This window comes from Pseudomonas sp. LTGT-11-2Z (assembly GCF_003691445.1).
Taxonomy (GTDB): domain Bacteria; phylum Pseudomonadota; class Gammaproteobacteria; order Pseudomonadales; family Pseudomonadaceae; genus Aquipseudomonas; species Aquipseudomonas monteilii.
Genome location: NZ_CP033104.1, coordinates 5,573,121 through 5,660,000, shown reverse-complemented (window position 1 = coordinate 5,660,000; position 86,880 = coordinate 5,573,121). Strand labels below are relative to the sequence as shown.

General features: G+C 59.3%; 93 protein-coding genes, 5 tRNA genes, 2 rRNA genes and 1 pseudogene (2 of these 101 running past the window's edge). 87 read left to right on the top strand and 14 right to left on the bottom strand.

Going from position 1 to position 86,880, the window contains the following annotated elements; all coding sequences use genetic code 11:
- The 52 genes from D8767_RS26800 to bfr form a co-directional block, all read left to right on the top strand.
- A 23S ribosomal RNA gene (locus D8767_RS26800) occupies positions 1-341 on the top strand (it extends 2,552 nt beyond the left edge of the window).
- Positions 342-474: 133 nt separating this feature from the next.
- Positions 475-590: ribosomal RNA gene (gene rrf / locus D8767_RS26795) — 5S ribosomal RNA — on the top strand.
- Between the two features lie 284 nt (positions 591-874).
- On the top strand, positions 875-1,834 hold the full coding sequence (gene birA / locus D8767_RS26790) for a bifunctional biotin--[acetyl-CoA-carboxylase] ligase/biotin operon repressor BirA (RefSeq protein WP_016715908.1): 960 nt from the start codon (positions 875-877) through the stop codon (positions 1,832-1,834).
- Positions 1,824-2,573, top strand: coding sequence for a pantothenate kinase (locus tag D8767_RS26785; protein ID WP_016715909.1), 750 nt, complete (start codon positions 1,824-1,826; stop codon positions 2,571-2,573). The genes birA and D8767_RS26785 overlap by 11 nt, the downstream gene beginning before the upstream one ends.
- Before the next feature lie 7 nt (positions 2,574-2,580).
- Complete coding sequence (locus tag D8767_RS26780; protein WP_016715910.1) at positions 2,581-3,006, top strand: hypothetical protein; 426 nt, start codon at positions 2,581-2,583, stop codon at positions 3,004-3,006.
- A gap of 152 nt (positions 3,007-3,158) precedes the next feature.
- Positions 3,159-3,242: transfer RNA gene (locus D8767_RS26775), tRNA-Tyr, on the top strand.
- 24 nt (positions 3,243-3,266) lie between these two features.
- Positions 3,267-3,340: transfer RNA gene (locus tag D8767_RS26770), tRNA-Gly, on the top strand.
- A gap of 29 nt (positions 3,341-3,369) precedes the next feature.
- Positions 3,370-3,445: transfer RNA gene (locus D8767_RS26765), tRNA-Thr, on the top strand.
- A 78-nt stretch (positions 3,446-3,523) separates the two neighbouring features.
- On the top strand, positions 3,524-4,717 hold the full coding sequence (gene tuf, locus D8767_RS26760; RefSeq protein ID WP_013970626.1) for an elongation factor Tu: 1,194 nt from the start codon (positions 3,524-3,526) through the stop codon (positions 4,715-4,717).
- A gap of 54 nt (positions 4,718-4,771) precedes the next feature.
- Positions 4,772-4,847 (top strand) — tRNA-Trp (locus D8767_RS26755).
- Between the two features lie 44 nt (positions 4,848-4,891).
- On the top strand, positions 4,892-5,260 hold the full coding sequence (secE, locus tag D8767_RS26750; RefSeq protein ID WP_003255502.1) for a preprotein translocase subunit SecE: 369 nt from the start codon (positions 4,892-4,894) through the stop codon (positions 5,258-5,260).
- Positions 5,261-5,269: 9 nt separating this feature from the next.
- The gene (gene nusG / locus D8767_RS26745; RefSeq protein ID WP_003255501.1) at positions 5,270-5,803 is read left to right on the top strand and encodes a transcription termination/antitermination protein NusG; all 534 of its coding nucleotides are present in this window, start codon (positions 5,270-5,272) and stop codon (positions 5,801-5,803) included.
- A 119-nt stretch (positions 5,804-5,922) separates the two neighbouring features.
- Positions 5,923-6,354, top strand: coding sequence for a 50S ribosomal protein L11 (gene rplK, locus D8767_RS26740; protein WP_003255500.1), 432 nt, complete (start codon positions 5,923-5,925; stop codon positions 6,352-6,354).
- Positions 6,354-7,049, top strand: coding sequence for a 50S ribosomal protein L1 (rplA, locus tag D8767_RS26735; protein WP_009681244.1), 696 nt, complete (start codon positions 6,354-6,356; stop codon positions 7,047-7,049). Before rplK ends, rplA begins: the two co-directional genes overlap by 1 nt.
- Positions 7,050-7,246: 197 nt before the next feature.
- Positions 7,247-7,747, top strand: a complete 501-nt coding sequence (rplJ, locus tag D8767_RS26730) for a 50S ribosomal protein L10 (RefSeq protein ID WP_016715872.1) — start codon at positions 7,247-7,249, stop codon at positions 7,745-7,747.
- 77 nt (positions 7,748-7,824) lie between these two features.
- Positions 7,825-8,190: a 50S ribosomal protein L7/L12 gene (gene rplL / locus D8767_RS26725; protein WP_003255496.1), complete on the top strand. Its 366-nt coding sequence runs from the start codon at positions 7,825-7,827 to the stop codon at positions 8,188-8,190.
- A gap of 220 nt (positions 8,191-8,410) precedes the next feature.
- On the top strand, positions 8,411-12,484 hold the full coding sequence (gene rpoB, locus D8767_RS26720) for a DNA-directed RNA polymerase subunit beta (protein WP_016715871.1): 4,074 nt from the start codon (positions 8,411-8,413) through the stop codon (positions 12,482-12,484).
- Positions 12,485-12,548: 64 nt separating this feature from the next.
- Positions 12,549-16,748 carry a DNA-directed RNA polymerase subunit beta' gene (gene rpoC, locus D8767_RS26715; RefSeq protein WP_016715870.1) on the top strand — a complete coding sequence of 1,400 codons (4,200 nt, stop codon included), beginning with the start codon at positions 12,549-12,551 and terminating at the stop codon, positions 16,746-16,748.
- A 211-nt stretch (positions 16,749-16,959) separates the two neighbouring features.
- Positions 16,960-17,331: a 30S ribosomal protein S12 gene (gene rpsL / locus D8767_RS26710; protein ID WP_003255492.1), complete on the top strand. Its 372-nt coding sequence runs from the start codon at positions 16,960-16,962 to the stop codon at positions 17,329-17,331.
- A gap of 106 nt (positions 17,332-17,437) precedes the next feature.
- The gene (gene rpsG, locus D8767_RS26705) at positions 17,438-17,908 is read left to right on the top strand and encodes a 30S ribosomal protein S7 (protein ID WP_003246741.1); all 471 of its coding nucleotides are present in this window, start codon (positions 17,438-17,440) and stop codon (positions 17,906-17,908) included.
- Between the two features lie 30 nt (positions 17,909-17,938).
- Positions 17,939-20,086, top strand: coding sequence for an elongation factor G (gene fusA, locus D8767_RS26700; protein WP_016715869.1), 2,148 nt, complete (start codon positions 17,939-17,941; stop codon positions 20,084-20,086).
- Between the two features lie 27 nt (positions 20,087-20,113).
- Positions 20,114-21,307: an elongation factor Tu gene (gene tuf, locus D8767_RS26695; RefSeq protein WP_013970626.1), complete on the top strand. Its 1,194-nt coding sequence runs from the start codon at positions 20,114-20,116 to the stop codon at positions 21,305-21,307.
- A 141-nt stretch (positions 21,308-21,448) separates the two neighbouring features.
- Positions 21,449-21,760 (top strand): 30S ribosomal protein S10, encoded by a 312-nt coding sequence (gene rpsJ / locus D8767_RS26690; protein WP_003186070.1) that lies wholly within the window; start codon positions 21,449-21,451, stop codon positions 21,758-21,760.
- An 80-nt stretch (positions 21,761-21,840) separates the two neighbouring features.
- The gene (rplC, locus tag D8767_RS26685) at positions 21,841-22,476 is read left to right on the top strand and encodes a 50S ribosomal protein L3 (RefSeq protein ID WP_003257089.1); all 636 of its coding nucleotides are present in this window, start codon (positions 21,841-21,843) and stop codon (positions 22,474-22,476) included.
- Between the two features lie 12 nt (positions 22,477-22,488).
- Positions 22,489-23,091 carry a 50S ribosomal protein L4 gene (gene rplD / locus D8767_RS26680; protein WP_003255485.1) on the top strand — a complete coding sequence of 201 codons (603 nt, stop codon included), beginning with the start codon at positions 22,489-22,491 and terminating at the stop codon, positions 23,089-23,091.
- The gene (gene rplW, locus D8767_RS26675) at positions 23,088-23,387 is read left to right on the top strand and encodes a 50S ribosomal protein L23 (protein ID WP_003255484.1); all 300 of its coding nucleotides are present in this window, start codon (positions 23,088-23,090) and stop codon (positions 23,385-23,387) included. Before rplD ends, rplW begins: the two co-directional genes overlap by 4 nt.
- 14 nt (positions 23,388-23,401) lie before the next feature.
- On the top strand, positions 23,402-24,226 hold the full coding sequence (gene rplB, locus D8767_RS26670) for a 50S ribosomal protein L2 (protein ID WP_003255483.1): 825 nt from the start codon (positions 23,402-23,404) through the stop codon (positions 24,224-24,226).
- Between the two features lie 16 nt (positions 24,227-24,242).
- On the top strand, positions 24,243-24,518 hold the full coding sequence (gene rpsS, locus D8767_RS26665; RefSeq protein ID WP_003255482.1) for a 30S ribosomal protein S19: 276 nt from the start codon (positions 24,243-24,245) through the stop codon (positions 24,516-24,518).
- A gap of 11 nt (positions 24,519-24,529) precedes the next feature.
- On the top strand, positions 24,530-24,862 hold the full coding sequence (gene rplV, locus D8767_RS26660; protein ID WP_003103908.1) for a 50S ribosomal protein L22: 333 nt from the start codon (positions 24,530-24,532) through the stop codon (positions 24,860-24,862).
- A gap of 13 nt (positions 24,863-24,875) precedes the next feature.
- Positions 24,876-25,562, top strand: a complete 687-nt coding sequence (gene rpsC, locus D8767_RS26655) for a 30S ribosomal protein S3 (protein WP_003255481.1) — start codon at positions 24,876-24,878, stop codon at positions 25,560-25,562.
- Positions 25,563-25,574: 12 nt separating this feature from the next.
- Positions 25,575-25,988: a 50S ribosomal protein L16 gene (rplP, locus tag D8767_RS26650; protein ID WP_003255479.1), complete on the top strand. Its 414-nt coding sequence runs from the start codon at positions 25,575-25,577 to the stop codon at positions 25,986-25,988.
- A complete protein-coding gene (gene rpmC, locus D8767_RS26645) occupies positions 25,988-26,179 on the top strand; it encodes a 50S ribosomal protein L29 (protein WP_002555481.1) in 192 nt (63 codons plus the stop codon). The genes rplP and rpmC overlap by 1 nt, the downstream gene beginning before the upstream one ends.
- Positions 26,180-26,181: 2 nt before the next feature.
- Complete coding sequence (rpsQ, locus tag D8767_RS26640) at positions 26,182-26,448, top strand: 30S ribosomal protein S17 (protein ID WP_003255478.1); 267 nt, start codon at positions 26,182-26,184, stop codon at positions 26,446-26,448.
- 23 nt (positions 26,449-26,471) lie between these two features.
- Positions 26,472-26,840, top strand: coding sequence for a 50S ribosomal protein L14 (rplN, locus tag D8767_RS26635; RefSeq protein WP_002555479.1), 369 nt, complete (start codon positions 26,472-26,474; stop codon positions 26,838-26,840).
- A gap of 11 nt (positions 26,841-26,851) precedes the next feature.
- A complete protein-coding gene (gene rplX, locus D8767_RS26630; protein ID WP_016715319.1) occupies positions 26,852-27,166 on the top strand; it encodes a 50S ribosomal protein L24 in 315 nt (104 codons plus the stop codon).
- 20 nt (positions 27,167-27,186) lie between these two features.
- Entirely contained in the window at positions 27,187-27,726 is a 540-nt protein-coding gene (gene rplE, locus D8767_RS26625) for a 50S ribosomal protein L5 (protein ID WP_003255474.1), read from the top strand.
- 13 nt (positions 27,727-27,739) lie between these two features.
- Positions 27,740-28,045 carry a 30S ribosomal protein S14 gene (gene rpsN / locus D8767_RS26620; RefSeq protein ID WP_009681970.1) on the top strand — a complete coding sequence of 102 codons (306 nt, stop codon included), beginning with the start codon at positions 27,740-27,742 and terminating at the stop codon, positions 28,043-28,045.
- A gap of 209 nt (positions 28,046-28,254) precedes the next feature.
- Positions 28,255-28,647 carry a 30S ribosomal protein S8 gene (gene rpsH, locus D8767_RS26615; RefSeq protein WP_009681971.1) on the top strand — a complete coding sequence of 131 codons (393 nt, stop codon included), beginning with the start codon at positions 28,255-28,257 and terminating at the stop codon, positions 28,645-28,647.
- 12 nt (positions 28,648-28,659) lie between these two features.
- Complete coding sequence (rplF, locus tag D8767_RS26610; protein WP_009681972.1) at positions 28,660-29,193, top strand: 50S ribosomal protein L6; 534 nt, start codon at positions 28,660-28,662, stop codon at positions 29,191-29,193.
- Positions 29,194-29,203: 10 nt separating this feature from the next.
- Complete coding sequence (gene rplR, locus D8767_RS26605) at positions 29,204-29,554, top strand: 50S ribosomal protein L18 (protein ID WP_009681973.1); 351 nt, start codon at positions 29,204-29,206, stop codon at positions 29,552-29,554.
- Positions 29,555-29,557: 3 nt separating this feature from the next.
- Positions 29,558-30,058, top strand: coding sequence for a 30S ribosomal protein S5 (gene rpsE, locus D8767_RS26600; protein ID WP_003255465.1), 501 nt, complete (start codon positions 29,558-29,560; stop codon positions 30,056-30,058).
- Between the two features lie 2 nt (positions 30,059-30,060).
- The gene (rpmD, locus tag D8767_RS26595; protein WP_003255463.1) at positions 30,061-30,237 is read left to right on the top strand and encodes a 50S ribosomal protein L30; all 177 of its coding nucleotides are present in this window, start codon (positions 30,061-30,063) and stop codon (positions 30,235-30,237) included.
- 3 nt (positions 30,238-30,240) lie between these two features.
- Positions 30,241-30,675, top strand: coding sequence for a 50S ribosomal protein L15 (gene rplO, locus D8767_RS26590; protein ID WP_016715320.1), 435 nt, complete (start codon positions 30,241-30,243; stop codon positions 30,673-30,675).
- Entirely contained in the window at positions 30,676-32,007 is a 1,332-nt protein-coding gene (secY, locus tag D8767_RS26585; protein WP_003257108.1) for a preprotein translocase subunit SecY, read from the top strand.
- A 28-nt stretch (positions 32,008-32,035) separates the two neighbouring features.
- Positions 32,036-32,152, top strand: a complete 117-nt coding sequence (rpmJ, locus tag D8767_RS26580; protein ID WP_002555468.1) for a 50S ribosomal protein L36 — start codon at positions 32,036-32,038, stop codon at positions 32,150-32,152.
- 131 nt (positions 32,153-32,283) lie between these two features.
- A complete protein-coding gene (gene rpsM / locus D8767_RS26575) occupies positions 32,284-32,640 on the top strand; it encodes a 30S ribosomal protein S13 (RefSeq protein WP_003255457.1) in 357 nt (118 codons plus the stop codon).
- Between the two features lie 18 nt (positions 32,641-32,658).
- Positions 32,659-33,048 carry a 30S ribosomal protein S11 gene (rpsK, locus tag D8767_RS26570; protein WP_003255454.1) on the top strand — a complete coding sequence of 130 codons (390 nt, stop codon included), beginning with the start codon at positions 32,659-32,661 and terminating at the stop codon, positions 33,046-33,048.
- A 15-nt stretch (positions 33,049-33,063) separates the two neighbouring features.
- Positions 33,064-33,684 (top strand): 30S ribosomal protein S4, encoded by a 621-nt coding sequence (gene rpsD / locus D8767_RS26565; RefSeq protein ID WP_009681977.1) that lies wholly within the window; start codon positions 33,064-33,066, stop codon positions 33,682-33,684.
- A gap of 22 nt (positions 33,685-33,706) precedes the next feature.
- Entirely contained in the window at positions 33,707-34,708 is a 1,002-nt protein-coding gene (rpoA, locus tag D8767_RS26560; RefSeq protein WP_003255452.1) for a DNA-directed RNA polymerase subunit alpha, read from the top strand.
- A gap of 42 nt (positions 34,709-34,750) precedes the next feature.
- Positions 34,751-35,137 carry a 50S ribosomal protein L17 gene (gene rplQ / locus D8767_RS26555; protein WP_003255451.1) on the top strand — a complete coding sequence of 129 codons (387 nt, stop codon included), beginning with the start codon at positions 34,751-34,753 and terminating at the stop codon, positions 35,135-35,137.
- A gap of 172 nt (positions 35,138-35,309) precedes the next feature.
- Positions 35,310-36,749, top strand: a complete 1,440-nt coding sequence (locus D8767_RS26550) for a catalase (protein WP_016715321.1) — start codon at positions 35,310-35,312, stop codon at positions 36,747-36,749.
- A gap of 163 nt (positions 36,750-36,912) precedes the next feature.
- Entirely contained in the window at positions 36,913-37,377 is a 465-nt protein-coding gene (bfr, locus tag D8767_RS26545; RefSeq protein WP_016715322.1) for a bacterioferritin, read from the top strand.
- Between the two features lie 69 nt (positions 37,378-37,446).
- On the opposite strand, the gene uvrA is transcribed toward bfr, so the two are convergent.
- Complete coding sequence (gene uvrA, locus D8767_RS26540) at positions 37,447-40,281, bottom strand: excinuclease ABC subunit UvrA (RefSeq protein ID WP_016715323.1); 2,835 nt, start codon at positions 40,279-40,281, stop codon at positions 37,447-37,449.
- Between the two features lie 129 nt (positions 40,282-40,410).
- Between uvrA and D8767_RS26535 the strand changes: the two genes are divergently transcribed.
- The 10 genes from D8767_RS26535 (at position 40,411) to D8767_RS26490 (ending at position 52,853) form a co-directional block, all read left to right on the top strand.
- Positions 40,411-41,805, top strand: a complete 1,395-nt coding sequence (locus D8767_RS26535; protein WP_016715324.1) for an MFS transporter — start codon at positions 40,411-40,413, stop codon at positions 41,803-41,805.
- A 9-nt stretch (positions 41,806-41,814) separates the two neighbouring features.
- Positions 41,815-42,360, top strand: coding sequence for a single-stranded DNA-binding protein (locus tag D8767_RS26530; RefSeq protein WP_016715325.1), 546 nt, complete (start codon positions 41,815-41,817; stop codon positions 42,358-42,360).
- Between the two features lie 211 nt (positions 42,361-42,571).
- Positions 42,572-43,702, top strand: a complete 1,131-nt coding sequence (locus D8767_RS26525) for a site-specific integrase (protein WP_232860014.1) — start codon at positions 42,572-42,574, stop codon at positions 43,700-43,702.
- 2 nt (positions 43,703-43,704) lie between these two features.
- Positions 43,705-45,249 (top strand): site-specific integrase, encoded by a 1,545-nt coding sequence (locus D8767_RS26520; RefSeq protein WP_232860015.1) that lies wholly within the window; start codon positions 43,705-43,707, stop codon positions 45,247-45,249.
- The gene (locus tag D8767_RS26515; RefSeq protein WP_122048462.1) at positions 45,242-47,239 is read left to right on the top strand and encodes an integrase; all 1,998 of its coding nucleotides are present in this window, start codon (positions 45,242-45,244) and stop codon (positions 47,237-47,239) included. Before D8767_RS26520 ends, D8767_RS26515 begins: the two co-directional genes overlap by 8 nt.
- On the top strand, positions 47,239-47,655 hold the full coding sequence (locus D8767_RS26510; RefSeq protein ID WP_121757518.1) for a hypothetical protein: 417 nt from the start codon (positions 47,239-47,241) through the stop codon (positions 47,653-47,655). Before D8767_RS26515 ends, D8767_RS26510 begins: the two co-directional genes overlap by 1 nt.
- Positions 47,655-48,092, top strand: coding sequence for a VPA1267 family protein (locus tag D8767_RS26505; protein WP_121757519.1), 438 nt, complete (start codon positions 47,655-47,657; stop codon positions 48,090-48,092). The genes D8767_RS26510 and D8767_RS26505 overlap by 1 nt, the downstream gene beginning before the upstream one ends.
- Positions 48,089-50,266, top strand: coding sequence for an ATP-dependent RecD-like DNA helicase (locus D8767_RS26500; RefSeq protein ID WP_121757520.1), 2,178 nt, complete (start codon positions 48,089-48,091; stop codon positions 50,264-50,266). Before D8767_RS26505 ends, D8767_RS26500 begins: the two co-directional genes overlap by 4 nt.
- 48 nt (positions 50,267-50,314) lie before the next feature.
- Positions 50,315-51,477, top strand: a protein-coding gene (locus D8767_RS26495; RefSeq protein WP_085982910.1) for an IS3 family transposase whose coding sequence is annotated in 2 segments (ribosomal slippage) — positions 50,315-50,570 and positions 50,570-51,477 — 1,164 coding nt in all. Because the reading frame shifts where the segments join, the coding sequence is not laid out codon by codon here.
- A 500-nt stretch (positions 51,478-51,977) separates the two neighbouring features.
- Positions 51,978-52,853 carry a DMT family transporter gene (locus D8767_RS26490; protein ID WP_016715326.1) on the top strand — a complete coding sequence of 292 codons (876 nt, stop codon included), beginning with the start codon at positions 51,978-51,980 and terminating at the stop codon, positions 52,851-52,853.
- A gap of 94 nt (positions 52,854-52,947) precedes the next feature.
- Here the strand turns inward: D8767_RS26490 and D8767_RS26485 are convergent, their stop codons facing one another.
- Positions 52,948-54,330 carry a PLP-dependent aminotransferase family protein gene (locus D8767_RS26485; RefSeq protein ID WP_016715327.1) on the bottom strand — a complete coding sequence of 461 codons (1,383 nt, stop codon included), beginning with the start codon at positions 54,328-54,330 and terminating at the stop codon, positions 52,948-52,950.
- A gap of 199 nt (positions 54,331-54,529) precedes the next feature.
- On the opposite strand from D8767_RS26485, the gene D8767_RS26480 reads away from it, so the two are divergent.
- The 9 genes from D8767_RS26480 to D8767_RS26435 all read left to right on the top strand — a co-directional run bounded on the left by D8767_RS26480 (position 54,530) and on the right by D8767_RS26435 (position 65,450).
- A complete protein-coding gene (locus D8767_RS26480; protein ID WP_016715328.1) occupies positions 54,530-55,315 on the top strand; it encodes a TSUP family transporter in 786 nt (261 codons plus the stop codon).
- Positions 55,316-55,336: 21 nt separating this feature from the next.
- Positions 55,337-56,110, top strand: a complete 774-nt coding sequence (locus tag D8767_RS26475; protein WP_016715329.1) for an SDR family NAD(P)-dependent oxidoreductase — start codon at positions 55,337-55,339, stop codon at positions 56,108-56,110.
- A 135-nt stretch (positions 56,111-56,245) separates the two neighbouring features.
- Positions 56,246-59,314 carry a formate dehydrogenase-N subunit alpha gene (gene fdnG, locus D8767_RS26465; protein ID WP_141745097.1) on the top strand — a complete coding sequence of 1,023 codons (3,069 nt, stop codon included), beginning with the start codon at positions 56,246-56,248 and terminating at the stop codon, positions 59,312-59,314.
- Complete coding sequence (gene fdxH, locus D8767_RS26460) at positions 59,314-60,264, top strand: formate dehydrogenase subunit beta (RefSeq protein ID WP_016715332.1); 951 nt, start codon at positions 59,314-59,316, stop codon at positions 60,262-60,264. Before fdnG ends, fdxH begins: the two co-directional genes overlap by 1 nt.
- The gene (locus D8767_RS26455; protein ID WP_016715333.1) at positions 60,261-60,917 is read left to right on the top strand and encodes a formate dehydrogenase subunit gamma; all 657 of its coding nucleotides are present in this window, start codon (positions 60,261-60,263) and stop codon (positions 60,915-60,917) included. Before fdxH ends, D8767_RS26455 begins: the two co-directional genes overlap by 4 nt.
- A gap of 4 nt (positions 60,918-60,921) precedes the next feature.
- Positions 60,922-61,842, top strand: coding sequence for a formate dehydrogenase accessory protein FdhE (gene fdhE / locus D8767_RS26450; RefSeq protein WP_016715334.1), 921 nt, complete (start codon positions 60,922-60,924; stop codon positions 61,840-61,842).
- Positions 61,843-62,001: 159 nt separating this feature from the next.
- A complete protein-coding gene (gene selA, locus D8767_RS26445; RefSeq protein ID WP_016715335.1) occupies positions 62,002-63,429 on the top strand; it encodes an L-seryl-tRNA(Sec) selenium transferase in 1,428 nt (475 codons plus the stop codon).
- A complete protein-coding gene (selB, locus tag D8767_RS26440) occupies positions 63,426-65,348 on the top strand; it encodes a selenocysteine-specific translation elongation factor (RefSeq protein ID WP_016715336.1) in 1,923 nt (640 codons plus the stop codon). The genes selA and selB overlap by 4 nt, the downstream gene beginning before the upstream one ends.
- Positions 65,349-65,354: 6 nt before the next feature.
- A tRNA-Sec gene (locus D8767_RS26435) sits at positions 65,355-65,450 on the top strand.
- A 15-nt stretch (positions 65,451-65,465) separates the two neighbouring features.
- On the opposite strand, the gene D8767_RS26430 is transcribed toward D8767_RS26435, so the two are convergent.
- Complete coding sequence (locus D8767_RS26430) at positions 65,466-66,464, bottom strand: asparaginase (protein WP_016715337.1); 999 nt, start codon at positions 66,462-66,464, stop codon at positions 65,466-65,468.
- 63 nt (positions 66,465-66,527) lie between these two features.
- Positions 66,528-67,970, bottom strand: a complete 1,443-nt coding sequence (locus D8767_RS26425; protein WP_016715338.1) for a sodium:alanine symporter family protein — start codon at positions 67,968-67,970, stop codon at positions 66,528-66,530.
- A 178-nt stretch (positions 67,971-68,148) separates the two neighbouring features.
- On the opposite strand from D8767_RS26425, the gene D8767_RS26420 reads away from it, so the two are divergent.
- The gene (locus tag D8767_RS26420) at positions 68,149-68,958 is read left to right on the top strand and encodes a helix-turn-helix transcriptional regulator (protein ID WP_016715339.1); all 810 of its coding nucleotides are present in this window, start codon (positions 68,149-68,151) and stop codon (positions 68,956-68,958) included.
- A gap of 97 nt (positions 68,959-69,055) precedes the next feature.
- Here the strand turns inward: D8767_RS26420 and D8767_RS26415 are convergent, their stop codons facing one another.
- Together D8767_RS26415 and D8767_RS28880 are read right to left on the bottom strand one after the other, a co-directional pair.
- Positions 69,056-69,841: a TSUP family transporter gene (locus tag D8767_RS26415; RefSeq protein ID WP_016715340.1), complete on the bottom strand. Its 786-nt coding sequence runs from the start codon at positions 69,839-69,841 to the stop codon at positions 69,056-69,058.
- 61 nt (positions 69,842-69,902) lie between these two features.
- The gene (locus D8767_RS28880; RefSeq protein ID WP_141745098.1) at positions 69,903-70,304 is read right to left on the bottom strand and encodes a hypothetical protein; all 402 of its coding nucleotides are present in this window, start codon (positions 70,302-70,304) and stop codon (positions 69,903-69,905) included.
- A 333-nt stretch (positions 70,305-70,637) separates the two neighbouring features.
- Between D8767_RS28880 and D8767_RS26410 the strand changes: the two genes are divergently transcribed.
- The 3 genes and pseudogenes from D8767_RS26410 to D8767_RS29410 all read left to right on the top strand — a co-directional run.
- Positions 70,638-71,522: a sugar nucleotide-binding protein gene (locus D8767_RS26410; RefSeq protein WP_016715343.1), complete on the top strand. Its 885-nt coding sequence runs from the start codon at positions 70,638-70,640 to the stop codon at positions 71,520-71,522.
- Positions 71,515-72,447, top strand: coding sequence for an NAD-dependent epimerase/dehydratase family protein (locus tag D8767_RS26405; RefSeq protein WP_016715344.1), 933 nt, complete (start codon positions 71,515-71,517; stop codon positions 72,445-72,447). The genes D8767_RS26410 and D8767_RS26405 overlap by 8 nt, the downstream gene beginning before the upstream one ends.
- Positions 72,448-72,478: 31 nt before the next feature.
- Positions 72,479-72,745: pseudogene (locus D8767_RS29410) on the top strand (MFS transporter); the annotation flags it as partial.
- On the opposite strand, the gene D8767_RS26395 reads toward D8767_RS29410, so the two are convergent.
- The 5 genes from D8767_RS26395 to D8767_RS26375 all read right to left on the bottom strand — a co-directional run bounded on the left by D8767_RS26395 (position 72,733) and on the right by D8767_RS26375 (position 76,653).
- The gene (locus tag D8767_RS26395; RefSeq protein ID WP_014589498.1) at positions 72,733-73,416 is read right to left on the bottom strand and encodes an OmpW family protein; all 684 of its coding nucleotides are present in this window, start codon (positions 73,414-73,416) and stop codon (positions 72,733-72,735) included. The pseudogene D8767_RS29410 and the gene D8767_RS26395 sit on opposite strands and share 13 nt — an antisense overlap.
- A gap of 109 nt (positions 73,417-73,525) precedes the next feature.
- Entirely contained in the window at positions 73,526-74,038 is a 513-nt protein-coding gene (locus D8767_RS26390; RefSeq protein ID WP_028699117.1) for a DUF3299 domain-containing protein, read from the bottom strand.
- A gap of 63 nt (positions 74,039-74,101) precedes the next feature.
- Positions 74,102-75,367, bottom strand: coding sequence for an ABC transporter permease (locus D8767_RS26385; RefSeq protein ID WP_016715347.1), 1,266 nt, complete (start codon positions 75,365-75,367; stop codon positions 74,102-74,104).
- Positions 75,367-76,077, bottom strand: coding sequence for an ABC transporter ATP-binding protein (locus D8767_RS26380; protein WP_016715348.1), 711 nt, complete (start codon positions 76,075-76,077; stop codon positions 75,367-75,369). The genes D8767_RS26385 and D8767_RS26380 overlap by 1 nt, the downstream gene beginning before the upstream one ends.
- Positions 76,078-76,653, bottom strand: a complete 576-nt coding sequence (locus D8767_RS26375) for a DUF2796 domain-containing protein (RefSeq protein ID WP_016715349.1) — start codon at positions 76,651-76,653, stop codon at positions 76,078-76,080.
- A gap of 130 nt (positions 76,654-76,783) precedes the next feature.
- Between D8767_RS26375 and D8767_RS26370 the strand changes: the two genes are divergently transcribed.
- Entirely contained in the window at positions 76,784-77,128 is a 345-nt protein-coding gene (locus D8767_RS26370; protein ID WP_016715350.1) for a hypothetical protein, read from the top strand.
- A gap of 42 nt (positions 77,129-77,170) precedes the next feature.
- On the opposite strand, the gene trxA is transcribed toward D8767_RS26370, so the two are convergent.
- The 3 genes from trxA to D8767_RS26355 are packed head-to-tail and all read right to left on the bottom strand — an operon-like array spanning position 77,171 to position 79,187.
- Entirely contained in the window at positions 77,171-78,043 is an 873-nt protein-coding gene (gene trxA, locus D8767_RS26365; protein WP_016715351.1) for a thioredoxin, read from the bottom strand.
- Between the two features lie 31 nt (positions 78,044-78,074).
- Positions 78,075-78,734, bottom strand: a complete 660-nt coding sequence (locus tag D8767_RS26360; RefSeq protein WP_016715352.1) for a methyltransferase — start codon at positions 78,732-78,734, stop codon at positions 78,075-78,077.
- Positions 78,735-79,187 carry a YbaY family lipoprotein gene (locus D8767_RS26355; RefSeq protein ID WP_016715353.1) on the bottom strand — a complete coding sequence of 151 codons (453 nt, stop codon included), beginning with the start codon at positions 79,185-79,187 and terminating at the stop codon, positions 78,735-78,737. It abuts the gene before it with no gap.
- Positions 79,188-79,293: 106 nt separating this feature from the next.
- Between D8767_RS26355 and nrdR the strand changes: the two genes are divergently transcribed.
- The 11 genes from nrdR to D8767_RS26300 form a co-directional block, all read left to right on the top strand.
- The gene (nrdR, locus tag D8767_RS26350) at positions 79,294-79,758 is read left to right on the top strand and encodes a transcriptional regulator NrdR (RefSeq protein WP_009685710.1); all 465 of its coding nucleotides are present in this window, start codon (positions 79,294-79,296) and stop codon (positions 79,756-79,758) included.
- Between the two features lie 2 nt (positions 79,759-79,760).
- A complete protein-coding gene (gene ribD / locus D8767_RS26345; protein WP_016715355.1) occupies positions 79,761-80,891 on the top strand; it encodes a bifunctional diaminohydroxyphosphoribosylaminopyrimidine deaminase/5-amino-6-(5-phosphoribosylamino)uracil reductase RibD in 1,131 nt (376 codons plus the stop codon).
- Positions 80,892-80,933: 42 nt separating this feature from the next.
- On the top strand, positions 80,934-81,599 hold the full coding sequence (locus D8767_RS26340; RefSeq protein ID WP_003255399.1) for a riboflavin synthase: 666 nt from the start codon (positions 80,934-80,936) through the stop codon (positions 81,597-81,599).
- Positions 81,600-81,617: 18 nt separating this feature from the next.
- The gene (gene ribBA / locus D8767_RS26335; RefSeq protein ID WP_016484697.1) at positions 81,618-82,709 is read left to right on the top strand and encodes a bifunctional 3,4-dihydroxy-2-butanone-4-phosphate synthase/GTP cyclohydrolase II; all 1,092 of its coding nucleotides are present in this window, start codon (positions 81,618-81,620) and stop codon (positions 82,707-82,709) included.
- Positions 82,710-82,801: 92 nt separating this feature from the next.
- Positions 82,802-83,278 carry a 6,7-dimethyl-8-ribityllumazine synthase gene (ribE, locus tag D8767_RS26330; protein WP_003255395.1) on the top strand — a complete coding sequence of 159 codons (477 nt, stop codon included), beginning with the start codon at positions 82,802-82,804 and terminating at the stop codon, positions 83,276-83,278.
- Positions 83,275-83,775 carry a transcription antitermination factor NusB gene (gene nusB / locus D8767_RS26325; RefSeq protein WP_003255393.1) on the top strand — a complete coding sequence of 167 codons (501 nt, stop codon included), beginning with the start codon at positions 83,275-83,277 and terminating at the stop codon, positions 83,773-83,775. The genes ribE and nusB overlap by 4 nt, the downstream gene beginning before the upstream one ends.
- An 18-nt stretch (positions 83,776-83,793) precedes the next feature.
- Positions 83,794-84,762, top strand: coding sequence for a thiamine-phosphate kinase (gene thiL, locus D8767_RS26320; protein WP_016715356.1), 969 nt, complete (start codon positions 83,794-83,796; stop codon positions 84,760-84,762).
- Positions 84,759-85,262, top strand: a complete 504-nt coding sequence (locus D8767_RS26315; RefSeq protein WP_003255391.1) for a phosphatidylglycerophosphatase A — start codon at positions 84,759-84,761, stop codon at positions 85,260-85,262. Before thiL ends, D8767_RS26315 begins: the two co-directional genes overlap by 4 nt.
- A gap of 16 nt (positions 85,263-85,278) precedes the next feature.
- Positions 85,279-86,022 carry an ABC transporter substrate-binding protein gene (locus tag D8767_RS26310; RefSeq protein ID WP_016715357.1) on the top strand — a complete coding sequence of 248 codons (744 nt, stop codon included), beginning with the start codon at positions 85,279-85,281 and terminating at the stop codon, positions 86,020-86,022.
- A 143-nt stretch (positions 86,023-86,165) separates the two neighbouring features.
- On the top strand, positions 86,166-86,783 hold the full coding sequence (ribA, locus tag D8767_RS26305) for a GTP cyclohydrolase II (RefSeq protein ID WP_012270291.1): 618 nt from the start codon (positions 86,166-86,168) through the stop codon (positions 86,781-86,783).
- On the top strand, positions 86,780-86,880 hold the start of the coding sequence (locus tag D8767_RS26300; RefSeq protein ID WP_016715358.1) for a hypothetical protein. It continues 319 nt past the right edge of the window; 101 of the gene's 420 nt are visible here — the first part of the coding sequence; its start codon is at positions 86,780-86,782; its stop codon lies off the right edge, out of view. The genes ribA and D8767_RS26300 overlap by 4 nt, the downstream gene beginning before the upstream one ends.

Below are 86,880 nucleotides of genomic sequence, written 5' to 3'. Positions count from 1 at the left end.
AAAGTGGTACGCGAGCTGGGTTTAGAACGTCGTGAGACAGTTCGGTCCCTATCTGCCGTGGACGTTTGAGATTTGAGAGGGGCTGCTCCTAGTACGAGAGGACCGGAGTGGACGAACCTCTGGTGTTCCGGTTGTCACGCCAGTGGCATTGCCGGGTAGCTATGTTCGGAAGAGATAACCGCTGAAAGCATCTAAGCGGGAAACTTGCCTCAAGATGAGATCTCACTGGGATCTTGAATCCCCTAAAGGGCCGTCGAAGACTACGACGTTGATAGGTTGGGTGTGTAAGCGCTGTGAGGCGTTGAGCTAACCAATACTAATTGCCCGTGAGGCTTGACCATATAACACCCAAGCAATTTGCGCGTAAGCCGAATTGTGGTGGTGAAGACGAAAGACCCGAAAGTTCGCAACATCACAAATATCGCATATCCGAATTGGCCAAGAGTGTTCACGAACATTCTGGCAACAGAATTTCTTGACGACCATAGAGCATTGGAACCACCTGATCCCATCCCGAACTCAGTAGTGAAACGATGCATCGCCGATGGTAGTGTGGGGTTTCCCCATGTGAGAGTAGGTCATCGTCAAGATTCATTTCGCAAAACCCCTATCTGCGCATGCAGGTAGGGGTTTTGTCTTTGTGGCCCGAAAAAGCCAAGCTCTCACGCAAGTCTCGGCCTTGACCAGATCCCTGTAGGAGCGGCTTTAGCCGCGAACACCGGCAACGCCGGTGCCATCCGCCGGGTCGCCTGCTTCGCGGCAAAAGCCGAATCCCACAGGGATCGCTACACAAGGCCGCGCTTACAGGCCCTTTTCCTATGCAAGCCAACAGCCCATGGCTATCATGCCTGCCTTATTCCAAGTCGAGACTGGCATGCTGAAGTTGTTGAATCTCCTCAAGGATGGCCGGTTCCATTCCGGTGAAGCCCTGGGGGCAGCCCTCGGGGTGAGTCGCAGTGCCGTTTGGAAGCAACTGCAGCACCTGGAGAGTGAACTGAACCTCACCATTCATAAGGTTCGTGGGCGCGGCTATCAGCTGGCGGCACCGCTCGCCTTGCTCGAAGCACAGGCAATCGCTGGTTATGCCGAAGGCGAGCAGTGGCCAGTGTTCATCCACGAATCGATAGATTCGACCAATGCGGAAGGTTTGCGGCTTGCCGGCCAAGGGCAGGTAGCTCCGTTTATCGTGCTGGCCGAGCGGCAGAGCGCCGGCCGGGGCCGGCGTGGCCGTCAATGGATCAGCCCATTCGCTGAAAACCTCTATTACAGCCTTGTATTGCGAGTGGATGGCGGCATGCGTCAGCTCGAAGGTTTGAGCCTGGTGGTGGGATTGGCCGTAATGCGCACCCTGCAGGCGTTCGGCGTAAAAGAGGTAGGGCTCAAATGGCCCAACGATGTGCTGGTTCGCGGGCAGAAGATTACCGGCATTCTCCTGGAGCTGGTGGGCGACCCTGCTGATGTCTGCCATGTGGTGCTGGGTATCGGTATCAATGTGAACATGCAGGTGAACGATCATGTCGACCAACAGTGGACCTCGATGCGACGTGAGGTGGGTGCGACAATTGATCGCAATCACTTGGTGGCATCGCTCAGCCAGCAGCTGCAGCATGAATTGGCACGGCATCGTCGTTACGGATTTGCAGCATTCCTGGAGGAATGGGAGCAGGCGCACCTTTGGCAGGGGCGCAATGTTTCGCTGGTTGCTGGCAGCACGCATATTGATGGTGTGGTTCTCGGCGTCGACGGGCAGGGTGGCTTGCGCCTTGAGGTGGACGGAGTGGAAAAGAGCTTCAGTGGTGGTGAGCTCAGTTTGAGGTTGCGTGATGATTCTTGAGCTCGATTGCGGTAACAGCTTCATCAAGTGGCGGGTAATCCATGCTGCTGATGCAGTCATTGAAGGTGGCGGGATCGTCGATTCCGATCAGGCGTTGCTCGCTGAAGTGGCTGCGTTGGCTTCGGTGCGTCTTACGGGCTGTCGCATTGTCAGTGTGCGCAGCGAGGAAGAAACCGATGCGCTGTGTTCATTGATTGCCCAGGCGTTTACCGTTCAGGCGCGTGTTGCGCATCCGGCGCGGGAAATGGCCGGCGTGCGCAATGGCTATGACGATTATCAGCGTCTGGGTATGGATCGTTGGCTGGCTGCGCTGGGTGCATTTCACTTGGCAAAGGGCGCGTGCCTGGTCATTGACTTGGGCACTGCTGCAAAAGCGGACTTCGTTGCAGCGGATGGTGAGCATCTGGGTGGTTACATTTGCCCGGGCATGCCTTTGATGCGTAGCCAACTGCGCACCCATACCCGGCGTATCCGCTACGACGATGCCTCCGCCGAGCGCGCATTGACCAGTCTGTCTCCCGGGCGCTCAACCGTCGAAGCGGTCGAGCGCGGTTGTGTGTTGATGCTCCAGGGTTTTGCGCGCACCCAGCTTGATCAGGCGCGTGCGCTGTGGGGGGACACGTTCACGGTATTTCTCACTGGGGGTGATGCGCCACTGGTAAGGGAGGCTGTGCCCCAGGCGCGTGTTGTGCCAGACCTGGTTTTCGTTGGCCTGGCCATGGCCTGCCCATTGGATTGAGGTGCCTATGCGTTGGTTGTTTCTGCTGTTACTGGTGCTCAACGTCTTCTATTACGTGTGGCATCAGCAGGAAGCCCCGCTGAAGATTAAGGAAGTCGCCCCGCTGTCTCTGTACAAGGGGAATCAGCAAGAGATCCGTCTGCTGCGTGAAACAGGCGTGTCGGCGCCGCCCAAGCGTCGTGATGAATGCCTGGTAGTGGGTGGGGTAATGGGGCAGGGGCAGCTGGATGCGCTGCGTCAGCGCCTCTTGAGCCTAGATATTGCGACCTTGCCAGTGGTGGGGCAGCTGCCGGGGGCAGATGGGCGCTGGCTCAAGGTTGCACCGGAAAGCGAGCGTTTGCTGGACCAAACGGTACTCTCAGCTCTTTCCAATGATTTCAAAGACTTAAAACATAAAATTATTTTCTGCCAGGGTATTGCAACTGGCGAATAGCTTGATAGAATGGCGCCCGCTTCACAGGGAACACCACTCAGGTGGTAGAACTGAAAGCGGTGTCAAAGCAGCTAAGTTTCAGATTTGATTGAAAAAATTTGAAAAAACGCTTGACACTAGGGCGGCAGACAAATAGAATGCCGGCCACATCTGGAGGGATTCCCGAGCGGTCAAAGGGGACGGACTGTAAATCCGTTGCGAGAGCTTCGAAGGTTCGAATCCTTCTCCCTCCACCAGTTTTAGCGAGAGCCGCAAGCTCCGCGGGTATAGTTTAGTGGTAGAACCTCAGCCTTCCAAGCTGATGATGCGGGTTCGATTCCCGCTACCCGCTCCAAGTTTGCCGGATTTTGCGCAAAGTGTTTCGCTCTTGTAGCTCAGTTGGTAGAGCACACCCTTGGTAAGGGTGAGGTCAGCGGTTCAAATCCGCTCAAGAGCTCCATATAAACAAGGCAGATATGAAAATATCTGCCTTTGTTTTATCAGCGCAAGACTATTTCTTCTGCGGAGGATTGTATCGATGGCTAAGGAAAAGTTTGATCGTTCCCTTCCCCACGTTAACGTCGGCACTATCGGCCACGTTGACCACGGTAAGACCACTCTGACCGCAGCTCTGACTCGCGTCTGCTCCGAAGTTTTCGGTTCGGCAGTCGTTGAGTTCGACAAGATCGACTCGGCTCCGGAAGAAAAAGCGCGCGGTATCACCATCAACACCGCTCACGTCGAGTACAACTCGAACATTCGTCACTACGCTCACGTTGACTGCCCAGGTCACGCTGACTACGTGAAGAACATGATCACCGGTGCTGCCCAGATGGACGGCGCGATCCTGGTTTGCTCGGCCGCCGATGGTCCGATGCCACAAACCCGTGAGCACATCCTGCTGTCCCGCCAGGTAGGCGTTCCGTACATCGTGGTCTTCCTGAACAAGGCTGACCTGGTAGACGACGCTGAGCTGCTGGAACTGGTCGAGATGGAAGTTCGCGACCTGCTGTCCACCTACGACTTCCCAGGCGACGACACTCCGATCATCATCGGTTCCGCTCGTATGGCCCTGGAAGGCAAAGACGACAACGAAATGGGTACTACCGCTGTCAAGAAGCTGGTAGAAACTCTGGATGCCTACATCCCTGAGCCAGTTCGTGCCGTTGATCAGCCGTTCCTGATGCCGATCGAAGACGTATTCTCGATCTCGGGTCGTGGTACCGTTGTTACCGGTCGTATCGAGCGTGGTATCGTTCGCGTTCAAGACCCACTGGAAATCGTTGGTCTGCGTGACACCACCACCACCACCTGCACCGGTGTTGAGATGTTCCGCAAGCTGCTGGACGAAGGCCGTGCTGGCGAGAACTGCGGCGTTCTGCTGCGTGGCACCAAGCGTGACGACGTTGAGCGTGGTCAGGTTCTGGTCAAGCCAGGTTCGGTCAAGCCGCACACCAAGTTCACCGCAGAAGTTTACGTTCTGTCGAAGGAAGAAGGCGGTCGTCACACTCCGTTCTTCAAAGGCTACCGTCCTCAGTTCTACTTCCGTACCACTGACGTGACCGGTAACTGCGAACTGCCGGAAGGCGTTGAAATGGTAATGCCAGGTGACAACATTCAGATGACTGTTACCCTGATCAAGACCATCGCAATGGAAGACGGTCTGCGCTTCGCTATCCGTGAAGGCGGTCGTACCGTCGGCGCCGGCGTCGTAGCAAAAATTATTGAATAAGTAGTTGATTTACTTGATCAGGCCGGTATAATGGCCGGCCTGATACAGCGTTACAGGTCAGTAGCTCAATTGGCAGAGCGACGGTCTCCAAAACCGTAGGTTGGGGGTTCGATTCCCTCCTGACCTGCCATTTCACTTCGGTGTGATGGCTTTCTTCTCACAGGATCCTCCTCGATGACTCCCAAAACTGAAGCCCAAGAATCGCGTTTTGATCTGTTCAAGTGGCTGGCTGTAGTGGCTTTGGTGGTTGTTGGTGTTGTGGGTAATCAATATTACTCCGCCTCTCCAATCCTGTATCGCGTCCTCGTACTTCTCGTCCTGGCTGCTGTCGCGGGCTTTGTAGCTCTGCAGACTGCGAAGGGCAAGTCGTTCTTTGCGCTGGCGAAGGAAGCTCGTACCGAGATTCGTAAAGTCGTGTGGCCGACCCGCCAGGAAACCACCCAGACCACGCTGATTGTCGTGGCTGTCGTGCTGGTTATGGCACTGCTGTTGTGGGGGCTCGATTCCCTGCTCGGCTGGGCGGTCTCCTTGATCGTTGGCTAAAGGTGTCCCGTGGCTAAGCGTTGGTATGTTGTGCATGCTTACTCGGGTTACGAGAAGCATGTAATGCGCTCTCTGATCGAGCGCGTCAAGCTGGCTGGCATGGAAGACGGTTTCGGCGAGATCTTGGTCCCGACCGAAGAAGTCGTCGAAATGCGCAACGGCCAGAAGCGCAAGAGTGAGCGTAAATTCTTCCCTGGCTATGTATTGGTCCAGATGGAGATGAACGAAGGGACTTGGCACTTGGTCAAGGACACCCCTCGTGTGATGGGCTTTATTGGTGGCACTGCAGACAAGCCTGCGCCGATAACCGATAAAGAAGCTGAGGCTATCCTGCGTCGCGTTGCCGACGGTAGCGACAAGCCGAAGCCGAAGACGCTGTTCGAGCCGGGTGAAGTGGTTCGAGTCATTGACGGTCCGTTCGCTGACTTCAATGGTAGTGTCGAAGAGGTTAACTACGAGAAGAGCCGTCTGCAGGTCGCAGTGCTCATCTTCGGTCGCTCTACTCCGGTAGAGCTCGAGTTCAGCCAGGTCGAAAAGGTCTAGGCGGACGAAGCATCCCATACCCCGCAGCCCTGTGTGCTGCGGGGTTTTGTCGTCACTGGGATAAAACGCAAGTCATCCGGGGAGCCAGCAGGCGTTCGTACCCGATTTTGGAGTAGCTCATGGCTAAGAAGATTCAGGCTTACATCAAGCTGCAAGTTAAGGCCGGCCAGGCCAACCCAAGCCCACCCGTTGGTCCAGCACTGGGTCAACACGGTGTGAACATCATGGAATTCTGCAAGGCCTTCAACGCCCGTACCCAGGGTCAAGAAGCCGGCCTGCCGACTCCCGTGATCATCACTGTTTACAGCGACCGTAGCTTCACTTTCGAGACCAAGAGCACCCCTGCCTCGGTTCTGCTGAAGAAAGCTGCTGGCCTGACCAGTGGTTCGGCTCGCCCGAACACCGTTAAAGTCGGTACCGTTACCCGTGCTCAGCTGGAAGACATCGCGAAAGCCAAACAGGCTGACCTGACTGCCGCTGACCTGGACGCTGCTGTACGCACCATCGCTGGCTCTGCCCGCAGCATGGGCCTGAACGTGGAGGGTGTGTAATGGCTAAGCTGACCAAACGCCAAAAGGCAATCGCCGAGAAAATCGAAGCAGGCAAGGCCTACAACTTCGAAGAAGCGGCAACTCTGCTGGCCTCGCTGCCTGCTGCCAAGTTCGTAGAGTCCTACGACATCGCCGTTAACCTCGGTGTTGACCCGCGTAAATCCGACCAGGTCGTACGTAGCGCTACTGTGCTGCCACACGGCACTGGCAAGACCGTTCGCGTTGCTGTCTTCACCCAGGGTCCAGCTGCTGAAGCCGCTCTGGCTGCCGGCGCTGACCGCGTAGGCATGGACGACCTGGCTGCCGAAATGAAAGGCGGCGACCTGAACTATGACGTCGTCATCGCATCGCCTGATGCCATGCGTGTTGTAGGTCAGCTGGGTCAGGTTCTGGGTCCTCGCGGCCTGATGCCTAACCCGAAAGTCGGTACCGTAACTCCAGACGTAGCCACTGCCGTGAAAAACGCCAAGGCTGGTCAGGTGCGCTACCGTACCGACAAAAACGGTATCATCCACACCTCCGTTGGCAAGGTCGGCTTTGAAGCTGGCAAGCTGAAGGAAAACGTTGAAGCCCTGATCGCTGACCTGAAGCGTATCAAGCCAGCTTCTTCGAAAGGTATCTACGTCAAGCGCGTTACCCTGAGCACCACCATGGGCCCAGGTCTGGTCATCGATCAGAGCTCGCTGAACGTGTAAGAACATGGTGGCGTGACCTGTCACGCCACCAGCAAAAATTGGGGTCCCTGCCTGGCGGGGGCTATCCAAGACCGTAGGCGGCGCAAGCCTTAAAACACCAGCCCACGCAGATGGTGCTCCCGATTCGTTACCGAATCAGACACCAAAACGACATCCGGCTTCGGCCAGATGAAACGGTAAAAACCAGGAGTAAACCCGTGGCAATTAAACTCGAAGACAAGAAGGCCATCGTCGCTGAAGTCAACGAGGCTGCCAAAGTCGCTCTGTCCGCTGTCGTGGCTGATGCCCGTGGTGTGACTGTAAGCGCAATGACCGGACTCCGTAAAGAGGCCCGCGAAGCTGGCGTTTACGTACGTGTTGTACGTAACACCCTGCTGAAGCGCGCTGTTGAAGGCACCGAATTTTCGATCCTCAACGACGCGTTCAAAGGCCCGACCCTGATTGCTTTCTCCAACGAACACCCGGGCGCTGCTGCTCGTCTGTTCAAAGAGTTCGCCAAGGGTCAGGACAAGTTCGAGATCAAGGCAGCTGCGTTTGACGGCAATTTCATTGCAGCGAACCAGATCGACGTGTTGGCTACCCTGCCGACCCGCGACGAAGCTATCGCAAAACTGATGAGCGTGATCCAAGGCGCCACCAGCAAGCTGGCTCGTACTCTGGCAGCCATTCGCGACCAGAAAGAAGCTACCGCCGCCTAAGGCGTGCGAACTCTTTCAAAATCATACGTTTAATTTGATGGCTGCGTAGGCTGTCACCCCAATACAGGATTTAAGTCATGTCTCTGACTAACGAACAAATCATCGAAGCAATCGGCCAGAAAACCGTTCTGGAAGTTGTTGAGCTGATCAAAGCTATGGAAGAAACCTTCGGCGTTACCGCTGCTGTTGCCGCTGCTGGCCCAGCTGCTGCTGCTGCCGTTGTTGAAGAGCAGACCGAGTTCAACGTTGTTCTGGTTGAAGCCGGCGACAAGAAAGTGAACGTGATCAAAGCCGTTCGCGAACTGACCGGTCTGGGCCTGAAAGAAGCCAAAGAGAAAGTCGATGGCGCTCCTCAGGTTGTAGCTGAAGGCGTTTCGAAAGAAGCCGCTGAAGACGCTAAGAAGAAGCTGGAAGAAGCAGGCGCTAAAGTCGAGCTGAAGTAATCTCGACCTTGCGATGCCAGCCTAAGCGTCGAGCGAAGGGCTGATGGCTGGTGGCTTACGCCACCGGCCTTTTTCCGTTATTGGTGGTCGGTCAGGCCGGCCCCGATAACAAGCTGCAAGACACCCATGTGGGTGGCGCAAACCAAGGGGTTTGCACGATTTTCTGGCTGCTCCCGCCGGGAGAAGCCAAACAAGCAGGTGACCAAGCTGGGGAACGCTGATGGCTTACTCATACACTGAGAAAAAACGTATCCGCAAGGACTTTAGCAAGTTGCCGGACGTCATGGATGTGCCTTACCTCCTGGCCATCCAGCTGGATTCGTATCGCGAATTCCTGCAAGCGGGAGCATCCAAGGATCAGTTCCGCGACGTCGGCCTGCACGCGGCCTTCAAATCGGTATTCCCGATCATCAGCTACTCCGGCAATGCTGCCCTGGAGTACGTAGGCTATCGCCTGGGCGAACCGGCCTTCGATGTGAAGGAATGTGTCCTGCGTGGCGTGACCTTCGCGGTCCCACTGCGGGTCAAGGTGCGCCTGATCATCTTCGACAAGGAATCGTCGAACAAAGCGATCAAGGACATCAAAGAGCAAGAAGTCTACATGGGTGAAATCCCCCTGATGACTGAGAACGGTACCTTCGTTATCAACGGTACCGAGCGTGTGATCGTTTCCCAGCTGCACCGTTCGCCTGGTGTGTTCTTCGACCACGACCGTGGCAAGACCCACAGCTCCGGCAAGCTGCTGTACTCCGCTCGCATCATCCCTTACCGCGGCTCCTGGCTGGACTTCGAGTTCGACCCGAAGGACTGCGTGTTCGTGCGTATCGACCGTCGCCGCAAACTGCCGGCTTCGGTGCTGCTGCGTGCCCTGGGCTACAGCACTGAAGAAGTGCTGAACACCTTCTACACCACCAACGTGTTCCACATTTCCGGCGAAAAGCTCAGCCTGGAACTGGTGCCTCAGCGTCTGCGTGGTGAAGTTGCAGTCATGGATATCCATGACGAAACCGGCAAAGTCATCGTCGAGCAAGGCCGCCGTATTACTGCGCGCCACATCAACCAGCTCGAGAAAGCCGGCGTCAAGCAGCTGGACGTTCCAATGGAATACGTCCTGGGCCGCACTACCGCCAAGGCCATCGTGCATCCGGCTACCGGCGAGATCCTGGCCGAATGCAACACCGAGATGACCACCGAACTGCTGATCAAGGTCGCCAAGGCACAGGTTGTCCGTATCGAGACCCTGTACACCAACGACATCGATTGCGGTCCGTTCATCTCCGACACCCTGAAGATCGACACCACCAGCAACCAGCTGGAAGCTCTGGTCGAGATCTACCGCATGATGCGTCCAGGCGAGCCGCCAACCAAGGATGCAGCCGAGACCCTGTTCAACAACCTGTTCTTCAGCGCCGAGCGTTACGACCTGTCTGCCGTTGGCCGCATGAAGTTCAACCGTCGTATCGGTCGTACCGAGATCGAAGGTTCGGGCGTGCTGAGCAAGGAAGACATCGTCGAGGTTCTGAAGACCCTGGTCGATATCCGTAACGGCAAAGGCATCGTCGACGACATCGACCACCTCGGTAACCGTCGCGTACGTTGCGTTGGTGAAATGGCCGAGAACCAGTTCCGCGTTGGCCTGGTGCGTGTAGAGCGCGCGGTCAAGGAACGCCTGTCGATGGCGGAAAGCGAAGGCCTGATGCCGCAAGACCTGATCAACGCCAAGCCGGTTGCGGCGGCGGTGAAAGAGTTCTTCGGTTCCAGTCAGCTGTCCCAGTTCATGGACCAGAACAACCCGCTCTCCGAGATCACCCACAAGCGCCGCGTCTCTGCACTCGGCCCTGGCGGTCTGACCCGTGAGCGTGCCGGCTTCGAAGTCCGAGACGTACACCCGACCCACTACGGCCGTGTGTGCCCGATCGAGACCCCTGAAGGTCCGAACATCGGTCTGATCAACTCCCTGGCAGCCTATGCCCGTACCAACCAGTACGGCTTCCTGGAAAGCCCGTACCGCGTTGTGAAGGAAGGCGTTGTCAGCGACGACATCGTGTTCCTGTCGGCCATCGAAGAAGCCGATCACGTCATCGCCCAGGCTTCGGCCGCGATGAACGAGAAGAAGCAACTGATCGATGAGCTGGTAGCGGTTCGTCACCTGAACGAATTCACCGTCAAGGCGCCGGAAGACGTCACCCTGATGGACGTTTCGCCGAAGCAGGTTGTTTCCGTTGCTGCCTCGCTGATTCCGTTCCTCGAGCACGACGACGCCAACCGTGCATTGATGGGTTCGAACATGCAGCGTCAGGCTGTACCAACCCTGCGTGCCGACAAGCCGCTGGTAGGTACTGGCATGGAGCGCAACGTTGCCCGTGACTCCGGTGTCTGCGTGGTTGCTCGCCGTGGTGGTGTGATCGACTCGGTCGATGCCAGCCGTATCGTTGTTCGCGTTGCCGACGACGAAGTGGAAACCGGCGAAGCAGGTGTGGATATCTACAACCTGACCAAGTACACCCGTTCGAACCAGAACACCTGCATCAACCAGCGTCCGCTGGTGAGCAAAGGCGACAAGGTTCAGCGTGGTGACATCATGGCCGACGGCCCGTCCACCGACATGGGTGAGCTGGCACTGGGTCAGAACATGCGCATCGCGTTCATGGCGTGGAACGGCTTCAACTTCGAAGACTCCATCTGCCTGTCCGAGCGTGTGGTTCAGGAAGACCGCTTCACCACCATCCACATCCAGGAACTGACCTGTGTGGCGCGTGACACCAAGCTTGGCCCAGAGGAAATCACTGCGGACATCCCGAACGTGGGTGAAGCTGCACTGAACAAACTGGACGAAGCCGGTATCGTCTACGTGGGTGCTGAAGTTGGCGCTGGTGACATCCTGGTTGGCAAGGTCACGCCAAAAGGCGAAACCCAGCTGACTCCGGAAGAAAAACTGCTGCGTGCAATCTTCGGTGAGAAGGCCAGCGACGTTAAAGACACCTCCCTGCGCGTGCCAACCGGCACCAAGGGTACCGTCATCGACGTACAGGTCTTCACCCGTGATGGCGTAGAGCGCGACAGCCGCGCCCTGGCCATCGAGAAGATGCAGCTGGACGAGATCCGCAAGGACCTCAACGAAGAGTTCCGCATCGTCGAAGGCGCAACCTTCGAACGTCTGCGTTCTGCCCTGAACGGCCAGGTGGTCGACGGTGGCGCGGGCCTGAAGAAAGGCACCGTGATCACTGACGAAGTCCTGGACGGCCTGGAGCACGGCCAGTGGTTCAAACTGCGCATGGCTGAAGATGCACTGAACGAGCAGCTGGAAAAGGCTCAGCAGTACATCGTCGACCGTCGCCGTCTGCTGGACGACAAGTTCGAAGACAAGAAGCGCAAGCTGCAGCAGGGCGATGACCTGGCACCGGGCGTACTGAAGATCGTCAAGGTCTACCTGGCAATCCGCCGTCGCATCCAGCCGGGTGACAAGATGGCCGGTCGTCACGGTAACAAGGGTGTTGTCTCGGTCATCATGCCGGTCGAAGACATGCCGCACGATGCCAACGGTACTCCGGTCGACGTCGTACTGAACCCGCTGGGCGTACCTTCGCGTATGAACGTTGGTCAGATCCTTGAAACCCACCTGGGCCTGGCGGCCAAGGGCCTGGGCGAGAAGATCGACCGCATGCTCGAAGAGCAGCGCAAAGCCGCTGAACTGCGCGTGTTCCTGACCGAGGTCTACAACGAGATCGGCGGTCGTCAGGAAAACCTCGAAGAGTTCACCGACGCAGAGATCCTGGCTCTGGCCCACAACCTGAAGAAAGGCGTGCCGATGGCGACCCCGGTCTTCGATGGTGCCAAAGAGCGCGAGATCAAGGCCATGCTGAAACTGGCTGACCTGCCAGAAAGCGGCCAGATGGTGCTGTTCGATGGCCGTACCGGCAACAAGTTCGAGCGTCCTGTGACCGTTGGTTACATGTACATGCTCAAGCTGAACCACTTGGTGGACGACAAGATGCACGCGCGTTCCACTGGTTCCTACAGCCTGGTTACCCAGCAGCCGCTGGGTGGTAAGGCGCAGTTCGGTGGTCAGCGTTTCGGGGAGATGGAAGTGTGGGCGCTGGAAGCATACGGCGCGGCATACACCCTGCAAGAAATGCTCACAGTGAAGTCGGACGACGTGAACGGCCGTACCAAGATGTACAAAAACATCGTGGATGGCGATCACCGTATGGAGCCGGGCATGCCCGAGTCCTTCAACGTGTTGATCAAAGAGATCCGTTCGCTCGGTATCGATATCGATCTGGAAACCGAATAACACGTGACGCGAAGGGGAGTGGGGCAGGTAATGCCCGCTCCCTGCTCCGCCAGGAGGAAAGGCCTTGAAAGACCTACTGAATTTGCTGAAAAACCAGGGTCAAGTCGAAGAGTTCGACGCCATCCGCATCGGTCTGGCGTCGCCTGAAATGATCCGTTCGTGGTCGTTCGGTGAAGTTAAGAAGCCGGAAACCATCAACTACCGTACGTTCAAGCCTGAGCGTGACGGCCTGTTCTGCGCCAAGATCTTTGGCCCAGTCAAGGACTACGAGTGCCTGTGCGGCAAGTACAAGCGCCTCAAGCACCGCGGCGTAATCTGCGAGAAGTGCGGCGTTGAAGTTGCCCTGGCCAAGGTTCGTCGTGAGCGCATGGCGCACATCGAACTGGCCTCGCCGGTAGCCCACATCTGGTTCCTGAAGTCGCTGCCGTCCCGTATCGGCCTGCTGATGGACATGACCCTGCGTGACATCGAGCGCGTGCTCTACTTCGAGAGCTATGTCGTTATCGACCCGGGCATGACCACCCTGGAAAAGGGCCAGCTGCTGAACGACGAGCAGTACTTCGAGGCGCTGGAAGAGTTCGGTGACGACTTCGACGCCCGCATGGGGGCCGAGGCTGTCCGCGAGCTGCTGCACGCTATCGACCTGGAGCACGAGATCGGTCGCCTGCGCGAAGAGATTCCGCAGACCAACTCGGAAACCAAGATCAAGAAGCTGTCCAAGCGCCTGAAGCTGATGGAGGCTTTCCAGGGCTCGGGCAACCTGCCTGAGTGGATGGTCCTGACCGTCCTGCCAGTGCTGCCGCCGGACCTGCGTCCGCTGGTTCCGCTGGATGGTGGCCGTTTCGCGACCTCCGACCTGAACGACCTGTATCGTCGGGTAATCAACCGTAACAACCGTCTGAAGCGCCTGCTGGATCTGTCGGCGCCGGACATCATCGTGCGCAACGAAAAGCGCATGCTGCAGGAAGCGGTCGACGCCCTGCTGGACAACGGCCGTCGCGGTCGCGCCATCACTGGCTCGAACAAGCGTCCGCTGAAGTCCCTGGCCGACATGATCAAAGGTAAGCAAGGTCGCTTCCGTCAGAACTTGCTCGGTAAGCGTGTGGACTACTCCGGCCGTTCGGTAATTACCGTAGGCCCGACCCTGCGTCTGCACCAGTGCGGTCTGCCGAAGAAGATGGCTCTCGAGCTGTTCAAGCCGTTCATTTTCGGCAAGCTGGAAATGCGTGGTCTGGCGACCACCATCAAGGCCGCCAAGAAGATGGTCGAGCGCGAGCTGCCAGAGGTGTGGGACGTTCTCGCTGAAGTGATTCGCGAACACCCCGTACTGCTCAACCGTGCACCGACCCTGCACCGTCTGGGTATCCAGGCCTTTGAACCGGTTCTGATCGAAGGTAAGGCTATTCAGCTGCACCCGCTGGTCTGTGCCGCGTACAACGCCGACTTCGACGGTGACCAGATGGCCGTTCACGTGCCGCTGACGCTGGAAGCCCAGCTCGAAGCGCGCGCGCTGATGATGTCGACCAACAACATCCTGTCGCCAGCCAACGGTGAGCCAATCATCGTTCCGTCGCAGGACGTTGTACTGGGTCTGTACTACATGACCCGTGAAGCCATCAACGCCAAGGGCGAAGGTCGCGTGTTTGCCGACCTGCAGGAAGTCGACCGCGTATTCCGCGCCGGCGAAGCTGCCCTGCATGCGAAAATCAAGGTTCGTATCAACGAAACCGTGAAAGAGCGTGATGGTTCGGTGGTCAAGAACACCCGCATCGTCGACACCACCGTCGGCCGTGCGCTGCTGTTCCAGGTTGTACCGGCAGGTCTGCCGTACGACGTGGTCAACCAGCCGATGAAGAAAAAGGCGATCTCCAAGCTGATCAACCAGTGCTATCGCGTGGTTGGTCTGAAAGAGACCGTTATCTTCGCTGACCAACTGATGTACACCGGTTTCGCTTACTCAACCATTTCCGGCGTTTCCATCGGTGTTAACGACTTCGTTATCCCGGACGAGAAAGCCCGCATCATCGGTAACGCTACCGACGAAGTGAAGGAAATCGAGAGCCAGTACGCCTCCGGCCTGGTAACCCAGGGCGAGAAGTACAACAAGGTCATCGACTTGTGGTCGAAGGCGAACGACGAAGTGTCCAAGGCGATGATGGCCAACCTCTCGAAAGAGAAGGTCATCGACCGCGAAGGCAAAGAAGTCGAGCAAGAGTCCTTCAACTCGATGTACATGATGGCTGACTCGGGTGCGCGGGGTTCCGCAGCCCAGATCCGTCAGCTGGCCGGTATGCGTGGTCTGATGGCCAAGCCGGACGGCTCCATCATCGAGACGCCGATCACCGCGAACTTCCGTGAAGGTCTGAGCGTACTTCAGTACTTCATTTCGACTCACGGTGCTCGTAAAGGTCTGGCGGATACCGCCTTGAAGACTGCGAACTCCGGTTACCTGACTCGCCGTCTGGTAGACGTTGCCCAGGATCTGGTCGTTACCGAGATCGACTGCGGCACCGACCAAGGCCTGCTGATGACTCCGCACATCGAAGGCGGCGACGTTGTAGAGCCGCTGGGTGAGCGTGTACTGGGTCGTGTCATCGCGCGTGACGTGTTCAAGCCAGGCACCGAGGACGTTATCGTTCCGGCCGGTACCCTGGTTGACGAGCAGTGGGTCGAGTTCATCGAGCTGAACAGCATCGACGAAGTGATCGTGCGTTCGCCGATCAACTGCGAAACTCGCTATGGCATCTGCGCCAAGTGCTACGGTCGCGACCTGGCTCGCGGTCACCAGGTGAACATCGGTGAAGCTGTCGGCGTTATCGCTGCTCAGTCGATCGGTGAGCCGGGTACCCAGCTGACCATGCGTACGTTCCACATCGGTGGTGCTGCAAGCCGTACTTCGGCTGCCGACAGCGTCCAGGTGAAGAACGGCGGTATGGTGCGTCTGCACAACCTGAAGCAGGTTGAGCGTGCCGACGGTAACCTGGTTGCCGTATCGCGTTCGGGCGAGCTGGCCATTGCCGACGAGTTCGGCCGTGAGCGTGAGCGCTACAAGCTGCCTTACGGTGCGGTGATTTCGGTCAAGGAAGGTGAGAAGGTCGAAGCTGGCGCCATCGTCGCCAAGTGGGACCCGCACACCCACCCGATCGTTACCGAGCTGAAAGGTACCGTGACCTTCGTGGGCATGGAAGAAAACATCACCATCAAGCGTCAGACCGACGAACTGACCGGTTTGACCAACATTGAAGTACTGGACGTCAAGGATCGCCCTGCCGCAGGCAAGGAAATCCGTCCGGCGATCAAGATGGTCGATGCTGCTGGCAAGGACCTGTACCTGCCAGGTACCGACGTACCTGCCCAGTACTTCCTGCCGGCCAACGCCCTCGTTGGTGTGGCTGACGGTGCCCAGATTGGCGTTGGTGACGTTATCGCGCGTATCCCGCAAGAAACGTCGAAGACCCGTGACATCACCGGTGGTCTGCCACGCGTTGCCGACCTGTTCGAAGCGCGTCGCCCGAAAGAAGCCTCGATTCTGGCTGAAGTCAGCGGCACCATCGCATTTGGTAAAGAGACCAAGGGCAAGCGTCGCCTGGTCATCACTCCGACCGACGGTAGCGATCCGTACGAAGAGCTGATTCCGAAGTGGCGCCACCTGAACGTCTTCGAAGGTGAACAGGTAAACCGTGGTGAAGTTATTTCCGACGGCCCGAGCGATCCGCACGACATCCTGCGTCTGTTGGGTGTGAGCGCGCTGGCGAAGTACATCGTCAACGAAATCCAGGACGTTTACCGTCTGCAAGGCGTGAAGATCAACGACAAGCACATCGAGACCATCCTGCGTCAGATGCTGCGCAAGGTCGAGATCTCCGAGTCGGGCGATTCCAGCTTCATCAAGGGCGACCAGATGGAACTGACCCAGGTACTGGTAGAGAACGAGCGTCTCGCCGGCGAGGACAAGTTCATCTCCAAGTTCACCCGCGTGCTGCTGGGTATCACCAAGGCGTCGCTGTCGACCGAGTCGTTCATCTCCGCGGCTTCCTTCCAGGAAACCACCCGCGTACTGACCGAAGCGGCGGTAACCGGCAAGCGCGACTACCTGCGCGGCCTGAAAGAGAACGTGGTCGTGGGTCGTCTGATCCCGGCTGGTACTGGTCTGGCGTACCACAGCGAGCGCAAGCGTCGCCGTGATGCCGACAAGCCGCTGCGTGTGAGCGCCAGTGAGGTGGAAGCCGCACTGACCGAAGCGCTGAACTCCAGCGGTAACTAAGTACAGGGCAGGGCCCCGGCAAGCCTCGAACGACCGTCGGTGACATGAAATGTTGCCGATGATCGGGCGGGGAGGGCCGGGGCCTCGTCTTGACTGGGTGCAAGATCCTCTTTAGACTTTTGTACCCTTAAATTTGGTGAGGCTCCGTCTCGCCAATTTTTGGCTTTCTTGCAAGACAATAGAGTCGCAAGACAATCAGTGGAGCTAGTAGATGGCAACTATCAACCAGCTGGTACGTCAGCCGCGTAAGCGTTCGGTCGAGAAGTCCGACGTTCCTGCGCTGCAGAACTGCCCGCAGCGTCGTGGCGTGTGCACCCGTGTGTACACCACCACGCCGAAAAAACCTAACTCGGCACTGCGTAAAGTATGCCGTGTGCGTCTGACCAACGGTTTCGAGGTTTCCTCGTACATCGGTGGTGAAGGCCACAACCTGCAAGAGCACAGCGTCGTCCTGATCCGTGGCGGCCGTGTAAAAGACTTGCCAGGTGTTCGTTACCACACCGTTCGCGGCTCTCTGGATACTTCGGGCGTTAAAGGCCGTAACCAGGGTCGTTCGAAATACGGTACCAAGCGTCCGAAGTAATCGGCCGTTTGCAGACATCCATTTTTTTGAGTCGATAAGAGTAAGGTCGGGCAGGGGTCGAAGACCCACGTCCCGGGCTAACCTGAAGACCGTTTGAGGGCTTATCATGCCAAGACGTCGTGTAGCAGCAAAACGTGAGATCCTTGACGATCCGAAGTACGGATCCCAGATCCTCGCCAAGTTCATGAACCACGTGATGGAAAGCGGCAAGAAGGCCGTAGCCGAGCGCATCGTTTACGGTGCCCTGGATACCGTCAAAGCACGCAAGAACAGCGACCCCCTGGAAATCTTCGAGAAAGCTCTCGACGCCATCGCTCCGCTGGTCGAAGTTAAGTCCCGTCGTGTCGGCGGTGCCACTTACCAGGTTCCGGTTGAAGTTCGTCCATCCCGTCGTAACGCTCTGGCAATGCGCTGGCTCGTAGACTACGCCCGCAAGCGCGGCGAGAAGTCGATGGCTCTGCGCCTGGCCGGCGAACTGCTGGATGCTGCCGAAGGCAAGGGTGCTGCAGTCAAGAAGCGTGAAGACGTTCACCGTATGGCTGAAGCCAACAAAGCGTTCTCGCACTACCGCTTCTAATTCAAGCATCAATCATTTTGCGAGGGCTTTATGGCTCGTACTACAGCAATTAACCGCTACCGTAACATTGGTATATGTGCCCACGTTGACGCGGGCAAGACCACCACTACCGAGCGGATCCTGTTCTACACAGGTCTGAGCCACAAGATGGGCGAGGTGCATGACGGCGCCGCGACCACCGACTGGATGGTGCAGGAGCAGGAGCGCGGTATCACCATTACCTCCGCTGCCGTTACCACCTTCTGGAAAGGTTCCCGTGGTCAGTACGACAACTACCGCGTAAACGTCATCGATACCCCCGGCCACGTTGACTTCACCATTGAAGTAGAGCGTTCGCTGCGTGTACTCGACGGCGCGGTCGTTGTGTTCTGCGGTACCTCCGGCGTTGAGCCTCAGTCCGAAACCGTATGGCGTCAGGCCAACAAGTACGGCGTTCCACGTGTTGTTTACGTGAACAAGATGGACCGTGCTGGTGCCAACTTCCTGCGCGTTGTCGGTCAGATCAAGAATCGTCTGGGTCACACCCCGGTTCCGGTCCAGCTGGCTATCGGTGCAGAAGATGACTTCCAGGGTCAGGTTGACCTGATCAAGATGAAGGCCATCTACTGGAACGATGACGACAAAGGCACCACCTACCGCGAGGAAGAGATTCCTGCTGAGCTGGTGGACCTGGCCAACGAATGGCGCAGCAACATGGTCGAAGCTGCTGCCGAGGCCAACGAAGAGCTGATGAACAAGTACCTTGAAGAAGGTGACCTGTCCGTCGAAGACATCAAGGCAGGTCTGCGCGCCCGTACTCTGGCGAGCGAGATCGTTCCTGCTGTCTGCGGTTCCTCGTTCAAGAACAAGGGCGTTCCCCTGGTTCTCGACGCCGTTATCGACTTCCTGCCTGCTCCGACCGAAATCCCGGCGATCAAGGGTATCCACCCTGACCTGATCGACGTGCCGAAGGACGAAGTCAAGCCAGAGCAGTACGACGAGCGTCCTGCTGACGACAACGAGCCGTTCTCGGCCTTGGCGTTCAAGATTGCCACCGACCCGTTCGTGGGCACTCTGACCTTCGTTCGCGTTTACTCCGGCTTCCTGACCTCTGGTGACTCCGTCATCAACTCGGTCAAGGGCAAGAAAGAGCGCGTTGGTCGTATGGTGCAGATGCACGCCAACCAGCGTGAAGAAATCAAGGAAGTACGTGCAGGCGACATCGCTGCTCTGATCGGCATGAAGGACGTCACCACTGGTGACACCCTGTGCAACGCCGAAAAGCCGATCATCCTTGAGCGTATGGACTTCCCAGAGCCTGTGATTTCGCTCTCCGTAGAGCCGAAGACCAAGGCTGACCAGGAGAAGATGGGTATCGCACTGGGCAAGCTGGCCCAGGAAGACCCGTCGTTCCGCGTCAAGACCGACGAAGAAACCGGCCAGACCATCATCTCCGGTATGGGTGAGCTGCACCTGGACATCCTCGTTGACCGCATGAAGCGCGAGTTCAACGTCGAGTGCAACGTCGGCAAGCCGCAGGTTTCGTACCGCGAGAAGATCACCAAGTCCAACGTCGAGATCGAAGGCAAGTTCGTTCGTCAGTCGGGTGGTCGTGGTCAGTTCGGTCACTGCTGGATCCGTTTCTCGGAGCCGGACGTGGACGACAAGGGCAACATCACCGAAGGTCTGGTGTTCACCAACGAAGTCGTTGGTGGTGTGATTCCTAAGGAATTCATCGCCCCGATCCAGAAGGGTATCGAAGAGCAGATGAAAAACGGCGTTGTCGCCGGCTATCCGCTGCTCGGCCTGAAGGCTACGGTATTCGACGGTTCGTACCACGACGTCGACTCCAACGAAATGGCGTTCAAAATCGCTGCTTCGATGGCAACCAAGCAACTGGCCCAGAAGGGTGGTGGCGTGGTTCTCGAACCGATCATGAAGGTCGAAGTTGTAACCCCGGAAGACTACCTGGGTGACGTGATGGGTGACCTGAGCCGTCGTCGCGGGATGATCCAGGGTAATGAAGACTCGGTGTCCGGCAAGGTAATCACTGCTGAGGTGCCGCTCGGAGAAATGTTCGGTTACGCAACCGACGTTCGTTCCATGTCTCAGGGTCGCGCAAGCTACTCCATGGAATTCTCCAAATACGCCGAAGCTCCGTCGAACATCGTCGAAGCACTCGTTAAAAAACAAGGCTAATCCCCTTTAGGCAAGAGGTTCACTGTCGTGGCTAAAGAAAAATTTGATCGTTCCCTTCCCCACGTTAACGTCGGCACTATCGGCCACGTTGACCACGGTAAGACCACTCTGACCGCAGCTCTGACTCGCGTCTGCTCCGAAGTTTTCGGTTCGGCAGTCGTTGAGTTCGACAAGATCGACTCGGCTCCGGAAGAAAAAGCGCGCGGTATCACCATCAACACCGCTCACGTCGAGTACAACTCGAACATTCGTCACTACGCTCACGTTGACTGCCCAGGTCACGCTGACTACGTGAAGAACATGATCACCGGTGCTGCCCAGATGGACGGCGCGATCCTGGTTTGCTCGGCCGCCGATGGTCCGATGCCACAAACCCGTGAGCACATCCTGCTGTCCCGCCAGGTAGGCGTTCCGTACATCGTGGTCTTCCTGAACAAGGCTGACCTGGTAGACGACGCTGAGCTGCTGGAACTGGTCGAGATGGAAGTTCGCGACCTGCTGTCCACCTACGACTTCCCAGGCGACGACACTCCGATCATCATCGGTTCCGCTCGTATGGCCCTGGAAGGCAAAGACGACAACGAAATGGGTACTACCGCTGTCAAGAAGCTGGTAGAAACTCTGGATGCCTACATCCCTGAGCCAGTTCGTGCCGTTGATCAGCCGTTCCTGATGCCGATCGAAGACGTATTCTCGATCTCGGGTCGTGGTACCGTTGTTACCGGTCGTATCGAGCGTGGTATCGTTCGCGTTCAAGACCCACTGGAAATCGTTGGTCTGCGTGACACCACCACCACCACCTGCACCGGTGTTGAGATGTTCCGCAAGCTGCTGGACGAAGGCCGTGCTGGCGAGAACTGCGGCGTTCTGCTGCGTGGCACCAAGCGTGACGACGTTGAGCGTGGTCAGGTTCTGGTCAAGCCAGGTTCGGTCAAGCCGCACACCAAGTTCACCGCAGAAGTTTACGTTCTGTCGAAGGAAGAAGGCGGTCGTCACACTCCGTTCTTCAAAGGCTACCGTCCTCAGTTCTACTTCCGTACCACTGACGTGACCGGTAACTGCGAACTGCCGGAAGGCGTTGAAATGGTAATGCCAGGTGACAACATTCAGATGACTGTTACCCTGATCAAGACCATCGCAATGGAAGACGGTCTGCGCTTCGCTATCCGTGAAGGCGGTCGTACCGTCGGCGCCGGCGTCGTGGCCAAAATCATCGAGTAATCACTCGACCGATTGAAAAAACCCCCGCTCAGCGGGGGTTTTTTTTATTGGGTTGACACTAAATTGGGGCGTCTATAGAATCACGCCTCCTTTTAGCGGGCGTAGTGCGTCCGTTGGGAACAGCCTGGAGTCTGAAATCCAATGCAAAATCAGCAAATCCGTATCAGGTTGAAGGCTTTCGACCATCGCCTGATCGACCAATCCACCCAGGAAATCGTGGAAACCGCGAAACGTACTGGTGCACAAGTGCGTGGTCCAATTCCACTGCCTACCCGCAAAGAGCGTTTCACCGTTCTGGTCTCCCCGCACGTCAACAAAGACGCGCGTGACCAGTACGAGATTCGCACTCATAAGCGTGTTCTGGACATCGTCCAGCCAACGGATAAAACCGTTGACGCGCTGATGAAGCTTGATCTGGCGGCAGGTGTGGAAGTACAGATCAGCCTCGGCTAAGACTTCGGTCTAGTCGTGTAACGCTCTGAAATGGGCGGCCATAGCGGGTGAAAGCCCCGTACACTCATGAGGTTTACAACATGACTATTGGTGTAATCGGTCGCAAGTGCGGTATGACCCGCATTTTCACCGAAGAAGGTGTCTCCATTCCGGTCACGGTCATTGAGATCGAGCCGAATCGTGTCACCCAGTTCAAAACTGAAGAAACCGATGGCTACCGTGCAGTGCAAGTCACTGTCGGCGAGCGTCGTGCTTCGCGTGTGACTGCCGCTCAGGCAGGTCACTTCGCCAAGGCTAACGTTGCCGCTGGTCGCGGTGTCTGGGAGTTCCGTCTTGAAGAAGGCGATTTCCAGGCTGGCGATCTGATCAAAGCTGAACTCTTCACTGCAGGCCAGCTGGTAGACGTTACTGGTCAGTCCAAAGGTAAAGGCTTCGCCGGTACCATCAAGCGCTGGAACTTCCGTGGTCAGGACAACACCCACGGTAACTCCGTGTCGCACCGTGTTCCTGGTTCCATCGGCCAGTGCCAGACTCCTGGTCGTGTGTTCAAGGGCAAGAAAATGTCCGGTCACATGGGCGCCGAGCGCGTGACTGTTCAGTCCCTGGAAGTAGTTCGCGTAGACGCTGAACGCAACCTGCTGCTGGTCAAGGGTGCCGTTCCTGGCGCTACTGGCGGCGACGTGGTTGTACGTCCAGCTGTCAAGGCTCGCGGTTAAGGGGAAACTGACATGCAACTCAATGTAAATGACGCTCAGGCGATCGAAGTTTCCGAACTGACTTTCGGTGGCGAATTCAACGAGACGCTGGTACACCAAGCAGTCGTGGCCTACATGGCCGGCGGCCGTCAGGGCACCAAGCAGCAAAAGACCCGTTCCGACGTGGCTGGTGGCGGTAAGCGCCCATGGCGTCAGAAGGGTACTGGCCGTGCTCGTGCTGGTACCACTCGTGGTCCGATCTGGCGTGGCGGTGGTGTAACCTTCGCAGCTCGCCCTCAAGATCACTCGCAGAAGCTCAACAAGAAGATGTACCGCGCTGCCCTGCGCTCCATCCTCGCTGAGCTGGTGCGTAGCGACCGTCTGGTCGTGGTTCAGGACTTCGCTGTCGAAGCACCGAAAACCAAAGATCTGCTGAACAAGCTGAACGGCATGGGTCTGAGCGATGTATTGATCGTTTCCGACGCTGTTGATCAGAACCTGTACCTGGCTGCTCGCAACCTGCCGCACGTCGACGTACGTGACGTTCAAGGTTCCGACCCGGTCAGTCTGATCGCATACGAGAAAGTGTTGATCACTGTCTCGGCCGTGAAGAAATTCGAGGAGCTGCTGGGATGAACCAGGAACGCGTATTCAAAGTCCTCCTTGGCCCGCACGTTTCCGAGAAGGCTACCGTTCTGGCTGAGAAAAAAGGCCAGTTCGTATTCAAGGTTGCTACTGACGCAACCAAGCTGGAAATCAAGAAAGCTGTCGAAGGCCTGTTCAACGTAAAAGTTGAAAACGTGTCGACTGTTAACGTTCTGGGTAAAACCAAGCGTACCGCACGTGGTCTGGGCAAGCGTAATGACTGGAAGAAGGCGATCGTCTCCCTTCAGCCAGGCCAAGATCTCGATTTCAGCAGCAGTGCTGAGTAAGGAAGGGGTGCATCATGGCAATCGTTAAATGCAAACCGACTTCCCCTGGCCGCCGTTTCGTGGTCAAGGTGGTCAACAAGGAGCTGCACAAAGGCGCTCCTCACGCACCGCTGATCGAGAAAAAATCGAAGTCTGGTGGTCGTAACAACAATGGCCGCATTACCACTCGTCACGTTGGTGGTGGTCATAAGCAGCATTACCGTCTGGTCGACTTCCGTCGCAACGACAAAGATGGCATCCCAGCCACTGTCGAGCGTATCGAATACGACCCGAACCGTACTGCTCACATCGCCCTGCTGTGCTACGCAGACGGTGAGCGTCGCTACATCATCGCCCCTAAAGGCGTGAGCGCTGGCGACCAGCTGATCGCAGGTGCCCTGGCCCCAATCAAGGCCGGTAACTCCCTGCAGCTGCGCAACATTCCAGTAGGTTCCACCATTCACGGCATCGAACTGAAGCCGGGTAAAGGTGCTCAGATCGCTCGTTCCGCTGGTGCTTCGGCTCAGCTGATCGCTCGCGAAGGTGTCTACGTGACCCTGCGTCTGCGCTCTGGTGAAATGCGTAAAGTCCTGGCTGAGTGCCGTGCGACCCTGGGCGAAGTCTCGAACTCCGAGCACAGCCTGCGTTCGCTGGGTAAAGCTGGTGCCAAACGCTGGCGCGGCGTTCGCCCAACCGTTCGTGGTGTTGCCATGAACCCGGTTGACCACCCACACGGTGGTGGTGAAGGTCGTACCTCCGGTGGTCGTCATCCGGTATCGCCATGGGGCTTCCCAACCAAGGGTGCTAAAACCCGTGGTAATAAGCGTACCGACAACATGATCGTCCGTCGTCGCAAGTAACTAGAGGGATACGACAGTGCCACGTTCTCTGAAAAAAGGTCCTTTTATCGATCTTCACCTGCTGAAGAAGGTCGAAGTGGCGGTGGAGAAGAACGATCGCAAGCCAGTTAAAACCTGGTCGCGCCGTTCGATGATCCTGCCACAAATGGTCGGTCTGACCATCGCGGTACACAACGGTCGTCAACATGTCCCAGTTCTGGTGAACGAAGACATGGTCGGCCACAAACTGGGCGAGTTCGCCGGTACCCGCACCTATCGCGGGCACGTGGCTGACAAGAAAGCCAAGCGTTAAGGGGTAAGGAAATGGAAGTAGCCGCTAAGTTGTCGGGCGCTCGAATCTCCGCCCAGAAAGCCCGCTTGGTCGCCGACCAGATCCGCGGGAAGAAGGTGGGCGAAGCGCTCAACCTGTTGGCCTTCAGCAGCAAAAAAGCCGCTGAAATCATGAAGAAAGTCCTCGAGTCGGCCGTAGCCAACGCCGAACACAACGAAGGCGCAGACGTTGATGACCTGAAGGTCTCCACCGTCTTCGTCAACGAAGGGCGTTCGCTGAAGCGCATCATGCCACGTGCCAAAGGCCGTGCTGATCGCATCGTCAAGCGGTCTTGCCATATCACTGTCAAGGTTGCGGACAAGTAACGGAGTCGATCAGATGGGTCAGAAAGTACATCCCACTGGCATTCGCCTGGGAATCGTCAAGGAGCACACCTCCGTCTGGTACGCAGACGGTGCTACTTACGCAGATTACCTGTTGAAGGATCTGAAAACGCGTGAGTACCTCCAAGACAAACTAAAAAGCGCGTCCGTAAGCCGTATCGATATTCATCGTCCGGCTCAAACTGCACGCATCACCATCCACACCGCTCGTCCAGGTATCGTTATCGGGAAGAAAGGTGAAGATGTCGAGAAGCTGCGTCAGGACCTGACCAAGCAGATGGGTGTGCCTGTGCACATCAACATCGAAGAGATCCGCAAGCCGGAACTCGACGCTATGCTGGTTGCGCAGAGCGTAGCTCAGCAGCTGGAACGCCGCGTAATGTTCCGTCGCGCCATGAAGCGCGCCGTACAGAACGCCATGCGTATTGGTGCCAAGGGCATCAAGATCCAGGTGAGCGGTCGTCTCGGCGGTGCTGAGATTGCTCGTACCGAGTGGTATCGCGAAGGTCGTGTGCCGCTGCACACCCTGCGTGCCGATATCGACTACAACACCTACGAAGCTCACACCACTTACGGTGTGATCGGTGTGAAGGTTTGGATCTTCAAAGGCGAAGTTATTGGTGGTCGCCAAGAAGAACTGAAACCACAAGCACCAGCGCCTCGTAAAAAAGCTGCTAAGTAAGGGGTACGCCAAATGTTGCAACCAAAGCGTACAAAATTCCGCAAGCAGATGACTGGCCACAACCGTGGTCTGGCACTGCGCGGTAGCAAAGTCAGCTTCGGCGAGTTCGCCCTGAAAGCTGTTGCTCGCGGTCGCCTCACCGCTCGCCAGATCGAGTCCGCACGTCGTGCGCTGACCCGTCACGTTAAACGTGGCGGTAAGATCTGGATCCGTGTGTTCCCGGACAAGCCGATCTCCAAGAAACCTCTTGAGGTTCGTATGGGTAAAGGTAAGGGTTCCGTGGAATACTGGGTTGCCCAGATCCAGCCAGGTAAAGTCCTGTACGAGATCGAGGGTGTTTCTGAAGAGCTGGCGCGCGAAGCATTCGCCCTGGCTGCTGCAAAGCTGCCTCTCGCCACCTCCTTTGTTAAGCGGACGGTGATGTGATGAAAGCGAATGAACTTCGTGAAAAATCGGCACAGCAACTGAACGAGCAACTGCTCGGCTTGCTGCGCGACCAGTTCAATCTGCGTATGCAGAAAGCAACTGGCCAGTTGGGGCAGTCGCACCTGCTCTCGCAAGTTAAGCGTGACATCGCTCGCGTGAAAACTGTGCTCAACCAGCAGGCAGGTAAGTGATCATGGCTGAAGCTGAAAAAACCGTCCGTACGCTGACTGGCCGTGTCGTCAGCGACAAAATGGACAAGACCATCACCGTTCTGATCGAGCGTCGCGTAAAGCACCCGATCTACGGTAAATACGTTAAGCGTTCGACTAAGCTGCACGCGCACGACGAAGCCAACCAGTGCAAGATCGGCGACAAGGTTTCCATCCGTGAAACCCGTCCGCTGGCCAAGACCAAGTCCTGGGCACTGGTTGAAGTCCTCGAACGCGCTGTTGAAGTCTAAGGGCTAGGGGTCGGAGAAATTTTATGATTCAGACTCAATCCATGCTCGATGTGGCCGATAACAGCGGCGCTCGTCGCGTCATGTGCATCAAGGTGCTCGGCGGTTCGCACCGTCGTTACGCCGGCATCGGTGACATCATCAAGGTTACCGTCAAGGAAGCAATTCCACGCGGTAAGGTCAAAAAAGGCCAAGTGATGACTGCTGTTGTCGTGCGCACCCGTCACGGTGTTCGTCGCGCTGACGGTTCCATCATTCGTTTCGACGGCAACGCTGCTGTTCTGCTGAACAACAAGCAAGAGCCGATCGGCACTCGCATCTTCGGGCCAGTGACCCGTGAACTTCGTACTGAGAAGTTCATGAAGATCGTCTCGCTCGCCCCTGAAGTGCTGTAAGGAGATCCGACATGCAAAAGATTCGTCGTGACGACGAGATCATCGTGATCGCCGGCAAAGACAAAGGTAAGCGCGGTAAGGTGCTGAAGGTTCTGGCTGACGACCGTCTGGTCGTTGGTGGTGTGAACCTGGTCAAGCGTCATACCAAGCCTAACCCGATGGCGGGCGTACAGGGCGGTATCGTCGAGAAAGAAGCGCCTCTGCACGCTTCCAACGTTGCCATCTTCAACGGCGAAACCAACAAGGCTGACCGCGTTGGTTTCAAAGTAGAAGACGGTAAAAAAATTCGTGTCTTCAAGTCGACCCAAAAAGCGGTTGATGCTTGAACACTGCTAGGTAGAAGACCATGGCACGACTGAAAGAGATTTACCGGAACGAAATCGCTCCTAAGCTTAAGGAAGAACTTAAGCTGTCGAACGTGATGGAAGTTCCGCGCGTTACCAAAATCACCCTGAACATGGGTCTGGGCGAAGCGATCGGCGACAAGAAAGTCATCGAGCACGCTGTTGCCGACCTGGAAAAGATCACCGGTCAAAAGCCGGTTGTGACTTTCGCTCGCAAATCCATCGCTGGCTTCAAAGTCCGCGAAGGCTGGCCGATCGGTGTCAAGGTGACTCTGCGTAGCGACAAGATGTACGAATTCCTGGACCGCCTGCTGGCGATCTCCCTGCCTCGGGTTCGCGACTTCCGCGGCCTGAATGCCAAGTCCTTTGATGGTCGTGGCAACTACAGCATGGGCGTGAAAGAGCAGATCATCTTCCCGGAAATCGACTACGACAAGATCGATGCTCTGCGCGGTTTGGACATCACCCTGACCACCACTGCTCGTTCGGACGACGAAGGCCGCGCTCTGCTGCGTGCTTTCAAGTTCCCGTTCCGCAACTGATTGGAGTAGGAAAATGGCCAAGAAGAGCATGAAAAACCGCGAGCTGAAGCGTCAGCTCACGGTAGCCAAGTTCGCTAAGAAGCGTGCTGAGCTGAAAGCGACCATCGTCAACGTTAACGCCTCTCCAGAAGAGCGTTTCGCTGCCGTTGTCGCTCTGCAGAAGCAGCCACGTGATGCTAGCGCCTCGCGCCTGCGCAACCGTTGCCGCCTGACCGGTCGTCCTCACGGTGTATACCGTAAGTTCGGCCTGGGCCGTAACATGCTGCGTCAAGCTGCAATGCGCGGTGACGTACCAGGTCTGGTCAAGGCCTCCTGGTAATCGCTGCAGGCTGGATCCTGGCGCAAGGGGAGCAATCTTCCGACCGCCGGTGACCTTGCCAACAAACAAGCCCCTATATGGGGCTTGTTTCGTTTCTGCCTTGTGTCTAGAATGACCGGCTCACCTGAGCCTGGGTTTTTTACCCTGCCTGCTTGGGTGGTTGTGATAGCCGCAAGGCTAATAATTCTTGTATCAGGAGCATCTAGCCCATGAGTATGCAGGACCCGTTAGCGGACATGCTAACTCGCATCCGTAATGCCCAGATGGCTGAAAAGTCCGTCGTAAGCATGCCTTCCTCCACCCTGAAGGTCGCGGTTGCCAAAGTTCTGAAAGACGAAGGTTACATCGCTGGCTACCAGGTTACTGGTGAGGCCAAGCCTTCCCTGTCGATCGAGCTGAAGTACTTCGAAGGCCGTCCGGTCATCGAGGAACTGAAGCGTTCCAGCCGTCCTGGCCTGCGCCAGTACAAGTCCGTCGCAGAACTGCCGAAAGTACGTGGCGGCCTGGGCGTGTCTATCGTCTCCACCAACAAAGGTGTGATGACTGATCGCGCTGCGCGCGCTGCCGGTGTCGGCGGCGAAGTTCTGTGCACAGTGTTCTAAGGGGAGATAGGCATGTCTCGCGTCGCTAAGAACCCCGTTAAGCTGCCAGCAGGCGTCGAAGTCAAATTCGCCGGCCAGCAGCTTTCGGTGAAGGGTGCCAAAGGCACTCTCGAACTGAACGTTCACTCGTCTGTTGAAGTTACCGAAGAGTCTGGCGAGCTGCGTTTCGTCGCTCGCAACGGTGACCAGCAAGCTCGCGCCATGGCCGGTACCACCCGCGCTCTGGTGAACAACATGGTCCAAGGCGTAAGCCAAGGCTTCGAGCGTAAGCTCCAGCTGGTCGGTGTTGGTTACAAGGCACAGGCTAAAGGCACCGTTCTGAACCTGGCTCTGGGCTTCTCGCACCCAGTGGACTACGAACTGCCAGCCGGTATCACCGCTGAAACCCCAAGCCAGACCGACATCCTGATCAAGGGTATCGACAAGCAGCTGGTGGGTCAGGTGGCCGCTGAAATCCGCGACTTCCGTCCGCCAGAGCCTTACAAAGGCAAGGGTGTGCGTTACGCGGACGAAGTAGTCCGTCGTAAAGAAGCCAAGAAGAAGTAGGGCCTAGCAAATGACCGACAAAAAAGTTATCCGACTGCGTCGCGCTCGCAAAGCACGTCTCAAGATGCACGAACTCGAAGTCGTGCGCCTGTGCGTGTTCCGCTCCTCGCAGCACATCTACGCCCAGGTCATTTCGGCCGACGGCAGCAAGGTTCTGGCAAGCGCCTCGACCTTGGACAAAGAACTGCGTGATGGCGCCACTGGCAACATCGACGCGGCCACTAAGGTTGGCAAGCTGGTAGCTGAGCGTGCGAAAGCCGCCGGTGTATCTCAAGTTGCCTTTGACCGTTCCGGCTTCAAGTACCATGGCCGCGTCAAAGCGCTGGCTGATGCTGCTCGTGAAGGCGGGCTGGAGTTCTAAGTTATGGCAAATAACGATCAAAAGCGCGACGAAGGCTACATCGAGAAGCTGGTTCAAGTTAACCGCGTTGCCAAAACCGTAAAAGGCGGCCGTATCTTCACCTTCACCGCGCTGACCGTGGTAGGTGATGGTAAAGGTCGTGTTGGCTTCGGCCGTGGCAAATCGCGCGAAGTACCAGCCGCGATCCAGAAAGCCATGGAAGCTGCTCGCCGCAACATGATCCAGGTTGACCTGAAGGGCACCACCCTGCAGTACGCCACCAAGGCTGCCCACGGCGCCTCGAAGGTTTACATGCAGCCTGCCTCGGAAGGTACCGGTATCATTGCCGGTGGCGCAATGCGTGCTGTCCTGGAAGTTGCTGGTGTTCAGAACGTTCTGGCCAAGTGCTACGGTTCGACCAACCCAGTGAACGTGGTTTACGCCACTTTCAAGGGTCTGAAAGCCATGCAATCTCCTGAATCCATTGCTGCCAAGCGCGGCAAGAGCGTCGAGGAGATCTTCTGATCATGGCAACCGTAAAAGTAACGCTGATCAAGAGCGTCTCGGGCCGTCTGCCTAACCACAAGCTGTGCGTTAAAGGCCTGGGTCTGCGTCGCATCGGTCACACTGTAGAAGTCCAGGATACTCCCGAGAACCGCGGGATGATCAACAAGGCTTACTACATGCTGAAGGTCGAGGGTTAATCGATGAAACTCAATGATCTGAGTCCAGCGCCGGGTTCCCGTCGCGAGAAGCATCGTCCAGGTCGTGGTATCGGTAGCGGTCTGGGTAAGACCGGCGGCCGTGGCCACAAAGGTCAGACTTCCCGTTCGGGTGGTTCGATCGCTCCTGGCTTCGAAGGCGGTCAACAGCCGCTGCACCGTCGTCTGCCGAAGTTCGGCTTCGTTTCCCTGAAAGCCATGGACCGCGCCGAAGTGCGTCTGTCCGAGCTGGCCAAAGTGGAAGTCGACGTGATCTCCGTGCAATCCCTGAAGGATGCCAACGTGATCAACCAGCACATTCAGCGTGTGAAAATCATGCTGTCTGGCGAAGTTACTCGCGCAGTCACCATCAAGGGCATCGCAGCCACCAAGGGTGCGCGTGCGGCTATCGAAGCAGCTGGCGGCAAATTCGAGGAATAAATGGCTAAGCAAGGTGCTCTCTCTTCGCTCGGTAAGGGCGGGATGTCGGAACTCTGGGCTCGTCTGCGCTTTCTGTTCATGGCGATCATCGTCTATCGGATAGGTGCGCATATCCCGGTTCCCGGCATCAATCCGGACCGTCTGGCGGATCTGTTTCGGCAGAATGAGGGGACCATTCTTAGCTTGTTCAACATGTTTTCCGGTGGCGCGCTTGAGCGCATGAGCATCTTTGCACTGGGGATCATGCCGTACATCTCGGCATCGATCATCATGCAGCTGATGACGGCGGTCAGCCCGCAACTGGAGCAGTTGAAGAAGGAAGGTGAAGCTGGCCGTCGCAAGATCAGCCAGTACACCCGCTACGGCACCGTTATCCTGGCACTGGTTCAAGCCATTGGCATGTCCATTGGCCTGGCCAACCAGGGCGTGGCGTTTTCTGTAGGCCTGGGCTTCCATGTCGTTGCCGTCTCCACCTTCGTGGCGGGCGCGATGTTCATGATGTGGCTGGGCGAGCAGATCACCGAGCGCGGTGTGGGCAACGGTATCTCGATGTTGATCTTCGCAGGTATCGTTGCCGGTCTTCCGAGAGCAATCGGGCAGTCTTTCGAGTCTGCACGCACAGGCGATATCAACATTTTCGCCCTGGTCGCTATCGGTTTGCTGGCAGTAGCGATTATCGGTTTCGTGGTGTTCATTGAGCGTGGTCAGCGTCGTATCGCTGTTCACTACGCCAAGCGTCAGCAGGGCCGCAAGGTCTTTGCTGCGCAGACCAGCCACTTGCCGTTGAAAGTGAACATGGCGGGGGTTATCCCGGCCATTTTCGCGAGCAGCATTTTGCTGTTCCCGGCTTCGCTGGGTGCCTGGTTCGGTCAGTCCGAAGGTATGGGCTGGCTGCAGGACATCTCGCAGTCGATCGCTCCTGGTCAGCCGTTGAACATTCTGCTGTTTAGTGCAGGGATCATTTTCTTCTGCTTCTTCTACACAGCGTTGATGTTCAACCCGAAAGACGTAGCGGAAAACCTGAAGAAGTCCGGTGCCTTTATTCCGGGTATCCGTCCTGGTGAGCAGTCGGCACGCTACATTGATGGCGTTCTGACTCGTCTGACCATGTTCGGTGCTCTTTACATGATGGCCGTCTGCCTTCTGCCCCAGTTCCTGGTGGTGGCAGCAAATGTGCCGTTCTACCTTGGCGGGACCTCGTTGCTGATTGTGGTAGTGGTTGTGATGGACTTCATGTCCCAAGTACAATCGCACCTCGTTTCGCACCAGTACGAATCCCTGATGAAGAAAGCCAACCTGAAAGGCTACGGTGGCAGCGGTCTGCTGCGCTGATACGCCCCTAAGGTTCGAGGAGTCGGTAATGAAAGTTCGTGCATCGGTGAAAAAGCTGTGCCGTAACTGCAAGATCATCCGTCGCGAAGGCGTCGTACGAGTGATCTGCAGCGCGGAACCGCGTCACAAACAGCGCCAAGGCTGAGTGTGATCTGCGCTTCAAACCCAGCAGCTAGTGTGCTGCTGGGTTGATTATTCGTTTCTACAGCGATATTATCTCGCGCCCTATTTCTTGGCTTCCGGGGCGTAGGTAGCTGTCAATTGGAGTCCCACTGAATGGCCCGTATTGCAGGCGTCAACATTCCAGATAACAAGCATACTGTTATCTCGCTGACCTACATCTATGGTGTCGGTCGCACAACTGCACAGAAGATCTGTGCAGACGCTGGTGTAAATCCAGCCGCTAAGATCAAGGATCTGAGCGACGAGCAAATCGAAACCCTGCGTGGCGAAGTCGCGAAGTTCACCACCGAAGGTGACCTGCGTCGTGACATCAACATGAAGATCAAGCGCTTGATGGACCTGGGTTGCTACCGCGGCCTGCGTCATCGTAAAGGTCTGCCGGTTCGCGGTCAGCGCACCAAGACCAACGCACGCACCCGTAAGGGCCCGCGTAAGCCGATCCGCAAGTAATCGCCCAGGAATATAGACATGGCAAAACCTGCTGCTCGTCCTCGTAAGAAAGTCAAAAAGACAGTGGTTGATGGCATCGCCCACATCCATGCCTCTTTCAACAACACCATCGTGACCATCACCGACCGTCAGGGCAATGCTTTGTCCTGGGCGACCTCCGGTGGTTCGGGTTTCCGTGGTTCGCGCAAATCCACCCCGTTCGCAGCTCAGATCGCTGCTGAGCGTGCTGGTCAAGCTGCGCTGGAATACGGTCTGAAGAACCTCGACGTTAACGTCAAGGGTCCAGGTCCAGGTCGTGAGTCCGCCGTTCGTGCATTGAACAGCTGCGGCTACAAGATCGCCAGCATCACCGACGTGACGCCAATCCCGCACAACGGGTGCCGTCCGCCGAAGAAGCGTCGCGTGTAATCAGGAGACAGAAGAATGGCACGTTACATTGGTCCAAAATGCAAACTGTCTCGTCGTGAAGGCACTGACCTGTTCCTGAAGAGCGGCGTTCGCGCTCTGGAATCGAAGTGCAACATCGAAGCAGCCCCAGGTATCCACGGCCAGCGCCGTGGCCGTCAGTCTGACTACGGCACCCAGCTGCGTGAGAAACAAAAAGTCCGTCGTATCTACGGTGTTCTGGAGCGTCAGTTCCGCGGTTACTACCAAGCTGCTGCCTCGAAAAAAGGCGCAACCGGTGAGAACCTGCTGCAACTGCTCGAGTGCCGTCTGGATAACGTCGTCTACCGTATGGGCTTCGGCTCGACTCGTTCCGAGTCGCGTCAGCTGGTTTCGCACAAAGCGATCAGCGTCAACGGTAAGACTGTAAACATTCCATCCTACCAAGTTCGTCCGGGTGACGTGGTCGCGGTTCGCGAGAAATCGCTGAGCCAGCTGCGCATTGTTCAAGCCCTTGAACTGTGCGCCCAGCGTGGCCGCGTTGAGTGGGTTGACGTGGATGCTGCTAAAAAGTCGGGCGTTTTCAAGAACGTTCCTGCTCGCAGCGACCTGTCTGCCGACATCAACGAGAACCTGATTGTCGAGCTCTACTCCAAGTAAGGGCTAGAAAATAGGTGCATCCATGCAGATTTCGGTAAATGAGTTCCTGACTCCCCGCCACATTGATGTGCAGGTAGTCAGTCCGACCCGCGCCAAGATTACGCTCGAGCCTCTCGAGCGTGGTTTCGGCCACACCCTGGGCAACGCGCTGCGCCGCATCCTGTTGTCCTCCATGCCTGGCTGTGCAGTAGTCGAGGCCGAGATCGATGGCGTACTCCACGAGTACTCCGCGATCGAAGGTGTTCAGGAAGACGTCATTGAAATCCTGTTGAACCTGAAAGGCCTGGCTATCAAACTGCACGGTCGTGACGAAGTTACGCTGACCTTGTCGAAAAAGGGTTCGGGGGTGGTTACCGCTGCCGATATTCAGCTGGATCACGATGTCGAGATCGTCAACCCCGATCACGTAATCGCGAACCTGGCGTCGAACGGCGCCCTGAACATGAAGCTCACTGTAGCTCGTGGTCGTGGTTACGAGCCGGCTGACTCCCGTCAAACCGACGAAGACGAAAGCCGTAGCATTGGCCGTCTGCAGTTGGACGCTTCGTTCAGCCCGGTGCGTCGTATCGCCTATGTGGTCGAGAACGCCCGTGTTGAGCAGCGTACCAACCTGGACAAACTGGTCATTGATCTGGAAACCAACGGCACCCTGGACCCTGAAGAGGCAATCCGCCGCGCTGCGACCATCCTGCAACAGCAGTTGGCCGCGTTCGTCGACCTCAAAGGTGACAGCGAGCCTGTCGTAGTCGAGCAGGAAGACGAGATCGATCCGATCCTGCTGCGTCCGGTTGACGACCTGGAACTGACTGTACGTTCGGCCAACTGCCTCAAGGCGGAGAACATCTACTACATCGGCGACCTGATTCAGCGTACCGAAGTAGAGCTGTTGAAGACTCCTAACCTGGGCAAGAAGTCCCTGACTGAAATCAAGGACGTCCTGGCCTCTCGTGGTCTGTCTCTCGGCATGCGCCTCGACAACTGGCCGCCTGCAAGTCTTAAGAAAGACGACAAGGCGACCGCCTGATCGTCGTAATCACCGAACGTAGTGTTTGGTAAGGAATGAATCATGCGTCATCGTAAAAGTGGACGTCACCTGAGCCGTACCAGCTCTCACCGCAAGGCTATGTTCCAGAACATGGCAGTGTCGCTGATCGAGCACGAGCTGATCAAAACCACCCTGCCGAAAGCCAAGGAACTGCGCCGCGTTGCCGAGCCGCTGATCACCCTGGCCAAGGAAGACAGCGTTGCTAACCGTCGTCTGGCCTTCGACCGTACCCGTTCGAAGTCCGCTGTTGGCAAACTGTTCAACGACCTGGGCAAGCGTTACGCCACCCGTCAGGGCGGCTACCTGCGCATCCTGAAGTGCGGTTTCCGCGCTGGCGACAACGCCCCTATGGCGTACGTTGAGCTGGTTGATCGTCCGGTCGGCGGTGCTGTAGAAGCTGCTGAGTAAGACGTTCTGTCTGCTACAAAAAACCGGGCCTAGTGCCCGGTTTTTTGTTGCTGATGGTATTGTTAATTTCTATTGATGTAAGTCAGTTAATGAATTTGTCCCTGTAGCCTTGCTCGTCAATACTCTCTCCATAGCCGATTAGCCGGCGCTTCAAGACCGATAAGGAGAGCCCATGAGCAAGATTCTCACCACCGCCAGCGGTGCACCTGTAGCCGACAACCAGAACTCCCGCTCCGCCGGCCCACGCGGCCCGCTGCTGCTCGACGACTTCCACCTGATCGAGAAGCTCGCCCATTTCAACCGTGAGAACATCCCCGAGCGCCGGGTACACGCGAAGGGTTCGGGCGCCTATGGCACTTTTACCGTAACCCGCGACATCACCGGTTACACCAGCGCCAAACTGTTCGAGCAGGTTGGCAAGCAGACCGAGACATTTCTGCGCTTCTCTACCGTGGGTGGCGAACGTGGTTCTGCGGACACAGAGCGCGACCCCCGCGGTTTTGCCGTCAAGTTCTACACCGAGGAAGGTAACTGGGACATCGTGGGTAACAACACGCCAGTGTTCTTCATTCGTGATCCGCTCAAGTTCCCAGACTTTATCCACACCCAGAAACGTCACCCGCAGTCCAACCTGAAAAACGCCCAGATGATGTGGGATTTCTGGTCGCACTCGCCCGAGGCGCTGCACCAGGTCACCATCCTGTTCTCTGACCGTGGCATTCCGGACGGCTACCGCCACATGCACGGCTTTGGCAGCCACACCTACAGCCTGATCAATGCCCAGGGTGAGCGTACTTGGGTCAAATGGCACTTCAAGACCCAGCAGGGCATCAAGAACCTTGCCCCGGCAGATGCCGCACGTTTGGCAGGTACTGACCCAGACTACGCCCAGCGCGACCTGTTCGAAGCCATTGAGCGAGGCGATTACCCACGCTGGACTGTCTGCATCCAGGTGATGAGCGAAGCCGAGGCCGCGAGCCGCGACGAGAACCCGTTCGACGTGACCAAAACCTGGTCGCAAAAGGACTACCCGTTAATCGAAGTGGGCGTGCTTGAGCTTAACCGTAACCCGCTCAACTACTTCGCCGAAGTCGAGCAGGCTGCCTTCGGGCCAAGCAACATGGTGCCGGGGGTCGGCCTGTCACCAGACCGCATGCTGCAGGGCCGCGTATTCGCCTACGCGGACGCACACCGCTACCGTGTGGGTACCAACCACCAACAGTTGCCGGTGAATGCGCCACGCTGCCCGGTCAACAGCTACCAGCGCGACGGCTCCATGGCCACTGGTAGCTATGGCAGTGCGCCTAACTACGAACCAAACAGCTACGCTGCGGCACCGAAGCAGTCGCCACGTCACGCAGAGCCCGCATTGGCCCTGAATGGTTCGGCCGACCGTTACGATCACCGCGAGGACACTGACTACTACAGCCACGCCGGCGCGCTGTTCCGCCTGATGAGTGATGAGCAAAAGGCCCTGCTGATCAGCAACATCGCTGGAACCATGGCGGGTGTCAGCGAAGACGTCATCCAACGCCAGTTGCAGTACTTCTTCAAGGCCGACCCAGCCTACGGAGAAGGGATCGCCAAGGCCCTGGGCATCAATCTCGCCTAAGTCGAAGTGATAAGAAGAACCGCCCTCATTTGGGCGGTTTTTCAATGAATATCACTACTGTTTAACCGATTTTTTGCTTCTTATTGCGCGTTTTTCAGTGACCGCAGGCAAAAGCTGGTTCACACTATGTGCCATAGACGTTTTCATATGGAGAAGCAGGGCGATGCAAGGCCACCCGGACGTAATCAACTACCTTGTCACGTTGCTGAAGGGCGAATTGGCGGCACGCGACCAGTACTTCATTCATTCGCGCATGTACGAAGACTGGGGCCTGACCAAGCTCTACGAGCGTATCAACCACGAGATGGAAGAAGAGACGCAGCACGCGGATGCCCTGATGCGTCGCATCCTGATGCTCGAAGGTACCCCTGACATGCGTGCAGACGACCTGGAAGTCGGCAGCACCGTGCCGGAAATGATCGAGGCCGACCTCAAGCTTGAGTACAAGGTGCGCGGTGCGCTGTGCAAAGGCATCGAGCTGTGCGAGCTGCACAAGGACTACATCAGCCGTGACATCCTGCGTGCGCAGCTGGCGGATACCGAAGAAGATCACACCTACTGGCTGGAGAAGCAGCAGGGCCTGATCAAGGCCATTGGCCTGGAGAACTACCTGCAGTCGCAGATGTAAGTTATCCACACACTCAAGAAAAAGCCCCTGGCACCAACGGTACCAGGGGCTTTTTCATTGCAGCGGCACTTAGGCCCGGTCCCGCTCCAGCAGCGGTTTCAGGTAATGCCCGGTATACGACTGCTTCATCTCGCTCAGCTCTTCCGGGGTACCGCAGGCAATGATCTGCCCACCTTTGGAACCACCTTCCGGTCCCAGGTCCACCAGCCAGTCAGCAGTCTTGATCACATCCAGGTTGTGCTCGATCACCACCACGGTATTGCCGTGATCGCGCAGGCGATGCAGCACGTCCAGCAACTGCTGAATATCGGCAAAGTGCAGGCCCGTGGTTGGCTCATCCAGGATATACAGGGTTTTGCCGGTATCGCGCTTGGACAACTCGCGAGACAGCTTCACGCGCTGCGCCTCGCCGCCAGACAAGGTGGTCGCCGACTGGCCCAGCTTGATGTACGACAGGCCAACATCCATCAGCGTTTGCAGCTTGCGCGCCAGCGCTGGCACCGCATCGAAGAACTCGCGGGCATCCTCGATGGTCATTTCCAGCACCTCGTGGATATTCTTGCCCTTGTACTTGATCTCCAGTGTTTCGCGGTTGTAGCGCTTGCTCTTGCACACGTCGCACGGCACGTAGATGTCTGGCAGGAAGTGCATCTCGACCTTGATCAGGCCATCGCCTTGGCAGGCCTCGCAACGGCCACCCTTGACGTTGAACGAGAAACGTCCCGGGCCATAGCCGCGTGAGCGCGACTCCGGTACCCCGGAGAACAGCTCGCGGATAGGGGTGAAAATACCGGTATACGTTGCCGGGTTCGAGCGCGGAGTGCGGCCGATCGGGCTCTGGTCGATATCCACCACCTTATCCAGGTGCTGCAGGCCATCCATGCTGCTGTGCGGTGCGGCTTCCAGGCTGCTTGCGCCATTGAGGGCCGTAGCGGCCAAGGGGAACAGGGTGTTGTTGATCAGCGTCGATTTGCCCGAGCCGGATACCCCCGTCACGCAGGTCAGCAGGCCGATGGGGACTTCGAGGTCGACGTTCTGCAGGTTGTTGCCACGCGCACCCTTGAGCTTAAGTTGCAGCTTCTTGTTGCGCGGCGTGCGCTTGGCTGGCACGACGATCTTCTTGCGCCCGGACAAGTACTTGCCGGTTAACGAATCAGGGTGGTCCATGACCTCCTGTGGCGAGCCCTCGGCGACGATCTGGCCACCATGCACGCCGGCCCCTGGGCCGATATCGACCACGTAGTCGGCCAAGCGAATGGCGTCCTCGTCGTGCTCCACCACGATGACCGTGTTACCCAAATCGCGCAGGTGGTTGAGGGTGGCCAGCAGGCGGTCGTTGTCGCGTTGATGAAGGCCGATGGACGGTTCATCGAGGATGTACATCACTCCGACCAGGCCGGCGCCAATCTGGCTGGCCAGGCGGATACGCTGCGCTTCACCACCAGACAGGGTGTCGGCGCTACGGTCGAGGGTGAGGTAGTCAAGGCCGACGTTGACCAGGAACTGCAAGCGCTCGCAGATTTCCTTGAGGATCTTGGCGGCAATCTCGCCACGGCGGCCAGTCAGGGTCAGCTCGCCGAAGTAGCTGCTGGCTTCACCGATCGGAAGGTTGGTGACCGCCGGCAGCGTTTTTTCGCCCACCCACACATGGCGTGCTTCGCGGCGCAGGCGGGTACCACGGCAATCCGGGCAGGGCTGGGTGCCGAGGAACTTGGCCAGTTCTTCACGCACGGTGGCCGATTCGGTCTCGCGGTAGCGGCGCTCGAGGTTCGGCACGATGCCTTCGAACGGGTGCGAGCGCTTGACGATATCGCCACGGTCGTTGAGGTATTTGAAGTCGACACTCTGCTTGCCACTGCCTTGCAGGATTACCTTCTGGTATTCGGCCGACAGCTCGCCGAACGGCTCCTCCAGGCTGAAGCCGTAATGCGCGGCCAGCGAACCGAGCATCTGGAAGTAGTACACATTGCGCCGGTCCCAGCCGCGGATTGCGCCTTCGGCCAGGGTAAGTTCGGCATTGACCAGGCGCTTGGTGTCGAAGAACTGCTTCACGCCCAGGCCATCGCATGTCGGGCACGCACCGGCAGGGTTGTTGAAGGAGAAAAGCTTCGGCTCCAGTTCACTGATGGCATGGCCGCAGACCGGGCAGGCGAAGCGCGCGGAGAAGATCATCTCTTCGCCTGGCTCGTCGTCCATCGGTGCCACCAGGGCGATACCGTCGGCCAGCTTGAGCGCGGTCTCGAACGATTCGGCCAGGCGCTGTTGCAGGTCGGCGCGCACTTTGAAGCGGTCCACCACGACATCAATGCTGTGCTTTTTCTGCTTGTCGAGCTTGGGCAGTTCGTCCAGCTCGTAGAGCTTGCCGTTGACCCGGGCACGTACAAAGCCCTGGGCACGCAGTTCGTCGAACACCGCCAGGTGCTCACCTTTGCGCTCGCGCACCACCGGCGCCAGCAGCATCAGCTTGCTGCCTTCCGGGCGCTCCAGCACCAAGTCGACCATCTGGCTGATCGTTTGCGCCTCTAGCGGGATATCGTGGTCCGGGCAGCGTGGCGTACCCACGCGGGCATACAGCAGGCGCAGGTAGTCGTAGATTTCAGTGATGGTGCCGACCGTGGAGCGTGGGTTGTGCGAGGTCGACTTCTGCTCGATGGAAATGGCCGGCGACAGGCCTTCGATGGTGTCGACGTCAGGCTTTTCCATCATCGACAGGAACTGCCGGGCGTAGGCCGACAGCGATTCCACGTAGCGGCGCTGGCCTTCAGCGTAGAGGGTGTCGAACGCCAGGGACGACTTGCCGGAACCGGACAGGCCGGTGATCACGATCAGCTTGTCCCGGGGCAGGGTCAGGTCGATGTTCTTCAGGTTGTGGGTACGTGCCCCACGAATCAGGATCTTGTCCACTGCGGCCTCGCTTGGCGGGCATAAACAAGGAAGTATACGGCGCGCCAGTATGACGCGGCAAAGCGTCGCGTAGATGCCGTTACGCTGTCGGACTGATAGAATCGCCGCCGGTTCACACGAGGTTAATCCATGCACGACACCCACAACGAGCGCATGAGTGGCGGCGAAACCCGCGCCGCTGGCGGCCTTGCCCTGGTCTTTGCCTTTCGTATGCTGGGCATGTTCATGGTCTTGCCGGTACTGGCCACCTACGGCATGGACCTGGCCGGTGCCACCCCTGCGCTGATCGGCCTGGCCATTGGCGCCTATGGCCTGACCCAGGCGGTATTGCAGATCCCGTTCGGGATGATTTCCGACCGCATCGGCCGCCGGCCGGTGATTTACCTGGGGCTGGTGATTTTCGCCCTGGGCAGTGTGCTGGCGGCCCAGGCCGACTCCATCTGGGGTGTGATCGCCGGGCGTGTTTTGCAGGGCTCCGGTGCGATTTCTGCCGCCGTCATGGCGCTGCTGTCCGACCTCACCCGCGAGCAACACCGGACCAAGGCCATGGCCATGATCGGCATGAGTATCGGCCTGTCGTTTGCCGTCGCCATGGTCGTCGGCCCCTTGCTGACAAGTGCCTTTGGCTTGTCAGGATTGTTCCTGACCACGGCAGGGCTCGCCCTGGTAGGCATCTTGCTGATTGCCGTTGTCGTGCCCAACACGCATAGCATCCTGCAGCACCGCGAATCGGGCGTGGCGCGCCAGGCACTCGGCCCAACCCTGCGTCATCCGGACCTTCTGCGCCTGGACGTAAGCATCTTCGTCCTCCATGCCATTCTCATGGCCAGCTTCGTCGCGCTGCCGCTGGCCTTCGTCGAGCGCGGTGGGCTGCCCAAGGAGGAACACTGGTGGGTATACCTGACCGCATTGTTCATCTCATTTTTTGCAATGGTCCCGTTCATCATCTACGGCGAAAAAAAGCGCAAGATGAAACGCGTGTTGGCCGGCGCTGTCAGTGTCCTGCTGCTGACAGAGATATACTTCTGGGAGTGGGCTGACGGTTTGCGCGGACTGGTGATTGGCACCGTGGTATTCTTTACCGCATTCAACCTGCTGGAGGCATCGCTGCCTTCGCTGGTGAGCAAGGTGTCGCCTGCCGGTGGCAAGGGGACGGCGATGGGGGTGTATTCCACCAGCCAGTTCCTCGGTGCGGCGCTGGGCGGGATACTTGGTGGCTGGTTGTTCCAGCACGGTGGGCTGGACACGGTGTTCCTCGGTTGCGCGGTGCTGTGTGCCATCTGGCTGGTCGTCGCCTTGCGCATGAACGAGCCGCCTTATGTGACCAGCCTGCGCATGCCGCTGACGCCTGAGGCAGTCCGGGAAGCCGGCCTGACCGAGCGCCTGATGGCCGTGCCGGGTGTGACCGACGCTGTGGTGGTGGCTGAAGAAGCCGCTATCTATATCAAACTGGATACGAAAATTTTGGACCGTGCGACCCTCGAGCGACTGGTGAACCCAGCCTCTTCGGCGTGCGAAGCCTAGGAGAACGTTATGGCCCGTGGGGTTAACAAAGTCATTCTGGTCGGCACCTGTGGCCAGGATCCCGAAGTCCGCTACCTGCCCAACGGTAACGCCGTGACCAACCTGAGCCTGGCTACCAGCGAGCAGTGGACCGACAAGCAGTCGGGCCAGAAGGTAGAGCGTACCGAGTGGCACCGTGTGTCGCTGTTCGGCAAGGTTGCCGAGATCGCCGGCGAGTACCTGCGCAAAGGTTCGCAGTGCTACATCGAAGGCAAACTGCAGACCCGTGAGTGGGAAAAAGACGGTATCAAGCGCTACACCACCGAGATCATCGTCGACATCAACGGCACCATGCAGCTGCTGGGCGGTCGTCCGCAGGGCCAGCAGGGCGGTGACCCGTACAACCAGGGTGGCGGCAACTACAACCAAGGTGGTCAGCAGCAACAGTACAACCAGACCCCGCCGCGCCAGCAGGCCCAGCGCCCGCAACAGGCCCCTCAGCGCCCGGCGCCGCAGCAGCCAGCGCCACAGCCGGCGGCTGACTTTGACAGCTTTGATGACGATATTCCGTTCTAGCACTTACTTGAGACTTTTTTGTAAAGTTTAGGTCTGGAGCCCCCGCATTGCGGGGGCTTTTCGTTTTCGTGCGTAAAATTTGGTATTGACGTTTTCCGGTAGTCTGCAACCATGCAAAACGTAAAGTTTTGGTGGGCATATGGAAATTACTCTACGAAGATTCAGGGGGTCAGATGGCGAGCGATTTTCCGTCCTGGTTGACGGTGAAGGCATGCCTCTTTTCTATCCCACTTTGTTCATTACCTGGACGTTGAGGGCGAGTTCCCATGCTGCTAACAGCATCACCAATGCTCTAAATGCACTGAAAGCTCTGTGCGCTTGGGAAGCCAGGCGGGGCATAGATCTGGTTTCGTCGTTTACGCAAGGCGTGCTACTCGATCACAACCAGATCAGAGACCTGTGCGATTTTTTGCAGCGATCTCTTGAGGGCGAGCATCCTAGTAAGGTCACTTCGATTCTTCAGAGGCCAAAGGTGGTGGGGGTCAGCGTCCACTACTTCCGCATTAGCACCGCTGCACAGTACATCCAGTTCTTGGCCTACCGGGTCGCTCCCCACCTTGCTGATGACGTAGTCAACAAGATGGTTGACACGATCAAGGCCCATCGGCCAACCAAACCTAATAAGTCGAGTGTTGATAGAGATGAGATTCATCTCAGTGAAGACGCAATCAACACCATTGAAGCGGCTTTGAAGCCGGGTTCGCCCAACAATCCAGCCCTAGATGGCGATGTGCAGCTTCGAAATGCCTTGATGTTCTTTCTTCTCAAACTCACGGGCATGCGGCGCGGCGAGTTGCTCAACCTCAGGATTGGGGATATCAATTTCGGCGACAACACCATGACTGTAGTGCGTCGGCCTGACTCAGATCTCGATACTCGAAAACATCAGCCTACGGCTAAGACGCGACCCCGTCGCATACGCATCGCGCCTTCCCTAGTGGAGAGAATTGCTGAGTACGTGAAGGATGCACGAAGGAAAGTGCCGGGTGCGAGGAGACATGACTACCTCTTTGTTACTCACAAGGCAGGCCCAACTCAGGGCGCACCACTATCCATTGGCGCTTTCAGCAAGTGGATGGGACAGATCTCGGCCATCGTAGAGAACGCTGGATTTCATGCACACGCCCTTAGGCATAACTGGAACTACCAATTCTCTCGCCTCGCGGAACAAAAGGGGATGAGCCCTGCGGAGGAGGAAAAGACCCGGTCGTACTGGATGGGGTGGAGTGAAACCTCCGGCACGGCAGGCACCTATAACCGTAGGCATACGAAAGAAAAAGCTCAGCAAGCAGGGCTTGAGCTACAAGAGCGCTACACCAAATCAAACCAGGAGAGTGAGTAACAATGGGTGAGACTGTGGAGGCACTGGCGGCGTCTGTAATTGATGCTCCGCAAGCCCTAGATAACGAGCAGTTTTACTCCCGCGAAGGCTACCTGGTCAATCTTCTTGATGAGCGCTGGCGCGTTAGCAAAGACATCAATGTACCCATAGATGTGCTTTGTAGGGAATTTCCTGGTGACGCTTATACACTTCGGCAAGTGCTCGCATTTTATGCAAAGCATAGTTCTCCATCCCATATGCGAAACGTGATGGAGCGGCTTGCTCATTATCTGAGGCAGCTTGATGGTGCAGAGGTCTTCTCTGTTGAGTCGATCATCTCTTATCGTGCAAGTTTGAGCAAACCGCGAGCTTGGTATCTGTCAACGCTACGAGTGCTTATGAGGCAGTGGGCGCGGTTGGGCTATCCAGGAATGCCGGCTGAAACTCTTACCCTGCTCGATAATATTCGAATCAAAGGTAACGAAAAAGGCCGTGCCGTTCAGTCGCAATGCCCGGAAGAGGGGCCATTGACTGATGTAGAGATGCAGGGGATTGTCGAGTCGGCTACTCATTGCTTTGCCAATGATGTCTTGGGTTTGACTGAAACTGCGCTACTCATGACGTTTGCTATGACTGGGCGTCGGCCTGCTCAGGTATCAGCCCTTAAGCTCAAGGATCTGATTAAGCTTGGAAGCAAGTATTACATTAATTTTCCTCGTGCCAAGCAACGTCATATGGGATGGCGCTCTTCGTTCAAAAAATTTGCAATCATCGAGGATCTCTGGGTGCTGCTTAATGAGCAAGCTGACTATGTCCGGGTTATGTTTGCTGAGAATCTTGGTGTCAAAGTCATTCCGGCGCACTTGGATAATGAGTTGCCATTATTTCCCAATATGAAAGATGATCTTTCTCTTGCCGGAGACTTGGAAGTTCTTAAGTCTGATCGCCTTCATATGCCTTCGATTGAAATTTCTCAGGTAGTTGTTGCTGCTGGTGAGAAGACCAATGTGATCAGTGAGCGATCTGGTGTGCCGCTTCATCTCAATGCCACCCGCTTCCGATATACGTTGGGCACCAACTTGGCCCGTGAGGGTAAGGGTGAATACGTCATTGCCGAAGCTCTTGATCACACTGATACCCAAAATGCTGGTGTTTACGTCAAGAACCTGCCTGACATCGTAGAGCGCATAGACAAAGCCGTTGCTATGCAGTTGGCTCCCTATGCCCAGCTATTCAGGGGGGTCGTGATTCCCTCTGAAAAGTTCGCTACTCGGGGCGATGATCCGTCAAGCCGAATTTCGAATGGCAGGAGAAATGTTGGTAGCTGCGGTAGCCATGGTTTCTGCGGTGCCCTAGCTCCTGTCGCATGTTACACCTGCGCTCATTTTCAGCCATGGCTGGACGGGCCACACGAAGAAGTCTTGGACGCTCTGATTCAGGAGCGTGAGCGTGTAAAAGATCTGACCGGCGACCTCAAAGTCGCATCGGCAAATGATCGACTGATCTATGCCGTAAGCGACGTGATTCGTCGCTGCAATGTAGAGAAGGGAAAATCGAGTAATGGCTGAGATCCTGCTGTTTGTCCCCAAGGCTGACCGGGACGCGCGAAGTAATCTCGAGGACTTCGTTGAAATGTGCCGGGACAGACTGACCGTGTTCGGTGAAGATCTCGACTGGGACTCCTGCACCTGGCCAAAGATCGGTAACTTCACAGTCAAAGGCGCCTCGCCCAAAGGCGTCACTGAGGCACATTATTTGAACTCGGAAATTTTGCCTTTTGCCAAAGCTTATGTCCGCTATCAACAAGGACTTAATCCAACCAAGCTGAAGAACGAGTTCAAAGCCATACGATGCATAGAACCGGCGCTCCTGGCAGTAAAAGGGAAAGCCGATATTACTTTGGTGGATGCCACTGTAATGGATGTTGCTGGTCAATTTGCAAGGGAGTATGGGGTTACTGCGTACCAGGCTGGCACTGCATTGGTAAAGTTGGTGGGCTTTCTGAACGAGAGCAAGATCGCGCCTAAGCGACTGGAATGGCGGAACCCCATCAGTAAACCAAAAGAGCTCAATCGCACTGATAAAGAAACCCAAGAAAAACGAGCCAAAAAACTACCAGATGACCTGCAGTTAGAGGCAATGGCTGAGATGTTTGCGAATGATCTGCACAATCCTCGCGACCGATTCACTACGTCTATTTTCGCGCTGCTGATGTGCGCTCCTTCAAGGATTACTGAGGTTCAGAGGCTACCCCTGAACGTCTTGCACTATGATAGGGACTCGAAGGGCATCGAGCGACTGGGGCTTCGTTTCTTCGGCGGCAAAGGCGCCGGCTGGGATATTAAGTATGTAACGACAAGCTTTGTGGATATCGCTGAAGAGGCTGTCCGCAGACTGACCGAGTTATCTGCGGAAGGTAGGAGGCTGGCAAGGTGGTACGAGGAGAACCCTTCCAAGTTCTTCCGTCATAGCAAGTGTCCAAATGTTGATGAACATGCTCCGCTTTCGCTCGCACAGGTTGGCTTGGCGTTAGGCATCCCTTCGTTAGCGCGAACTGGTAGCATGAGTTTTTTTTTCAAGGATTACTCGCCTTATGAGGCGCTGAAGAAAGCCAATAAGCCGATCACCTTGGCGTTCCTGAACGGCTATTGCCATTCGAAGCTCCCGGAGGGATTCCCATATCTTGATGAGGAGCGCCAGCTTAAGTATTCGGAGTCTCTTTGCTGCTACCGATACCATGAGTTTCGTCAGGACTGTGCGACTAGCCCTATCAGGCTTTGGACTCCAGGCAAGAGTCTGTTTACAACTGATCTGAATTACGTAAACGGGCATGAGCAAAGTATCTGGTCACGCCATGGCTACAGGAATCCGGACGGGTCACCGCTCATGATGACTTCGCATCAGGTACGTCACCTACTGAATACAGCTGCACAACGTGGGAACATGGGGCAGCTCGACGTTGCGAAATGGTCTGCTCGAGCGAATATTCATCAGAACGCTACATACAACCATATGTCCGAGGATGAGTATGTCAAGCTATCCGAGAATGCCCTGCCGAGCGGGGTTTTGGATAAGGTTAAGCAGAACGCCCCTGTCACCCTCGCAGACCTGGATCAAGCGGGTGATGCTATTGCTCACGTCACGATCTTTGGGTTTTGTGTCCATGATTACTCGATGCTCCCATGTCAAAAGCACAGGGACTGTCTCAACTGCACCGAACATGCCTGCATAAAGGGTGATGCTCAGAAGCTGGAGCGTCTAAAAGAGCAACGCCGCCTCACCCAGGTACAACTGGATAAGGCTAAGGCGGCAGACGAGTCTGGCTACTTCGGTGCTGACCGTTGGAGTCAACATCAGCTCAAAACCTTGGAGCGTCTCGATCAACTCATTGTAATCATGGAGAACCCAGAAATCCGTGATGGGAGCGTCATCATGCTCAACAATGACCAAGAGTACAGCCCACTGAAGCGCGAGCTTGCTGCTCGCCGAGATACGAGTCGTCTTCCAGAGCCTGTCTCTGAGATGCCGCTCATCGACTTTGTGATGGAAGCCTTCTAATGGCGCGCAGACACCTAACCGATCATGACATCCAGATATTGGTCGATCTCGTCGATGCCTGGGAAGGGAAGATCACATGGGACGGCCTGTGTGATAGAGCAGGAGAGTTATTTGGCTTTCGTCCGACGAGGCAGACTCTCAACGCACACCTGCCTGTGAAGTCAGCGTTCGATGCCAAAAAGAACTACGTGAGATCGGGGCCGGCACCCTCTCGGCGCCCGTCCAGCCTCTCCTACGCAGAACAGAAAATCCGCAAACTCGAAAGCGAGATTGAGCGCCATAAGCACGAGAACGAACGGCTGATCGAGCAGTTCATCCGCTGGCAGTACAACGCCCAAAAACGTGGGATCACCAAGGCGATGCTGGATGAGCACCTACCAGTAATTGATCGCGACTCTTCGGAGAAGAAACGCTGATGGCTAACGGGCAACAGAGAGCAGGTGAGAACCTGACTGCGTTCAGGGCGTGGGCGCAATCGAAATCAGATGACGATTTCCGTGAGTATGTTTATCGCGGTCAGCTTAAGCGCTCTGAGATTTTTGCTGAATGCGGCTTCGGTCGAAGCGCTTTGGCTCAGAACCCTGCCATCAGGGCCGAGCTGGAGGAGCTGGAGGCTGCCTTGCGCAAGCGGGGAGTGCTGCCGACAGCGGGCGGGGATTCCGATGCGGTGGCTGATAAGCCGGTGATCAGAGATGCACAGGCAAAAAAGCGGCGCCAGGAAGGTCAGCGTCTCAATAGCCTTGAACAAGAAAACGCTTCGCTGCGAGCAGAGCTTGGTAAGGCCAAGTCGATGCTTGAACGCTGCAAGTTGATGACTACATTCTTGGATGAAACAGGACGGATGCCGAGATGACTGCCCTGCATCCTTCATTATTGAGTATTACCGTGCGGGTGACCCGCATTCGATCTTCAAACCGCAAGGGCTGCATTGCCTTTGGTCACCGGGTGGATATCGAGTCGAGCCTCAACGATAGGTCAACCGCGATTGTCATCGCTGTGCCCGCAAGCACGGCTTCAAGCTCTATGGTTGAGGTTGGTGGGATCTATGAGGTGTACGGGGAGAGCAGCGTTGTTCATCGTGAGCACTCCGGCTACAAGGTCTCGGAGATTCAGGTCGACGTCCAGGACATTCGCTTAGTTCGGCCAAGTGGTAGTCAGCTCATCCAATGGCTTGCAGACAATGCCCCAGGCGTTGGTGAAGTAAAAGCCACCAAGCTTTGGGACGCTTGTCAGGAAGCTCTCTATGACATCCTGGATAGCTCGAACCACGAGGCGATCAGCAAGATCGTCCCATCCGAGAGCGTCCGTACAGATCTGTTTGCTGCCTGGCTAGAGAATGGCGATGCCAAGACGCTGCGCTTTGTTCAGGATAAGGGGATTCCCCTTGAACTGGCCCGTAAGGCTATTAAGTTCCATAAGGGCAATACCATATACGCCCTGCAGGACGACCCATACCGATTGCTCAGTTTTTGTGGAAGCTGGGGTGAGGTAGATGGGATCGCCCGCGAGCGATTTTCTGTTCGACTCGATGATCCTCGGCGGCTGAGAGCGGCCATGGAAGAGGCGCTCTATCGTGCGGCCGAGAAGGGGCACACCTGCGCGACCATTTCTGGTCTCCATCAAACAGTGAGTCGGCTGCTGGCTCCTCATCCTGCCCCCACAGCGGCGCTGGCCAAGGCGCTACTTCAGGGCACGGCAAGTGGGCAGTTCATCGTTCGAGACACCGCTAGCGGTGATGTGATGCTTCATGCCCCAGGCACCTACATCATGGAGCGGAGTTGTGCAGAGTTCATCCTGTCTCTGCTGCGTGAGCCTGATGTTCAGCAGCCGCTGTTCCCAACCGATGTTGCTCGCGTCATTACTGACTTTGAAAAGTCAGAGCGCGAGCACTTGGGGCTGGGCGTTTTTACGTTGAATGACGCTCAGCGTATAGCCGTGAACACGTCGTTCACCAATCGCTTCAGCATCATTACTGGCGGTGCCGGCGTTGGTAAAACTACCGTGCTCAAGGCTCTCTATAAAGCCCTGGATACGCTTGGCCGGCCAAGGTTTCAAATGGCGCTGTCGGGTCGGGCAGCAGCTCGCATGACCGAAGCGACCCAAGAGGCTGCGATGACCATTGCGGGGTTCCTTCGCAGTGTTACAGAGGATGACATGGGCGAGTGCCCAGTTATCGTGATCGACGAAGCCTCTATGTTGGATGTCGTCACCTTCTACAAGCTCACGCAGAAGCTGCCAGCCGGAACGCACCTGGTGCTTGTCGGTGATCCGTTCCAGCTCCCACCGATTGGTGCCGGCCTGGTCTTCCACGTTCTCTGCCAGCTTGCAGCGATCCCAGTAACCCGTCTGACTGAGGTTAAGCGTCAGGCTAAAGGGTCTGAGATCCCCGTCGCGGCAAGCGCCATCCGAGAAGGCAAATGGCCTGCCTTCAGCTCGCTGGAGAGCGCGGAGGTGGTTTTCCTTCCATGTTTAGAGGCAGAAATCATCCCTGAAACGATGCGCCTCTATGAGATGGATAAGGATAACTCCCAGATCCTAGCCGCCACTCGGTCGAGCCCTTCTGCAGGAGTTGAGCCGATCAACCGGCTGTGCCACCTGCGATATGTGGCGGGTGCTCGTCCGCTCGAGGCGATCAACGATGATTCGGGGGCTCTTGAGCAAACAGGGTTTTGCGAGGGTGATCTGCTCATCTATACAGCTAACGATTGGAATCGGAATCTGCAGAATGGCCGGCTTGGCCGGTTGCTGAGCGTTTTCGATGAGCCAATCAAGGTCAATACCGGCACTGAAGATAAGCCGTTCTGGCGCTCAGCGCTCGCCCGAGCTGACTTTGAGGGGGTTCAGCACTACCTGTTCGACTCCGACGTTGACCTCATTCAGCACGCGTATGCGATCACGGTTCACAAGAGCCAAGGCTCCCAGTTCCGGCGCGTTATCATCCCTGTCATGAAGTCCAAGGTGCTTGATCGCACATTCGTTTACACAGCGCTGACCAGGGCTCAGGTTCAGGTTGTAGTGGTCTACTAACCCCGGACACCTTTTTAGGCGAAAATGGTCGCCACACAGAGGTGTTCGATGAGCAGACAACGACGTACTTTCACCCCCGAATTCAAGCGCGAGGCAGCCGGCCTGGTGCTCGACCAGGGCTATAGCCTTACTGAAGCCGCCCGGTCGCTCGACTTGGTTGAATCGGCGCTGCGCCGCTGGGTGAATCAACTCCAGTCAGAACGTGGCGGTGCTACGCCAACGAGCAAGGCGCTGACCCCCGAGCAGCAGAAGATCCAAGAGTTGGAAGCTCGGATCAACCGGCTGGAACGGGAGAAATCGATTTTAAAAAAGGCTACCGCGCTCTTGATGGCCGAGGAACACGAGCGCTCGCGTTGATTGATCAGCTCCGCCGCGAGGAGCCTGTCGAATTACTCTGCTCGGTGTTTGAAGTCACTCGCTCGTGTTACTACGCGCATTGCCATAAACGGCGATCTCCGGACGTTGCGCGACTGGCACTGCGCGTTCGGGTTAACGAGCTATTTACACAGAGCCGTAGTGCCGCAGGTAGTCGAACCATCATGTGCATGATGCGCCAAGAAGGCATTCAGATCGGCCGCTTCAAGGTGCGCAAGTTGATGCGCGAAATGAAGCTGATCAGTAAGCAACCGGGTTCACATGCCTACAAGAAGGCCACAGTAGAGCGCCCTGACATCCCGAACGTGCTGGAGCGCGCATTCGATGTTACGGCACCGAATCAAGTATGGTGCGGCGACATCACGTATGTGTGGGCTCAAGGCCAGTGGCACTATGTGGCGGCAGTTATCGACCTTTTTGCACGTCGCATGGTGGGTTGGGCGTTTTCACCCAAACCGGACAGCGAATTGGTCATCAAGGCGCTGGACATGGCGTACGAGCACCGCGGGCGGCCGCAGAATGTACTGTTTCACAGTGATCAGGGCAGCCAGTATGGCAGCCGAGCTTTTCGTCAGCGGTTGTGGCGTTACCGCTTCAAGCAAAGCATGAGCCGCAGAGGTAATTGCCTGGACAATGCGCCTATGGAGCGTTTGTTCCGCAGCCTGAAAACGGAGTGGGTGCCAAGTGTGGGCTACATGAGTGCTGCGCAGGCACAGCAGGACATCGGCAGGTTTCTGATGCAGCGCTACAACTGGGAGCGACCGCATCAGTTCAACGGTGGGTTACCTCCGGCGATTGCCGAGGAAAAACTTAATCCGGTGTCCGGGATTAGTTGACCACTACAGGTCATCTTCATCGGCGACGTTGATGCAGTAAAAGAAGCAGTGGCTCTCCCTCCACGTGCTTTCTCTCGCCAGGTGGGGCTCAAGGCTATGCTTGAAGACGCGCTTCAGAACTTGGATAGGGCTGCCTGACGAGACGTTCAGATGGTAGGTAGGAAAATGGGCGGAGCGTAAGGTTTCGCCCCTTTCTTACCCAAAATCATACGAATATCTTTACGTTTCTGTTAATGGGCGATGGTAGGATATGACACAAGGCGCATGGAGTGGGTAATTCACTCACTCACACAGTGAGAGATTGATAGAAATAGGTCGGCATTACCGTTTTGATCAGAACGTGTAGACGTCTAGCAAGACCAGAAACCCAGGGCAGTTGCCCTGGGTTTTTTTATGTCCCGCCATCTTGTGTAGGAGACGTCTGAAGTTGCTGGTGTTGCAACTCCTCACCGCCCTCTCTGTTTAGTATCTGCTTCATAGCAGGCAGAGGGAATGGAAGCATGGACGTCATTATGGGTTTGGTAGCTGCCGTACTTTGGGGTGCTACGGATTTTCTGGTGGGGGTAAACGCTCGGGCGGTTGGTATTCGTCGAGCCGTCTTTTTTGGACAGGTATTGGGCCTGTTGATGATGGGACTGATCATCCTCATGTCGGCCAATCAGCTGGAGAAGATGCTGGCGGCACCTGTTAGCGCATTGCTGATTGGCGGGGTTGCGGCGCTTTGCACGGTGTTAGGAGCGCTGTCACTTTCCAAGGCCTTTGCTATCGGCAAGACGGCAGTTGTGGCTCCGCTGGTGACCACGTATGGCGTTTTTACTACGCTGCTGGCCTGGTTGGGTGGTGATGAGTTGTCGCTTTGGCAGTTTCTTGGTTTGCTGATCTGTTTCTTTGGCGTGCTGTTGGCCAGTAGCAGCGGTAACAAGGCGGATGATCAGGGACGCTCGATGAGCCGTTTGCCGGTTGCGTTCGCTTTATTGGCGGCGGCGCTCTACGGCGTCAGTTTCTGGCTTCAGGGGAAATATGCGCTGCCATCACTCGGCCCTGTGAACATGTTGGCGCTAGGGTATGCCGTTGGGGTGATCTTCCTCATGCCCGAAGCGCGGCTGATGAGGGGCTGGTCGGTAATCAGGCCAAGGACCTATGCAACATTGTGCGGTGCCAGCCTGTTCAACCTCGGTGGGTTTTCTGCCTTTTCCTGGGGGGCGCTCAATGGTTCGATTTCTGTTGTCACGGTGATCAGCACGCTTTCGGGCGGAATCGCTGCGGTACTTGGCTTTTTCTTCTATCGAGAGCGGTTGTCCTGCTTTCAAGTGGTAGGCGTGAGTCTGGTTTTGGCAGGGGCCGTTGTGCTGCACCTGCTTGAGCGACCTCTATAAGTTCAGGGGCTGCATTCACTATGGGAGCGGGCGAGCCCGCTCTCATAGGTTCTGCTACAGCGCAATCCTGTGGGGGTATTAACCCAGTCAGCGCTCAGTAGAACAACCGCGGCTCTGGCGAATCCAGCAGGCTTGCCAACTTGGTCAGGGCAAAGCCCAGCTCCTGGCGGCTGGGTGCCATCAGGGCGATGCGCACGCCGCAGGTGGCGTGGCTGCGTTCTGGCAAAAACTGGCTGCCGCTGACCACCGTAACGCCGTTGTTACGCGCCAGGTTGGCGAACTCGTCGCTGGTCCAAGGCTCTGGCAACTCCAGCCAGATATGGAAGCTGCGAGGCTGAGTACGGATGTTGTATCGGCCGAGAATCTCCCGGGCCATCTGCTGGCGCGCGGCCGCCTCGTCCTGCTGGACCCGTACCAACTGGTCGGCCATGCCGCTGTTGATCAGGTTACTCGCCAATTGCGCCATTAATGGCGAAGGCATCCACACGCTGCTGCGTACCATCGACGATAACCGTGACAGGGTTTGCGGCGGAGCGTACAGGTAACCGATGCGCAGTGCCGGCAGCACGCTCTTGGACAGGCTGGTGAGGTACACCGAGCGTTCAGGTGCATACGCGGCCAGTGGCTTGTAATCCGGGGCGGGCTCGAGAAAACCGTAGATGTCGTCATCGACGATGAACAGGTCGAACTCGCGAGCGATCTCGGCGATGGCCTGGCGCCGTGCGTGGGGCATGATCGAGTTGGTCGGGTTCTGGTGCGTGGTGACGCATATCAGCAGGGAAGGGCGGTGCTCCAGGCAGGCCGCGCGCAATGCATCAGGAATAATGCCGTGCTCGTCCATGGCCACACCATGCAGACGGCGGCCCATGCTGTGGGCGAGGGAGATGATGCCCGGGTAGCACAGCGACTCGCACAGCACCACATCGTCGCTCTTCGACAGGCTGCTGATGGCCACCAGTAGCCCATGCTGCGCGCCAGAGGTCAGTACAACCTGTTGCCAGCGTGCATCTGGCAGCCAGCGCTGAATCCAGGCCGCACCGGCTTGCTTGTGTGAGGTGTGGCCACCCTCGGTCACGTAATCGAGTACTTGCCCCAAGTCCGAAGAAGCGGCCAGTTCGACGATGGCCGTGCCTAGCCACTCGCTCATGTGAGCGTCGTTGGGTTTGATGATCGAGAGATCGATCTGGCTGCTTTCGCCGGCAAGGGGGGCGGGCGCCGACGGGATAGGCAATGGCTGTCGCTGCTGTTTCACAAATGTGCCACGCCCGACTTCGCCAACCACCAGGCCACGCTTGGCTGCCTCGTCGTAGGCCCTGCCGACAGTGCCGGGCGTCACATTCAGTGCTTCGGCAAGGTCCTTGAGGGTGGGTAAGCGATCACCTGCTGCAAGCCGACCACTTTCGATGTCCTGTTCAAGGGCATTAGCGATCATCAGGTAAACCGGCTGGGTTTGATCGCCGTAATGAGGGACCCACATGGAAAACGCACCAGATTCTGCAAGAGCGCGCAGCCTAGCATGAAAGCTCAGATGCAGGTAATGATGGTAATCGTGAGAATTGAGTCGAATAAATTGCTGATTGCATCGATTCAATCTTCGTAATTACAATCATCGCATCAATCAGGGCAGGCTCACTCACGTCGGCCTTGGCAAAACACGCCATTGGATGGGCTTTGCTATGGAAATTCTGGGTGCTTACTGGGCGGAACACTGGTTGCTGGCAATCCTCATGCTCGGCGCGATCGCCTTCGTTGCAGGCTTCGTCGACAGTATTGCCGGTGGTGGCGGTCTGTTTCTGGTACCGGGCTTTTTGCTGGTTGGCATGCCGCCGCAGGTGGCACTGGGCCAGGAAAAGCTGGTCAGCACCCTTGGCACGCTGGCGGCCATTCGCAACTTCCTGGCCAACAGCAAGATGGTCTGGCAGGTGGCGTTGGTCGGGGTGCCGTTCTCACTGCTGGGTGCCTACCTGGGGGCGCACCTGATCGTGTCGATCTCGCAAGAGACTGTAGGCAAGATCATCCTGGCGCTGATCCCGTTCGGCATCCTCATCTTCCTCACCCCCAAGGACCGACCGGTAGAGGGGCGAGAGCTGTCTTCTCGCATGCTCTACACCGTGGTGCCGTTGACCTGCTTGGCCATCGGCTTCTATGACGGCTTCTTCGGCCCCGGCACAGGCAGCATGTTCATCATCGCCTTCCATTACCTGCTGCGCATGGACCTGGTCTCCAGCTCGGCCAACTCCAAAACCTTCAACTTCGCTTCCAACATCGGCGCCTTGGTCGCCTTCGTCATCGCCGGGAAGGTCGTCTACCTGCTGGCATTGCCGCTGGTGGCCTGCAACATCCTGGGTAACCACCTGGGCAGTGCCCTGGCGCTGCGCAAAGGCAATGAAGTGGTACGCAAGGCGCTGGTGTTCTCGATGCTTTGCCTGTTCACCAGCCTGGGCGTGAAGTACCTGGCCTGACCTACTGATAGGAAAAAACTGATGAAAACCGCATTCGTAACTGGCGCCTCCTCGGGTTTTGGCCGTGCCATCTGCTGCACGCTGATCGGCAAAGGCTACCGCGTGATCGGTGGCGCCCGGCGCATGGACAAACTGAAAGCGCTGGAGGCCGAGTTGGGCGTCAATTTCATTCCGCTGGCGCTGGATGTCACCGACCCGGTGTCGCTGGAGACGGCGATCGAGCACATTCGGGATGCATCGCTGCAGATCGACCTGCTGGTCAACAACGCCGGGCTGGCGTTGGGCGTGGACCGTGCTCAGGCCAGCAGCGCCGAAAACTGGCAGCGGATGATCGACACCAACATCACCGGCCTGGCCATGGTTACCCACAAGATTCTGCCGCAAATGGTGAAAGCCGACAGTGGCATGATCATCAACATTGGCTCTATCGCTGGCACTTACCCCTACCCGGGCGGCAATGTGTATGGCGCCAGCAAGGCCTTCGTCCGCCAGTTCAGCCTCAACTTGCGTGCCGACCTGGCGGGCACCCGAGTACGGGTGAGCAACATCGAGCCGGGGCTATGCTCGGGCACTGACTTCTCGGTGGTACGTCTGAATGGCGACCTGGATGCGGTGCAGGCGTTGTATCGGGATGTCGAGGCCATCCTGCCGGAGGATATCGCGGCTACGGTAGCCTGGATTGCCGAGCAGCCGGCGCACGTGAACATCAATACCGTCGAGATCATGCCGGTGGCGCAGAGCAGCGCGGCCCTGAATGTGGTGCGCAACCTGCCGCGTGCCTGCCCCGGGCCTTGACACTGACCCATGTCATCGCACCTTCCCGATTCTTGACTAGTCTTAACCATTGGCGGCCATCCATTGGCCGCCACCGTGACTACCAAGAGGCGCCGGCCATGTTCCGCGCGTCCACCACCTGATCAGGAGTGCACGATGGACCTGAACCGTCGGCAATTCTTCAAGGTCGCCGCCGTCGGCCTTGGAGGCTCGAGCCTGGCGGCGTTGGGCATGGCCCCGACGCCGGCCTTCGCCGAGCAGGTGCGTCACTTCAAGCTGGCGCATACCAAAGAAACCCGCAACACCTGCCCTTACTGCTCGGTCGGCTGTGGCCTGATCCTGTACAGCCAGGGCGACGCGGGTAAAAACGTCAAACAGAACATCATCCACATCGAAGGTGACGCCGACCATCCGGTCAACCGTGGCACCCTCTGCCCTAAAGGCGCCGGCCTGCTGGACTTTATCCACAGCCCGAGCCGCTTGCAGTACCCCGAGGTACGCAAGCCGGGTAGCAAAGAATGGACGCGGGTCAGCTGGGACGAGGCGCTCGACCGCGTCGCCGACCTGATGAAACAGGACCGAGACGCCAATTTCATCGAGAAGAACGCCCAGGGGCAAACCGTAAACCGCTGGCTCACCACCGGTTTTCTGGCTGCCTCCGCCGCCTCCAGCGAGGCAGGCTACCTGACCCACAAGGTCGTCCGCGCAACAGGCATGCTGGGGTTCGATAACCAGGCACGTGTCTGACATGGCCCGACGGTGGCAAGTCTTGCCCCGACGTACGGCCGTGGCGCCATGACCAACCACTGGTCCGATATCGCCAACGCGAATCTGGTCCTGGTGATGGGTGGCAACGCAGCAGAAGCGCATCCGTGCGGCTTCAAATGGGTGACCGAGGCCAAGGCGCACAACAAGGCGCGGCTGATCGTGGTCGATCCGCGTTTTACCCGTACCGCTTCGGTGGCGGACTACTACGCGCCGATCCGTACCGGTACCGATATCGCTTTCATGGGCGGGCTGATCAACTACCTGCTGAGCAACGACAAGATCCAGCACGAGTACGTGCGTAACTACACCGATGTGTCGTTCATCGTCAAAGAGACCTATGGCTTCGAGGACGGGCTGTTCAGCGGCTACGACGAGGCCAAGCGTGTGTATGCCGACAAATCCGGCTGGGGTTACGAGCTGGGTGAGGACGGTTATGCGAAGGTCGATCCGACCCTGCAGCACCCGCGCTGCGTGTTCCAGCTGATGAAACAGCATTACAGCCGCTACACCCCGGAACTGGCGAGCATGACCTGTGGCATGCCGCAGGACGCCATGATGAAAGTCTGGGAAGAGATCGCCACCTGCTCGGCACCGGGCAAGACCATGACGATTCTCTACGCGCTCGGCTGGACGCAGCACTCGATCGGTGCGCAGATCATCCGCAGTGCGGCCATGGTCCAGCTGCTGCTGGGCAACGTCGGCATGCCCGGTGGTGGGGTCAACGCGTTGCGCGGGCACTCCAATATCCAGGGTCTGACCGACCTCGGCCTGCTGTCCAACTCGTTGCCGGGCTACCTGACCCTGGCCGGTGATGCCGAGCAGGACTACGCGGCCTACATCGACAAGCGCGCCTCCAAACCCTTGCGCCCAGGGCAGCTGTCGTACTGGCAGAACTACGGCAAGTTCCACGTCAGCCTGATGAAGGCCTGGTACGGCGCCAACGCCACGGCGGAAAACAACTGGGGCTATGACTGGCTGCCCAAGCTCGATGTCCCGGCCTACGACGTGCTGCGCATGTTCGAGATGATGGGCCAGGGCAAGGTCAACGGCTACATATGCCAGGGCTTCAACCCGATTGCCGCGCTACCGGACAAGAACCGCGTCACCGCAGCGCTGGGCAAGCTCAAGTGGCTGGTCATCATGGACCCACTGGCCACCGAGACCTCGGAGTTCTGGCGTAACGCCGGGCCGTTCAACGACGTCGACACCGCCAATATCCAGACCGAAGTGATCCGCCTGCCCACCACCTGCTTCGCCGAGGAGGACGGCTCGCTGGTCAATAGCAGCCGTTGGCTGCAATGGCATTGGAAGGGTGCCGATGGCCCGGGTGAGACCCGTACCGATGTGCAGATCATGAGCGAACTGTTCCTGCGCCTGCGCCAACGCTACCAGGCCGAGGGGGGCGCCTACCCTGATGCGATAATGAACATCAGCTGGCCGTACAAGGTCCCTGATGAGCCATCCCCGGAGGAACTGGCCAAAGAGATGAACGGTTGGGCGGTCACCGACCTTACCGACGCCACCGGTACCACACTGAAGGCTGGTCAGCAGCTGTCGGGCTTTGCCCAGCTCAAGGACGATGGCAGCACGGCGGCTGGTTGCTGGATCTTCGCTGGCAGCTGGACCGAGCAGGGCAACCAGATGGCCCGCCGTGACAACAGCGACCCGTTTGGCATGCACCAGGTGCAGAACTGGGCCTGGGCCTGGCCGGCCAACCGTCGCATCCTCTACAACCGTGCCTCCAGCGACCCGCAAGGCAAGCCGTGGGACCCAGAGAAGAAGCGCTTGGTATGGTGGAACGGCAAGGCCTGGACCGGTACCGATGTGCCGGACTTCAAGGCCGACTCGCCTCCCGAGGCCGGGATGAACCCGTTCATCATGAACCCCGAAGGCGTGGCCCGCTTTTTTGCCATCGACAAGATGGCAGAGGGGCCGTTCCCCGAGCACTACGAGCCGTTCGAAACGCCGATCGGTATCAACCCGCTGCACCCGCAGAACAAGAAGGTGGTCAGCAACCCGGCTGGCCGCATCTTCGACTCGGTGTGGGACACGCTCGGCACGCATGACGAGTTCCCCTACGCGGCGACCACCTATCGGCTGACCGAGCACTTCCACTTCTGGAGCAAGCATTGCCGGCTCAACGCCATCGCCCAGCCCGAGCAGTTCGTCGAAATCGGCGAGGTGCTGGCCAACGAGAAAGGCATCAAGGCCGGCGACCGGGTGCGGGTGTCGAGCAAGCGCGGGCATATCGATGCGGTGGCGGTGGTGACCAAGCGGATTCGCCCACTCCAGGTCAACAACCAGACCGTGCACCAGATCGGCATTCCGTTGCACTGGGGTTTCACCGGCGCTACCCGGCATGGCTACCTGACCAACACCCTGGTGCCATTCCTCGGTGACGGCAACACCCAGACGCCAGAGTCCAAGTCGTTCCTCGTCAAAGTGGAGAAACTCTGATGGCCAGCCAAGACATCATCGCCCGCTCGGCCACCACCACCGTACCGCCTTCGGTACGCCAGCAGCAGGAAGTCGCCAAGCTGATCGACACCACCAAGTGCATCGGCTGCAAGGCCTGCCAGGTGGCGTGCTCGGAATGGAACGAACTGCGTGACGAGGTCGGCCACAACCACGGCACCTACGACAACCCCCAGGACCTCACCGCCGAAACCTGGACCCTGATGCGCTTCACCGAGCACGAGCGCGACGACGGCAACCTGGAGTGGCTGATCCGCAAGGATGGCTGCATGCACTGTGCCGACCCGGGTTGCCTGAAGGCCTGCCCGAGCCCGGGGGCGATCATCAAGCACGCCAACGGTATCGTCGACTTCAACCAGGACCACTGCATCGGCTGCGGGTACTGCATCACCGGCTGCCCGTTCAACATCCCGCGTATCTCGCAGAAGGACCACAAGGCGTACAAGTGCACCCTGTGTTCCGACCGCGTGACCGTGGGCCTTGAGCCCGCCTGCGTGAAAACCTGCCCGACCGGGGCGATCGTGTTCGGCAGCAAGGACGAGATGAAAGTGCATGCCGCCGAGCGCATTGTCGACCTGAAGTCGCGGGGCTACGACAAGGCCGGGTTGTACGACCCGGATGGCGTCGGCGGCACCCATGTGATGTATGTGCTGCACCATGCCGACACGCCGAAGCTCTACGCCGGCCTGCCGGACCAGCCGGTGATCAGCCCTTTGGTGGGGTTGTGGAAGGGCTTCACCAAGCCGCTGGCGCTGCTGGCCATGGGCGCGGCGGTATTGGCCGGGTTCTTCCATTATGTGCGGGTTGGCCCCCAGCGGGTCGAAGAGGAGGAGCACCCCACGCCGGCGGATGACAACGTGCATCAGGTGGATCCTGCGGTCCATGTCTACGACCCGACCAAGCCCGGTGGGCAAGGGGAGCAGCGGCCATGAACGACAACAAACCCATCCTGCGCTACAACGCCAATGAGCGGACAAACCACTGGATTGTGGCAATCCTGTTCATCCTGGCGGGGCTGTCGGGGCTGGCGCTGTTTCATCCGGCGCTGTTCTGGCTCAGCCACCTGTTTGGCGGCGGGCCGTGGACACGCATCCTGCACCCCTTCATCGGGGTGGCGATGTTCGTGTTCTTCCTCGGCCTGGTGTTCCGTTTCTGGCGCGCCAACTTCATCACCGCCAACGACCGCCTGTGGCTACGTCGCATCGATCGGGTGATGGTCAATCGAGAGGATGGTGTGCCGCCCATCGGCAAGTACAACGCCGGACAGAAGCTGCTGTTCTGGACCTTGCTGGCGTGCATGCTGGTGCTGCTGGTGAGTGGGGTGGTGATCTGGCGAGCGTACTTCAGCCACTGGTTCGGCATCGATACCATTCGCTTGTCTGCGCTGCTGCACGCGCTGGCGGCGTTCGTGCTGATCCTCAGCATCATCGTGCACATCTATGCCGGCATCTGGATCAAGGGCTCGATCGGCGCCATGCTGCATGGCTGGGTCAGCCGCGCCTGGGCACGCAAGCACCATGAGTTGTGGTACCGCGAAGTGACCGGCGACAAGACGCCGGGCAATCACGGACGAAAAGAAGGATGAATGCTTGAGCACGATACTCGAACCCGGGCAGATCGAAGCGTCGGCGGTGATGCCGCCGTTTCTGCACCTGCCGCCCGCCAACCTGTTTGACGTGCGCGCTGCACGTCTGGATCAGCTGGCCGAGGGCAACGCACTTGGCGACTACCTGAGGCTGGTGGCGCGGTTGTGCCGTGTCCAGCAGCAGCTTGTGGATAACCCGCCCGCTGGCGTGCCGGTGGCCGAGGAACGTCAGCGCCTGTGCATAAGTCATGGTTTACCGCCGCTGGCGGCGGACAGCCAGGTGCGCGAAGGGCCTTGGCTGGTTTGGTTACAGGCCCTCCTTGAGCACTTCAACTGTGAAAACAGTGGCCCGCTGGGTGAGGCCTTGCAGGTGCTGCGTGGCAGTGATGAAAACCAGCGCAAAGGCTGGGGCATCGCTTTGCTGGCAGGGCAGTATGACGCGGTGCCAGCGGCAGTGGTGCCGTTCCTCGGGGCTGCGTTGCAGGCGGCCTGGTCCAGCTGGCTGCTGGCGTTGCCAACGCCGGAGCTGAAACCTGCTGGCAGCTTGGCCCAGTGCCCGGCTTGCGGTTCGCCGGCAATGGCCGGGGTGGTGCGCAACCGTGGCAAGCACAATGGCCTGCGTTACCTGGCCTGCTCGTTGTGTGCCTGTGAATGGCATGTGGTGCGGGTGAAGTGCGTGTATTGCGAGTCGAGCAAGGACTTGCGCTATACCAGCCTTGAGGATGATCGCCATGCGCCGGGCAAGGCGCCATTGCGTGCCGAGTGCTGCCCGGGGTGCGAAAGCTACCTGAAGCAGAACTATCTGGAGAACGATGCGGCGGCCGAGCCTTTGGCCGACGACCTGGCCAGCCTGGCGCTGGACATGCGCCTGGACGAAGAGGGATTTCATCGCCTGGCGCCCAACCTGATGCTTGCGCCCGGTTAGTGGGTGAGTGTCTACACTGAAAGACCGAGTTGCCTTCTTCGCGGGCACGCCCGCTCCCACATGGACTGCGCAAGCCTCAAATACAGCGCGGACACTGTGGGAGAGGGCGTGCCCGCGAAGAGGCCAGTACAGACACCGGATAACCCAAGGTAGTACCGCATGTCTTCAAGCCTAGCCAGCGACACCCCACGCCTCCCATCCATCGACACCCTTCTGCGCCACCCGGCCTGCCTCCCGCTGATCGACCGTCACGGCCGCGATGCAGTGTTGGCTACCTTGCGCCAACTGCTCGACGACCTGCGTGACCCTGCCCGCAACGGTGAGCTCAGCGCCGCCGAACTGGCCGCCGAAGTGCTGCTGGGCCGTACCGGTGAACGCCTTGCCGCGCAACAGCGCAGCCAGGTCCGCCGTGTGTTCAACCTCACTGGCACCGTGCTGCACACCAACCTCGGCCGCGCCCTGCTGCCCGAAGAAGCCATCGAGGCCATGCAGACTGCCGCCCGCTATCCGCTCAACCTGGAGTTCGACCTGGCCACCGGCAAACGTGGCGACCGCGATGACCTGATCGAAGGCCTGATCCGCGAACTGACCGGCGCCGAAGCCGTCACCGTAGTCAACAACAACGCCGCTGCCGTGCTGCTGGCGCTCAATAGCCTGGGCGCACGCAAGGAGGGCATCATCTCCCGTGGTGAGCTGATCGAGATCGGCGGTGCCTTCCGCATTCCCGACATCATGGCCCGGGCCGGCGTGAAGCTGCACGAAATCGGTACCACCAACCGCACCCACGCCCGCGACTATGAGGCCGCCATCGGCCCGCGCACGGGCCTGCTGATGCGCGTGCATTGCAGCAACTACAGCATTCAGGGCTTCACCACACAGGTGCCCACTGCCGAGCTGGCGCGGATCGCCCATCAACATGAACTGCCGCTACTCGAAGACCTCGGCAGCGGCAGCCTGCTCGACCTTACCCGCTGGGGCCTGCCCGCCGAACCTACGGTGCGCCAGGCCCTGGCTGATGGCGCCGATATCGTCACCTTCAGCGGCGACAAACTGCTGGGCGGGCCTCAGGCAGGGATCATCGTTGGCCGCAAGGACCTGATCGCCAGGATCAAGAAAAACCCGCTCAAGCGAGCCTTGCGCGTCGACAAGATCACCCTCGCAGCCCTTGAGGCGGTGCTGGCACTGTACCGCAACCCCGACCGCCTGGCCGAACGCCTGCCCAGCCTGCGCCTGCTGACCCGCAGCCAGGCCGAGATCCAGGCTCAGGCCGAGCGCCTGTCGCCTGAACTCAAGGCGCGCCTCGGCGAGCAATGGGCCGTCAGCGTCGAACCTGCCCTGGGCATGATTGGCAGTGGCAGCCAGCCGGTGGCGCGCCTGCCCAGTGCCGCGCTGTGCCTGCGCCCGCAAGTGTCGAAGAAGCTGCGCGGGCGCAGCTTGCATGTACTGGAGCGGGCCCTGCGTGATCTGCCTGTGCCGGTGCTGGGCCGCATCGATGACGATGCCCTGTGGCTGGACCTGCGCCAACTGGATGACGAAGCCCAGTGGCTGGCCCAGTTGCCCGCCCTGCAACTGGGGGCTGTGCAGTGATCGTTGGTACCGCCGGGCACATCGACCACGGCAAGACCGCACTGCTGCAGGCGCTGACTGGCCAGGCCGGCGACCAGCGGCAGGAAGAGCGCGCCCGCGGCATGACCATCGACCTTGGCTACCGCTATGCGGCACTGAGCGAAGGCGCGCCGCTGACGGGCTTCATCGATGTGCCTGGCCACGAGCGTTTTATCCACAACATGCTGGCCGGTGCCCATGGCATCGACCTGGTGCTATTGGTGGTGGCTGCTGACGACGGGGTCATGCCGCAGACGCGCGAGCACCTGGCGATCATCGAGCTGCTGGGCATTCCCCAGGCCCTGGTGGCGATCAGCAAATGCGACCGGGTCGAGCCGGCCCGGCTGGCCGATGTGCAGGTGCAAGTCAGTGAACTGCTGGCGCCAGGGCCGTATGCCGGTGCGCGGCAGTTCCCATTGTCGAGCATCAGCGGGGAAGGCGTGGACGCGCTGCGTCAAGCCCTGCTGGAGGCTGAGGCCAATGTACGGGCACGCGCTGTGCGCGGTGGTTTTCGTCTGGCCGTGGACCGCGCTTTCGCGGTTAGCGGCGCTGGCGTGGTGGTCACCGGCACGGCGCTGGCCGGGCGGGTCAGTGCCGGCGATACCTTGTTGCTGGGCAAGGCCGGCAAAGCGGTACGCGTGCGTGGCCTGCATGCACAGAACCAGGCCTCGTTGGTGGCAGAAGCGGGCCAGCGGGTAGCGCTGAACATCGCTGCCGAGCGACTGGCATTGGAGCAGGTACACCGGGGTGACTGGCTGGTGCCTGAGTGGCTGCATGCGCCTGGCGTACGGGTGGATATCGAGCTGAGCCTGTTACCGGGAGAGACACGTACGTTCGAACATTTCAGCGCGGTGCATGTACACCTGGGGACTCAGGATGTGACGGCCCGGGTCGCCTTGCTTGAAGGCGAAAGCTTGGCGGCCGGCCAGCGCATGTTTGCCCAGTTGGTGCTCAATGCTCCGCTGCAGGCGGTGCATGGCGACCGTTTGGTGCTGCGCGACCAGCGTGCCCAGCGCACCTTGGGCGGTGGCAAGGTGCTGGACCCGTTCGCGCCAAGCCGCCAACGCCGCAGCGATGAGCGCCTGCGCCAGTTGCAGGTGCTGCGCGATACCGAAGAACTGGAGCAGGCGCTGCCGGCGCTGCTTGCCAGTGCACCGGGCGGTATCGACCCCCAGCGGCTTGAGCGGCAGTTCAATCGCCTGCGAGAAACCTGGCAGTTGCCGGAAGAAGTTTTGGTGGTGGCCACGCGGCAGGGCCAACTGCTGTTCGCCACTGCCAAGTGGCACGTGCTGAAGCAGCAGGTGATGGAGCAGTTGGCACGGTTCCACGAACAAGAGCCCGACCAGCTCGGCCCGGACCGTGATCGCCTGCGCCGTTTTGCAGCCCTGCCCCTGGAGCGACCGGCCTTCGTCAGCCTGCTGGATGAGTTGCTTGAGGACGGCAGCATCGCCAGCAGCGGGCCTTGGCTGCATTTGCCCGATCATAAGGTGCAATTGAGCGAAGCCGACAGTGAGTTGTGGGCGCGCCTGGAGCCGAGGTTGCTGGCGGGGCAATACGACCCGCCCTGGGTCAGGACGCTGGCAAGTGAAGAGAACTGCGCCGAAGCTGATGTGCGCCTGTTGTTGCGCAAGCTTGCACGGCTGGGCCTGGTGCACCAGGTGGTGCGTGACCTGTTCTACCCGGAGTCGACCTTACAGCGCATGGCAGCGTTGCTGCTGGGGCAGGCCAGTGAGACGCCGATAGTGCAGGTTGCCGCGTTTCGCGATATGTTGGGGATCGGTCGCAAGCGCAGTGTGCAGATTCTCGAGTACTTCGACCGCATCGGCCTGACCCGGAGGGTGGCCGACCAGCGTCACATCCGCGCCGACAGCGCCCTGGCCCAGCAGCAGACCAGGCACTGAGTTCAAGGAAGGCAATCGCGCCCGGTGGCGCGGCCGGGCTTCAAACCCGGTTGGGGACGGCAGCCGTTCCCGGGCAGGTTCGACTCCCGCTGCCTTCCGCCATTTTCTTTCGCCTGTTCAGGCCCGTTCGCCGCACAGGTCCAGAGCAAACCACTGCTCTGCTGCATCCACATTCAAGCCCGCCCCCAACAGCGCAACCATCTTGCCCAGCGCTGCCTCACGGGTCATGCCGCCACCACTGACCAATCCGGCCCCGCGCAAGCGGTTACCTGCCGCATAGGTGTCGAATACCACCGAACCTTCAGGACACTGGCTGATAGCCGCCAGCATCACACCGCGCTGGCGCGCCGCGCTCAGAGCATTCAGCAATGCCTGGTCATCCGATGGCCCAGTACCGCTGCCGTAGCATTCCAGCAGCAACCCCTGCACACCGCTGTCGATCAAGCCCTGCAAGTGCCCGGCCTGCAGCCCCGGGAACACTGGCACGACCGCCAGGTTGACCGGCTTGCGCGGCTGCTTGTAGCCCAGCTCGGCAGGGATCATGTCGGCATGCTCACCATCACGATGGCGCGGCAGCGCCGCAAAGGCATCGAACGCCTCGCTGCGCAGCTTCGAGGCCCGGCAGCCATGCAGCAGTTGGCCATGGAAGTAGAGCTGCACGCCATCTTCCAGGCCATGTTCGAACTGGCGCAGCGCACCACACAGGTTGGCCCACGCATCGCTGTCAGCGGCACCCGCCGGCAGCATCGAGCCGGTCAGCAGCACCGGAACCGGCAGCCCCAGCAGCAGGAACGACAATGCCGCAGCGCTGTACGCCATGCTGTCGGTGCCGTGCAGCACCAGCACGCCGTCATGGCCCGCCACATCTACCGCATCGACAATGGCATCGCGCATCGCCAGCCAGTTGTGCTGTTGCATGTTGGCGCTGTCGAGCAGCGGGTTCAGTTCCTGCAGGGTCCATTGCAGCTGGGGCGCATCGGCCATGTGCGCGAAGTGCTCGCGCATCCGTGCTTCAAAACCGCCGGCTGGCGCCAGGCCTTCCGGGGTTTCGAGCATACCGATGGTGCCACCGGTATAGAGAACGAGAAGATTCTTTACGGCACGCATGGAGAACATCCGTAGCGGTGAGCGGAGAAAGAAAAGCCGCCCGCAGAAGGGGCGGCTGGGCAGGGCAGCGTATCAGCGCTGAGGCTGCGCTTGGGCGACTGTTTTGTCAGTGGCTGTTTCCGCCTGCGGATTGGCAGGCCAGGCATTGCGGTCCAGGTCCAGGTCGGCGAACTTGGTCGAATCGAACACCGGCTGCTGGATACCCGCCTTGCGCTGCTCGTCATAGTCGCGCATCACACGCAGGCCGACTTTGAACAGCAGGGCCAGGGCCACCAGGTTGACGAAGGCCAGGCAGGTCATGGTGATGTCGGCGAAGGCGAACACGGTCGACAGGTCTTGCATCGAGCCCCAGACCACCAGTGCCAGCACCAGACCACGGAATACCATCAGTACCACGCGGTTACGGGTGAGGAACTGCAGGCTGTTCTCGCCCAGGTAGTAGTTGTAGAGGATGCAGGTGAACACGAACAGCGACAGTGCAACGCTGACGAACACACGGCCCCAGTCACCGACCACGGCGGCCAGCGAGTTCTGGGTCAGGACAATGCCGTCACCCTCGAAGCCCGGAGTATAGAAGCCCGACAGCAGGATCAGCAGCGCGGTACAGGTGCAGATCACGAAGGTGTCGAGGAACACGCTGAAGGCCTGGACCACGCCCTGGGCGCCCGGGTGTTTCACCGCAGCCACGGCAGCGACGTTTGGCGCACTGCCAAGGCCCGCTTCGTTGGCGAACACGCCACGCTTCACGCCCATGACGATGGCGCTGCCGAGCAGGCCGCCGAAGGCTGGGTCGAGGCCGAAGGCGCTCTTGAAGATGGTTTCCAGCATGGCTGGCACGTGTTCGATCTGGGTGCCGATCACGTACAGGGTCACGCCGATGTAGGCCAGGGTCTTGACCGGTACCAGCAGGTCCGACACCGCAGCGATGCGCTTGATGCCGCCGATGAAGGTGATTGCCAGCAGCACGGCCAGGACAATACCGGTTTGGCTCGGGGCAAAGTTGAAGGCGTTCTGCAGCGAGTGGGTCACGGTGTACGACTGCAGGCCGATGAAGGCGAAGCCGTAGGTGACCAGCAGCAGGATCGAGAACACGATGGCCATGCCTTTGCGGTTCAGGCCATGCTGGATGTAGTAGGCCGGGCCGCCACGGTACAGGCCGTCACCATCGGCGCGCTTGTACACCTGGGCCAGGGTACATTCGAAGAAGCTGCTGGACATGCCCACCAATGCGGTGACCCACATCCAGAACACGGCACCTGGGCCACCCAGGGTCACGGCAATACCGACACCGGCAATGTTACCGGCGCCAACGCGGCCGGCGAGGCTCAGCATCAGGGCCTGGAAGGAGCTCAGCTGGCCTGCCTGGCCACGCAGCGATTCCTTGAACACGGCGAACATGTGGCCGAAATGGCGGAACTGAACGAATCGGGAGCGGATGGTGAAGTAGCTACCCAGCCCTACGATCAGCACGATGAGGAGTTTCCCCGAGAGGAAATCGTTGAGTACTTCGAGCATTGGAGAATGACCTCGATTCTTATTCTTCGTGTGGAAAGACCAGCGGACGGCAGGCGCACCGCTATTCGTTGGGGCGCATGGTTGGCCATGACAAGAGTGGTTACAATTTCGCGGGTTGGTCTCAGTTGGCGCGACTTGATGCTACAATGGCGTCATTCGCGTCACCTGGGTCCCGCACATGAGCGATCATTTCGCTACCAACCTCAAGCTGGCTTGCAGCCACTACCGCTCTATTTCCGAAGTTTGCCGACAGCTGTCGATCAACCGGGCACAGTTCAACAAGTACCTGAGCGGGCAGAGCCGTCCGACGGCTTACAACCTTAAGCGCATCGGTGACTTCTTCGGCGTCGAGGATTACGAACTGAATTTGCCGGCCGAGCAGTTCGCCAGGCTCATCGGCGCACGGGTGTCGACGCTGGCCGACCAGCCCAGCGACCCGATCAGCGAACTGTTCCGTCCGCTGCACGACCACGCCGGCAACCTGTCGCGTTATTGCGGTTACTACTTCGAGTATTCCAACTGCATGTCGGTGCCGGGCACCATCCTGGTGTCGCTGGTGCACCTGTGGGAGGAGCGCGGCCGCTTCCTGTTCGAGCGCCAGGAACGCCAGGAACGCTCCAGCACCACCGACCAGCACGCCGAGGTACGCTGCCGCTACTTGGGGGCTGCGTTCCAGTTGCAGGACCGGCTGTTCCTGATCGACTACGAGTCGCTCACGTACAACGAAATGAGCCAGACCATCCTCATCCCCAGCTTCAAAAGCCGCATCACCCGCCTGAATGGCCTGAAGGCTGGAGTGTCCAGCGGCGACCGACGCAACCCGGCCTGTACCCGGGTGGTGTGGGAGTATCTGGGGGAAGAGATCAATCGCATCAATGCCTATCGGCAGGTAAAACTGTACCGGCCGGATGATCCACGTATAGATGACGATGTACGTGAACGGTTGAGTGTGGGGCCATTGCGCAACAGTTTGTTTGAGATTGAATAGATGTAGCGCTTGCATTGAACCAATTGCTGGTCCGGCTATGCCGGGGCCACACAGTCGTAAAAGCGCGGGCCCCGCTCAAAATACATTCAACCATCACTCAAAATTGCCGTAACCATTCTCCAACTGCGTGCCCATCATTGAACAACAACCTCAAGGACATCAGGCAGCAGACAGTGATGAGCAATGGTCTGATCAGCCGTGGCCCAAAGTAAAGCGCACACCGTGCGCCGAGTTGGGCGCCAAGAATGGCGCAAAATGCCATTACTAAGGCTAAGGGCCATATAATTGCGCCACTGAAGGCAAAGACTGACAGGGCACCAAGGTTGCAAGATGCGTTAAGCAGTTTGCTATTGCATATTGCCTGCATCAGTTGCTGACCCAGCAGCAAGGAAAAGGCCACCATGAAGAATGAACCGGTGCCTGGACCAAAAATGCCGTCGTAAAAACCAATGATTGGGATAATCACCAGCGTAAAGCTTAAGGACGACATGCGCTGCTTACGATCCCGTGCATCAAGCTTGGGACTGAATGCAAAATAGCTTGCAACTGCAATTAGCAAGATTGGAACGGTTAATTCCAGGATGGCTTTGTCGAGCATACTGATCGACAAGGCACCTGCAACACCACCTGTGAATGACAGAATGGCCATTGGCCGGCCTACCTTCCACTGGATCATTCGCTTACGGGCGAACGCCCACACCGCTGAAACACTGGCGGATGAAGCCTGAAATTTGTTGGTAGCCATAGCAGACAATGGATCGATACCTGCAATGAAAAAGGCCGGTAACGTCAGTAAACCCCCGCCTCCTGCAATTGCATCGAAAAAGCCAGCGAGCAATGCGACTGACGCCAGCACCAAGAGTATTGAGACTTCAATTTCCATTTTGCTCCTACCTTACCCGCGTACGATCAGGGGGTCTTGTTGCAGCATCACAGGTTGGGCATCAGGCGAGTAGCCGAATAGCCGAACCAGCAACCTCCGGTTGTCCGTGGGAACTCATTTCGGCTTGATGATGTTTGGATTCATTGCGTAGCAGCCATTTACCGCCCCCTTTGAAATTACCGACTAGGCGTACTTGCATTCCGCAATTGTCAATATCGAATGCGAATGAGCGGTAGTCTACAAGGCTTAAAAGAATTTGGTTTCGTGAGGCCATGTTGATGATAACGGGGTCGTCGTTCATGGTGTCAATGTTTGCCAGGCTCTCTGGCACAGGATCGAAGAGCGGAGGCAGCATTGCAGCGAACTCCAGTGCTGCTGCTTTTCCGGAGGCAAACATTTTTAATAGGTCGAGTTGCTCAACATTTAGTGACCGTTTTATAACTTGTGCTTGGTAGCTTGACATTGCAGCAGCCCCAGCGGCATCCGGGCCTCCAATAGCGGCAGTTTGCTGAATGTTAGGCGAAGAACCTCAGGTGTTGCCTTGGTGTTTACCCCTGTCATTGTTATTTTCCTTGTCTGTAGGGAAAGGTGAAACTTTTTGTTAGAACGCTGAGCATTTAGCCACATATTTTTTACTGATGATGTAGGGCTGCCCCTCTCTGGCTTGTAGGGAAACTCTATGGTCGTGGTAGGAATCGTCCGTGGTGCTGCTGTCAGCCTCAGGGTTGGACTTCCCCGCCCGGAAACCGCAAAATGACCCCTTTCCTTTATCAACCTCTCCGGATCTGCTGACTCTATGCGTATGCGCCTAATGCTGTTGGGTGGTGGCAATGCCCTCGGGCAAGCGCTGATTCGTCTTGGGGCCGAGGAGGACATCGCATTCCTGGCGCCGCGCCCGCCCGAAAACGGCTGGACGCCGGCCAGCCTCACCCAGTTGCTCGACGATCACCGCCCCGACGCCGTGGTCAACCTGGCCTATTACTTCGACTGGTTCCAGGCCGAGTCGGTCAGCGAACAGCGCCTGGCTCAACAGGAGCGGGCAGTAGAGCGGCTCGCAGAGCTGTGCCAGCACCACCAGATCACCCTGGTACAGCCTTCCAGCTACCGCGTGTTCGACGGTTCGCGGGCCACGGCCTACAGCGAAAAGGACGAGCCAGTGCCGTTGGGCCTGCGTGGCCAGGCGTTGTGGCGCATCGAACAGAGCGTGCGTGCGGCCTGCCCGCAGCATGTGCTACTGCGCTTTGGCTGGTTGCTCGACGAAAGCATCGACGGGTCGCTGGGCCGCTTCCTGACCCGTGCCGAGCAACCGCAAGAGCTGCTGCTGGCCGATGACCGGCGTGGTAACCCGACACCGGTCGACGATGCTGCGCGGGTGATCCTGTCGGTGCTCAAGCAGCTCGATTGCACTGCGCCGCTGTGGGGCACCTACCATTACGCCGGCAACGAGGCGACCACGCCGCTGGCGCTAGGCCAGGCGATCCTTGCCGAAGCGGGCCAGTACCGCCAGCTCGCGGTTCAGGCGCCAACGCCACAGGCTCATGCCGCACGGCCGGATGCCAGCGAAGAGCCGCAGCATGCGGTACTGGCCTGCAAGAAAATCCTTCATACCTTCGGCATCAAGCCGCGTGCCTGGCGCGCCGGCCTGCCGCCTCTACTGGACCGGTTCTACCGCCATGGCTGACGCCCCCATCCTGATCACCGGCGGTGCCGGCTTCATTGGCTCCCACCTGTGCGATGCGTTGTTGGACAAAGGCTACGCCGTACGCATTCTCGATGACTTTTCCACTGGCCGGCGCAGTAACCTGCAGGTCGACCACCCACGGCTGGAACTGATCGAAGGCGATGTTGCCGATGCCGGGCTGGTCACCCAGGCCGCAGCCGGCTGCAGTGCCGTGGTGCACCTGGCGGCAGTGGCCTCGGTGCAGGCCTCGGTCGAAGACCCGGTGCGCACACACCAGAGCAATTTCATCGGCACCCTTAACGTGTGCGAAGCGATGCGCGTGCATGGCCTGCGCCGGGTGCTGTTTGCTTCAAGTGCAGCGGTGTACGGCAACAATGGCGAGGGCGAGTCGATTGCCGAAGACACGCCCAAGGCGCCGCTGACCCCCTACGCCGTGGACAAACTGGCCAGTGAGCAATACCTGGACTTCTACCGTCGTCAGCATGGCCTGGAGCCGGTGGTGTTCCGCTTCTTCAATATCTTCGGGCCACGCCAAGATCCGTCTTCGCCGTATTCCGGGGTAATCAGCATCTTCTGCGAGCGCGCGGTGCAGGGCTTGCCGATCACCGTCTTCGGTGATGGCGAACAGACCCGCGACTTTCTTTACGTGGGTGACCTGGTGCAGGTGATGGTGCAGGCGCTGGAACAGCCGCAGGTGGAGGAGGGCGCGGTGAACATCGGCCTCAACCAGGCCACTTCGCTGAACCAGTTGCTGGCGGCGCTGGAGAAGGTGGTGGGGAGCTTGCCGGCGATTAGCTATGTGGCGGCGCGTTCGGGTGACATTCGCCATTCGCGGGCGGATAACCAGCGCTTGCTGGCGCGGTTCGATTTCCCGCAGGCGACGCCGATGGTCGAAGGCCTGGCGCGGCTTCTGGGTAAAAGCTGAAAACGCTGGGGCCGCTAAGCGGCCCCAGAATCAGGCAGTGCATGTCACCAACCAGAGCGTGTTGCTGGCAGGGCGTGGCGCGATGGCTAGCCGATTGATTGGTGCTTATATGTGCTGCTACTCGGTCGGTAGCGGCTTGGGTGCGGTGCTGGCGAGCGGCGTGTATGCCCGATGGGGGTGGCCTGCGGTGTGTGGGCTTGGCATGGCCATCAGTGCGGTTGCGCTGGGGTACTGGCTGTGGCTGCAACGAGAAAGGGCGGCCGAAGCCGCCCTGCCGTGTTCCGGTCAGAACTTGTAGCCAAGGCCGACCATGTACACCCACGGGTCGACGTCTACGTCGACCTTGGTCTTGCTGTAGCCCAGTGCGGTCGGGCCATTGACGCTGGCCTTGGTGTCGATGTCGACATACCAGACCGAGGCGTTGACCAGCAGGTTGTCGGTGAGCATGTAGTCCATGCCCAGCTGGCCGGCAATACCGACCGAGTCTTGCAGCTTGAGGTTGCTGAAGCCTTGTTGCTTGCGTGCGCTGCTCAAGTCTTCGTCAAAGAACAGGGTGTAGTTGATGCCCACGCCGGCGTACGGCTGGAAGCGCGAGTTCGGCTCCATTGGGTAGTACTGCAGCGACAGGGTCGGTGGCAGTTGCTTGATGTCTGCCAGCTTGCCGTCCAGCCCGCCGCCCAGGCCTTTTACGCCCACGGTGTGCTTGAACGGGGTGGCTGCCAGCAGCTCCAGGCCGATGTGGTCGGTGAGCATGTAGGCAAAGGTCAGGCCCAGCTGGGTATCGCTGTCCAGGGTCGCCTTGGTGCCCGACACCTTGTTGCCGTCGAACTTCAGGTCGCCGCTGCTCTCGTTCGGGGCAGTGGTAATGGCGCCTGCGCGCAAAATCATGTCCCCTGCCTGGTAGGCGTGGGCGGCAGGGGCGGCGAGCGCAAGGGCCACAAGCGAGGCGCCGAGCAAGGACTTGTTCATGGAAGCTCCCAAAGGACGTTATTAATCGAGTAGTCCAATGGTACGGAGCTGGTTAAACAGAAAGTTTGACCCAGCTCAAAGAAGCGTCTTCATGAATTCGAAACAGTTCTCATCTCAGCTCATATGCGTAGATTTTCTCGGCCTCCATCTGGTAACCGGCATCGGCCAGTTCGCTGCTGGAGGCTCTAACCTGCATCTTTCCCTCGATCCAGTAGGGCTGGTAGAGGTCTTCGACGCGTACGCCCATTTCGCTGAAAATATGCACGATCTGGTTTGACGGTGGCGGGGGCACGTGGATGCACGCGCCGTAGTACGGCACCAGCAGGAACTCGGTGGTGCGGCCTTCTTCGCTGACCTCAAGCGGCACGATGTAGCCGGGCAGTTTGATTTGCTGGCCGTCAAGGCTTTTCACCACGGGCGCGTCGGGGGCTTGCTGGCGCGCGGGTGGGGCGGACTCGGCAGACAGGGCGTTGCTGAGCTGTGACATGTCATGCAGCGGCGCCAGTTGTGGCGGGATGACCGGGGCGCCTTCGGGGATCAGGGCGGGCCAGTCCAGCTCCTTGGGTTCGGCGGCCCACAGAGGCATCGCTATCAGCAATAGCAGGGCCAGCAACATGAGCATTGCAGGCCTTTTCGCGGGCGTGCCCGCGAAGCAGGCGATGAGGTTTCTGATCATTGCAGGCTCTTAAAGATGAATGGACAGGCCATCAGCCAGCGACTGCCTGTAGGCTCGCCAAGCCGGCACGCTACCCATCAGCAACGCAGCCCCCAGGATGATAGCCAGCAAGGTCCATTCATGGGTACTCGGCAGGGCCAGTGGCAGATACAAACCATAGTTGGCCTGCACATACCCTTGTGCCAAGGCGATACCCGCATACAGCAGGCCCAGCCCGGCCACGATCCCGACCGCCGCCAGTGACAGTGCCTCCAGCACCAGCAGCCCCGCGATATGCCACGGCCTGGCCCCGACCGACCGCAAGATTGCCATTTCTCGCCGGCGCTCGTTGAGGCTGGTGAGAATGGCCGTGAGCATGCCGATCAGGCCAGTCAGCACCACGAACAGCGACACCACGAACAACGCCTGTTCCGCCGTGCCCATCAGGCTCCACAACTCTTGCAGGGCCACCCCAGGCAGGATCGCCAGCAGCGGCTCGCTGCGATATTCGTTGATTTCCCGCTGTAGGCTGAACGTCGCGATCTTGTTGTTCAGGCCCAGCATGAACGCGGTGATGGCGGCAGGTTGCAGGTCCATCGTGCGTGCCTGCTCTGCACTGATGCGCCCGGCGCCACGGGCCGGTACGCCGTTGTGCCAGTCGATATGGATAGCCTCCATGCCGCCCAGGCTGATATGCAGTGTGCGGTCGACCGGTGTGCCGGTGCGCTTGAGCACGCCAACCACGGTGAACGGCTTGTCGTCATGCTTGACCAGGCTGATCGCTGCCACGCCATGGGCCAGCACCAGCTTGTCACCCAGCTTGTAGTGCAATGCCTCGGCGACTTCGGCACCGAGTACCACCTCGAACGGGTCGCTGGCGAACTCACGCCCCTGGCTCAATTCCAGGTGCTGACGGCGGCCGTATTGGTAATGCTCGAAGTAATCCGTCGTGGTGCCCATCACCCGGTAGCCGCGATGCGAGTCGCCCAGCGAGATAGGGATCGCCCACTTCACCCGCGGGTCCTGCGCATAGTGCTGGAAGCTGTCCCAGCGGATGTTGTTGGTCGCGTTGCCAATGCGGAATACCGAATACAGCAGCAGGTTCACCGAGCCGGAGCGGGCGCCGACAATCAGGTCGGTACCGCTGATGGTGCTGGCGAAGCTGGCGCGGGCCTCGGTGCGAACGCGCTCCACGGCCAGCAGCAGGCACACCGACAGGGCGATGGCAAACGCGGTGAGGAAGGCGGTGAAACGGCGGTTGGCCAGGCTGGCCAAGGCAAGGCGGAGCAGGTACATCAGGCCTCCCGGGGCTTGGCGGCGCGGTTGAGGTCGGCCAGGGAAAGGTGGCGGTCGAACAGTGGCGCCAGGCTCTGGTCGTGGCTGACGAACAGCAGGCTGGCACCGGCGGCGCGGCATTCTTCGAACAGCAGGCGGATGAACGCTTCACGGGTATCGGCGTCCAGCGCCGAGGTCGGTTCGTCGGCGATCACCAACTCGGGCTGGCCGATCAGTGCGCGGGCGGCGGCCACCCGTTGTTGCTGGCCGATCGACAGGCTGTCGGCGCGGCGGGCGAGCAGGCCGGAGTCATCCAGCCCCAGGTGGGCCAGCAACGTGCTGGCTGCCTGGTCGACACTGCCATGGCGCTGCTCGGCGCGGGCCTTGCGGCTGCTTGAGAAGCGGCAGGGCAGTTCGACGTTTTCGCGTACCGACAGGAACGGCAGCAGGTTGAACTGTTGGAAGATATAACCCGTGTGGTCGACGCGGAAGCGGTCACGCGCACCCTGGCCCAGGCTGCCAAGGTCCTGGCCAAGCAACTGGATGCGGCCCTGAGCCGGTACGTTCACGCCGCCCAGCAGGCCCAGCAAGGTGGTCTTGCCACTGCCGCTGGGGCCTTTGAGGAACAGGGCTTCACCCGTGTCCAGGTGGAAGGCCGGAATATCCAGCAGCGGCGGCTGACCTGGCCAGGCGTATACCAGGTCGTGCAGTTCGATCAGCGACTGGCTCATTCAGAAAGCGACCGCTGCCTTGGCCGGCGTGGCTTCCACACCTTTCTGGCCATTCGGGCCGATCAGTTGCACGTTGATCTTCTGAGTGGCCGGGAAGGCCTTGAACAGCGGCGCGAGGTCCACTTGCGCCAGTTTGTCGGGGTTGGCGCAGGTCAGCTGGTAGTGGGCGCCGATGTCGCTGTGCTGGTGGCCGTGCTCATGTTCGTCGCCATCTTCGTCGGCTTTCGGGGCGTCACCGAACAGCGGGCTTTCCAGTTCTTGCTGATCCTCTTTGCAGCCAGCGGCAGCAGAAAGGCCGAACAGCTTCAGGGGTTGTTCGAGCTGCTGGCGCACGGCGGCGACCTTGGCCTTGTCGGCATCGCTGTTGGCGGCATGTTCGAAGCCGACCAGGTTCATTGCCGGGCTGTCCAGTTCCAGCTCCAGGGTATTGCCATCGAGCACGGCGTTGAGCTTGGCGACGCCATGCTCGTGGGCGCCGAGGGTGCCATGGGCGGGGTCGTGATCATGGTCATCGTGGGCATGGGCCACGGCCAGTGGCAGCAAGGCGAAGGGCAGGGCAAGCAGCAGGCGACGCATGGACGGCTCCGGGGCGGGCTGAAGGAATGGGTTATGTTATAACAACTTTTCTGCGCGCCGCCAGCCTGCGTGGCGCAGGTTTCATGTTGCGGTAGCATGGGTGCATTGACCTGGGTTCAAGGAATGCATCATGAGAATTCGTGGACAGATTGGTAACTGGCCGGTGGACCTGACCATCGAGTTGGCGCCTGAGGAGTGGGCGCAGTTGGGGCGGCAGGTTGAGGTGCCAGTGGTGGCGCAGGCCGCAGCAACGCAAACCGTGGCGGCATCGAGACAGGATGATGGGCAATGGACTGCCGCACGTGAGGTGTTGCGCCTGGCGGGGCAGATGAGCGGGCCGGAATTGTTGGACAGGCTGGAGGGACTGGCGGGGAGTGCGGCGGCGGGCAAGCGGCTGCTGGTGCGCTTGCGGCACAGCAGTGAAGTGAAAGTGGAAAGTGGCGTGGATGCGCCGGTTTATCACTGGGTGGGGTAAAAGGGTCAGAATTTTGGGGCCGCAAAGCGGCCCCCGGCATTCTCAGAACATCGCCGCCGACAGCTTGCGGCGATACACGCCAACCAGCGGGTGATCGCCGCCGAGCAACTCGAACACCTGCAGCAACGCCTTCTGCGGCAGCCCGTTCTCATAGCCACGGTTACGCTGGAACAGCTTCAGCAACCCCTCCAGCGCCGCCTCATACTGCTGACGCGCCAGCTGCTGAATGCTCAGCTGATAAGCCGCTTCGTCATCCTGTGGGTTCTGTGCCAGGCGGCTTTTCAGGTCCGCCACTTCTGGCAGGCTGGCTGCCTGGCGCAGGAAGGTCAGCTGGGCCTTGGCACCGGCCAGTGCAGCCTTGTGCTCATCAGTCTTGACCGCATCCAGCACCACTTGGGCCTCGCCCAGCTCACCACGCTCGGCCAGGCAGCGGGCGTACAGGATCAGCGCCTCGGCATTGCTGTTGTCCTCACCCAGCAGCGCCTGCAACAGCGCTTCGGCTTCGGCAAAGCGGCTTTCGGCGAACAGCGCCTTGGCCTGTTCCAGTGGCGAAGCTGCAGGTGCGGCAGGCATCTGCACATGCGGTTCGAGCATGGCGCGAATCGCTGATTCCGGCTGGGCACCGGCAAAGCCGTCAACCGGCTGGCCGTCCTTGAACAGCACCACGGTCGGCAGGCTGCGGATGCCGAACTGGGCAACCACCTGTTGCTCCACGTCGCAGTTGATCTTGGCCAGCAGCAACTCGCCTTGGTAACCCTCGGCGATCTTGGCCAGCAATGGCATCAGCGCCTTGCACGGCGCACACCACTCGGCCCAGAAGTCCACCAGCACCGGCTTGTGGAAGGAGTTCTCGATCACCAGTTGCTGGAAGGTGGCATCTGTAGCGTCGAAAATGTAAGGCGTGTCTTGGGTCATCGCGACTCTCGCAAACTCGTGTATGGCACCACTATAAGGTGTCGCGGCTGGCGTGGTACAGGCTGACCCTGCGGAATTCGTGTGGCTCGGCCAGGTCTGGCAGGGTCAGCGCTTCGAGCACGCCCAACTGCTGGTACAGCGGGTGGCTGAAGTCGCGTACCCGCGAGTCGGCCACCAACGCCTGGCGGCCGCGACAGAGGAAGGCATCCAGCAGCGGCAGGTTGGCGCGGTCGTACAACACATCGGCAACCAGGATCAGGTCGAAACGGTCGTCTTCGGCAAAGAAGTCGCTGCTGTAGTTCAGCTCAACCCCGTTCAGCGCGGCATTGGCGCGGCAGGCATCGAGGGCCAGCGGGTCGAGGTCGCAGGCCACCACTTCCCGCGCACCCGCGCGTGCGGCGGCAATGCCGGCGACTCCGGAGCCGGCGCCAAAGTCCAGCACGCGCTTGCCTGCCACCCATTCAGGGCGTTCGGCCAGGTAGCGGGCCATGGCCAGGCCGCTGGCCCAGCAAAAGCTCCAGTAGGGCGGCTCTTCAAGAATGCGCCGGGTTTCTTCGCTGCTGAAGGCGCGGTCCATGTTCTGGTCGTCGATCAGCCACAGCTTCAGGTCGCAGCCGGGTAGCTCGCTGACCACCAGACGCGCTTCGCCGATCAGGCCACTGAGGGCCTGTTGCAGGGCCAGCGGAGCCACTTACGGCGCCTTCTCGAAACGCAGCGGGCCGGTGCCCTGTGTCTGGGCTTGGGTAATGCGCACCGGTGGCAGGTGCATGATCAGCTGGCCGGAGCTGCTGGCCCGGCCACGCAGCTCGACCCGCGCACCGGCCGGGAAGGCCTCGGGGTTGAAGCGCAGGTGGTAGGGCAGGGCCTGGCCGGTACCGGTCAGGTTACTGCTGGCCAGCAGGCGTTGCGGGCGGTCGCGTTCGTCGATGACCAGCAAGGCAAGCTCCACGTCGGCACCGGCCGGGATTTCCAGCAAGGTGCCACTCAGTTCGCGCTGGTAGGCCGGCAACGGGCCGAGTACTTCGGCCTGTTTGGCCGCGCGGGCTGGCGTGGGCGCCGCAGGTGTATCGGTTTTGGGCCTGTCGCTGCCGCAAGCGGCGAGCAGGGCGGCGCAGCACAGCACGACGAGCGCTCGGTAATGCATGGGGTAGTCCTTCGCGGGCAGAATTCCCATGGATGTTAACCCCTTTGGCTTGTCTTGCCAGTGCAATGCGCTACCATGGCCCTCCCTTTTTTTGTTGCCTGCCACCATGCACTGTCCCTTTTGCGGTGCCAACGACACCAAGGTCATCGACTCTCGCCTCGTCGCCGAGGGCGAGCAGGTGCGCCGCCGCCGCGAATGCGTGGCCTGTGGCGAGCGTTTCACCACCTTCGAAACCGCCGAGCTGGTGCTGCCCCGGCTGATCAAGCAGGACGGCACACGCCAGCCCTTCGACGAAGACAAGCTGCGTGCCGGCATGCAACGGGCCCTGGAGAAGCGCCCGGTCAGCGTCGAGCGCCTGGAAGCGGCCCTGGCGCACATCAAGAGCCGGCTGCGCGCCACTGGCGAGCGCGAGGTGAAATCGCTGGTGGTGGGTGAAATGGTCATGGCCGAGCTGCGCAAGCTCGACGAAGTGGCCTACATCCGCTTTGCCTCGGTGTACCGGCGCTTCCAGGACCTGGACGAGTTCCGCGAAGAAATCGACCGCCTGGCCCGTGAGCCAGCTAAAGAGTGAACATGCCCAGCCAAGCCGCCATCCTTGACGCCCATTACATGGCCCGCGCGCTGGAGCTGGCGCGCAAAGGCCTGTACACCACCCACCCGAACCCGCGTGTAGGCTGCGTGATCGTGCGCGACGGCGAAGTGGTCGGCGAAGGCTGGCACGTGCGCGCCGGCGAGCCGCATGCCGAAGTGCATGCCCTGCGCCAGGCCGGTGAGCGTGCCCGTGGTGCCTGCGCCTACGTCACCCTGGAGCCGTGCAGCCACCATGGCCGCACGCCGCCCTGTGCCGAAGCGCTGGTCAAGGCCGGTGTGGCGCGTGTGGTGGCCGCCATGCAGGACCCTAACCCGCAAGTGGCGGGGCAAGGCCTGCGGCGTTTGGCCGAGGCGGGTATCGTAGTGGCCAGCGGCGTGCTCGAAGCCGATGCCCGCGCACTCAACCCGGGCTTTCTCAAGCGCATGGAACATGGCCTGCCGTTCGTGCGCGCCAAGCTGGCCATGAGCCTGGATGGCCGCACCGCCATGGCCAGTGGCGAAAGCCAGTGGATCACCGGCCCGGCTGCCCGTTCCGCAGTGCAGCGCCTACGCGCCCGTTCCAGCGTGGTGCTGACCAGCGCTGCCAGTGTGCTGGCCGACAACGCCCGCATGACCGTGCGCGGTGACGAGTTGGGCCTGGACCCCGAAACCACCGCCCTGGCGCTCAGCCGCACACCGCTGCGCGTGCTGGTCGATGGCCGATTGCGCCTGCCACTGGATGCACCGTTCTTCCAGGCCGGCCCGGTGCTGGTGGTGACGGCTGTCGCAGATGACCCGCGCTATGCCGCTGCCGGCCACGAGTTGCTCAGCCTGCCGGGTGACAATGGCCAGGTCGATCTGCCTGCGCTGCTGCAAGCCCTGGCGGCCCGTGGCGTCAACGAAATCCTGCTGGAAGCCGGTGCGGGCCTGGTGGGTGCTTTTGCCCGGCAAGGCCTGGTCGACGAGTTCCAGCTGTTCGTCGCCGGCACTATCCTCGGCTCCAACGCCCGCCCGTTGCTGGACTGGCCGCTGGACAAGATGAGCGAAGCACCGCGGCTGAAAATTACCGAAATGCGCGCAGTGGGCGATGACTGGCGGGTCACGGCCATCCCCCTGCCGGCGCCCGGCGTATAATGCCGGGCTTGCCCCGTGCAAACCGTTTTTGAGGAAGACCCCATGTTCACCGGCATCATCGAATCCATCGGCACCATCCGCAGCCTCACCCCCAAGGGTGGCGACGTGCGCGTCTACGTCGAAACCGGCAAGCTCGACCTGGGTGACGTCAAGCTCGGCGACAGCATCGCCGTCAACGGTGTGTGCCTGACCGCTGTCGAACTGCCGGGTGACGGCTTCTGGGCCGACGTCAGCGTCGAAACCCTCAAGCGCACCGCGTTCATCGACCTCAAGAGTGGCAGCAAGGTCAACCTGGAAAAGGCCCTGACCCCCACCACCCGCCTGGGCGGGCACCTGGTCAGCGGCCACGTCGACGGTGTTGGTGAAATCATCTCGCGCAGCGATAACGCCCGCGCCATCCAGTTCCGCGTGCGTGCCCCCAAGGAACTGGCCAAGTACATCGCCCACAAGGGTTCGATCACCGTCGACGGCACCAGCCTGACGGTCAATGAGGTCAATGGCGCCGAGTTCGAGCTGACCATTGTCCCGCACACCCTGTCCGAAACCATCATGGCCGACTACCGCGCAGGGCGTCGGGTAAACCTTGAGGTCGACCTGCTGGCCCGTTACCTGGAGCGCTTGCTGCTGGGTGACAAGGCCGCTGAACCGAGCAAGGGCAGTGGCATTACCGAAAGCTTCCTGGCCGCCAACGGCTTCTTGAAATCCTGATTGAGAAGGGGGTGCCGCGTGGCGCTCAACAGCATCGAAGAACTGGTCGAAGACATCCGCCAGGGCAAAATGGTCATCCTCATGGATGACGAAGACCGCGAAAACGAAGGCGACATCATCATGGCAGCCGAGTGCTGCCTGCCCGAGCACATCAACTTCATGGCCAAGCACGCCCGTGGCCTGATCTGCATGCCGATGACCCGCGAGCGTTGCGAAACGCTGAAGCTGCCGCTGATGGCGCCGCGCAACGGCTCGGGCTTCGGCACCAAGTTCACCGTGTCGATCGAAGCCGCCGAAGGCGTCACCACCGGCATTTCCGCCGCTGACCGCGCCCGCACCGTGCAGGCTGCCGCCGCCAAGGATGCCAAGGCCGAAGACATTGTCAGCCCAGGCCACATCTTCCCGTTGATGGCCCAGCCTGGCGGTACCCTGGCCCGCGCCGGCCACACCGAAGCCGCCTGCGACCTGGCGCGCATGGCCGGTTTCGAGCCAAGCGGCGTCATCTGCGAAGTGATGAACGACGACGGCACCATGTCGCGCCGCGCGGAACTGGAAGTGTTCGCCGCCGAGCACGGCCTGAAGATCGGCACCATCGCCGACCTCATTCACTACCGCATGATCCACGAACGCACTGTGCAGCGCGTTTCCGAACAGCCGGTGGAAAGCGAGCTGGGTGAGTTCAACCTGGTCACCTACCGCGACGCGGTGGAAGGCGACGTGCACATGGCCCTGACCCTGGGCAAGATCTGCGCTGAAGAGCCGACCCTGGTGCGCGTGCACAACATGGACCCGCTGCGCGACCTGCTGCTGGTCAAGCAGCCGGGCCGCTGGAGCCTGCGTGCGGCCATGGCTGCCGTGGCCGAGGCCGGCAGCGGCGTGGTGCTGCTGCTGGGCCACCCGCTGGACGGCGACGTGCTGCTGGCGCACATCCGCGAAAGTGCGGGCGATGCGCCGGCCAAGGCACCGACCACCTACAGCACCGTGGGTGCCGGTTCGCAGATCCTGCGGGACCTCGGTGTGCGCAAGATGCGCCTGATGAGTTCGCCGATGAAGTTCAATGCGATATCCGGATTCGATCTGGAAGTTGTAGAATACGTGCCCTCCGAGTGACTTGAGGCGGCAGTGACGCCCTCCAGCTCGAGTCCATACCCCTGTCGAGGCCGCCAGCATGCGGCCTCGCTCTTGAAGATGAGAATATCGGAATGACCCTGAAGACCATCGAAGGTACCTTCATCGCCCCCAAAGGTCGCTATGCTTTGGTGGTTGGCCGCTTCAACAGCTTCGTCGTCGAAAGCCTGGTAAGCGGTGCCGTTGATGCCCTGGTACGCCACGGTGTCAGCGAAAGCGACATCACCATCATCCGTGCCCCGGGTGCATTCGAAATCCCGCTGGTGGCACAGAAGGTCGCCCAGCAAGGCGCCTACGACGCGATCATTGCCCTGGGCGCCGTGATCCGTGGTGGTACCCCGCACTTCGAATACGTGGCGGGCGAATGCACCAAGGGCCTGGCCCAGGTGTCCATGGAGTTCGGTGTTCCGGTGGCCTTCGGCGTACTGACCGTCGACTCCATCGAGCAAGCCATCGAGCGTTCCGGCACCAAGGCCGGCAACAAAGGTGCTGAAGCTGCCCTGTCCGCTCTGGAAATGGTCAGCCTGCTGGCGCAGTTGGAGGCCAAGTGATTAGCGACGAAAGCGATCGTTTCAACCCGCGCGATCCAAAACCTGCGGATGCCGGCAAACCCTCGAAGAGCGCCAAGCGCCGCGAAGCCCGCAAGCTCGCGACCCAGGCCCTCTACCAGTGGCACATGGCCCAGCATTCGCTGAACGAGATCGAAGCGCAGTTCCGGGTGGATAACGATTTCACCGATGTCGACGGTGCCTATTTCCGCGAGATCCTGCATGGGGTCCCGGCAATCAAGGGCGAAATCGACAAGGCGCTGGTGCCTTGCATGACTATCGCACTGGAAGAGCTCGACCCGGTCGAACTGGCCGTGCTGCGTCTGTCCACCTGGGAACTGATCAAGCGCGTCGATGTGCCTTACCGCGTCGTGATCAACGAAGGTGTCGAGCTGGCCAAGGTCTTCGGTGCCACCGATGGCCACAAGTTCGTCAACGGCGTGCTGGACAAGCTCGCTCCGGCCCTGCGTGAAGCAGAAGTCAAGGCGAACAAGCGCTGATTCCGGCGCTGCCTGCCCATGGGTGAGTTCGAGCTGATCAACCATTACTTCGCCGCCGCGCCCTGTGCGCAGGGCGGCGAGGGCGTGGCACTGGGGATCGGTGACGACTGCGCCCTGCTGCAGCTTCCCCCAGGCGAGCAACTGGCGGTGTCGACCGATACCCTGGTCGCCGGGGTGCACTTTCCTGCGGTCTGCGATCCGCTTCTGCTGGGCCAGCGCTCGTTGGCCGTGGCGGCCAGTGACCTGGCGGCCATGGGCGCGACCGCAATCGGCTTCACCCTCGCCCTGACCCTGCCGGATGTTGGCCCAGACTGGCTGGCCGCCTATGCGGACGGCCTAAGCCGCATGGCCCATCGCTGCCGCATGAGCCTGATCGGGGGGGATACCACCCGGGGGCCGCTGAGCATCACCGTTACCGTGTTCGGCCGCGTGCCGGCTGGCCAGGCGTTGCGCCGCAGCGGTGCACGGCCAGGCGACTTGCTGTGCGTCGGCGGTGTGCTGGGCAAGGCCGCCGGTGCATTGCCGCTGGTGCTGGGTGAGCGCGAGGCACCCGCCGAGCTGGCTGAGCCGCTGCTTGCCCATTACTGGTCGCCGATGCCGCAGCTCACCCTGGGCACGCTCCTGCGCGGCCAGGCTACCGCTGCCCTGGACATCTCCGATGGCCTGCTCGCAGATTGTGGGCATATCGCCAAGGCGTCCGGCGTGGCGCTGGAGGTGAACCTGGCCCAGGTGCCAGTGTCTCCTGCTGTAGAGGCGTTCCTCGGCCGCGAGGCGGCAGTGCAGGCTGCGCTTGCGGGTGGCGACGATTACGTGCTCGCCTTCACGCTGCCACCTGAGGCGCTGCCGCCCTTGGCCAACCTCGGTTTCGTCGAGGTGCACACCATTGGCCGCGTGCTCGAAGGGCAGGGTGTAACCTTGCGCGACGCGCAGGGCCGGGACATCACCCCCGTTCAGCGGGGCTATCAACACTTTAGGGAGACACCGTGACCGATCACCCCAACCAGGTGCCTGCGGAGTTCGTTCCGCCTTCGGTCTGGCGCAACCCGTGGCACTTCATCGCTTTCGGCTTCGGGTCCGGCACCTTGCCCAAGGCCCCGGGCACCTGGGGTTCGCTGGTGGCCATACCGTTCATCCCGTTGTGGCAGATGCTGCCCGACTGGGGGTACTGGCTGCTGCTCGGCGTGAGCATGCTGTTTGGCTTCTGGTTGTGCGGCAAAGTCGCCAATGACTTGCGCGTACACGACCATGAAGGCATTGTCTGGGATGAGATTGTCGGCATGTGGATCACCCTCTGGCTGGTGCCGGAAGGCTGGCAGTGGCTGCTGGCAGGGTTTCTGATGTTCCGCTTCTTCGACATCCTCAAGCCGTGGCCGATCCGCTGGATCGACCGCCATGTGCACGGGGGCGTCGGCATCATGCTCGACGATATCCTGGCCGGTGTGTTCGCGTGGCTGGGCATGCAGGTTCTGGTGTGGGCGGTTGCCTGAAACAGGGAGCATGTGAATGGCCATAAGGACTGTGCTGCTGGCAATGCTGCTGAGTGTCGCCCCGTGGGTGAACGCTGCTGACGGTGTGCCGAAGCAGATCCACTTGGTCAGCGAGGAGTGGCTTGATTACACCAACGCCGACGGTAGCGGGATCGCCTGGGACGTGCTGCGCAAGGTGTTCGAGCCGGCCGGGGTCAAGGTGGTGACCCAGAGCGCGCCCTACAGCCGGGCGGTCGGGCTGGTCAAACGCGGCGAAGCCGATGCCTGGGTCGGCTCGTACAAGGACGAGAACGACGACAACCTGTACCCGCGCTGGCACTTCGACATGGACCATATCTACGCCCTGGGGCTGGCCAGCAAGCCTGTTCCGACTCCAGAGAACGTTGGCAAATACCGCCTGGCCTGGGTACGAGGCTATGACTACGGCAGCTACCTGCCGGATGTGCATGAGTTTCGTGAGATTCAGCGCCGCGAAGGCATCTTGCCGATGCTCGAGCATGACCGTGTGGACTTCTACATCGATGCACAGACTGAAGTCGATTATGTGCTGAGCCAGTCTTCGCAGCCTGAGCGCTTCCGTCGTACCCATGTGGCCGAACTTCCGCTGTACCTGGCTTTTGCCCGAAGCGACCAGGCCAAGGCCCTGCGCAACCTGTTCGACAAGCGCATGGCCGAATTGGTGCGCAGTGGCGAGCTGAAGCCGATTTTCGAACATTGGAAGCAGCCCTATCCGTTCACTGCGGACAGTCGCCCCCATTGAGAGAGGGGCGCTTTTGGCCCCATCATCGCTGCTAAGCATCGAACTTTTCGATCTTAACCCACCGTATTCAGCCCGCCCACAGCCTGCAACTGGCTGATACAATCGGCCCACGAGAAATTTTCAACTTATTCCAGGAGCACAACGTGCCCGTCGTCTTTGTTGCCGCCTCTAAACTCCCGACTCCCTTCGCGACCTTCACCATGCATGGCTTTCTCGACGAAGCCACTGGCCGTGAGCATGTAGTGCTCAGCCTGGGTGACATCGCGGACGGCCAGCCGGTGCTGGGGCGCCTGCACTCCGAGTGCCTGACCGGCGATGCCCTGTTCAGCCAGCGTTGCGACTGTGGTTCGCAGCTGGAAGCCGCACTGCAGGCCATCGCCCGTGAAGGCCGTGGCGTGCTGCTGTACCTGCGCCAGGAAGGCCGTGGCATTGGCCTGCTGAACAAGATCCGCGCCTACGAGCTGCAAGATGGCGGCGCCGACACCGTCGAAGCCAACGAGCGCCTGGGCTTTGCCGCCGACCAGCGTGACTACGCCATGTGCCTGCCGATGCTGGAACACCTGGGCGTGAAGTCGCTGCGCCTGATGACCAATAACCCGCGCAAGGTCAAAGCCCTGACCGACATGAACATCGTGGTTGCCGAGCGTGTGCCGCTGCACACCGGCCACAACCCACACAACCGCTACTACCTGGCGACCAAGGCCGGCAAACTGGGCCACATGCTGGGCAACGAACACCAGGGCGAGGCGCCCCAGGCGTGACCCGCGCCGAGGTCAAGCAGCGCCTGGCGCTGGCCTGGTGGCAGTACCTGGCAGTGGGCCTGGTGCCGCTGCCGGTGATGGCCTGGGCCTTTGGTGG

What these genes read in the sequence shown, in the direction of transcription:
- rpsD (WP_009681977.1), top strand. Translation starts at nt 33,064, where the DNA reads ATGGCACGTTACATTGGTCCAAAATGCAAACTGTCTCGTCGTGAAGGC.
- D8767_RS26500 (WP_121757520.1), top strand. Translation starts at nt 48,089, where the DNA reads ATGACTGCCCTGCATCCTTCATTATTGAGTATTACCGTGCGGGTGACC.
- D8767_RS26535 (WP_016715324.1), top strand. Translation starts at nt 40,411, where the DNA reads ATGCACGACACCCACAACGAGCGCATGAGTGGCGGCGAAACCCGCGCC.
- D8767_RS26550 (WP_016715321.1), top strand. Translation starts at nt 35,310, where the DNA reads ATGAGCAAGATTCTCACCACCGCCAGCGGTGCACCTGTAGCCGACAAC.
- rpsH (WP_009681971.1), top strand. Translation starts at nt 28,255, where the DNA reads ATGAGTATGCAGGACCCGTTAGCGGACATGCTAACTCGCATCCGTAAT.
- rpsM (WP_003255457.1), top strand. Translation starts at nt 32,284, where the DNA reads ATGGCCCGTATTGCAGGCGTCAACATTCCAGATAACAAGCATACTGTT.
- rplF (WP_009681972.1), top strand. Translation starts at nt 28,660, where the DNA reads ATGTCTCGCGTCGCTAAGAACCCCGTTAAGCTGCCAGCAGGCGTCGAA.
- rplN (WP_002555479.1), top strand. Translation starts at nt 26,472, where the DNA reads ATGATTCAGACTCAATCCATGCTCGATGTGGCCGATAACAGCGGCGCT.
- rplK (WP_003255500.1), top strand. Translation starts at nt 5,923, where the DNA reads ATGGCTAAGAAGATTCAGGCTTACATCAAGCTGCAAGTTAAGGCCGGC.
- nrdR (WP_009685710.1), top strand. Translation starts at nt 79,294, where the DNA reads ATGCACTGTCCCTTTTGCGGTGCCAACGACACCAAGGTCATCGACTCT.
- rplV (WP_003103908.1), top strand. Translation starts at nt 24,530, where the DNA reads ATGGAAGTAGCCGCTAAGTTGTCGGGCGCTCGAATCTCCGCCCAGAAA.
- D8767_RS26505 (WP_121757519.1), top strand. Translation starts at nt 47,655, where the DNA reads ATGGCTAACGGGCAACAGAGAGCAGGTGAGAACCTGACTGCGTTCAGG.
- D8767_RS26410 (WP_016715343.1), top strand. Translation starts at nt 70,638, where the DNA reads ATGCGTATGCGCCTAATGCTGTTGGGTGGTGGCAATGCCCTCGGGCAA.
- rplX (WP_016715319.1), top strand. Translation starts at nt 26,852, where the DNA reads ATGCAAAAGATTCGTCGTGACGACGAGATCATCGTGATCGCCGGCAAA.
- D8767_RS26395 (WP_014589498.1), bottom strand. Translation starts at nt 73,416, where the DNA reads ATGAACAAGTCCTTGCTCGGCGCCTCGCTTGTGGCCCTTGCGCTCGCC.
- D8767_RS26430 (WP_016715337.1), bottom strand. Translation starts at nt 66,464, where the DNA reads ATGTTCTCCATGCGTGCCGTAAAGAATCTTCTCGTTCTCTATACCGGT.
- D8767_RS26390 (WP_028699117.1), bottom strand. Translation starts at nt 74,038, where the DNA reads ATGCTCATGTTGCTGGCCCTGCTATTGCTGATAGCGATGCCTCTGTGG.
- rplW (WP_003255484.1), top strand. Translation starts at nt 23,088, where the DNA reads ATGAACCAGGAACGCGTATTCAAAGTCCTCCTTGGCCCGCACGTTTCC.
- D8767_RS26480 (WP_016715328.1), top strand. Translation starts at nt 54,530, where the DNA reads ATGGAAATTCTGGGTGCTTACTGGGCGGAACACTGGTTGCTGGCAATC.
- D8767_RS26310 (WP_016715357.1), top strand. Translation starts at nt 85,279, where the DNA reads ATGGCCATAAGGACTGTGCTGCTGGCAATGCTGCTGAGTGTCGCCCCG.
- rpmJ (WP_002555468.1), top strand. Translation starts at nt 32,036, where the DNA reads ATGAAAGTTCGTGCATCGGTGAAAAAGCTGTGCCGTAACTGCAAGATC.
- rplB (WP_003255483.1), top strand. Translation starts at nt 23,402, where the DNA reads ATGGCAATCGTTAAATGCAAACCGACTTCCCCTGGCCGCCGTTTCGTG.
- D8767_RS26530 (WP_016715325.1), top strand. Translation starts at nt 41,815, where the DNA reads ATGGCCCGTGGGGTTAACAAAGTCATTCTGGTCGGCACCTGTGGCCAG.
- D8767_RS26340 (WP_003255399.1), top strand. Translation starts at nt 80,934, where the DNA reads ATGTTCACCGGCATCATCGAATCCATCGGCACCATCCGCAGCCTCACC.
- rplQ (WP_003255451.1), top strand. Translation starts at nt 34,751, where the DNA reads ATGCGTCATCGTAAAAGTGGACGTCACCTGAGCCGTACCAGCTCTCAC.
- D8767_RS26415 (WP_016715340.1), bottom strand. Translation starts at nt 69,841, where the DNA reads ATGGAAATTGAAGTCTCAATACTCTTGGTGCTGGCGTCAGTCGCATTG.
- rpmD (WP_003255463.1), top strand. Translation starts at nt 30,061, where the DNA reads ATGGCAACCGTAAAAGTAACGCTGATCAAGAGCGTCTCGGGCCGTCTG.
- rpoA (WP_003255452.1), top strand. Translation starts at nt 33,707, where the DNA reads ATGCAGATTTCGGTAAATGAGTTCCTGACTCCCCGCCACATTGATGTG.
- D8767_RS26485 (WP_016715327.1), bottom strand. Translation starts at nt 54,330, where the DNA reads ATGTGGGTCCCTCATTACGGCGATCAAACCCAGCCGGTTTACCTGATG.
- D8767_RS26380 (WP_016715348.1), bottom strand. Translation starts at nt 76,077, where the DNA reads ATGAGCCAGTCGCTGATCGAACTGCACGACCTGGTATACGCCTGGCCA.
- rplE (WP_003255474.1), top strand. Translation starts at nt 27,187, where the DNA reads ATGGCACGACTGAAAGAGATTTACCGGAACGAAATCGCTCCTAAGCTT.
- D8767_RS26355 (WP_016715353.1), bottom strand. Translation starts at nt 79,187, where the DNA reads ATGCATTACCGAGCGCTCGTCGTGCTGTGCTGCGCCGCCCTGCTCGCC.
- rpsC (WP_003255481.1), top strand. Translation starts at nt 24,876, where the DNA reads ATGGGTCAGAAAGTACATCCCACTGGCATTCGCCTGGGAATCGTCAAG.
- D8767_RS26375 (WP_016715349.1), bottom strand. Translation starts at nt 76,653, where the DNA reads ATGCGTCGCCTGCTGCTTGCCCTGCCCTTCGCCTTGCTGCCACTGGCC.
- rpsK (WP_003255454.1), top strand. Translation starts at nt 32,659, where the DNA reads ATGGCAAAACCTGCTGCTCGTCCTCGTAAGAAAGTCAAAAAGACAGTG.
- D8767_RS26525 (WP_232860014.1), top strand. Translation starts at nt 42,572, where the DNA reads ATGCCTCTTTTCTATCCCACTTTGTTCATTACCTGGACGTTGAGGGCG.
- D8767_RS26490 (WP_016715326.1), top strand. Translation starts at nt 51,978, where the DNA reads ATGGACGTCATTATGGGTTTGGTAGCTGCCGTACTTTGGGGTGCTACG.
- D8767_RS26385 (WP_016715347.1), bottom strand. Translation starts at nt 75,367, where the DNA reads ATGTACCTGCTCCGCCTTGCCTTGGCCAGCCTGGCCAACCGCCGTTTC.
- fusA (WP_016715869.1), top strand. Translation starts at nt 17,939, where the DNA reads ATGGCTCGTACTACAGCAATTAACCGCTACCGTAACATTGGTATATGT.
- rpsL (WP_003255492.1), top strand. Translation starts at nt 16,960, where the DNA reads ATGGCAACTATCAACCAGCTGGTACGTCAGCCGCGTAAGCGTTCGGTC.
- rplL (WP_003255496.1), top strand. Translation starts at nt 7,825, where the DNA reads ATGTCTCTGACTAACGAACAAATCATCGAAGCAATCGGCCAGAAAACC.
- rplR (WP_009681973.1), top strand. Translation starts at nt 29,204, where the DNA reads ATGACCGACAAAAAAGTTATCCGACTGCGTCGCGCTCGCAAAGCACGT.
- D8767_RS26510 (WP_121757518.1), top strand. Translation starts at nt 47,239, where the DNA reads ATGGCGCGCAGACACCTAACCGATCATGACATCCAGATATTGGTCGAT.
- selA (WP_016715335.1), top strand. Translation starts at nt 62,002, where the DNA reads ATGTCTTCAAGCCTAGCCAGCGACACCCCACGCCTCCCATCCATCGAC.
- D8767_RS26520 (WP_232860015.1), top strand. Translation starts at nt 43,705, where the DNA reads ATGGGTGAGACTGTGGAGGCACTGGCGGCGTCTGTAATTGATGCTCCG.
- ribD (WP_016715355.1), top strand. Translation starts at nt 79,761, where the DNA reads ATGCCCAGCCAAGCCGCCATCCTTGACGCCCATTACATGGCCCGCGCG.
- birA (WP_016715908.1), top strand. Translation starts at nt 875, where the DNA reads ATGCTGAAGTTGTTGAATCTCCTCAAGGATGGCCGGTTCCATTCCGGT.
- rplO (WP_016715320.1), top strand. Translation starts at nt 30,241, where the DNA reads ATGAAACTCAATGATCTGAGTCCAGCGCCGGGTTCCCGTCGCGAGAAG.
- ribE (WP_003255395.1), top strand. Translation starts at nt 82,802, where the DNA reads ATGACCCTGAAGACCATCGAAGGTACCTTCATCGCCCCCAAAGGTCGC.
- secY (WP_003257108.1), top strand. Translation starts at nt 30,676, where the DNA reads ATGGCTAAGCAAGGTGCTCTCTCTTCGCTCGGTAAGGGCGGGATGTCG.
- trxA (WP_016715351.1), bottom strand. Translation starts at nt 78,043, where the DNA reads ATGACCCAAGACACGCCTTACATTTTCGACGCTACAGATGCCACCTTC.
- D8767_RS26425 (WP_016715338.1), bottom strand. Translation starts at nt 67,970, where the DNA reads ATGCTCGAAGTACTCAACGATTTCCTCTCGGGGAAACTCCTCATCGTG.
- bfr (WP_016715322.1), top strand. Translation starts at nt 36,913, where the DNA reads ATGCAAGGCCACCCGGACGTAATCAACTACCTTGTCACGTTGCTGAAG.
- rpsJ (WP_003186070.1), top strand. Translation starts at nt 21,449, where the DNA reads ATGCAAAATCAGCAAATCCGTATCAGGTTGAAGGCTTTCGACCATCGC.
- D8767_RS26475 (WP_016715329.1), top strand. Translation starts at nt 55,337, where the DNA reads ATGAAAACCGCATTCGTAACTGGCGCCTCCTCGGGTTTTGGCCGTGCC.
- D8767_RS26780 (WP_016715910.1), top strand. Translation starts at nt 2,581, where the DNA reads ATGCGTTGGTTGTTTCTGCTGTTACTGGTGCTCAACGTCTTCTATTAC.
- secE (WP_003255502.1), top strand. Translation starts at nt 4,892, where the DNA reads ATGACTCCCAAAACTGAAGCCCAAGAATCGCGTTTTGATCTGTTCAAG.
- rpsQ (WP_003255478.1), top strand. Translation starts at nt 26,182, where the DNA reads ATGGCTGAAGCTGAAAAAACCGTCCGTACGCTGACTGGCCGTGTCGTC.
- rpsE (WP_003255465.1), top strand. Translation starts at nt 29,558, where the DNA reads ATGGCAAATAACGATCAAAAGCGCGACGAAGGCTACATCGAGAAGCTG.
- D8767_RS26370 (WP_016715350.1), top strand. Translation starts at nt 76,784, where the DNA reads ATGAGAATTCGTGGACAGATTGGTAACTGGCCGGTGGACCTGACCATC.
- rpoB (WP_016715871.1), top strand. Translation starts at nt 8,411, where the DNA reads ATGGCTTACTCATACACTGAGAAAAAACGTATCCGCAAGGACTTTAGC.
- rplP (WP_003255479.1), top strand. Translation starts at nt 25,575, where the DNA reads ATGTTGCAACCAAAGCGTACAAAATTCCGCAAGCAGATGACTGGCCAC.
- D8767_RS28880 (WP_141745098.1), bottom strand. Translation starts at nt 70,304, where the DNA reads ATGTCAAGCTACCAAGCACAAGTTATAAAACGGTCACTAAATGTTGAG.
- D8767_RS26455 (WP_016715333.1), top strand. Translation starts at nt 60,261, where the DNA reads ATGAACGACAACAAACCCATCCTGCGCTACAACGCCAATGAGCGGACA.
- rplD (WP_003255485.1), top strand. Translation starts at nt 22,489, where the DNA reads ATGCAACTCAATGTAAATGACGCTCAGGCGATCGAAGTTTCCGAACTG.
- tuf (WP_013970626.1), top strand. Translation starts at nt 3,524, where the DNA reads ATGGCTAAGGAAAAGTTTGATCGTTCCCTTCCCCACGTTAACGTCGGC.
- fdxH (WP_016715332.1), top strand. Translation starts at nt 59,314, where the DNA reads ATGGCCAGCCAAGACATCATCGCCCGCTCGGCCACCACCACCGTACCG.
- rplA (WP_009681244.1), top strand. Translation starts at nt 6,354, where the DNA reads ATGGCTAAGCTGACCAAACGCCAAAAGGCAATCGCCGAGAAAATCGAA.
- rpsG (WP_003246741.1), top strand. Translation starts at nt 17,438, where the DNA reads ATGCCAAGACGTCGTGTAGCAGCAAAACGTGAGATCCTTGACGATCCG.
- D8767_RS26515 (WP_122048462.1), top strand. Translation starts at nt 45,242, where the DNA reads ATGGCTGAGATCCTGCTGTTTGTCCCCAAGGCTGACCGGGACGCGCGA.
- D8767_RS26405 (WP_016715344.1), top strand. Translation starts at nt 71,515, where the DNA reads ATGGCTGACGCCCCCATCCTGATCACCGGCGGTGCCGGCTTCATTGGC.
- thiL (WP_016715356.1), top strand. Translation starts at nt 83,794, where the DNA reads ATGGGTGAGTTCGAGCTGATCAACCATTACTTCGCCGCCGCGCCCTGT.
- rpsN (WP_009681970.1), top strand. Translation starts at nt 27,740, where the DNA reads ATGGCCAAGAAGAGCATGAAAAACCGCGAGCTGAAGCGTCAGCTCACG.
- rpmC (WP_002555481.1), top strand. Translation starts at nt 25,988, where the DNA reads ATGAAAGCGAATGAACTTCGTGAAAAATCGGCACAGCAACTGAACGAG.
- rplC (WP_003257089.1), top strand. Translation starts at nt 21,841, where the DNA reads ATGACTATTGGTGTAATCGGTCGCAAGTGCGGTATGACCCGCATTTTC.
- D8767_RS26420 (WP_016715339.1), top strand. Translation starts at nt 68,149, where the DNA reads ATGAGCGATCATTTCGCTACCAACCTCAAGCTGGCTTGCAGCCACTAC.
- D8767_RS26785 (WP_016715909.1), top strand. Translation starts at nt 1,824, where the DNA reads ATGATTCTTGAGCTCGATTGCGGTAACAGCTTCATCAAGTGGCGGGTA.